Raw genomic sequence first — 115,343 nt, 5'->3', positions numbered from 1 at the left:
CGTGACCTTTGAGAAGGTCGGGAACATACCTGCGGGAACCGCTGTTGTCAGCGGGACTTCCGCAACTACTACCGCTGCAACTACTACGGGTGCTGAAACTGTCACCACTTCAACATCACAGCTCGCCGAGACTGTCGACCTCAAATTCGGCACTCCCACGCCGATAGTCAAGATCATCAACCAAAAGCCCTATGAGGTCAAGGCAGCGGGCAACTATTCCGTATCGGGCGAAAAGGTGCTCGACCAGACAGCCGACTCCGAAAAGATAGAAGAGATCAAGAAGGACGTTATTGCGTCGGTATCGCAGGCTGTTCAGAATAATAAAAACATCACTCCCGAGAATTATAAGGCTTATTATTACGAAATAAGACAGGATGCTATAAAGTATTTCAATAATAACTATGCCGCTTCAACAGGCTATACGCTGACTGCGATCTCGATCGCTACCTTAGTCATCAAGGAGCAGGAGGCTTCCGTTGTTACGGCAGGCACTACCACAGCGACCTCGGCGGCTTCGACCACTACCACTACTACAACCACAACAGCTCAGCCTACAGCAACTACAACAGCTTCGACTACAGCAGGAACAACTGCCACAACAGCGGCAACTACTACAGCTTCAACAACGACCTATTCTATTGAAACTACTCACCCGATATATCAGTTCGACAAAGTGGTTTCCTACCCCACTAAAACAGTGTACAACTGCAAGGAAGCACTTGATCTTTCAGGTCTGAAATTCATAGGAATACGCGGAAGTGAATCGCTTACATACGATGAAAAGAATGTAGGAAATGACTATCAGACGAAAAAAACAGTTGTTGAAGAGGACGGAACCAGCCATGATTACAAAGAATTAGCTTCTCTTCCCGTCGGACAGTATACCGTCAAAATAACCGGAGAAGCCGGCGATTATTACGCTTATAACTATTGTAAGAACGTTGATATTTCTTATGTGATCACAATCGTTGATAGCAGTTCCGGCTCCACAACATCAACGACTGCCACATCGACCGCAACGATCACAGCTTCCACCACATCAACATCTGCGACCACAACAGCCTCAACAACTTCCACCACAGCACAGGAAACGACTACCACAGCAACTGCTCCCGTGGTTTCTTCAGAGCCCACACTCGCCGAGCGAGTAGTCGGCACATGGAACTTCAAGAAGTTCGTTGATGAAAACGGTGCTCCGATAGATGACCTCTTGAACACCAATGCGACAGTTTCCTTCAACAGCGACGGTACAGGCTATATGGAGGTAATATCCACCGAGGTCGAAAACGAGAAAAGCACGCTGACATGGTCGATAGATGACAATAAGGTGAAGGTCTCGCAGCCCGGCTATGCCGAGAACGAGTTCATCTGGTTCAGCCTTTCCGAGGACGGATACCTTCAGGGCATAAGGAGTGACGGACTGCTCATCTTCGAGCGTGAGCCCGAAAAGTCAGGTCTCGGCGACGTCAACGAGGACGCAAGCATAAACGCTAAGGACGCTTCGTTCGTTCTCGTTGCCTATGCAAAGGCTTCAACAGGCTCGGATGACGGGCTCTCCGATACTCAGAGAGCGGCTGCCGACGTCAACGCTGACGGCAAGGTCGATGCGAAGGATGCTTCCGCTATCCTTGCGTTCTACTCTTACCTCTCTACAGGCGGCAAAGACAGCTTTGAGACGTTTCTGAAAAAATAATGCAAAAAGCTCCCCTCGGGGAGCTTTTTTTGTTGGGGTGGTGTGTTGGCGGGACGCCGAGGGCGGCGTCCCCTACGATTGGTTGAATGGACAGGGTATCGTAGGGGCGGACCCGTGTGTCCGCCCGCGAATAGGAAGAATCCGACGGGCGGATGATATCCGCCCCTACGCTGAGTGCAGGCGGGCTGTTGGTATGTCGGCGGGCGGCGGGACGCCGCCCCTACAGAATGGTGCAGGTTGGGGATGATCAAATCAAAAAGCCGAGGAGATGTTCTTCTCGGCTTTTTGCTGTTTGGGAGGTTGGATGTTTGCTGCTTTTTGTGCAAGTCTACAAAGTTAAAAGCCTTTTTTTCAATAATCAATGGTTTTTCATTGACTCATGGGCTTTTTCCGCTCCATTACAGAGGGGCTTGTACAGCTCCTCGGAAGGAGGAGTTATGTCAGAGAAGGATGAACTCAGATACAGACAGAGGCGATTCTGCTGCTTGTATGCCGCCCTCGGCGACCCCGAAGAAGCCGCGGTGCGCGCGGGATTTCAGCGCGAGGAGGCTCTCGGTGCTGCGCTGAGGCTCCTGAAAAGCAGGTCCTGCCGCAGACGTATAAAGGAGCACAGAGAGCTCCTCGCGGACGAAGGTTCGGTGATGGCGGGGCTTCGCCGCCTCGCTTTCGGGTCGTGCAATGATGCCGCGAAGCTGGCGTTCGCCGATGAGCTCCCGCCGCAGGAGGAGCTCGACAGGCTCGACCTGTACAACGTCGCGGAGATAAAGCGCGTTCGCGGCGGAGGTGTCGAGGTCAAGGTGTTCGACCGCATCAAGGCGCTCGAGAAGCTCTGTGAGCTGGAAAGAGCAATGAGCGACGCGGAAAATGCCGAGGCGCTGATACGCGCTCTGACGTCCGACGGAGAGGAGGACGGCGAATGAGCATCGCTTTCAAGGGTAAGCAGAAAACTGTCTTTAAATGGTGGAATATGCCTGCCTATCGCCGAAAAGACGCTATCATCTGCGACGGCGCCGTGCGGAGCGGGAAGACCCTCTCGATGTCACTGGGATTCGTCTGCTGGGCATGGGCGTGCTTCGACCGCGCTGCCTTCGCTGTCTGCGGCAAGACCGTGACCTCCCTGAGAAGAAACGTCATCGTCCCGCTGACTAAACATCTCAGCGAAATGGGTTTCTCCTGCGATGAGAAGGTCAGCCGCAGCTTCATCGACATCTCCTTCTCGGGCAGAACTAACCGCTTCTACCTGTTCGGCGGCAGAGATGAGGGCTCAGCCGCTCTGATTCAGGGCATCACCCTTTCGGGCGTCTTCCTCGATGAGGTCGCTCTCATGCCGCGCTCGTTCGTGGAGCAGGCTCTCGCAAGGTGCTCCGTCGCGGGCTCGAGGATGTGGTTCAACTGCAACCCCGATGACCTCTCACATTGGTTCTACCGCGAGTGGATACAGAAGGCGGATGAGAAAAACGCGCTGTATCTCCACTTCACTATGGACGATAACCCCTCGCTCTCCGATGAGGTCAGGAGGCGCTATCAGAAGCTCTATTCTGGCATTTTTTACGAGCGCTTCGTCCTCGGGAAGTGGACTGCGGCGGAGGGCATCGTCTACCCGATGTTCGACCCCGCTCTGCACGTCTTCAGCGGCGATGCGCCCGAATGCGAGCGCTACGTCATATCCTGCGATTACGGAACTGTCAATCCCTCGTCTTTCGGTCTGTGGGGACTTCACATGGGCGTTTGGTACCGCATCGGAGAGTATTACTACTCTTCAAGAAAAACGGGTGTCCCGCGCACAGACGAGGAGCACTATGCCGCTCTCGAGGAACTGGCAGGCGAACGCGTGATAGAACGTGTCATCGTCGACCCGTCAGCCGCAAGCTTTATCGAGTGTATCCGCAGACATGGAAGATTTACGGCGGCTAAGGCGGAAAATGACGTTGTCACGGGGATAAGACGCGTCGGAGCGGCTCTGAAGGACGGCAGGCTGATGATACACGAGTCGTGTTCGGATATCATCCGCGAATTCGGGCTCTACCGCTGGAAGGAGGGCGAGGGGACCGATGTCCCCGTCAAGGAGAACGATCACGCCATGGACGATATGCGTTACTTCGTGGCATACGTCTCGAAGGAGGCGGCTGAGGAGGACTTCTTCTTCGCCATGTCCGTGGAGAGGGATTGAAGGTCGCCGCGGGGCGTTGTGCAAGGCGTGGGACGTCGAGGACGCCGTCCCCTACAATGGGTGCCGTGAGAGATTTTGTAGGGGTGGGACGTTGAGGACGCCAAATAACCGTCAAATATGCGGCGACCCTACAAGGCGTTACCGTTGGTGTGTTCGTATATTCGCGGGACGTCGAGGACGCCGTCCCCTACAGTGAGGTGCCGCGGGTCATTGTGAAAGGGGTGGGCGGATGATATCCGTCCCTACAAAGGCAAACAAACCCAATTCTACAAAATTGGAGGAAAAATGAAACTATTTAAAAAGAAACACACACGGGCAGCTCCGCAGATGATACTGCCCGACCGCGACTGCGGGAGCTGTCTGACTCTCCCGCCTGTGGCAGGTCCGCTCGAAAAGGAGCTATTCGACAGGCTCAGATACGCCGTCCCCGTCATCGACGCCGCTATCATGAAGATCATCCGTCTTACGGGCGGATTCAGGCTCGTATGCTCGGACGAGCGCTTTCAGGAGCAGCTCGACCGCTTCTGCGAGAATGTTCCCGTCGGGCTGACGGGTACGTCGCTCGGCTGCTTCGCCGACGTCTTCCTCGACAGTATGCTAACCTACGGCAGCGCTGTCGGCGAGATAGTCATCGACGAGGAGGGTCGCCGCATTGCAGGTCTGTGGAACGGCGATACGACTTCTACGACCGTTTCCGCGGGGGCTTCTCCGTTTGAGCGCAGATACGCTGTCCGCAGACAGGACGGCTCGCTTCGCGAGGTCGCTCATCCCGAGCGTATTCTCTACGCCTCGCTGACGAACGGGCACTCGCTCCTGCGAGGGCTTCCCGCTATCAGCTCGATACTGCTCCGCATTTATCAGTGTATCGGGCAGAACTATGACCGTGCGGGCAACGTGCGCTATGCCGTTACCTACAAGCCTCAGAACGGTGCAAGCGATATCGCCTCGACCCGCGAACACGCCATGCAGATAGCACGCGAATGGGCTGACGGCATGAACTCTGCCAAGTGCGGAAGAGTCAAGGACTTCGTCGCAGTCGGTGATGTCGATATCAGGGTCATCGGTGCGGACAACAAGCTCTTTGATACGAATGTGCCCGTCCGACAGATAATGGAGCAGATAGTCTCTAAGCTCAGTATCCCGCCGTTTCTCCTCGGTCTGAACTGGAGTTCCACTGAGAGGATGTCCTCTCAGCAGGCGGATATTCTTACGTCCGAGCTCGACTACTACCGCAGGCTCCTCACGCCCGTGCTCAGAAGCATAGGCGACGCCTACCTCTGCTCGGCGGGCGCGGAGGCGGTCTGCTCTGTCGAGTGGGACAACATCAACTTGCAGGATGAGTCGGTCCTCGCCGAGGCAAGGCTCAAAAACGCGCAGGCTCGCGAAATAGAACTGCGCATCGAAAAAAACGATTCTGAATAATGGAGGATATGTGTATGTATAACGATATCAAACTTGAAAAGGGTCTCTATAATCTCAGCGGCAAGTCGTTCACTTCCGCCCTCGAGGAGCTCGACCCCTCCGCCTCTTATGTCGGCACCGAGCTCGCGGCTCTCGACGCCTATGAGCGTCAGCTCAAACGCTATAACATCAGAGTGAGCGGGGCGGAGTGTGATATGGTGGAGAAGTTCTTCGCTTCGACCGAGACTGCCGTGCTCTTCCCTGAGTTCGTCGCACGCTGCATTAAGAAGGGATTCGACGATACTGTGCTCAAGGCTGTGACGGCTGTGAGAACTGTCAGCGAGAGCAGCCAGTACCTCGGCTGTGTGCTCGACGACAGCACCGCCTACGGTACTACCGCTCAGACTGTGGCTCTGCCAGCTTCTACGGTGACTGAGGGCACTACTGCCGTTGCCCTTGAAAAGATAGGCAGACTTATCAACGCCTCCTATGAGGCTGTACGCAGGCAGCGCCTTGACGTGTTCGGCGTCATGCTCAGAAGTATCGGCATAAAGCTCGCGAATACCGTTGTCAGCAAGGCTGTCGCTGTCCTTAAAGCGGACGCTGTGGGTATTACGACTTCTTCGCTCAGCTACTCCGACCTCGCCGACCTCTACGGAAAGTTCGATAACTTCAATATGACGACTGTGCTCGCTTCTCCTGCGATTGCTGCAAAAATAGCCGCTATGGACCAGATGAAGGAAGCGAGAGCTTTGGCTGACGGCAAGATGTTCCTCCCCTTCGGCTCCGAGCTCGTGAAGTCTGCGGCTGTGGACAACGCTACCGTTATCGGTCTCGACAGAGACTTCGCGCTCGAATTCATCACCAGCACGGGGCTTGTTCTCGAGACTGACAAGCTCATCGACCGTCAGCTCGATTGTATAACTGTGTCTGTGACCTGCGGATTCCGCAAGGTGACTCCCGACGCGGTGAAGGTGCTCACTATCACATCATGATGCAGGGGACGATGTCCCCCATCGTCACGCCAATGTTTCGGTAAAATCGTGTAGGGGCGAGTTCCGCTCGCCCGCACATAAAAAAGCGGACTGCCAAAGGCAGCCCCTACAAAGAATAATGCAGCCGAAACCAATGTAGGGGCGGCGTTTCGCCGCCCGCAGGCAAACGCAATCGGTATCGCGGGCGCACGGATAAGCAGCGCACCAAATCTTTGATTTGGATTGCGATGCTATATGCAGCTTTGCTGTAATGCGCCCCTACCGCATTTTTCACCAACCAAAGGAGGAATTCAATGACACAGGAAAATCTCGACAAGATAAACAAGTTCACTCGCCGCGAATTCGCTGCGGACGAGCTCTTCGCCTTTCACGTTATCCTGTGCGATAACGAGATAGACCGCGACTGCGAACGTTTCTCGGATAATGCCCTCGAACAGCTCAAGGCTCTCTTCGTCGGCAAAACAGGTATCTTCGACCACGATGCCTCTACTTCCAATCAGACCGCCCGTATCTTCGATACCGAGGTCGTGACCGACAGCTCCCGCAATAATAAGTGCGGCGAGCCCTATAAGTACCTCCGTGCCTCTGCATATATGGTGAGGACCGAGGACAACCGCGACCTCATCGCCGAGATCGACGGCGGTATCAAAAAAGAGGTCAGCATTTCCTGTGCGGCGGGAAAACGCAGATGCTCTGTCTGCGGTGCCGACAAAGCGGTGCAGTCATGCTCGCACGTCAAGGGCAAGTCCTATAGCGGACGTGTATGCCACACCGTCCTTGATGACATCACCGACGCCTATGAGTGGAGCTTCGTTGCTGTGCCCGCTCAGGTAAATGCGGGCGTGACAAAGCGCTTCGCAGAGGAGGGGACGGAGAAGTCCGCAAATGCTGAGGCTGCCGAAAACGAACGGCTGCTCCGCTGTGAGATCCGCCGCCTCGCTTTCATTTCGGGCGGGCGTAAGGCTGCTTTTGCGGCGGAGCTTGCCGCTCACGGTCTGAACGAGGTGCAGCTCGCGGGCATGAAAAAGGCTTACGAGAAGCTCGCAGGGCGCGCGAAAACAGAGGTGCAGCTCTCGACTGCGCCCGAGACCGAGCAGATGAACTCTGCTTTCAAGCTCTGAGGAGGTCGCTATGATAGATATTACCAACGTCAAGGCACTGTTCGAGCTGTTTTCGGGGGAATCCGCCAACTCCGAGTGGTTGCCCGTCATAACCATGGCTGTGTATGAGGTCAGGAATATGCTCCTCCCCGACGCCGACGATACCGATACCCGCCTCGAATTCCTTGCGGCTTCCGTCGCCAACTACCGCGCACAGGAGATAAAGCTCTCTTCGGGCAGGCGGGAGTATGAGTATATCGGCAGAATGGACGGCGGCGGTGCGAGGACTTCACTCGCGGGCGCCGAAACGCTCATGCGCGAGTACGTGCAGCTCTGCCGCGGCCTCATCAAAGCCGATACCTTCGTCTTTGAGACGATACCCGCAAAGGAGGGATGATATGCGCGAGATACTGAACGAATTGAAGTCGGCTCTGCTCGCCGTGGGAAATCAGGACGTTTACCTTGCTTTCGACGCGCTGCCTGTGCGCAGCAAGGGCGGGCGTTTCACTGTCCTCGGGATAAGGAGCTTTGAGGCCGCTGCACCCGTTTATTCGCTGTCTAACGTGTTCCTGCCGTTCAAGGCGGAAGCTGAGGTCAGCGTGTATGCTCGCGAGGACGAGGATATGCTGTCGCTTTTCCGATACTTTGAGGAGAGGGTGAGACCCGCTCTCGACGGTCTGGCAAGCATGACAACGCGCATTTGCAGGCTGAGTATCAGACACGACAGCAGCCTGAGACGCCTTGTGCTCACGGCGGGAGTGTCCGTAAGCGGCGTGCGCAGAACAGCGAGGGCAAGCCTATGAGTACGATTTGCAGCCGTGAGGCTGTCCCCGTGACGATAGGTCAGTTCACGCTCTACTGTGAGAGCTTCCGCGCGGCTGCCTCGACCGTGCTGTACGAGCAGCCTACCGTCATCGGCGGGACGGTCATCTCAAACAGGTGCGTCAAGGCGACGAGGCTCACGCTGGCGGGCAGGGTGTACTGCGGGGCAGGGGATATCCCTGCGCTGACAGTGCTGAACAATATGAACGGCGGGTCGGGACTGACTGTGATATACCGCGGAGTGAAGTTCACGGACTGTACCGTGCAGGGCAGTACCGCCGAGGACAGGGGCGATGATATGCTCTATGTCACGCTGACTCTCGCTACAGCCGCACAGGCAGAGAATGCGGAGGAGGTATCATGACCGCTACACTGAGCATAAAGTCGCCGAATGCGAGCGACACCATATTCAAGGTGCTGTCTTTTAGCTTCACCAAGGACGCCTATACGCCGTTCACGCGCCTGACCGCCGTTTTCGAGGCGCATACGGCTGTCCCCGAGACTGCGCAGCTTGCGTGGTTCTACGTGAACGGGAACTTCATCCATCAAGGCTTCATCGACACATTCCGCATCACGGAGGAGGGCGGCTTCCGACGCGGTATCATCACCTCGCGCGGGTTTACGGCACAGTATCTCCAGAATCAGCTCGAGCCCGGGCTCTACACGAATATGTCCCTCAACGACCTCATGGACGAGTATATGCAACTTCCCTATGTCACTCACGAGGACTGCGGCACATCAAGCTATATCTTCGTGAAAAACGGCTCTACGCAGTGGGACGGCATTGTAAATATCGCGTTCAAGGTATATGGGAAGCACCCCTATATCCGCGGTACGAACTGCGTAATGGTCAACAGGGACAGCTCCGCCAATACCTTCGCATATGACGAGGCGAGCCTGCTCTCGCGCGGCTCCGAGAGGGATACCCGCGGGCTCGTCTACTTCTGGAGCATGGAGAATATGCAGGAGGAGTACGGCGACTACACCCTCACCGACTCCGACGCCTACGACAGCTATATCCGCAGATGCCGCTATTTCGAGCTCGACAGGCGATTCCTCTACGAGCCGCAGAGAGCACCTGAATTCCGCGACAAAATGGCTGCGCGCGGCTGGAAACGCAGCTTCTTCTCGTACAGCGGCTACCGCGGAGAGGACCTCTTCGACAGTGCGCAGGCAGGAGGTGTGACGCGCGATATCACCTCCGTGCGCATTACGGGCGGAAAAAACGGTATCATCACCGAGATAGGTATGTACTCCGATAAGTTCGTCAACCCGCAGTGACAGTTGACGCTGCGGGTGAATATCATAATAGTGAGTGCGGCGGATCATTCGCCGCACTCCGATCTCTTACTGAAAAATGAATGGCGAAGAGCCAATGGGAAGGGTATCGCTTTTGTCGGCTCCTCCTAACGGAAAAATATGGTCAGGGGCTCCCCTTAGTCGATGCTTTTCGCAGCTCCGCTGCTGTTCATTATTTCCGAGGTGGTGGATACTATCGCACAGACTGTTCTGAGCTCCCTGCGCGAGGGCGATACCTGTACGGTTTCGGGACTCGAAAATCACGGCGCTATGCGGCAGCGGCTCGGCGAGCTCGGCTTTGTCAGCGGCGTGCAAGTGACCTGTTTGCAGAGGAGCTTTCTCGGCGACCCTGCCGCTTATTCCGTCAAAGGGGCGGTCATCGCTCTCCGCGATTCGGACGCGCGGTGCGTTGCTGTTGATATAAAGCAGGGGCGCGCTTAGAGTGCTTCCCTTAAGGCAGCACCGCACAAAGCCCGCCTGAAGGCTTTGTACTGGATATGCTTGCATATTTCCCGTCATCTTGCACGGAAAGTCCTCGACATATGCGGTCTCCCACGATGGGGAGGTGTCAGCGGGGCTGACCGACAGACCGATATGCCTGCGGTCTTTCTGTGCGGTCCGACGGTATATCATCAGACGAATCTACAGTGTGTTATCAACTTAACACTTACGCTTTTGTACATATTCACAGTTTTGAGGGATATGACTTGATTTTATAGAAAAAGGTGGTAAAATATAATTAGCACTCAGAGAAAGAGAGTGCTAAACATTGCATATAATTATTTCAGGAGGTATATATCATGACTATCAAACCTTTACAGGACAGAGTTGTTGTCAAGATGGTCGAGGCAGAGGAGACCACTAAAAGCGGTATCATTCTTTCGGGTTCGGCTAAGGAGAAGCCCGAGGTGGCTGAGGTCGTTGAGGTAGGTCCGGGAACTCCCGACGTGAAAATGGAAGTCAAGAAGGGCGACAAGGTGCTCATCTCGAAGTATTCGGGCACTAATGTAAAGCTCGAGGGAGAAGAGTACATCATCGTTAAGATGGAAGATATTCTCGCGACTGTTAAGTAAGAACTCAGTTTGTAGGGGCGAGTTCCGCTCGCCCGTCAGTTCGATTATTGCTTTCGGGCGCACGGATAAGCAGCACACCAAATCTTTGATTTGGATTGTGATGCTATATGCAGCTTTGCTGTAATGCGCCCCTACAGCATTGAAATTATGATTTAAAGGAGTAGATAACTATGGCAAAGGATATCAAGTACGGCGAAGACGCAAGAAAGTCACTTCAGGCAGGCATCGACAAGCTTGCCGATACTGTACGCATAACAATGGGACCCAAGGGCAGGAATGTCGTTCTCGACAAGAAGTTCGGCGCTCCGCTCATCACTAACGACGGCGTTACTATCGCAAAGGACATCGAGCTCGATGACGCTTTCGAGAATATGGGCGCTCAGCTCGTTAAGGAAGTTGCTACAAAGACAAACGACGCAGCAGGCGACGGTACTACAACAGCTACACTCCTCGCTCAGACTATCGTTCGCGAGGGTATGAAGAACATCGCTGCGGGTGCTAATCCCATGGTGCTCAAGAAGGGTATCGCAAAGGCTGTGGATACAGCTGTAAAGTCTATCGTTGACAACTCAAAGGCTGTTGCGGGCAGCGAGGACATCGCAAGAGTCGGCACAGTTTCGTCTGCTGACGAGGCTGTCGGCAAGCTCATCGCAGAGGCTATGGAGAAGGTGACTTCCGACGGCGTTATCACTATCGAGGAGAGCAAGACTGCCGAGACTTACAGCGAGGTCGTTGAGGGTATGCAGTTCGACCGCGGCTATATCTCGCCTTATATGATAACAGACGCAGATAAGATGGAGGCTGTTTACGATGACGCTTACGTTCTTATCACAGATAAGAAGATATCCTCCATTCAGGAGATACTCCCCCTCCTTGAGCAGATAGTCAAGATGGGCAAGAAGCTCGTTATCATCGCTGAGGACGTTGAGGGCGAGGCTCTCACAACTATCATTCTCAACAACCTCCGCGGCACATTCAAGGTAGCTGCTGTAAAGGCTCCGGGCTTCGGCGACAGACGCAAGGAGATGCTCAAGGATATCGCTGTTCTCACAGGCGGCGAGGTCATCACATCCGAGCTCGGTCTCGAACTCAGCGAGACCACTATCGAGCAGCTCGGTCAGGCTAAGCAGATAGTTATCCAGAAGGAGAATACTATCATCGTTGACGGCGCAGGCGACAAGAAGGATATCAAGGCTCGCGTTGCACAGATACGTGCAGCTATCGAGACCACAACAAGCGATTTCGACCGCGAGAAGCTCCAGGAGCGCCTTGCAAAGCTCGCAGGCGGCGTAGCTGTTATCAAGGTCGGCGCTGCAACAGAGATAGAGATGAAGGAGAAGAAGCTCCGCATCGAGGACGCTCTCGCTGCTACTAAGGCTGCTGTTGAAGAGGGTATCGTTGCAGGCGGCGGTACTGCTTACATCAACGCTATCCCCGCAGTTGAGAAGCTCGTTCCTACACTCGACGGCGACGAGAAGACAGGCGCTAAGATAATCCTCAAGGCTCTTGAAGCTCCTGTACGTCAGATCGCCGAGAACGCAGGTCTTGAAGGCAGCGTTATCGTTGACAAGATCAGACGTTCACGCAAGCTCGGCTACGGCTTCGATGCTTACAACGAGGTATACACCGATATGATACCCGCAGGTATCGTTGACCCGACAAAGGTAACAAGAAGCGCACTCCAGAACGCTGCTTCCGTTGCTTCTATGGTGCTCACCACAGAGAGCCTCGTTGCTGACATCAAGGAGGAGAATCCCGCTCCTGCAATGCCCGCAGGCGGTATGGGCGGAATGTATTAATTCATAACGTTTGATTCATAATGCATAATTAAAGGCGAACCGTAAAAGGTTCGCCTTTATTTTTGTAGGGGCGGATATTATCCGCCCGCAAATATGCATTGATTGGCGGAACGCCGTGGGCGGCGTTCCCTACGAATTACTCGTCTGCATTGCTGTGTTTCTTGAATTTAGACTTCTGCCCGAAGTTGAGCGACGCTGTGAGTATCTTGTCGGAGTTGAAGAGCCTGAGCGCGAAGAACATACATATCACGAACACCACGAACTGATAGGCGAGTCCGCCGAAGAATATCGGCATATTTCCGAACATGATGTTGTTCATGGCGGAGAATGTATGCGTGAAGGGGATAGCGTATACGACCATTCTTATCGCTGTGGGAAGACTGTTGATATCCGCCATCATCGAGATGAGATAGGGCACCATTGCCATTATCATCAGAGGCATCATCATTGTCTGCGACTGCTTTGTATCGTTTACGAGCGCGCCGAGCATGAGCGATATCGAAAGACATATCATTATCGTGAGGAAAAGCTGTGCGCCGATGAGGACGTAGTCGCCGACTCCGAGGGTAAGCCCGAGCTTTTCAAGGGCGGAATCCACGGAGATGTACTGTCCGACGAGCTTGCTGCCCATCTCCTCGGAAACGGAATCGGTGGCTCCCGACATAAATGACGAGAAGCCGAACATATAAACGACTGCATTCAGCAGGGCTATTATCGCTGCCGCAAGCATTTTCGCACCGAGTATAGCTGTTCTCGACACAGGCGCGGAGAGCAGTGTCTCGAGGGTCTTGTCTATCTTTTCGTTGCTTATCGCACCCATGAGCATATTCGATGTGAACATGATGAGGATGAACACGATTATGGGAAGTATCATATTCTTCATCATAATGCCGCTCATTATACTTGCTGCTCCTATGGGAGCCGACTTGTCCTTTACGACGGTCTGCTCGGTGACGGTCACGGGCATTTGCAGGAGCTCTACCTGCTCGGCGGTCAGACCTGCCTTGGCGGCAAAGGCAGAAGAGATGCAATCGGATATGAGCCCGATAGCACCGCTGTTGCTGTTGGTCATGTTGGACATTGCCGCCGCTGACTTCATGCCCGAAACACTTATCATCTCGGGACGCTCGCCGTTTTCGAGCTTCTCCGTGAAGCCCTCGGGGATTATGACGAGCGAGTCCGCGTCTGCTTCTCTGAGCACGGCTGAGTAGTCGTCGCCCGAAGTATCGACCAGCTTGAGCGTTGCGCCGCTCTTTTCAAGGGTATCGGCGAGCAGATGGGTGAAGTCGGTATCATCGCGGTCGCTGAGCGTAATGGTGTACTCGTTCTCAACGGCTTCCTTGATAGTGCTCTTCATCAGGTTGCCGAGCATCATGAGCATACCCGTGACAATGACAAGGGTCACGATAGTCTGAGCGGTGAGGAGCTCGCTGAGCTCCTTTTTCAGCAGATTAAAGAATTTCATTGTCCTTCACCACCCTTTCAAAAACTTCTTCGAGATTCTGTGCGCTGTAGCGTTCCTTCAGCTCGTCAGCCCTGCCCGAAACGAGCAGGTGACCCTTTGCGATTATGCCTACGCGGTCAGAAACGAACTCTATCTCGAGCATATTGTGCGACGACAGCAGGAAGGACATTCCCTCCTCAGCCGCGAGCTGCTTTATCATCTTGCGTATCTCTATCGCATTCAGCACATCAAGGCCGCTCGTCGGCTCGTCGAGTATCGCGAGCTTGGGCTGGGTCATGACAGCGCGTGCGAGCAGGAGCTTGCGTATCATGCCGCGGCTGTAGGTGCCTATCTTGTCCTTTAGTCTGTCACCGAGGCCGCAGATGCGCTCCGCACGCTCAACATAGCGGTTTATCGTGTCGATATCTGTCGAGAAGAGCCCCGCCATGAAGCGCAGGTAGCTCTTGCCTGTCATATTCTTGTAAGCGCCTGCTTCGTCGGGGAGGTAGGTTATGCACTCGCGGACTTTGGCTGCGTCGCTGATGATGCTGTGTCCCGCGACTGTCGCGTCGCCCGAAGTGGGTTTGAGCAGGGTCGATATCATGCGGATAGTGGTAGTCTTGCCCGCTCCGTTTGGACCGATGAGTGCGAATATCTCGCCCTTTTCGATATCGAAGCTGACCTTGTCTGCCGCGAGTACTTTTGTGTACTGCTTGGACAGTCCCTTGACTTCAAGAACTTTTTCCATTGTTATATCCCTCCATGTAAAAAGATGTAAATATTGTAACATATCCCGCAGAAAAAATCAAGCCGAAGGTGCGGGTCGGTCTTGTCTTTGCGGACGTTCGCGCGGCGTAACGCCTCGCATATTCCGACGAACGGGCTCAGAAGTAGAACAGCTCCTCGAACTTCTTATCGAGTGCAATGCAGAGTATGAGAGCGAGCTTTGCCGTCGGCTGATACTGCCCCGTCTCTATCGAGCTGATAGTATTGCGCGAGACCCCGACCATTTCCGCAAGCTGCGCCTGCGAGAGCTTTGCCTCTGTACGTGCCTCTTTGAGGTTGTTGCGAAGTATGAGTTTATCATCCATAGGCTCACCTGCTTATCAGGTCGGTTACATAGCCGTATACCATTACCGCAGATATTCCGATGAAGCAAAGGGCACTGAAAAGGTGTACCTTTGATTTCGTCCGCGTGAAGATGCAGAAGTCGTGTATCAGCTGCATAGCGCAGTATATCAGCCAGTAGCCGCAGTTGAAATGTCCCGTGATGAACTGCTCCGCGGCAAGGAGCACCGCACACAGCATACCGCCTGCGATACGCGCGATACTTCCCGCATACTTGTAGGTGTTCTGCTCATATTCGGAATTGTTTTCGCTTCGGCTTTTAGCAAGTATCTCTTCTTTGTTCATACTGTTCCTCCTCTGCCAAGCTGACTTTGCATCGGCTTTGACTGTATTATAACACTGCCAAGTTCACTTGTCAAGAGGCTGCCAAGCAAACTTTGCAAATTCGTCGTTTTGCACAACAGCCCGCGACGCCTTTATGCACATAAGCCTCATTGATGTGTACTATGACGTTACACCTATTATATATAGCCTTTTGCCTTGACAATACTTTATAAATTTGTTATAATTATCTGTAAGGTTTTATGCAGTTCGGCTATACTGCTTCAAATATCCGCAGACTTGGGCAGTCTGCTTCATATCCCGTAAATTCGGCATATCCGCACCGTTCAGTGCAGTGTGCCGCTCCTCTCACTCCCCTCACGAAAGGCGGATGGAATTGAATTTTATAAAGCTCAGCCGAAGGATATCCCTCGGCATATTGTCATGCTTTGCTGCGGTCAACAGCCTGACCGCTGACGCTTTCGCCGCAGACGCGCTCACAAGCACGCCCGTAAAGCTGACAAACAACGACTACTTCTGCATAGAGCCCGTGGATACGGGCATACCCTCATACAGCGACTACTACGACCGATACTGCGGCGAAAAGCGCCCCGACAGGGAGATAACTATCCGCCCGACTGCGTACAAGTCCGCGGAGGACGGCACATTCTCCACGGGCAGCTTCGGCGCCGACGGCGATATGCGCGACGGCTGCCTCATATGGGAGAGCCCCGACGGCAGGCTCTCCTACGACATCGACGTCGAGGAAACAGGCATATACTGCCTCGGGATTAGCTACTTCCCTATGGAGTCAAACAGCACGCAGATAGAGCTCTCCTTGCAGATAGACGGCAGATCGCCATATGATACCGCCACCCGCCTGACGCTCAACCGCGCATGGGTCAACGAGGAGGATATCCACACCGACTCGCGCGGAAATCAGGTGCGTCCGCCGCAGATACAGCGCGGGATGTGGATGGAATGCGCTTTCGGTGACATCGACGGTCTCTTCAGTGAGCCGCTCTTCTTCTATCTCGAAAAGGGCAGGCATGAGGTGAGCTTCACCTCCGAGCGTGCGGAGTTCGCGATAGAGAGCATGAAGTTCTATACTCCCGCAGAGCTCCCGACGTATGAGGAGTACCGCAGCTCTGTCGGGGCGCCCGACGCATCAGACGCGGACATCATCCGCATAGAGGGCGAGAATGCCGAGCTCAAATCCGATTCCACCCTCTACCCGACATACGACAACTCCAGCTACCTCGTATCGCCCTCGGACCCGCGCAAGGTCGTGTACAACACCCTCGGCTCGGGCAACTGGAAAAAGGCTTTGCAGTCTGTGACGTGGACTATCCCCGCCGAAGAGATAGACTCCGACGGCTGGTACAGGATAGGCATAAAGTCGCGCCAGAACCAGATGCGCGGCTTCTACTCCAACAGGAGGATATACATTGACGGCGAGGTGCCGTGCAAAGAGCTCGACCAGGTCAGATTCTTCTACGATACCGACTGGAGCATCGTCACACCAAAGGCTGAGAACGGCGACGAAGTGTATGTCTACCTGACCGCCGACTGCGACCACACGCTGACAATGGAGTGCGTGCCCGGCGAGATAGGCAACTCGCTCCGCAGGCTCGACGAGGTCGTTGCCGACCTCAACACCTACTACCGCAAGGTGCTGATGATAACGGGACCCGCTCCCGACCGCTATACCGACTACTACGTCCATGAGAAAATACCCGACCTCGTGGAGGAGTTCGACCGCCTCTCGCATGAGCTCAAGGACATACAGGGCGAGATAGAGGGGCTTTCGGGCTCTGCGGGCTCGGAGGCGGCTTCCCTCGAGACAATGGCGGTCATACTCGACAAGTGCGTCGAAAAGCCGCTGAAAATACCGAATTACCTCTCGCAGATAAAGGACAGCATAGCCTCTGTCTCCGCATGGGAGCGCGACTACCGCGACCAGCCCCTTGAGGTCGACTACATCGAGCTCGCGACAGAGGGAAAAAAGTTCACGGGAGCAAAGGAAAAGCTCGGCAAGTCGATAGTGTTCAGCGTGAAATCTTTCATCGGCTCATTCTTCGAGGACTACACCACCCTCTCCGATGTCACGGGCGAGGACGCTGTCGAAGTATGGGTGTCCCTCGGACGCGACCAGGCTCAGGTAGTCAAGGAGATGACCGAGAACGAATTCATGCAGGAGCATGATATCCCGATATCCGTCAACCTCGTTGTCGGCGGCGTAGTTGAGGCTACGCTCGCGGGAAAGGGTCCCGACGTGGCGCTCTTCCTCGGAGGAGAGTTCCCCGTGAACCTCGCGGCGCGGGACCTGACTGTAGACCTCTCGCAATTCCCCGACTTCCGCACCGTCAGGGAACGCTTTCAGGAAAACGCCATGACGCAGTATCAGTACAGCGGCGGTACATACGGTCTTCCGATAAGCCAGACATTCCCGATGATGTTCTACCGCACCGACGTCCTCACAGAGCTGGGCTACACCTCTCCGCCCGAGACGTGGACGGAGCTGACAGATATGCTCCCCGCGCTCCAGCGCAACTATATGAACGTGGGACTCATCCTCCCGCCGACGAACATCTCTCCCGCCACCGAAACGGGACACACCTTCGCGATGCTCCTTCTGCAAAAGGGCGTGAACTACTACAACGCCGAGCAGACCGCATCGACATTCGACTCCGCAGAGGCTGTGCAGTCCTTCGAGGAGTGGACGGACTTCTACACCAAGTACAGCTTCGTCCAGCAGTACGACGCGTTCAGCCGCTTCAGGACGGGCGAATACCCGATAGTGATAAATAACTACACGTTCTTCAACCAGCTCGCCGTAGCATCTCCCGAGATAAAGGGACTGTGGGACTTCTGCCCCGTTCCAGGTACTCTCCGCGAGGACGGCACTGTCTCTCACGCAGCCAACTCCAACGGAGCGGGAGCTGTCATCTTCAAAAAGGTGAAGAACAAGGAAAACGCGTGGGAGTACATCAAGTGGTTCACCGATACGGATACGCAGGTGCGCTATGCGACGCAGATAGAGGGGCTCCTCGGAACTATGGGCAGATTCGATACCGCCAACACCGAGGCTCTCGCGCAGCTCTCGTGGTCGCGCGGGGAGTACGAAAGGCTCGCGGCTCAGCAGGCAGAGCTTGCGGAGATACCCGTTATACCCTCGTCCTATGCGGTTACCCGCAACATCATGAACGCGTTCAGAGAGACGGTCAATGAGCACGAGAACCCGCGTGACACGCTTATTTGGTACAACCGCGACATCAACGACGAGATAGCGAGAAAGCGCAGGGATCTCGGACTTGACAAAAAATAAGGAAGGAGGAACGTCACTTGGCTCAGATAGCTGCCGAAGATATCGGCAAAAGGACAAAGCGTGAAGAACGCGCCATGCTGTGGCGCTCGTTCAAGGCAAGCAAGTCGTGCTACCTAATGCTCGCGCCCTTCATGATATTCTTCATCGTGTTCACTGTCATACCCGTTGTGATGTCCCTCCCCATGGGCTTCACCGACTTCAATATGGCGCAGGCTCCGAAATTTGTCGGTCTCTCTAACTACACTACGCTTTTCCTCTCGGACAAGATATTCGTGAAGTCGATACGCGTTACGATAGTTTTCGCGCTCTTCACGGGACCTGTCAGCTACATACTCTGCTTCCTGCTGGCGTGGCTGATAAACGAGCTCCACCCGAAGCTGAAAACCATATTCACGCTCATATTCTACGCGCCGTCGCTCGCGAATGTCTACACGGCGTGGACACTGATATTCAGCGGCGATATGAACGGCTATGCGAACTCGTTCCTCATCAACCTCGGGCTCATCAACTCTCCCGTTCAGTGGCTCACAGACGGACGCTATATCCTCGGCGTAACTATCGTGGTGCAGCTCTGGATATCGCTCGGAGCAGGCTTCCTCGCTCTGCGTGCGGGCTTTCAGAATATCGACCGCTCGATGTATGAGGCGGGCGCTATCGAGGGCATCCGCACCCGCTGGCAGGAGCTCATCTACATCGTTATCCCGTCAATGGGACCGCAGCTCATGTTCGCGGCGGTAATGCAGATAGTCAGCTCGTTTACGGCGGGCACGGTCGCTCAGAACCTCGTCGGCTTCCCGAGCACCGACTACAAGGCTCATACGATAATGACCCACGCCTACGACTACGGCTGGGTGCGCTACGAAATGGGCTATGCCTCGGCGATATGCATGGTGCTGTTCGTCGTGATGTACCTGCTGAACAAGCTGATAAGCAAGGTGCTCAGCAAATATATGGACTAAGGAGGTGGGAAAGTGGCACAGGTCAACACCGTGAAGCTGAAGGCTTCAAATAAGCAGGCAGGACGCAAAATAGGCGGAACTATCGCTATATTCGCCTTCCTGACAATACTCGGACTATTTATGCTGTTCCCGATATACCTCATTCTGATAATGTCCGTCAAGCCCGTAGAGGAGCTGTTCATTTTCCCGCCCAAGCTCTACGCGATGCGCCCGACACTCGACAATTTCAGCGATATGTTCGAGGTGCTCAACAGCAACCGCGTACCGTTCTCGCGCTATGTCTTCAACAGCGTGGCGGTCACGGTCTCGGTGACGGTATTGCAGTGCATATTCGCGTCAATGGCGGCTTTCGTCCTCGCGAAGTGCAAATTCCCTGGGAGCAAGCTGATAAACAGCATAATCGTCGTTGCACTGCTGTACCAGTCCAACGTCATATACATCATGCAGTATATCGTCATGGCGAAGCTCGGTCTCATCGACAACCCGCTCGCGCTGATACTGCCGTCGATAGCCTCGCCTATGGGACTCTTCCTCATGAGGCAGTCGATAAGTCAGGTGCCCGACGCCATGATAGAGGCGGCTAAGGTCGACGGTGCGGGACTTTTCCGCATCTGCTGGCAGGTAGTGATGCCCAACCAGAAACCCGCCCTCATGACTATCATTATCTTCGCATTTCAGGCGGCGTGGAGGATAGAGGCTGGCTCCGTGGTATTTCAGGAGCAGTACAAGACCCTCCCCACCGTCGTGAATCAGGCTGCTTCGGCAGGACTCGCTCGTGCGGGCGTAGCCGCAGCCGCAGCAGTATTCATGCTCATACCGCCTATCGTGGTATTCATGCTCGCACAGCGCCAGGTCATCGAGACTATGGCACACTCGGGCATCAAGGACTAAGGAGGCGCGCATGGAAAAACTCACACGCAGACTTCTTTCACTCGCGCTGTCGGCAGCTCTGCTCGGCGGCTGTGTATCGGCTCTGACCGCCTCCGCGCGCGAGCCCTATGACGTCTACAACTACGACCGCTGGGGAGAGGCGATACCATCTCAGGCGGGATATATCGCCGAGCGCGCTGTTTCGGGCAGTGACCTCGGCGTGGGAGCGTTCGAGTCTCCCTCCGACATCTTCTGCGACCACACCGACACCTTCTACATCGTGGATTCGGGCAACAGCCGCATAGTAGCGGTGGACTCCGACTTCCGCGAAGCAGTGAAGGTCTACGACAGCTTCACCATGCCCGACGGCTCGCAGACCAAGCTCAAAAATCCGCAGGGCATATTCATCTCCGCGGAAAACGACCTCATGTATATCGCCGACAATGAGAACGCACGCGTGCTCATATGCGGCAAGGACGGCAGGGTCGTGCGCGAGATAACCAAGCCCGCATCCGAGATATACGACCAGAAGCGCACATTCCTGCCCCAGCGTGTCATCGCCGACAAGGCGGGCAACGTCTATATCGTACTCGGCAACATCACCACGGGCGCGGCTATGTTCGACCCCGAGGGAGAGTTCATCGGCTTCTACGGCGCGAACCGCGTTCAGCCGACCGCCGAGATAGTCGGCAACTACCTCACGAGCCTATTCACCTCCGAGGAGAAGCGCGCGCGCCGCACAAGGAATGTCCCGACGGGCATCACGAGCTTCGACATCGACGGCGACTTCATCTTTACGTGTACCGCGTCTTCGACGCAGACCACCGATACCGTCAAAAAGCTCAACGCCGCGGGAAACAACATCTTCGCGAGCAATGACGCTGTTTACGGCGACTATGCGCCCATGTACGACACCTCGCAGAACAAGCTCCTCGCTCCCGCGATAGTCGACATCGACATCGCCGAGGACGGCAATATCAACTGCCTCGACTTTACCACGGGACGCGTCTTCCAGTACGACGAGGACTGCCACCTCCTGTTCATCACGGGCACTATCGCCAAGCAGGTGGGAGGCTTCGACCACGCCGCGGCTCTCGAATCAAAGGGCGAGAACCTCTACGTCGTGGACAGCCGCAAGGACACCGTGACCATATTCACCGAGACCGACTTCGGCAGGATAGTCCACAAGGCGACAGCCTACTACAATGCGGGCTACTACGAAGAAGCGCTCGGGCCGTGGCTGGAGGTGCTCAAGCGCGACGGCAACTACCACCGCGCGAACATCGGCGTAGCGTCAGCTCTGCTCCGCAAAGGAGACTACGAGGGCGCGATGAAGTATGCGAAGCTCGCAGGTTCGGGTTACATATACAACAAGGCTTTCGAGGGCTATCGCATGGAGTTCCTGAAGAAGCACTTCGGGACGGTATTTGCGATTGCGGCAGTATTTATCGCAGCCCTGTTCGCGCTCGGATATACGCTGAAAAAGCGCAGACGCGCTCTTGCGGCAGCCGCGAAGGCTCCCGCGGACACCGATATAGCCAAGCTCGACCTCAACAAGGGCGAGGCGGCAGAGGCATTGCGGGCACTCGAAGCCGAAACAAAGGCTGACGAGGAAGCCGCTCGGCTGAAAGCCGAGATAGCCGCAGCAAAGGAGAACTCTGCGGCAGTCGAAAACAACAGAAGGGAGGAACAGCAAAATGATGGACCTGAGACCAGCTGAATGGGTAAGGCACGCAGTAACTCACCCCGTCGAGGGCTTTGAGGATATGCGCTGGAAGAAGTCGGGCTCGCTGAAAATAGCGTTTCTGATAGTGTTCATGCTGTTCCTCTCGGAAATAGCATACGGAAGGCTGTACGGCTTTCAGTTCTTCGTCACCTACGACAAGGTGTTCAACATCATCCCCTATATCACCAAGACGATAGTGGTGTTCGCGGCGTGGGTCATCGGCAACTGGTCGATATGCACCCTCTTCGACGGCGAGGGTACGATGCGCAATATCTGCATATACAGCGCATACGCCCTTGTGCCGTTCATCGTTCAGCGCTTCATAAACGTGTTCCTGTCCCATTTCCTTATCCGCGACGAGTACGTCTTCATGCAGGCTATAGAGATAATCGGCACGGGCTGGACGCTCATACTCCTGTTCTCGGCGATAAAGTCGGTACACCAGTACAGCTTCGGCAAGACCGTAGCCGCGATAATACTGACGATAGCGGCAATGATGATAATGCTGGTGCTGCTGGTGCTGTTCATGTCGCTGATACAGCAGGTATATATCTTCGTCTCGACGATATACACAGAGCTCTCCTACAGGATAAGAGTCTGACGGGGGCGGTGATGCATATGAGAAACAAGATAAGACGCACTCTGCTGTGCCTGCTCGCCGTCTCGACGATGACCGTGTCCGCAAACATCTACGCCGAAAACGAGGGCGAAGCCGATACCGCAGCCGAGGCTTCGGAGGACGGAGAGTCCGAGGACGGAGAGGCTGCCTCCGAGGAAAAGGCGGCAAAGCTCAAAGAGTCCGAGGAGAAGGTGCGCGCGGAATTTGACGACATAACAAAGTATCTGCGCAAGGTCGGCTCTGCGGACGGTATAGACATCTACGCCAAGGATAAGGGCTTCGAGGACGATATATGGGCGAAAAACGGCGGCGAGCCCGAGAAGAAGTCCGACTACACCGAGGCTCAGGAGGCAATAGCCGATATGATTGGCGACCTCAAAAAGCTCGGCGACCTCGTGGCTGTAGACCCCGAAAAGAAGACTGCTCTCGCGGACTTCGGCGACAGCAGCAAATGCGACGAGGGCAAGCTGTGGGTCAGCGGCGCAAAGCGCTACCTTCTGTACACCGACGCCGACATCACCCGCGTGATACGCATACGCCGCGTGATATCCACGATAGACGACCCGACGCTGTTCAGCTCGATAGACGGCAAGACCCTCGAGCGCATGGACAGCGACTGTAAGAAGGTGCTCGCGGTCTTCACCGAGAGCGGCACCGAGGACGGCAAAAAGGTCTACTATACCGACGACCGCTCCGCTTTCACATGGCTGACAGCCGACGGCAGGCAGGTCATCGGCACGTACAGGCAGTGCGCAGAGAATGACAGCTATATCCTGCTCGTCGACGACCGCCTCGGCAACCTCGGGCTCAAAAATAAGCAGACGGGATACATATGGTGGTCGTCACCGCTCGGTGCGGCACGCGACAAGGTGGCTACTCCGCTGCTCGTGAACGAGCTGCGCTCGTCGAATACGCTCCGCTACGGCATACCGTCGAAGCGCTCGAACAACAACGTTCTGCGCTCGGGCACCGACGACTGCGAGATAAAGGTCAGCGACGTCAGGGACGGCGTCAGGGTGACCTACTACTACAAGGCAGGATTCAGCTTCCCCGTCGAGTACACACTCGAAAAGGACTGTCTGAAAGCCTCGCTGAAGGTCTCCGAGATAAAGGAGCCGAAAGACGAAAAGATAGCGACCGAAGTCACGCTGCTGAACAGCTTCGGAGCTGCCTCCGACAAGGAGGACGGCTGCTTCGTCATACCCGACGGCAGCGGAGCTCTCGTGCGCTTCAACAACGACAAGACTATGGACACAAACGCCTATCAGCAGCGCGTATACGGCAATGACGTGACCGCTGTGCCGACGAGCCGCGGAGCTGTCACCGAGCAGATATACCTGCCCGTATACGGCATAGTCAAGGAGGACAACGCCTTGCTGGCAGTTGCCTCCAAGGGCGACTCCAACGCCTATCTCACCGCGCAGGTGTCAAAGCAGTCCAACAGCAGCTACAACCTCTGCAACTTCACGTTCATACTCCGCGGCACGGACACCTTCTATATGTCGGGCAGCAACAGCGACAAGCTCACGGTATTCGAGAGCGGCGCGATAAAGTCCGACGATATCGAGCTCCGATATTACCCGATATCCAAGCAGGGCGCGAGCTACGTAGATGTAGCCGACCGCTACAGGCAGTACCTCATCGAGGAGGAGGGCATCGAGCCCAAGACCTCGGGCGCTGCTATGTACGTCGACCTCTACGGCGGCACGATGAGGAAAAAGCCCGTCCTCGGCATACCCGTTTCGATGAAGCAGCCCGTCACCAAGTACGGCGAGGCGCTGGAGATACTCACGGAGCTGAAAAACAGGGGAGTGGACGATATGGTCGTCACCTACAACGGCTGGACTAACGACGGCATAAAGCGCAAGGTCGATACGGGAGCCTCGCCTTCGGGCACTCTCGGAGGCAAGAGCGATTTCTCCAAGCTCACCGACTTCATCGACGAGAACGATATCGGATTCTACCCCGCTTCAAGCAGCAGGGACTTCTACTCGGGCAACGGCTACTACTCGTTCACAAGCACCTGCGTGAGGGTATCGGGCTCGTACTCGCGTATAGTCAGCTATGACCGCGCATACGGCATTCCCGATGGCTTCAGGAAGAATATGTCGCTGCTCTCGCCGAGCTGCTTCGGGGAGGTCTACAGCGATATCGCGAAGAGCTACGCGAAGGCGGGGCTCAGTGGTGCGGCTGTGGACAACGCCGCTTCGTCGCTCTACGGCGACTACGGCAAGAAAAACATCTCCCGCTACAAGGCAATGACTATGGCTGAGGAGGCGTTCGGCAAGCTCGGTGATTCGCTCGATAACGGCTTCATCGCCGACGGCGCTAACGCCTATGCACTGCCATACATCAGCCATATCACGGACATTCCGCTCTCGTCGAGCCGATTCGACATCTTCAACGAGGACGTTCCGTTCTATCAGATAGTCATGCACGGACTTATCCCTTACTCGACTACTCCCGTCAACGGCGACGCCGACCCGTCTGAGCTACTGCTCAGGGCGGCGGCTACGGGAAGCTGCCTCAGCTACGATATGATATACAACGAGACGAGCAAGCTCAAGGACACCGACTACGACAAATACTACTATGCAAACTACCACTACTGGGCAGACACGGCAGCCGAGGAATACAAGCTTCTCGCACCTCTGCTCGGCAGCGTGAGCGACAGTACGATAACAGGCTACGACGTCAGCGATGACGGCAGCCTCATAACCACGACATTCTCAAACGGCACCGTTGTAAAGACAGACCTCGAAGCCAAGACTGTTGAATACGGCGGGAACAGGCTCTCGCTCGCAGACTCTGAGGAAGGAGGCATCGGCTGATATGGCAGAAGAAGCTATAAAGACGGAGGCGGCGGCTCCCGCAGAGGAGCAGTCGGCGGTAAAGCCCGCAAAAAAGCGTCGCGAACTGCCCTACGAGAAGCGCAAGCAGCTCTACGGATACGGTTTCATCTCCATATGGATGATAGGCACACTGATGTTCTTCCTCGTACCGCTCGTGAAGTCGTTCTGGTACTCCTTCAACGAGGTCTCTATCGGTGACGGAAAAACGCTCACGGATTGGGTAGGAACGGCTAAGTTCGACTATGTCATCAACGCCGACCCAAAATACACGGTATTCCTCAAGGAAACTCTCATAGAAACAGCGTGGAAGACTCCGCTGGTGCTGATATTCTCGCTGTTCATCGCGGTGATACTGAATCAGAAATTCCGCGGCAGAACGCTCTCGCGGGCGATATTCTTCCTGCCTGTCATCATCGCGACGGGTCCCGTATACAAGATAATCAGCGGCGATATGAACTCTACGGGCAACACGGGCGCGGCACAGTTCTCGACGATGTTCTCGACCGACCTTGTCGGCGAGCTCCTGCAATTCCTCGGAATATACGGCATAAGCGACAATATGAGCACGATGATATCCACCGTCGCGGACAACATCTTCGGCATCGTCTGGTCGAGCGGCATACAGATACTGCTCTTCCTCGGCGCCTTGCAGAACATTCCTCCGTCGGCGAAGGAAGCTGCCCAGATAGAGGGCGCGACCGCTTGGGAATTCTTCTGGAAGATAACACTTCCGTACGTCAGCCCGTTCATACTTGCGAACCTGATATTCACTGTCATCGACTCCTTCACAAGCCCGACCAACAAGGTCATGGAGCGTATCCTCGCAATGAAGGAGGAGTGGAAGTTCGGCGAAGCATCGGCTATGGCATGGATATACTTCCTGATAGTCTTTGCGGCGATAGGACTGGTAACGCTGATAATAAACAAGTTCATTTACTATGAGGTAGAGTAAGGGAGGCGATGAAATGACTGATACAACAGGCGCCGTTGTCAAGAGCGAAAGCGAGATAGGCGGCGGACTCACTCCCCGACAGGCGAAGAAGCTCCGAATGCAGTCGATGACCGCCGAGGAGCGCGGCTATATCCGCCGCAAGGCTGTCATGGACAGGATTTTCCCGTTCTTCCGCTTTGTGATACTGTTCGGACTCGGCTTTGTCATACTCTATCCGCTCATCTACATGGTGAGCTGCACATTCCGCGAGCGGGCGGATATGAACGACCCGACCGTAATGTGGATACCGCGCCATTTCACACTGAACGTGCTGAAGGAAACGCTGACGGCAATGGACTTCTGGAACACTCTCCGCACGACGCTGATACTGAATATCGGCTGCTCGTTCGTGCAGGTGCTGTCGTGCTCGGTGACGGGCTACGGCTTTGCACGCTTCAAGTTCAGGTTCAAGGGGCTGCTTTTCGGCATCGTCATAATGATGATACTGGTACCGCCGCAGGTCATTGGACTCCCGCTGTATACGCAGTTCCGCTCGTTCGGGATACGCGGGCTGTTCACGGTAAACCTCATCGACACGATGTGGACGATGTACCTTCCCGCGATAACGGCAAACGGCATTCGCTCGGGACTGATGATACTCATATTCCGCCAGTTCTTCCGCGGGCTGCCGAAGGAGCTCGAGGACGCCGCCTACATCGACGGCTGCGGACCGCTGAAAACGTTTATCCGCGTGATGATACCGAATGCGGGCTCGGCGTTCCTGACGGTGTTTCTGTTCTCAGTGGTGTGGTACTGGAACGACTACTATTTCGGCTCGACCTTTTTCGTCAACACAAACACGCTCGCACGAATGCTGACGAACCTTGACACGGAGCTGAAAATAAGACTTTTCAAGTCTGCGACCGTGGAGATAGCACCGCGCGAGCAGATAGTGTGGAAGGAAGCGGGCTGTCTGCTCTCGATAACGCCGATACTGGTGATGTACGTCTGCCTGCAAAAATACTTCACCGAGGGCATAGCGCGCTCGGGTATCACGGGAATTTAACAAAACAGCGAAAGGCGGACATTGTCCGCCTTTTTTCGTGCAGTGGTGTTTTTACAAGTACAGGGGCTGGTACTCGCAGCAGCCTCATTCTCACAAAGTTTGCACGCCTCACAAAATTAATTGACATAATATTAACAAACTGTGCCGAGAACGTAAAATTTTCGTATACAGCTATTGCAAGTTGCAGAAAGCTGTGTTATAATAATAATGTGTGCAGTTTTGCACGGCTTACTATGTAAAGAGAGGGAGTGCGCTTTATGGTAACAGTTGAGAACCATATCGGCAAAATTTCCGTTACAGAACAGTATCTTACCGAGCTTATCCGCCATGCAGTATGTGACTGCTTCGGTGTAGCCGATGTTTGCAGCGTGAATACGTTCCGTTCGGCGGTATCGTCGCTGACGGGAGGTCGTATGTGCAAGCGCAAGGGCGTGCTCGTGCGCACCGACAAGGACGGCGGACTTATAATAGACCTGCATATCAAGGTCACTTACGGCACGAACATAGCTGCTGCCGTAAACAGCATAACCCACAAGATAACATTTACGATAGAGGAATCAGTAGGCATCGGCGTCAGCAAGGTAAACGTGTACGTCGATGATATGAGCTGCTGAGCGATTGGGAGGAAATAGAACGTGATAAACGGTGCTTTATTCAGAGACGCTGTTATTTCTGCCGCGATAACGCTTAACAACAGGAAGCGTGAGGTCGACGAGCTGAACGTATACCCCGTACCCGACGGCGATACGGGCACGAATATGTCGATGACCATCGGCAACGCGGTCGAGGAGCTGAAAAGGCTGCCCGACAATGTCAGCGTGTCGGACGTGGCTTCAGCGGCTGCTTCGGCTTTGCTGAGAGGAGCGCGCGGCAACTCGGGCGTTATCCTTTCACTGATATTCCGCGGCATATCAAAGGGGCTCTCGGGGCTGAACGAGGCAGGCTGCGAGGACTTCGCAAGAGCTCTCGAGCTCGGTGTGAAGGCAGCATATAAGGCGGTGATGAAGCCTGTCGAGGGAACGATACTCACAGTATCGAGATGTGCGGCTGAAAAGGCAAAGGAGAGCGCTATCTCGAACAGCAGCGACGTTATCTTCTGGTCGGATGTCTGCGCCGAGGCGGAGGCGACCCTTGCTAAGACGACGGAAATGCTCCCGCAGCTGAAAAAGGCAGGCGTTGTAGACGCAGGCGGAATGGGCTTCACTATAATCATCAGGGCAATGTACGAGGTCTTCAACGGCGGAAGCATAGCTGAGCCCGCTGAAGTTCCCGCAGAAGAGGAGAACTCGATAGAGGCGTTCAGAACGGCAGTCAGCCAGTACGACGACGACATAACGTTCACGTACTGCACGGAGTTTATGCTCGAAAAGAACGAGAACTGCCCCGACCCCTTCATGCTGAGGGCATACCTCGAGACTATCGGAGACTGCGTAGTAGTAGTCGACGACGAGAAGATAATCAAGGTACACGTACATACCGACAATCCAGGCAAGGCGATACAGAAGGGGCTTGAATTCGGCTACTTCATCAATGACCCGAAGCCGAAGATAGAGAATATGCGCATCCAGCACCAGAATAAGGTCAAGGAGGCGGAGCAGCTCGAAAATGGCTTTGCGCCCGCAGTCCCCGAGAAGGAGTTCGGCTTTGTGGCGGTGGCAGCAGGTCACGGCATAGAGACACTGTTCACCGACCTCGGCGTTGACTTCGTAGTGCGCGGCGGACAGACAATGAACCCGTCCACAGACGACATACTCCGCGCGATACTTGCGACTCCCGCAAAGACGGTATTCGTGCTGCCGAACAACAAGAACATCATCATGGCAGCCGAGCAGGCGGTCAAGCTTACCGACAAGAGCGTGTGCGTGCTCCAGACAAGGACTATACCGCAGGGCATATCGGCGATGATGGCGTTCGACGACAGTGTCGGACTTGCCGAGAACAGGATCAATATGACGAAGGCGTTCGAGAAGGTGCAGACAGGACTTGTCACCTACGCCGCGCGTGATTCCGAGTTCGAGGGACACGCTATCAAGGAGGGCGAGATACTCGCGCTCGACAACGGCAAGCTCGCGTTCACCGAGAAGGACATCAATAAGGCGACCGTGAAGCTGACGAAGAAGCTTTGCAAGAGCGGAGCGAGCTATGTTACCGTTATATACGGCTCGGACGTTACTGAGGAGAACGCTGAGCAGCTCCAGCAGCTGTTGCAGTCGAAGCTGAGCGACAAGATAGAAGTAATGCTTGTAAACGGCGGACAGCCCGTATACTATTATATTATTTCCGTAGAATAAGCAAAAAGCCGCCGATAAGGCGGCTTTCTTCATGTCCGCTAACAGCGGCAGCCGAGCACGACTGCCGCTGTGCTGTTCGGTCATCGCTTACCGCGAGATGACTGTAAAAAAATCAGCACCCTCGATAAACGAGAGTGCTGAATGCAAAACTCATCCTGTCAGGACGTCAGGCTGTTCGCTTCTTTTTGCGTTTGGAATAGAGAATAGCACCAATGGGTACCGTGGGCACCACGAATAACAGAAGTGCTTTACAAAGCGAGCCGGGTATACCTGTCGGCAGTATGCCGTTTCTGGTGTTCGTGACAAGGAGCTCGGAAGCCGCCAAAAACTCAAATGTAACAGAATTGGTGTCTCCCTTATCCGTTTCGTCCAGCTTCATACTTGCTGTGTAATCCTCTTCCGTTTCGGTGATGGTAACATCGCATTCCAGCGGGAGAGTGAATACAGCAGTGTCGCCGTCTGCAAGGGTGAATGTATCGCCTGAACGGATGCTTTCCTGTTCTTCGCCATTCAAAAGCCACGCAAAGCTCTCTTCGGCAGAATTCATGACTTCGAGTTTGAATTCAAAGCGCTTTGTTTTGTCGCCGAATAAGCCTTCGACCTTTTTCTTGACAGTAAGGTCAGCAACGTGTACACCCTTGAGGTTGTTGCCTGCTTTGATACGGACGATCACCTTTCCTTCCTCGGATGTATCGCTTACGAGAGAAACGCCCTGCGGTTTATTTATAAGTTCTACTTCTCCAAGCTTCGTTATGTTAAACTCGATCGGATCAACGAATCGTTCATATCCGTTAGGGGCGCGTACTTCTTTCAGGAAGTATCTGCTTGACGGCAATGTTTCGTCTATTTTCGGGATAATACCATCTGCTCCCGTCACAAGCGATTCATAGTCGGCGAGGGGATAATAGTTTTGCAGATAGCTTCCGTCGGATTGTTTAGTTCCCCTGTAAAGCGAAAATTCGGCTTTTGCCAGAGGAGTATCCGAGCCTGATGCATATTTGATCATGCTGAGCGACAACTTCTTATTGTAAACGGTGATCTCGCCGATGAGTTCCTTCGAGGTGATATCTTTATGATTGACCCAGCCGTCATCCTCGGGATTAATGATCCTGATGCGATCACCTTCAGCAGTCTCTTCAATATAGAAGTTTATCGGTGTTTCAGTACCTACCCATGTTGTCGTCGCAGCGGTCTGGGTGAGCGTGTAGACGTTGTTTTCGCCCTTTTTGTAATCATAAAGAACAGCGACGGTTCCGTTTTCGTCTGAGATAAACTCTCCAAAATCTATCTCATCGCCGTTCAGCTTCAGTGTGAATGCTCCGTCCGCCAGTGCTGCTTTGAAAGTTCTGTCTGCTTCTGTTCCGTTCCATTCGCTCAGTCGTATCTTGACACCCTTTTCAGCAGGAGTGTTAGTGACTTTATCCTCACGGGTATTCTTCAGCGGTTTGCCCTCGGCATTGTTAGCGGTAGATTTGATCTCGCCGTTTTCGTAGGTGACGTAGTATTCCTTGTTTTTCATCTGAGTGCTGCCTGTATTGCGCGCTCCTACCATAAGAGTATCCGTTGCACCTTCGCCGAGCGGTATTGCTGTTCCGCTGTAGGTCTGAACATTTCCGTCTTCATCAACACACGGCTGACTTAACGTTTTAAGTTCACGGACTACATAATTACTCAGATCGCCGTATGAGCTGCTCAGATACCATTTGACCGTGGTATTCGGATATTTTAGCTGCTTGACAGTGTTGCTCACCATTGTTTCGGAAGTACCGTTTTTCTTATATAGAGCAAAATATACGGGCTCATGTTCAGAAGCAACATATTTGTCCGCCCATATTTTTTCAGCAGATATCCCTAAGCCGCGCTCATTCTTTACATCCATGGCAGGATTGGAGGCCTCTCTGACAATACCTATGTTTTCGGGATCGTTGGGATTAACAATATAAGAGTTCTGGTCTCTTTTGTACCCTTTCAGATTGTATCCGAGCGGTGTTTCGCTGAAGAACTCATCGACCCTGAATTTCGTACCGACAGGCAGATCAACGACCTGCACCTTATGCCATGCGGGGATCTTGGAGATAGAGCCGTTCGGAGAGGTGAAGAAAGTGAGCTCTTCAAGCTGTGCTTCGGCAAGTCCTTCAATGCTTTCGTGGGTTGTCTCAACAAACCGCCCCGAAGACGGATCCCACTTTGATGTTATTATTCGTGTTCGGCGTGACATCGAAAGCGGTCGCATCAGCTTCCGGGACCAGAGCCATAACTCCCTGATTTCCGTCGGTCGTCATTTTCATATATACCTTTTCTTCGCCTATCAGGGTATATATGAGGTATTTGTTATCATCATTCTTATTAAAATACCATACGGCTGCATTGTCCATATCGTTCTTAGTCGTTTTTTGGATTACTGTAATGGGATTGTTTTTATCGTTGTGATTTGTAGTCTGCCCCATACAATAATATGAATTACTGCCTTCCTTATTGGAAATTAAAAATCCCTTACCGTCCAGTTCCTCGACTGTTTGCGCTGTAATCGTTTCATCGGGGAGCGGCTCCGGAGCAGTCACTATCTCATAGACCGAAAAGGCAGTCGCTTCAAAGCTGATGATGTTATCTGTTATTGAAAACTCCGTGATACGCTCACGGGTGCCGTCGTCTGCGATATGCCAAAGCTCGATATAAACGGAATCAGAGATAGCGGGATCGCTGATCTCGACACGTATCGGGTTTGCCTCACCCGGCTGATATTCCTCTTCGCCGCTGCTTATCGTTATGTCATAGGCTGAAACGCCCTCGTGCTGCTCGGAAACATCGACCGCTTCTGCGGTCGCGCCCTTCGGCATCAGTCCGTTCAGCGTGATGACCTGTTCAGCCTCTTCGCCGTTGGGATAGAGGGCGATGTTCTGTTCTGTCAGCACCTCATCCGAGCCTGTCAGAGCCGTTTCGCTGATCTTTGCGGAAGTCTCTGATGAAAAAGCCGCTGTTTCGGCAGGAGCGGCAGAAAAACAGGTCGCCGCAGATGAAAGCATCATTGTGAATGCACAGGCGATACTTGCTAATTTTTTAGTTATTTTATTCATTCTTCTTTTCCTCCTCACTCTGATCACGCTTGAAAAGGAATGCGAAGATCGCTGTCATTGCTGAGATCAGCATGACGAGCCTGATCGCGTGAGCCGGAAAATTATCTCCGGTCATGATATCACTGATAATGTCAGTACTTTGTTTTTTTGTTGTCACAGCAGTTGTCGTTGAAGTGACAGCAGTAGTAGTGTCGGTTAATGTTGTCATCGTAGCAGTAGTAGTAGTTGTTGTTGTTGTCGTTGTTGTCATTGTTGTTGTGGGAACCTTCTCCGCAGCAGAAAGCACGATATCCTGAAAAGCAATGCTCTCAGCCTTGCTGTCACTTCCCGTGCTGCAAGCTGTTATCGAATAACGCAGACCGCCGTCTTCGGCATTTTCCGCATACACAGTGACAGTATAACTGCTGCTGTCATATTGTATATTTTCGTTGCTCCCTGCAACCTCATATATATTATAGATATAAGTTCCCGGTTCTGTAATGGATATATCAAAAGTTCCCGTGCCGTCCTCGGAGATATTGAGGCTGTCACTGACAGGCTTGGGAGCTTCTTCATTTTTCGGTTCGATCTTCACTTCGTAGGTGTGTGTATTGTCACCGTAGACCGTAAAGCAGTCCACGGGGATCGTTACATTTATCGCTTCATAAGCGAATGCATCCGTCCTTACGGAGAAAAACACCCAAAGGGAGAGCAAGCATACCACAGCCGGAATAAACATCTTTATAAGCTTCATATACTTTCCTCCCTTCTTGATCATTCGCTGTCTCTGATATAGCAGAACACCACGACTCTTGTTACCGAATTGGCATCAACGCAGGTAGACAGCGCGAGGATACGGCTGTCTTCCTCCTGTGTCAGTACAACAGCGTTGTCGTGGATAAACTGTCGTATCTGGTCCTGCTTCATATCAAAGACGATTTTTTCTTTTGCGCTCACCTTCATAGAGGCAAAGCATTCAATGTCATAAACTTTCTCAGCGTTTCGTCCGACCATGAGGGTCCCCGACGAATGCTGCTTTAAATATTTTTCATTCAGAAAGTCATCAAGGGCGCCGAACATCTTGCCGTAGTCCATATGATGACCGTAAACGACAGAGTATTCGTCCGAAAAATCGGGAGAAGACCTGCTGTCAAGGAAAATGCTGCCGGTCAGGCTGTAGTTTCCGAACGGATCGGTATTCAGGTAAGAATTGTTATCTTTTCCCTGCATGACAGGATAATCTATATTTGTTCCGTCTACAGTGAGCCATCCTGCCATATCATAGGTGATCGGGGAATCGGCTGTTGCTTCGGGCTTCTTGGGATCGGGTTTGTATCTGAGAACTCTCTTGTCAAGCGTATGAGTATACAGATAATAGTTGTCATACACCTGCCATAGACCGATTAGCATGACGAGCCCGAATACGGCGATAAGTGACCAGCCGTACAGTTCGTTCAGCCGTTTCCAGAATTTCAGCAAGGCTTAGCCTTCCTCGTACCCTGCTTTAAGTCTGCCAGCCGATAAGTCAGGCAGAATTCGCCGTCCCTGATGGTAGGGTAAGCGCAGTTGGTGTGACAGATGTGGATACCTGCAATGAACCTGAAGATAACGGCAAGAACAAGTGCAGTTACTGATATCTTGACAAGAAAGTGTAATGCATAGCTTTTCGCAGTTCTTTTTTTGTGCGGCTTCACCTGAGATACTGAAGCCTTTTCATCCTTTACGGGTCCTGCTCGGGATACATTGCTTTCGGCAGTGTCAGTATCCATCATCATCCTCTCTTTCGCTGCCTTGAGGGAGACATACTTCCGAAAGCCGACGCACTCCGTGACATACGGCAGCACTCGGAAAACTTGCCGTAAAGCGGCACACGCCCTTCTGAAAGCAGAATGTCTCCTGTTTTTTGTCCTGTTATCATTTGCATACTGTGATCGTCTCCTTTGCTTTTGTGATGGCAGTTATCCTGAATACTGCTGAACAGGTGATTATATGCTTATATATATGAGTTTATTCAAAACCGTTATAGCACAAAATGGCTCAAACCCGCAATAGGCAATTCATACCAATTGAATAGTAATTGTTATTGCACTAATTGTAAATCGTGACGATTGAATGTTGAGCCGATGATGGTGTACTTCGATATCCGTGACAGGTTGACGAAAGCGCACGGAGAATAAAAAAACTCCGGGAGATCACTCCCCCGGAGATATGTCACACGTAATACTGCCGCATGGGACAGCGCATGATGCGTCCCTTTCGGTCACAATATAAGGCCGAGAAACAGGTAAGTCGCGTACATGGCGACGAAGGTCATCGCGAGCGACATCACCGCCACCAGAAGCGTATTGAGTATCCTTACTCCGCCCGCCGCGAATATCTCCTCGCGCCTGAGCTCGCCCTCGCTGTGCGCTCTGAGCCGCCTGAGCGACTTCAGCACGAAGCGGTAATACAGCTTATTGCTGAACAGGCAGAACGTGATGCGTATGAGCATATCCGCCACATTGCACACGTCCACGAGCATGGAGAGCGTATGGCGGTTGTCGTATATCTTCTGTATCAGCTCGGCAGGGAAAACGCTGTAGCTGCCCTCGATACCGTCCGCGATGAGGTAGCTCACCGCCAGCGGCATAGACAGCAGAACGGTCACGATGAGCGACAGCAGAGCCCAGAACCACATCCTCCTGTTTGCGAAGTAGACGGGCGGGAATACGAAGCTTATCAGGTTGAAGGAAATGCTTCTCCCCGTGTCCTTCATCCGCTTGAATATGGGGATATAGTAAATGGTGTTCGTCTTCACGAAGTCCGCAACATCCCTGAGCGGCGAGCCGCCCATATCCTCCTCGGGATTGAAGCCGAGATAGGGGCGCGGCACTCCGAAGACAGGCTCGTCCTCCTCATCGCCTGCCTCGTCGGGGGAGAGGTCGGCGCCGCATCTCACGCAGTTTTCGGCGTCGAGGCTGTTCGGGAAGTGGCACGCGGAGCATATCACGAACTTTCTCTCGTTATTCTCCTCCTCGTGCAGTTCCTCGGCAGAGCTGTGCCAGCTCTCGTCCGTACCGTGGAGGGCAGAATTCGCGCATTTGTTTTCAGCCTTGTAGCAGGCGCGGTGGTGCGGCGAGCCGCATTCGGGGCAGACTACGATATCGTCGCCCTCGGTGAATACCTCTCCGCAGGCGGCGCATTTTTCTCCGATAAAGTTCATATTTCCTCCCTCCTGTCCAGATGAGTTCATATCACCACTATTATACCACAGCTTTTTTGATTTAGCAACAATTTTCACCATATTCTCACTGTTCCGACAGTCGGGAGGCGTTCGGCGAGCTCCCTTTCACGCGCACAAATTCACGCTTATCGCCATATAATGTACAGAGATTGCCGTTAGCACACGCGGACGGCAGGTCTGAATCTTTGTCAGAATGGAGAACGTTATGAGACATGATATAAAGATACTTATCGCGGGCGGCGATATGCGGCAGGCACACTGTGCGGCGCGGCTCGCGCGGAGATACGGAGTTACGCTCGCGGGCTTTGACAGCTCTGCTCTTCCCGCCGATATCCGACACCTTGCGGGCGCTCCCGATACTGTCGGCGAGTTCGACTTTGCGGTGCTCCCGATGCGCGGGCTCGGCTCCGACGGGAATATCACCGCTCCGCATTTCAGCGCTGTCCTCGCCGCCGCGGACGTCGCCGCTGCTGTCAGGGAGGGCGGCACTGTCTTCACGGGGCTTGCGGACGCCCGCCTCGCAGAGCTCTTCCCGCGGCACAGCCTCGTCAGCTACATGGAGCGCGAGGAGCTCCTGCTGAAAAACGCCGTCCTCACCGCAGAGGGCGCGGTACAGCTCGCGCTTGAAAGGCTCGACGTTGCACTTTGCGGACTGCCCGTGCTCATTGTCGGTCTCGGCAGGATAGGCACATCGCTCGCGATGATACTGCGCGGCTTCGGTGCGGACGTTACGGCAGCCGTGCGCAGTCCGAAAGCGGTGGCAAAAGCGGAAATGCTCGGCGTGAAGTCGGTGTACACGAACGACATCGGCGGCGGGCACGCTCTTGTTTTCAACACCTCGCCCGAGACGGTGTTCACGCGCGGGAATCTCGGCATATCGCACAGAAACACGCTGTTTATCGAACTTGCCTCGGGCGAGGGCGGCTTCTCGCGCGAGGCGGCTGATATGCTGGGAGAGAATCTCATACGTGCGGGAGGTCTGCCCGCGAAGAAAGCTCCCGTGACTGCGGGAGAGATAGTCGCGGACGCCGTTTCCGCGCTTGTTGAGGAAGGAGGCGGAAGCTGTGGAGACTAATCTTATCGGTATCAGGATAGGCTACGTGATGACGGGCTCTTTCTGTACTTTCGCGCGGAGCTTTGCACAGGCGGAGAAGCTTAGGGAAATGGGTGCGGAGCTTGTACCCGTGATGTCGGAGACTGCCGCTTCGCTGGACACGCGCTTCGGCACGGGTGCGGAGAACACCGCACGGCTCGCGGAGATATGCGGACGCGCGGTCATCACGGACATCTCCTCCGCCGAGCCCATAGGTCCGAAGGATATGACCGATATCCTTGTCGTTGCGCCTTGTACGTCGAATACGGCAGCGAAGCTTGCAGCAGGCATCACCGACAGCGCCGCGACTATGGCGGTGAAGTCGCATCTGCGCCGCGGCAAGCCTGTTGTGCTGGCGATAGCGTCGAACGATTCGCTGCTCGGGTCGGCGAAGAATATCGGGGAGCTGTTCAACCGCAAGAACTACTACTTCGTGCCGATGCTTCAGGACGATATCGAGCGCAAACCCGCGTCACTGGTGGCAGAGTTTGAGCTGCTGCCCGAGGCGGTGAATGCGGCTCTGCGCGGAGTTCAGCTCCGTCCGATAATCTACCACCCTACGGAAGCGATACGGGACCGCGCTGTTAGCGGGACCCTTTTTCAGAAGGATTTCCCTCAATAAATACTCCGTAATACTTCCGTATAGGTACAGACATTAGCGGCTGTTTTCATTATTGTTCGAGCTCGGCGAAGAGAGCGCCGACCGTGGGTATAAACATACACAACGCGAGAGCATGATGAAAGAGCGATTTTCCCGATGCAGTGCTGCTGTTGAAGGCATTACAGCCGATCATCGCGATCACCCACGTGACTGTGAAAGTGAAAAGCAGATACTTTGTCAGTTTTGAAAGCTTCAAATCGTCACCTCCGAATTGCATGAGCGCCGCGGTTATATTCAAAGGCACCCCCTCTGTGGTCTCAAAAACAAAAAAGCGGGCTACCGAGCCGTAAAACTGCGTTACGTATTTGGTAGCCCACGAAACAGCCCGAGGGAGTTCCCCTCAGGCTGCCTTTGAGTTTTATTATTACTTTTTGCTGCCTGTTGTGGAGTCCTGGAGGACAGTCTGTGCAGCAGCCTGCGGGTTCTGAGTGAGGGCAGGGGAGGTCTTGAGCGTGTGCTGGAGCTTCTCCTTTGTGCGCTTGATGTCGAGCAGCGACTTGTTGTGGGTAGCCTCCGCGTCGTTGAGCATCTGAGCTACCGAGAGAGCTGCGTTCTTCTGGAGCGCAACGGAAGAAGCCTGAGCCTTCTGGAGGATATCCACAGCCTTCTTCTTTGCCTCGGTGACGATAGCCTCCTGAGAAACTATCTGCTGAGCTCTTTCCTCTGCCTTGCGGATAATGCCCTCTGCGTTGAGCTTAGCCTCGTTGAGGATGCGCTGGCAGTCGAACTCTATCTTCTTTGCCTCTTTGAGCTCGTGAGGCATATTCAGGCGGATATCGTTGATGAGCTCGCGCATACGCTCGCCGTCAACTATCTTCTTGTGTGAAACGAAGGGTACGGACGTAGACTTGTCAAGAAGTTCGTCCATTTCCTCAAGGATCTCATCAATACTCATAATACTTTACCTCTCCTTTATTAGTCGTGACTGTATGTCGTCAAGAATTTCGTTGGGAACAAAGTGGCTTATATCGCCGCCGAAGTAGGCTATCTGCTTGACTACGCTCGAGCTGAGATACATATTTTCCGCCGCCGTGGTGAGAAACACGGTTTCCGCATTCGCGTAGAGCTTCTTGTTTGCGAGCGCCATCTGGAACTCATATTCAAAGTCGCTGACGGCTCTCAGACCCTTTACTATGGCGACTGCGCCGACGTTTCTGACGTAATCCGCAAGAAGTCCGTCGAGGATGTCTATGACCACGTTGTCGAGGTCTTTCGTGACGGCTTCTATCATCAGCATACGCTCCGTGGCGGTGAAGCTCGGCTGAGCCTTGCCCGCATTTCGGGAAATAAGCACGATGACCTTATCGAACAGCCTGGAAGCACGTGTTATTATGTCAAGATGCCCCAGCGTCACGGGGTCGAAGCTTCCAGGGCAAACGGCTATCCTTCTCATTCTTCTTCCTCCTCTGAGGGCTTTGTGAAAACGGCGACGTTTATCTTGCCGTAGCTGTATACCTTTTTCAGCGCCATACCCTCGGGAGCCTCGGGCGTGCCAGCCTCCTTCTCGTACTCGCAGATGACGAAGCCTCCGCTTTTCAGCTTAGCCGCCGCCATTGGCAGGAGCTTGGGGATATGGCCGCATCTGTACGGCGGGTCGAGAATGATGATGTCGAAGCTCTGCGACGTGAGCCTGATATAGTCGTAGCTGTCGCGTGTGATTACCTCCGCGAGCTTGTCCAGCTTAGTGCCTTTCAGGTTCTCGTTGATGCATTTTACCGCCTTTGCGGAGCTGTCCACGAACACGGCGCGAGCCGCACCACGGCTCAGTGCCTCAATACCCATCTGACCGCTTCCCGCGAAGAGGTCGAGCACATAGGCGCCCTCTATCTCGAACTGTATCGAGGAGAAGACTCCTTCCTTGACCTTATCGCTTGTCGGACGCGTATCGAGCCCCTCGGGGGCGGCGAGCTTATGACCCCGCGCAATACCTGTAATAACTCTCATTTAGTATAATTCCTCATATACGAATATATTTATCCGACTGACTGCCGAAATCCATATACAAAGACATTATACCTCATTTTTGCTGATTTGTCTATAATTTTTATAAAGATAGGTTATTTTTACTAAAAAACCACGTGCTTATTTATGGCATATTGCCTGTATTGATATGCAAAAACGTTACATTTCGGCGATATTTGTTACGATTTTAATGTTTGTATTGATTAATCCTGCGATATCATGTATAATATGAGTAAGACCATTCGGGGAGGTGCCTGTCTTTGAAGCTTGTGAGAAAAACAGCTGTATTCGCACTTGCGGCGGGGATACTGTCTGCCGCAGCAGCGTCCTGCGGGCTCAGAACAGAAACATACAGTATTAATATAACAGTCCCTCTCGACGACATCGACTTCACCGACGGGAGCTGTCACGGGATAAGCTTCATCAGCGGAATCAACGGCACTGTCATAGTCATGTGCGATGACGTCGAAGAGCCCGAAATACGCGTGAATGTGGAATTCGGCGGCGGTCTGAGCGGCAGCCGCACGGCTGAAAAGCGCAAGGAAGAGCGTGACAATCTCGTCATAACACATGAGCTCAATGACGGCATACTTGTGATAGACTTCAAGGACAGGACTACGGGGCAGTCTGCGCAATCTTCATACAACCCATTCAAGGAGGAGTTCAACGGTGTGCTGTTCAGCCACGCGCAGTCCATTGTGACCATGACTCTGCCGCGGAGCTTCGACAGCTTTCAGATACGCAACAACGGCGGAGACCTCGGTGCGAAGGAACTCTGCGGACACATCGACCTTGCTTCAAACGACACGCTCACAGCCGAGAATATCGCCTTCAACAACGACGACGGCAACATGGTCATCGGGGATAAGGGTGTGGTGGTCAGCACCACTCGCTGCGAAGAGGGGCACGCGGACGCCCTTATCATTTCGCGGTACGGCGATATCACCTATGTTATGCCCGAACCTGCCGAAATGACGGGGGCTTCAAAGGCTGACACCATACAGATACTTTGCTCGGAGGGAACTGTAAAGGTCGACCTCAACGGCAATGTGTGCGCCGACACGAATGAGCTCGACAAGGAGAAAAACAGGCAGTACGACTACTCCGCCGCCCACGGAGCGGCTCTGCTCGATATAGAAGCTTACGGAAAGGACGTAACATTCACGAACGGCGAGTACATCAATGTTCGCAGGAACAATAAGGAGGAAACATGAAAAATCTGTTCGGAAAGCTTGCGGCGCTCACGCTGACCGCCGTTACCCTGCTCGCGGGCTGCGGAGCCTACGAGGAGACCATAGACAGACCGCAGGAGGTCACCTACTCGACATTGCAGGTCTACACCGAGCCCGAGACAACAGCTCGGACGACCGAGGCTTCAACAACTGCGGCAGCCGACAAGCAGACAACGGTCAGGTCTGCAACAGCGAAGCAGACTGACAGGTCCGCCAAGACGACGGCTAAGACCACGAAAAAAGCAGTAAAGACCACGGCTGTACAGACTGCCGAGCCAACGACTGCCGCCACAGCCGATGCCGACTACGTTGAATACCGATTCCGCAGCAAAAAGCTCCTTGAGCAGCACTTCGAGAAGCACGGCGGTGAGTTCGGGGACGAATTCGGCTATAAGACGGCACGGGAGTACGAGCAGGGTGCGAGCGACGTTATCAACAACGACGAAGCCCTCAACAAGACCGAGAAGGATGACGGCGACTATGTCTACTACATCGAGGCGACGAACGAATTTGTGGTGCTGTCGAAAGATGGCTATATAAGGACGTATTTCCGCCCCGATTCGGGTAAGAAGTATTACGACAAGCAGTAGCATTTTCAATGCGTAATTATGCTGCGCGGAGGTATCTAACGCTCCGAACAGACTGCCTCGCGAAACCGAAAGTTTCGCTCAAGCCTTTTCAAAGGCTTGCGGGTCGAGGGCAGCTGAACAGCCCGTCCCCTCTGTCGCTTCGCGACATCTCCCCACACTGTGGGGAGTCACCCCGCAGGTTCTAAGGGCAGGCTCAACGAGCCCGTCCCCTCTGTCAGCTTCGCTGACATCTCCCCGCACTGCGGGGAGTCACCCTTAATCGCCGTCTATGGCGGCGAAATACTCCATATCACACAAAAGCCGCCCTTCGCAAACAATCCTGTGAATTGTTTGCGAACATGATAGCTGACGTTTCAATGCGGGCGCCCAAAGGGCGCCCCTACAAAATGTTGCCGCAGGCAAACGCGTAAGGCACGGGGCGATGTGGGCATCGCCCCCTACGTCGTGTTCACACGAATAGTTTGGTAAGGCGGCGGGCGCACGGATAAGCAGCGCACCAAATCTTTGATTTGGATTGCGATGCTATATGCAGCTTTGCTGTAATGCGCCCCTACACATTCAAATTCATCGGCGAAGCCGATACCACGAGCTAACGGCTAATGGCTAAAGGCTTATAATTATGAATTATCAGAACGCGCCAATCTCACACGTGATAACAATTAAGGAGTCCCACTATGAACGAACGGCTTCCCTATCTCCGCGAAAAGACCTCCAAGCTGACCTCGTCGGCGGGCGTCTACCTGATGAAAAACAGGGAGGGCGCCATAATCTACATCGGCAAGGCGAAGAACCTCAAAAACCGCGTGACGAGCTATTTCCGCGAGAACCCCGACCACACGCCGAAGGTCGCGGCGATGGTGTCGAACGTCTACGACTACGACTACATCGTCGTCGACAGCGAATACGAGGCTCTGCTGCTGGAGTGCAGCCTTATCAAGCAGCACAAGCCGAAGTACAATATCCTCCTCAAGGACGACAAGGGCTATCACTACATCCGCATCTCCGACGAGGACTACCCCCGCATAACCAACGTCAAGAACACCAAGGCGGGCGGGACCTACCTCGGACCGTACACCAGCGGCTCCATTACCAAGGAAGCCGTCAACGAGGCTAACCGCGTCTTCATGCTTCCGACGTGCAGGCGCAGATTCCCGCAGGATTTCGGCAAGGAGCGCCCCTGCCTCAACTATCACATCAAGCTCTGCATGGGAGTCTGCCGCGGCAGGATAGACAAGGAGACCTACCGCTCGGCTGTGGACGAGGCTGTAAACTTTATCAAATCGGGCAGTGCGCAGTCGGTCGAGCGCATGGAGCAGGAGATGAACGAGGCGGCGGAGGCTCTCGAATTCGAGAAGGCGGCGATGCTCCGCGACAGGATATCCGCTGTCAGAAAAGCCGCCGAAAAGCAGAAGATAATCAACAGCGGCGTCGATTCCACCGACGTCATCGGCATAGCCGAGGACTACGACGGCATCTTTGTTTCCGTGCTGATGTACCGCGAGAACCGCCTCTTCGACAAAGCGGTATTCGAGTTCGCCAAGCCCGACGACGGCGAGGATATCCTGAGTCTCTTTCTCGCGCAGTTCTACCACGGCAGGGAGGATATCCCGCGCACTGTCACCGTAGACCACATCCCAGAGGACGGCGCTCTAATCGAGGAAATGCTCACAAAGCAGGCGGGCAGGAACGTCAGGCTCCACCAGCCGCAGAGGGGCAGGCTGCCCGAGCTGATGCGGCTCGCGAAGAGCAACTCCGCGGAGTACGCCGCACTGAGAAACGACCGCACGGGCAAAGAGGTCATCGCGCTCGAACAGCTCGGCAAGAGCCTCGGGCTTGCGCGTCCGCCGCGGTATATCGAGGCGTACGATATATCGAACCTGTCGTCGGAATCAATGGTCGCGGGCATGGTCGTCTTCGAGGACGGCAGACCGCTGAAAAAGGCGTACAAGCGCTTCAACATCAAAGAGCAGGAGTACCAGAACGACTACGGCAGTATGCATGAGGTGCTCCGCAGACGGCTCACGCACATAGTCGAGCAGGACGGCGACGAATACTTCAACCGCACTCCCGACCTCATACTCCTCGACGGCGGAACGGGTCACGTACACGCGGTAGAGCCGCTCCTGCGGGAGTTCGGGCTCGATATACCGCTGTTCGGCATGGTCAAGGACGACAAGCACCGCACCCGCGCGATAGCCGAGGGCGGGCGTGAGATACAGATAAACGAGCTCCGCGCGGTATTCGACCTCGTAACGCGCATACAGGACGAGGTACACCGCTATTCTGTGAGCTTCATGCACCAGAAGCACAAGAAAAAGACGTACAGCTCGGAGCTGCTGACCGTCAAGGGCGTCGGCGAGAAAAAAGCCGCAAAGATAATGATACGCTATAAGACAAAAACGAACCTGCTGAGAGCGACCCCCGAGGAGCTCGCAGCAACAGCAGGCGTTTCCCTCGACACAGCCCGCGAGCTGTGGGAGGTCATTCAGAAGATGTAAAAAAACGGCATTGCGCTTTGCAATGCCGTTTTGTCTGTTTACTTGGAAGAAGCGGGCAGCTTGTCGATCACCTTTGCATCGAGCTGCTGGATAGCGAAAGCGTCCTTGGCAGTAACGCCGTCACCCACGTCGCAGCAGTCGGCGTTAGCCGCGCCTTCAGCCGAGAGCCCGAACTTATCCTTGTTGGCTATGGACTGGAGTATAGCTACCGCGTCCGCAACAGTCACCTTCTTGTCGCAGTTGGCATCGCCGATGAGGGTAGCCTTTGCGCCTGTGGTGCTGCCCGAGCCTGTAGTCACAGCGGAAGTGGTTGTTGTGGTTGCAGCCTTTGTAGTTGAGGCTGTGGTCTTGGTCGATTCGGGGTGCGGAGTACCCGAGGGCTCGCCGTAAACGATGCCGCAGCCTACGGTAGACATATACACTTTTCCGAATTCGTCCATATCACCTACGAGGTAGTTGCCGTTGCCTGTACCGCCGTAGAGGTGTTCGGTGTTTATGCAGACCCAAGTCTTGCCGCTGTCCTGCGAGCGGTAGATACCCTCGGGGTCGGACTCCTCGGGCTTGCCGTACATGAAGAGCGTATTGGGGTCGCCCGACTTCTCGGGAGCGCCGTAGCCTACGCACTTGGCATAAGCGACGGTGTCGAGCTTGGTAACGGTTTTGCCCTTGTCGGAGATGAGGAACATACCCTGATTAGCGCCTGCGAAAGCGATAGTACCGTTTCCGAGGTAAGCGGGGTCGCCTGTCTCCTCGAATTTCCATGTGAGCTCCCAGTTATAGGGGCAGATGAGTGTCTCGGTGAATGTAGCGCCGTAGTCCTCGCTGATATAGAAGGAGTAGTGCGCCTCGTCGAGTGTGGGCTCCTTCTTGGACATATCCGACGACCAGTATTCGTTGTACTGAGCGCCTACAGCGTATACGGTCTTGGCGTCCTTGGGGTCAACGAGAGTATAAACGGTCTTTGAAGCCTTTATGCCCGAGCAGGTCTTCCACGTAGCGCCGAAGTCATCGGAGTAGGAGACTGCTCCCTTAGTGCTGGAGTTGATTATTCTGTACTTGCCCTTGGAGAGCTCTGTAATGGAGAGCTTGCCGCCCGTGCAGGCAGGCTTGAAGGTGTTCCATGTCTTGCCGCGGTCGAGAGTGTAGTAGCCGCTGCCCGTATTGTTGCCGTCGCCGTTGGCAGTTCTTGCCCAGACGTCGGTGTTCTGCGGGCAAACCGTGATAGCGGAGGTCGAACCCATATTGGGCTTGTACTGCTCGGGGATATCATCGGTATTTTCGTGGATGAAGCCGTCATAGTCGCCGATAGCCGAGAGGTCGAGACCGTCGGGAGTGCTGTAGAAGTCGAGACTTACGCACTCCTCAACGCCGTCGGGCTGGAAGTAGAACTGCACGCCCATCTCGTCCCAAGCATTGTCGCAGGCGAAAACGCCGTTGCCCGATGTGAGGAGGAGACGGTCGCCCTCTTTGTCTCTGGGGTCGATGACGATGCTGCTGCCCCAGTGGCAAGCCTTGCCGTATATCCAGTCATACCCGCCGAGCGACATAGGCAGCGAGACGAAATTCTTTACGCCCACGCCTGTTGAGTAATCTGTCGGACCTGCACCGGGAGTGATATCCTGCCATGTCTTGCCGCCGTCGCTTGAGCGGAAGAAGTGGTCGCCCCAGGCGATAGAGTCATCAGTCCAAGTCTCGCTGAACCACTGGTCGGAGAATACACCGCAGGTACGTGCAAAGAGCTTGTTGGGGTCTTTATTGTCAGCCTCTATCATGCCGATAGAGTTGTTGGAAACGGAGAGCTTCTCAGCCTTGCCCGACGCGATGTTATACTTGTAAGCGCCGCCCGCAGCTCCCGCGAAAGCGAGACCCGCGATATATGTGAAGAAGAGATTTCCGTTGTGGTCGCTTGTGATAGACAGAGGGTAATTGTCGTTCGGGAGAGCCTTAACAGCCTCGAACTTGTCGTCCTTGACGCTTGCAACGTGGACATTGGCCTTGCCTGTTATGGAAGTTCCGACGTACACCTTGCCGTCCTCGACGAGGATACAGCCGATGCCGTTCTGCTGGTTATATTCCTTTGTGGGCTCGGTGCCTCTTACCATATGGTCGGTCCACATGGGGTACTTGAGCTCGCCGCTGAAAAGACCGAGAGCGTCATATCCCTCTACGGGCTTCCACGACTTGCCGCCGTCTGTGGACTTGATGAGTGCGGATTTGCCTGCGGTGACGTCGCCGCCCGCATAGATAGTGTCGGGGTTATCGGGGTCAACAGCGATAGGCTCGATGCACTCACGGCCGTCGCCGTTTCCGTGTACCTGGATATGCTCGGTGACGTCAACGCCTTTGAAGGTCTTGCCGCCGTCGGTGGTCTTGTAGATAACGGTCTTAGCGTCAGAGAAGTAAGCACAGCCGCAGAGAAAGTAAGCTGTGAGGTCGTCGGTGGGGTCGATGGCTATGCCCTTGCAGCTGAGGAGACCTCTGTTGTCCTCGTTGATGAAGTCGAAGAGCTGTACCCATCTGTTCTGGTCGTAGTCGTATCTGTACGCGCCGCCCACGTCGGTACGCAGGTACATTTCGCTCTTACCTGCAACGATTCCCGAAACGAAGCCTGCACCGCCCATTCTGAGCGTGTCCCAGTTGTAGCTTGCGGAGATGTCCTTCGTGGCAGCGTACGCCTTATTTACGCTGTCCGAGGAGTTTCCCTGAGCTGCACAGGCAGCTGTGATGCCTAAAGCACAGACGCCTGCGAGAGTTTTTCTGAATAAATGCATAAGATTATCCCTCCATTTGGATTCCTGCCCAATGCCAAGGCAGATTCTTAAACTTATTGACTAATTGTCATAAGTTCTTCATGTTTTCCTGCAAGTATATATTATCATCATTTTAGCCACTTGTCAACTGATTTTTTGGAGATTTTTACGAATAAAACGTGACTTTTCTATGAACTCGAACACTATTTTACATATGCATAAGATTATAGTGCTTAAAGGCTGCTCTTCGGATTGTTAAAAGAATAAAATATATATCGGACACTTGACTTTCAGAAACAGACGTTCTATAATATAATCACAAGGAAGAGAACAAATGTTCTCAAAGCTGCCTTACTCCTCCTCAGACCCGTTGAGGGGGCGTTATCTCCCTAAATGTACTACATACACACCAACAACGGCAAATGCCGTGCCGAATTCTGCACGGCGTTGTCACAAGGAGGCTTGACATGGAAAAAATGATAAACGGCTACGTGGAAAGCTGCGCGAAGGTGAGGTCGCGGATAGCCGAACTCACGCAGCAGCGGAACTTTCTGAAGCAGCAGGGCGATATGGATAAGATAGAGGAGCTCGACCTCGAGAGGCGGATAAAGCTGCTCTACAGCGAGTACGGTCAGATGCAGGAGGTGCTCTTCGCTCTGAGGTCGTACGCAAGGAGGCGGGAGCAGAGTGCCCAGACGTGAGAGCTATTCCGATACCTATACGGGCGAAGCGGACAAGAATATCCGAGAGATACTTTTCGGGAGCGAAGACTCGCAGTACGCCCGCCTGAAAAGAATATTGTTAAAAGTGATAAATAATGAGCTTACTCCGAGACAAAAGGAAATAATTATGCTATACTATTTTAAGGATAAGGACACCACGGAGATAGCCGTGCAGCTCGGAGTCAGCCCGCAGGCTGTCAGTGCCGCGCGTGCAAGAGCGAGACTGCGCCTTTTCAAGGTGCTCAGATACTATATGTGAGGTATGTTGAATGGATACGCCGATATACGATTTTCTTAAAGGATACGCAGCGTCGGGAACAGTGCGCTGCCATATGCCTGGGCACAAGGGCAGAGCGCCCGCACTCGGCTCAGAACTTGACATCACCGAGATATCGGGCGCCGACAGCCTTTTCGAGGCAAGCGGCATCATACGTGAGAGCGAGCGCGGTATGTCCTCGCTTTACGGCACAGCCGATACGTTTTACTCTGCGGGAGGCTCTACCCTGTGCATACAGGCGATGCTCGCCGCAATGAAGCAGGAGGGCAGGACTGTCGTCGCCGCGCGCAATGTACACCGTGCCTTTCTCAACGCGGCGGCTCTGCTCGGGCTCGACGTCAAATGGGTGATGCCCGACTACACCGACGGCATACTCTCGGGGACGCTCAGTCTCGGAGATATCAAGCACGCCCTTGCAGATACGCCGAATGCCTGTGTATACCTGACCTCTCCCGACTACACGGGCAGAATGGCGGACATACGGGCAGTTTCCGCGATATGCCGCAGATACGGTGCCCCGCTCCTCGCAGACAACGCCCACGGAGCTCATCTTCGCTTCATGCCAACAGACTGCCACCCTATAACTCTCGGAGCGGATATGTGCTGCGATTCGGCGCACAAGACCCTCCCCGCACTGACGGGTGCGGCGATGCTGCACACATCCTCGGAGCACTATGCGGGAGTGCTGAGACAGTGCATGAGCCTGTTTGCCTCAACGAGCCCGTCTTACCCGATAATGGCATCGCTCGACCTCTGCCGAAGATATGCGGCAGAGCAGATAAGAGCGGATATATCGCTGAATCTTGCGGAGATAGACAGGCTCCGCCGAACGTTTGTCGAAAGGCTGTCCTTCGCGGACGGCGACCCCTTCCACATCACGCTGAGAGCGGCTGAGAGCGGCTATGACGGCTGCGAGCTTGCAAAGCTGCTGCGGGAGGGCGGAGCCGAGTGCGAATATGCGGACAGCGGCATAGTGATACTGCTGATGTCACCGATGAATACACGTGAGGACTACGCAAGGCTGACAGAAGCGCTCGAAAACGCACTGCACGCAGCAAAGAGGCTCGCCCCGCATTCGGACGGCATAGTCCTGCCGCTGCCGAGGAGGGTGATGAGCATACGCGAGTCGGTATTTTCTCCGAGCGAGGAGATACCCGTCGCCGAGGCTGAGGGACGCATCTGTGCGGCTGTGAAGGTGCCGTGTCCGCCTGCGGTGCCGATAGCGGCGAGCGGCGAGGTCATAGACCGTGAATGCATAGAAATATATAAAAGGTATGGGATAACGACGGTGAATGTGGTTTGCCGCTGATTCGGCAAGGCTCCGTTTTATCTCAGCAAAATCTTGCTATTCAAAACAATATGTGTTATACTGGAGATTGGTTATATGGCTACGGATAAGGGCTATCTTGAATATATCACGGAGCAGTTGTCGTCACTTGACGGGCTCTCGTACAGGGCGATGATGGGCGAATACATCATCTGTTACAAGGGCAGGATAGTCGGCGGGATATACGATGACAGGCTGCTCGTGAAGCAGACAGCGGCGGCGGAGCGGCTCATGCCGAACGCCCCGCGTGAGCTGCCTTATGAGGGAGGGAAGCCGATGCTCCTCGTGGAGGACGTCGACGACAGCGATTTCCTGTGCAGGCTGATAGAAGAAATGTACGACGGTCTGCCCGAGCCGCGGAAACGGAAGTAAGGTGAATGATATGAAAAAGATATACGGAAACAAACAGCTCCTTGCCACCCTTGCAGGTATGCGCGAGAGCGGCAGGACAGCCCATTCGCTGATATTTTACGGCGAGAAGGGCAGCGGCAGGAAGCTCATGGCTGACCACTATGCGGCTCAGCTGATGTGCGAGGCTCCCGTCGGCGGCGAGCCCTGCGGCAAGTGCGCGGCGTGCAGGAATGTGAGCACGATGTCGCACCCCGACGTGATATATGTCCCGACTGAGGGCAAGCTTGAGGGCTATACGGTCAAGATAGCGCGCTCTGTCATCAGTGACTCCATAGTCATGCCGAATAACGCGACAGGCCGCAAGGTCTACATTTTCCGAGACTGCCGCAAAATGAGCGTGATAACGCAGAATATGCTCCTCAAGCTCATAGAGGAGCCGCCCGACCACGCCTATTTCATCTTCACGGCGGAGTCTAAATACGAGTTCCTGCCGACCATAATCTCGCGCTGTGTGTGCTTCGGAGTCTCTCCGTGTACCGAAGAGGAGGCGGAGCAGTCGCTTCTCGAGAGCGGATTTGCCGAGGGAGAGGTAAAGTCGGCGGTGAAGTGCTTCCACGGCAATATCGGTATGTGTACCGACTATATCGTAGACCCCGAACTGCGCAAACGCGTGGATTTGACAAAAAGGCTCGCCGATAGTATAATAGGTAAGGACGAGTACGGACTTAATCTGGCGCTGTTCTCACTGGGCAGCAGCAGGAACGATATCCGCGAGGTGTTTTCCATGACGGACAAGCTCATGCGCGACTGTGCCGTACTCAACCGCAGCTCCGACGCGTCACTGACAGGCTGCTACCGTGAGGGAGCCGAAAGGCTCGCGAAAATGGTAACGGCGTATCAGGCAGCGCGTATCCACAACAGTATCGAAAAGGCGTGGGGAGCTATGGAAGCAAATGTAAATCCGCCGCTCGTGCTTGCAGCCCTGAGCGCGGATATGATAGAAATAGTCCGCTGAAACGGACGGGCAAGGAGCTTTTTATGAAAGAGATAGTGGGTATCCGCTTCAAGAGCGTCGGGAAGATATATTACTTCTCGCCTGGGAATATCAAGGCAAATATCGGCGACCGTGCGATAGTCGAGACAGTAAGAGGCGTGGAGTGCGGCGAGGTCGTCATCGCCAACAGGCAGATAGATGACAACGCGATAAATTCGCCGCTGAAGCCGATAATCAGGCTTGCCGACGCGAACGACCTCAAGACGGTTGAGAAAAACAAGCAGCGCGAGAAGGAAGCCTTCCGCATATGCGAGGAGAAGATAGCCCTGCGCAAGCTGAAAATGAGCCTTGTTGACGTCGAGTGTACCTTCGACAACAACAAGATGCTTTTCTACTTCACAGCCGAGAACCGCGTTGACTTCCGTGAACTGGTAAAAGACCTCGCGGCAGTGTTCCGCACACGTATAGAGCTGCGCCAGATAGGCGTCCGCGACGAGGCTAAGATACTCGGCGGACTGGGCATCTGCGGCAGAGAGTTCTGCTGCAAGGCGCATATGGGCGATTTCAACCCCGTGTCCATAAAAATGGCGAAGGAGCAGGGGCTCTCGCTGAACCCGACCAAGATATCGGGCACCTGCGGCAGACTGATGTGCTGCCTGAAAAACGAGCAGGCGGCGTATGACTCGCTGCTGAAGATAACGCCGAAGGTAGGCGCTATCGTCGTGACTCCCGACGGAGACAAGGGCAGGGTAGAGGATGCGAACCTCATCACGGGCAAGCTGAGGATAAAGACCGAGAAGTCCGAGGTGCCTGTAACTCTCGACAGGAGCGAGGTGAAGCTCCTCAAGGACGTTGAGGTCAAGCTCAGCAAGGAGGAGCTGAAAGCTCTGAAAAATCTCGAGGACAAGTAATGCAGAAGCCGAATTACGGAAAAATGCTCGACGCCAAGCTCGCCGAGCTGGAGAAGAGCGGCGAAAGACCGCGGCTGATGCTCCATGCGTGCTGTGCTCCGTGCAGCAGCCATACGCTGCTGTATCTGTACGGGCATTTCGACATCACGGTCTACTTCTGCAACCCGAATATCGCTCCCGAGGAGGAGTACAACTACCGCAAGAACGAGCTGAAACGGCTCATAGCGGAGCTCGGGCTCGATGTGGACATGATAGACGAGGACTACGACCCCGTGCCGTTTTACGAGCTTGCAAAAGGGCTCGAAGACCTGCCCGAGCGCGGTGAGCGCTGTCAGAGGTGCATAACCTACCGACTGCGCAGAACAGGCGAAAAGGCGCATGAGCTCGGCTGTGACTTTTTCACGACCACACTTACGATAAGCCCGCATAAGGACTGCGCCTTCATCAACGAGTGCGGCGGAGCGATAGCCGAGGAGTGCGGAGTTGCCTACCTTTATTCCGACTTCAAGAAGCACGACGGCTACAAGCATTCGATAGAGCTCTCGCGGCAGTATAATTTATACAGACAGAATTACTGCGGGTGCGTGTTCAGCAGGAGAGATACGGAGAAAGAAAATGGCTAAGGAACTGAAAACTAACGCGATGCGTTTCCTCGACAAGAACAAGATAAGCTATACCGTTCAGACTTACGAGTGCGAGGAGTTCATCGACGGCTTACACACCGCTGAGGCTCTCGGACAGCCCGCGGAGGAGACCTTCAAGACCCTCATCGCGCACGGAAAGTCGGGGAGCTACTACTGCTTTCTTCTTCCCGTCGCAGAGGAGCTCGACCTCAAAAAGGCGGCAAAGAGCGTGGGGGAGAAATCGGTGGAGCTGCTGCACGTAAAGGACATCACCGCGGTGACGGGCTATGTCCGCGGAGGCTGCACACCCATCGGTATGAAGAAGCAGTTCATGACCGTGGTACACAGCACCGCCGAGCCCATGGAGCTCTTCTACATCAGCGGCGGACGCATAGGCACGCAGATACGCCTCTCTCCGACCGCGCTCGTCAAAGCGATACGCGGCAGGTTCGAGGACATAATAATGTGAACGAAAACGAAAGGGCGCACATAAGGGCTGTATTCATACAGAAGCAATACGGATATTAATTGAGGGAAACCCTTTTGAAAAAGGGTTCTCCCTCAAACTCCCTTCCTAAAACTTTCAATTTAAATTTTGCCCCTATGGGGTACTCTCCTGATATGAAAAGAGTAAGTCTTTCTTTTCAATGAGAGTACCCCATAGGGGCAAAATTTGGACTAAAAGTCTTTGGAAAGGGGTTCGGGGGAGAACCTTTCTTCAGAAAGGTTTCCCCCGATAAATGTCCCGTAATGCTTCCGTATAGGTACAGTCCTTATGTGCGCCCTTTCGTTTTTGCATTGCAGGGAACGTTGCCCTCACGACTTCTGCTCTTGTTCACCCGATAATATCCTTGTCGAACAGTCTCATCGTATCGAGTTTCAGAGCGCGGTGCTGAGGCTTGCTGAGCGTGGGGTCGTTCGCGAGGATACGCTGAGCGCATTCCTGCGCCATTCCCGAGAGCTCCATGCTGCACGCCACATCTGCTATTTTCAGCGGCGGAAGACCATGCTGAGCGCTCCCGAAGAAGTCGCCTGGACCGCGCATTTTCAGGTCCTCCTCGGCTATCTTGAAGCCGTCGGTGGTGTGGGTCATTATCTTCATGCGCTTCATGCAGTCCTCGTTGGTGTTGTCGGTGATGAGGATACAGTAGCTGAGAAACTCGCCTCTGCCGACTCGTCCGCGGAGCTGATGCAGCTGAGAGAGCCCGAACCGCTCGGCGTTTTCGATGACCATGACAGCCGCATTCGGGACGTCCACGCCGACCTCCACGACCGTAGTGCAGATAAGCGCCTGTATCTCACCGTCGCGGAACTTTTTCATGACCTTTTCCTTTTCTGCCGCACGCATACGCCCGTGCAGCAGAGCCGTGGAATACCCCTTGAGATTACCGTTTGCGGCGTCCTCGGCGTAGGTCTTGACCGCGAAGAGGTCGCTGTCGCTGTCCTCTATCATCGGGCAGACCACATACGCCTGCCGCCCCTCGTCGATGAGTTTGCGCACGAAGCCGAAAGCGTCGGCGCGCTTTTTGCCCGTGACAGCGTAGGTCTTGACGGGCTGTCTGCCCTTGGGGAGCTGTGAGATGACGGAGATATCGAGGTCGCCGTATATCATCAGCGCAAGAGTGCGGGGGATAGGCGTCGCGGACATTACCAGTCTGTGCGGAGAGTCGCCCTTTTCCGCGAGCGCGGCGCGCTGAGCCACTCCGAAGCGGTGCTGCTCGTCAGTGATGACGAGCCCGAGCGCCTTGTATTCCACGTCCTTCTGTATTATCGCGTGAGTGCCCACGATGACGTCTATCTCGCCCGCCGCGAGCCTTGCGCGGATATCGTTTTTCTTCTTAGCGGTTGCCGCGCCTGTCAGCAGACACACGTTCAATCCGAGCGGCTCGAGCAGAGCCGAGAGCGTGCTGTAGTGCTGTGAGGCGAGTATCTCCGTCGGAGCCATAAGAGCCGACTGTATGCCGTTTTTTGCGGCAAAACAGCACGCGGCAGCCGCAACGGCAGTCTTGCCGCTCCCGACGTCGCCCTGCAACAGGCGGTTCATCGGCGTATTGCGGCAGAGGTCGCGGATGATATCAGCGACCGCCGAACTCTGCCCCTCTGTGAGCTCGAAAGGCAGATTGCGCGAAAAATCGTCGATGCTGACAGAGCTGTCCATGGCGAATGCGGTAGTTTTCCTGCGGCGGAGCTTCATCATCGTCATTCCGAGCTGCAACTTCAGCAGCTCGTCGAAGGCAAGACGTCGGCGAGCCTCTTCGGCGGCGGAATCACTTTCGGGGAAGTGTATATTCTCGAGCGACCACATCAGCGGCGGGAGCTTGTATCCGTCGAGTATCTCCTGCGGGAGCGTCTCGAAGGGGAACTTCTCCATAATGCCGAGAGCCTGCCGCATATTCGTGCGCACCATATTAACGGAGAGCCCCTGCGTCAGGCGGTATATCGGCTGTATCAGCACGCTCTCCTCCGCCTTGATGAACACGGGAGCGGATATCTCGCGGCGCATGAGGCTGCCGTTGACCTTGCCGTACATATAGTAGGTCTGACCCTCCTGCATAGCCTGAAAGCCGTAGATGTTGTTGTAGACGACGATGACTATGGAGTCGATGCCGTCGGTGGCTATGGCATTGCAGATCACGAGCCCGCCGCGGACGCGCTGGGGGCGGTTTTTCTGCAATATCGTGAGTTTGAGCACATTGTAGTCGCCGAGCTTAGACTGGCATATCGGGACATAGGCGCGGAAGTCGAGGTAGGCGCGCGGTATATGGTAGATGAGGTCGTAGGGGGAGTTTATGCCGAGCTTGCGGTACTTTTCGCCGCGCGCCTTGCCTACGCCCTTTAGGTATTCTATTTCGGAGAAGAGGTCGGCAGCCATGGAGAGCTCCTTTCTGGAGGATTATCCGAAAGGCGGAACTAAGCCGTCGGTATCGGAGCGGCGACCGCCCGACGGCGGTCATTGAATACACATTAATTATAGCGCAGGCGCAGAAAAGTGTCAAGCCGACCGCGCTGAGGATCGGATGATCAATAATACATTGACATTTGGTAATATCACGTTATAATAAGATTATGGGTACTGTGTAACGGTAGGCGGTTCTCCCAATTCGGGAGGTGATGCCCTATGACATTTTTGGAACTCACAGAGTTTGTAATTATGCTCACAGGCGTTATCACTTTGGTGTATTTGGTCACAAAAGACCATTACAACAAAAAATAATTTCTTTACATAAAAAGAAATAACCGCCCCTCTTCCAAAGTCGGCGGTTATTTCTTAATCGTTTAAACTATTGGAGAACCGCTTATCGCAGTACCCTTTTTTATTATTATATCACGAAAATCAAAAAAGTCAAGCACTTTTTCATTATCACCACCACGTCGTCGGGACGCTGACCTGCGGTGTTTCAAACACGAAGAGCTTGTCGGGGTCATACTGATATCGGCTGTTATATCCGACAGCGAGCGAATCGCTTGGGGCATATCTGCGTGCGAGCATAAGGAGACTGGCGGTCCTGCCCGACAATCCGCAGAAATACGCGCCTCCGTCACCCATGCGGTACTCCGCACCAAGCTCGGGTACTATGTAGTACACCTTGCACATCCTGTCATCGCCGCTGCCGCTGAAATCGTTTGATTCCACGAGAGCGATAAAAGCGTCATCGGTCTGGATGGACTCTGCCCATCTGAATCCGTCAAACTTCATTTTCAGCCTTTCGCGGTTTTTGATATCGTAGGTATAGAGCCAATTGCCGCTTATGTCCTCGAAGCTCGCGATACAGAATTTGTCCTTCCAGAGCAGTATCTTCGAGTAGAAGTTGAGGTCGGTCTGCACCGTGTAATACTGGGTCTTAACGGTTATGGACGTGTATTTTTCGCCGTCGAATCCGCCCGTCACTTCCGCAGGCACGCCGTCGCAGTACACCGCACCGTAGTACGGAGGGGAGGTGCCGAGGCTCTCTGCCTGTTCCGCGGTCAGAGACTCGCCTATCTCCTTGGTGGAGAGGTCAAATTCCTTAGCTTCCATGGCATCGGTGCCGTTGTCGACGTAAAAGACAAAGCCTTTCTCGCTTTCATAGAAATACCGTATCAGCCCGCTGACCTCGCAGACCGTCTCCTCCTCGCCGCTTTCGGGGTCGATTGAGCGGACAGAGGTCTTGACACCGCCGTTTTCCTCGTCGGGGGAGTCAATGCAGTACATGAGCCTGCCGTGAACGGCGCGGATATTCCTGAAGCTTTCGTCGCACTCGAGCCCCGAGTGCGAGACGAGCTCCCTGCACTCGCCCGTTTTCAGGTCGTAGCGGTATAGTGCGGAGTCGTGCTCGCCGCACCAGTCATCGTAGTTTACACCGAGGAAGAACTTGTCGCCGATAAATATGGCATTGTCGATGAAGCCTTTGCACGGCTCGGAAAGTATCCTTCGGCACTCCTCCTCTACCTTTTTCAGCATGGTCTCATCAGAACCGTAATAATTGGAATAATCGCGGTCGCTCAGGTCAGCCTCAGCTTTGCAGGGTGACATTCTCTCCCCGAAGCTGAGACCGCTGAGGTCAGTGCAGCTTATCTCCGCGGGCGGCATCCCTTCGATGAGGTCGGACTGAATGTCGACGGGTGTGAAGTCCGCCTCGGTGAGTTCGACGAACTGCGGTTCGGCGGAAGTCTCGGTCACAGCGGGCGCAGTCACGTCACCGACGGGCTCGCTGCTGTCGGGCTTGTCCTCGCAGGAGCACAGCCCCGCGAGCAAAGCGCCTGTCAGGATAAGAGCTATATATTTTTTCATGGTCGTTACCTCCTTGTATCTGATAGCAGTTTCCGCGTGTACACACGTGTTTGACCTACTTGAACCAATACAGCTTCTCGGGCAGCCCGCGACCTGTACTGAAGCCGTTATCGCTGCGCTCGGGCTGCCCCATACCGAGCAGATACGTCGTATCGCCGCTCGCAGCTTTCACGTACTGCGAAGCGCGTTCAAGCGTATACACCGTTCCCAGCTTGGGGATGAGCATTTCCAGTTTGTAAGCCGATTGATAGCTGTAGCCCATGTCCGTAGTTGATACCGCACCTATCATCATAAGGGCGTCCACCGTCTGGAAATCATCTCCCCATCCGCCGCTGTAGGCATCGAACTTCATCTTGAGGTGTTCACGGTTGGCAATGTCGTAGGTGTGGAGGTAATCGCGGCTGTAGTCGTTATCCTCGACGATGCAGACCATATCCTTCCAGAGGTACAGCCCCGAAAATTTCACAAGGTCGGTGGAAAGCGTGTAATACTGAGTTTTCACGGTTATCGGGACCCATTTTTCGCCGTCGAAGCCGCCCGTCACCTCCGCAGGCACACCGTCGCAGAGGTATTCGGTCTCCGTGCTGACAGCCTCGGGAGCCTCGGGAGGCTCGTAGTCGTGCAGCTCGCCTGTCGTAAAGTCGTACTCCTCCATGCGGGACTCGTCCGATATCTGCTCAGTAACGGCTTTGTGTAAGAAAAAGCCTTTTTCGGTCTCGACCATACCGAAAACGCTCGTGCCGATATCGAAGAGTTTCTTCTCCTCGCCGCTCTCGGGGTCAATGGAGTAGACGGATGTCGTATTTGAGCCGCCTGTCAGTATTGTTTCGACGCTGTCATCGCTTCCCATATAATAGATGTAGGATTCTTCGTTGTCTGCGCCGATATGGGTTGTATCGTAGTAGATTAGCCTGCCATGAGCTGTCGTCAGCCCGCAGAAGCAGCCGTTGTATTCAAGACCCGTGTGCCTTACGAGCTCCTTTATCTCGCCTGTTTCCGCGTCGATGGAGTAGAGCGACGAGTCATGGCAGCCGCACAGGTCGTCGAAATTGACAGCTATGTAGAACTTACCGTCGAGGAAGACGCCGCTCTGAAACATTCCCTTGCACTTTTTTTCGAGGAAAGTGTCGGGCTCGTTCACGGATTTGTAAACTCCTTCCATGGTCCAGCTCCCGTTGTTCAGGTATTTCTCGTACAAGTCCTTGTCCTTGCAGGGGGAGCATCTCTCCCCGAAGTCGAAGCCGCTGAGGTCGAGGGAGTTCAGCTCCACGGGCGGAGCTGTGTCCGTTTTATCCATTGCGATATCCACGGGCGCGAAGTCAGCGTCCGTGAGCTCGGGCGGCGGCAGCTCGGTGAGAGCGGTCATGTCGCCGTCTGCGGGTATATCCTCCGCGGCGGTAACGGGAGCAGTAACGTCGACGGGCTCGCTATTGTCGGGCTTGTCCTCGCAGGAACAGAGCCCGCAGAGCAGGACTGCGGCAGTCAGAAAAGCGGTATATCTGTTCATAAAAAAACCTCCTTTTAGGTAGACATACCTATAGTATCATATATAAGTGATTTTCAGAGGCAAAATAGACGAAAAATTTTGAAACTTTGTATGACTGCACAAATCAGCGACATACTTTTTATGCATTATGAACTATTTGCAGCTGCTGTCTTAAAATTGCGCAAAATAATTGACACCGATAATGTGTTATGCTATAATAAATATGTATATGCGGTCACGCATACATCATATTATATGATACAGACAACAAAAACGGAGATAGAAAATGGTAAAAACTATTAACGGACTAAAGATAAACTACGAGGAGAAGGGGGAGGGCGACCTCATCGTCCTGCTTCACGGCTGGGGGAGCAATATCAAGCTCTTCGCCAACCTCATCGACCTCCTCGCAAAGAAATACAGGGTAGTCGCCATGGATATGCCGGGCTTCGGCGAGAGCGACGAGCCCAAGGAGGTCTGGGACGTCGGCAGCTACGTCGATTTCGTCATCGACTTCATCAAGGACTACGGCGTCAGCGAGGTAATGCTCCTCGGGCACAGCTTCGGCGGACGCGTCATCATCAAGATGCACAGCCGCGAGAGCCTGCCCTTCAAGGTCACGAAGGTGATACTTGTGGACAGCGCAGGCATCATGCCTCCCAAGACCAAGAAAAAGAGCTGGCGTACACGTTATTACAAAATGGGCAAGGCGGTGCTCTCCACGGGGCTCGCGAAGAAGATAGCCCCCGACGCGCTCGAGAACTTCCGCAAGAAGATGGGAAGCGCGGACTACGCAGCAGCCTCACCGATGATGAGACAGGTCATGGTAAAGGTCGTGAACGAAGACCTCGAACCGTATCTGCCGAATATCAAGTGCCCGACGCTGCTCGTGTGGGGCGTGAATGACACGGCAACACCGCTCTCGGACGGCGAGAAAATGGAGAAGCTGATACCCGATGCAGGGCTTGTAAAGCTCGAAAATGCGGGACATTACTCCTTCCTTGAGCAGCAGTTCATCTTCAACCGCGTGATGTGCTCGTTCATGAAGATAGAGGAATAATTATGGAAATTGTCAGATTTCCCGACAGCGAGGCGGTAGCCTCCGCGATACGGGACAACGAGCCGCTCATGGCGGTCATAGCGTTCGACGGCACAAAGGCTGTCGTATCGCAGCTCGACGATGCTGTCGAGCACCATATACTGCTGATGAAGGCAGGATACAGAGACACTGATATCGACCGTTTCTTCCGCATCGTCTTTGACAGAGACGGCGCGGACTGGATGTTCGTGTGCCCGCCCGATTACAAGGACATCCCCTTCAAGGATAAGCGCATCCGCGCATTCTACAGGGACGGGCTCGGCGTTATCGGCGATTTTTTGCAGGAAATGGGCTATATCACGGGTATAAGTATCCCGAAACGCTACAGCAGACATCTTGACGTGCTCTCTGAGGACGTTTATTAAGGAGACTTCTGATGAATATAATTATATGGCTGGTGTTCGCGGCAGTAACGCTGCTTGCGACAGTATTTCTGGGGCTGAGGGAGTTCCATATGCTCCAGCTCAACGGCTACAAGACCCCCGAGCATTCGTGGTGGATGAAGAAGAACTTCAAGCGCTATATACCGCTGATACTGTTGTTTATCGGGCAGTTCACACTGCTGGCGTTCCCTGTGATACGCAGGGGCGGCGGAGTCGGCGATATGGAGGAGCTCAATGCCAAAATAGTTACGGGTATCGTGGCTCTTCTCGGCGTGATGAACCTCGTCATTGCACTGCTCAACAAACCAGGCAAGAAGTTCAAGAAGCCCTTCAAGTATACGGCGCGCGTAAAGCGTATGCTCACGACGTTCTTCATACTCATTGCGATAATCATTGCGGGAGCGTACTTCGCCGCCGACAGGGTGCAGCTCTACGGAGCAGGCAGCACAACGGGTCGGCTGTACTTGTGGACTCATACCTACCACGTGAATTTGCTGCCGTATATCCTCGTCGGCTCTGCACTGTATCTCACACCGCTGCTTGTGCCGCTCTCGAACCTCATAAACAAGCCAATTGAGACAGCTATCAACAACTGGTACATCAACGACGCGAAGAAAAAGCTCGCCGCCATGCCTGACCTCCACAAAGTAGGCATCACGGGCAGCTACGGCAAGACGAGCATGAAGTTCTACCTCAGCGAGCTGCTTTCATCGCAGTACGAAACGCTGAAAACTCCCGAGAGCTTCAATACTCCCATGGGCGTGACGATAACCGTCCGCCGCGACCTCAAGCCCACGCACGAATACTTCATCTGCGAGATGGGCGCGAGACGAGTTCACGAAATTGCCGAGCTCTGCGGCATCGCGAATCCGCACGACGGCATCATCACCTCCGTCGGACCGCAGCACCTCGAGACATTCGGTTCGATAGAGAACGTCGTGAATACGAAGTTCGAGCTCGCCGACTGCGTGAAGAAAAACGGCGGAAAGATATACCTCAACTACGATAACGAGCTCATACGAGCAAAGGTCAGCGAGTACCCGAATGCCGTCACCTACGGCACCTCCGAGGGCAGTATGTGGCGCGGCTCTGACGTCACGGTCTCCGACCGCGGCACCGAGTTCACGGTCACAGCTCCCGACGGCAAAAGCTGCCGCTTCGGTACGAAGCTTCTCGGCGAGCACAGCGTCCAGAACCTGCTCGGAGCTATCGCATACGCGTGCGGCACGGGCATACCGATGGAGAAGCTCGTCCTTCCCGTGAAGCGCATAGCGGCTGTACCGCACAGACTTCAGCTCCTCGACAAGGGCGGCGGAGTCACCTACATCGACGACGCATACAACTCCAACCCGAGCGGCTGTCGGGCGGCTCTTGCGGTGCTCGGGCTCTTCGACGCCTGCCGCATACTCGTCACCCCTGGTATGGTCGAGCTCGGCGCAAAGCAGGAGGAGCTCAATTTTGAGTTCGGTCAGGAGGCAGCAAAGGCGTGCGATTACATAGTCCTCGTCGGCAAGGCTCAGACTCAGCCGATATACGACGGCATCAAGGACGCGGGCTTCGACATGGAAAAGGTGTACGTCGCGGACGGGCTCAATGACGCCCTCGCAAAGGCGAATTCCTACCCCACCGACAAGAAGAAGGTCGTCCTCCTCGAGAACGATTTGCCCGATAATTATTGATAATAAGCCGTTAGCTATTAGCCTTTAGCCATTAGCTTGCGGTATCGCTTCGCGATAAAATCTGAAAATGTATCGAGGAACTATAGCTAACGGCTAATGGCTAACAGCTAAAGGCTCGAATTATAAAGGAGAGGTTACTTATGAAGATAAACTTAGCGGTAATTTTCGGCGGAAGAAGCGTCGAGCACGAAGTCTCGGTCATTTCCGCAGTTCAGGCAATGGCAAGCATGGACAAGGAAAAGTACAACATCATCCCCGTCTATATGACAAAGAAGAGCGAATTCTGGACGGGCGAGAAGCTCATGGACATCAACAGCTTCAAGGACATCCCCGCTCTGCTCAAGGAATGCACCGAGTGCGTATTCGTCCGCAGCGAGGGCAAGGTACAGCTCATACGCCAGAAGATAAAGAAATTCGGCTCGAACCTCATCTCCGACGTTGATATCGCATTCCCGATAGTTCACGGCACAAACGTTGAGGACGGAGCTCTTCAGGGCTATTTGCAGACTCTCGACCTGCCTTATGTCGGCTGCGACGTGCTCGCCTCGGCTGTGGGAATGGACAAATTCGTAATGAAGATACTGCTCAAGGACGCGGGCTTCCCCGTGCTCGACTGCTGCCGATTCTCGTCGTTCGACCTCGACAAGATAGACGATATGGTCGCACAGGTCGAGAGCAAGTTCGGCTACCCCGTCATTGTAAAGCCGATAAACCTCGGTTCGAGCGTCGGCATCTCGAAGGGCAAGGACAGAGACAGCCTCATCAGGTCGATAGAGGAGGCATTTGAGTTCGCAGACCGTATCCTTATCGAGCCCTGCGTTACAAACCTCAAGGAGATAAACTGCTCCGTCCTCGGAGACAGCGAGTCCGCGGAGGCTTCCGTCTGCGAGGAGCCCGTACAGGCGAGCGACGACGATATCCTCAGCTACGAGCAGAAGTATGTCGGCGGAGGCAAGGGCGGCAGCAAGGGCATGGCTACCCTGAAGCGCAAGATACCTGCCGATATCACTCCCGAGCAGGACGAATTCATCCGCAAGACTGCCGTAGACGCCTTCCGCTATCTCGGCTGCAACGGTGTTACGCGTATCGACTTTATGATAGATATGGACACCGACAAGGTCTACATCAACGAGATAAACACTATCCCTGGCTCGCTCGCATTCTATCTCTGGGAGCCGAAGGGCGTGAAGTACCGCGAGCTCCTCGAGCGCATGATACAGCTTGCGATGAAGCGTCACAGACAGTCCGCGAAGATAAGCTACACATTTGATACGAATATTCTTTCAATGGGCGGGAGCTTCGGCTCGAAGGGCTCAAAGAGGTAATCAGAGCTCAGAAAAAGCCGTTAGCCTTTAGCCATTAGCCTTTAGCTTATGGTATCGTCTGACAGCGATGAATATTAAAAAATGATTTGCGCACTGTTTGTAGGGGCGGCGTCCCGCCGCCCGTGATACCGATTGCGTTTGCTTGCGGGCGACGGAACGTCGCCCCTACATGGATAATCATTACCGTAACAATTTGTAGGGGGCGATGCCTACATCGCCCCGTCCGCCATTACGATTTATGCGGGCGGATAATATCCGCCCCTACAATTCCAAAATCATCGGCGAAGCCGATACCACAATTACGCATTAATAAAGGAGGGTTAATTATGACCGAAAAGGAAAAACAGCAGGCAGGCGAACTCTATTTCGCAGGCGACAAGGAGCTCCACGACGAACGTGTCAAGGCAAAGAAGCTCTGTGCGGAGTACAACGCCATCGAGTACAACGACTACCAGAAGAGAGAGAGGCTTCTTGACAGACTGCTCGCTCTGCGCGGCGAGAACACCGTAGTTGAGCCCAATTTCTTCTGCGACTACGGCTACAACATCATAATCGGCGACAACTTCTACGCCAACCACAACCTCGTTATCCTTGACTGTGCGGAGGTCACCTTCGGCAACAACGTGTTCATAGGTCCGAACTGCGGCTTCTACACGGCAGGGCATCCCATTGACGCCGCTCAGCGCAACAGCGGGCTTGAATACGCAAAGCCGATAAAGGTCGGGAATGACGTATGGATAGGCGGTAACGTCTGCGTAATGCCTGGCGTGACTATCGGCGACAACGTCGTTATCGCAGGCGGCAGCGTCGTGAACAAGGATATCCCCTCGGGTACTGTGGCTGCGGGAAATCCCTGCAAGGTCATAAGAAACATCGGCGAGGATAAGCCCTCCGAGGCGCAGAAGTCCGACAAGAAGAAGTAAACACAGAGAGGAGCGCTATGAATACACTCCACTTCAAATACGCGGTAGAGATAGAGAAAACGCGCTCTATCACGCAAGCCGCCGAGAATCTGTATATGGCACAGCCGAACCTGAGCAAAGCTATCAAGGAGCTCGAGAATTCGCTCGGCATCACGATATTCCGCAGGACTTCCAAGGGCGTGATACCGACCGATCAGGGCATGAAGTTCCTTGCGTGTGCCAAGCAGATACTCATGCAGATAGACAATATGGAGGCTATCGGCTCGCCCGATAAGCCCCGTGAGCGTAAAATGCGCATATCCGTGCCGCGCGCGGGATACATCTCGAAGGCACTGTCGGAGTTCATCGCCGCGTCGGACGCCTCCGACGATATGGAGGTCTATTTCTGCGAGACGAACTCTCTGCGCACGATAGAGAATGTCCGCGACAACGGCTATAATTTCGGTATAATCCGCTTTAATGCGGCGCACGAGAAGTATTTCACGGACTATCTCGCCGAGAAAAATCTCGAAAGCCAGCTTTTGTGGGAGTTCGAGGAGCTCGCGGTGATGTCGGCGGAGCACCCCGCGGCAAATGAAGAGCTCACATACGGCGAGCTCTCCGCGCACTATGAGGAGGTCGCACAGGGCGACGAGGCGGTGCCGTATGTCCCGAGCGCCGTGGACAGGCTGTTTGCGAACAACCGCCCCGCAGATACGAAGGTGCGGCGCGTGTATATGTTTGACCGCGGGAGCGCGCTGGATTTTCTGCTGACAGTGCCGACCTCGTTCATGCTGGATTCGCCCGTCCCCGAGAGCTTGTGCGGCAAGTACGGGCTTGTGCAGAAGAGATGCGAGTTTGCGGACAACTGTTTCAGGGATATGCTGATATTCTCGGCAGGCAGGAAGCTTTCCGCAAGTGAGCTCGCCCTCGTGAACAAGCTCTACGAGGCACGCAATGAGGCGGCGTTTGCGAGATAATCGAAATTGTAGGGGCGAGTTCCGCTCGCCCGTCAGCATTTCATTTATTTGCGGGCGCCCGAAGGGCGCCCCTACGGAATGTTACCGTAAATATTCCGTATATTTGCGGGCAGATAATATCCGCCCCTACTGCGCGGAACGCCGAGGGCGGCGTTCCCTACGTCATTCAGCCGTCAGATTCGGACATTTGCGGACACGCAATGCGCGTCCCTACAAAGAAAACACTTGAAATTTGCGTTATTATATGTTATAATAACACGTATGCTATGCAATGCCTGTATCCGTGTCCGTCAACGGCGACGGCATGGAGATTCCCCGCATTGCAAATCCATTTGGTTAGAAGGTAAAAGACAATGTTTGAAATTCTTGAAAAGAAAAGTCTCAACCCTACTGTCACACTGATGAAGATATACGCCCCGAGAGTAGCCAGGAAGGCTGAGCCTGGACAGTTCATCATCCTCAGAACAGACAGCGAGGGCGAGCGCATACCGCTCACAGTAGCCGATTACGACCGCGAGAAGGGCACTATCACCATCATCTTCCAGATAGTCGGCGGCACAACCGAGAAGCTCAACCATATGAATGAGGGTGACTGCCTTCAGGACTTCGTCGGACCGCTCGGACGTCCTACCGAGACAGAGGGTCTGAAGAAGGTGGCTGTTGTCGGCGGAGGCGTTGGCTGTGCTATCGCATATCCCGTAGCAAAGAAGCTCCACGAGCTCGGCGTTGAGGTACATTCCATCGTCGGCTTCAGAAATAAAGACCTTGTTATCCTTGAGGACGAGTTCAGAGCCGCAAGCTCGAAGTTCGTGCTCATGAGCGACGACGGCACGGCAGGCGAGAAGGGACTCGTTACCGACGCCCTCAAGAAGCTCATCGAGAGCGGCGAGAAGTACGACCGCGTCATCACTATCGGACCGCTGATAATGATGAAGTTCGTCTGTCGTCTCACAAAGGAGTACGAGATACCCACTGTTGCTTCCATGAACCCCATTATGATAGACGGTACGGGAATGTGCGGCGGCTGTCGTCTGACTGTCGGCGGCGAGACAAAGTTCGCGTGCGTTGACGGTCCCGAGTTTGACGGTCACCTCATCGACTTCGACGAGGCTATGGCAAGAGGCGCTATGTACAAGCCCTTCGAGCGTCATGCCTACGAAGAAGCGTGCAATCTGTTCAAGGAGGTAAAGTGAAATGGCTAATATGTCTTTGAAGAAGAACGAGATGCCTGTTCAGGTTCCCGACGTCAGAAATAAGAACTTCTCCGAGGTAGCTCTCGGCTACACGGAGGAGCAGGCAATAGACGAGGCAAAGCGCTGCCTCAACTGCAAGAACAAGCCCTGTACTACAGGCTGTCCCGTACAGATAGATATCCCCGCATTCATAGCACAGGTAGCCGAAGGCAACTTTGCCGAGGCTTACAGGATAATCACACAGTCAAGCTCACTGCCCGCAGTCTGCGGAAGAGTATGTCCGCAGGAGAATCAGTGCGAGGGCAAGTGCGTCCGCGGCATCAAGGGCGAGCCCGTAGCTATCGGACGACTCGAGCGCTTCGTTGCCGACTGGCACAATGCACAGCCCGAGACTCCCGTTGAAAAGCCCGCTCCGAACGGTCACAAGGTAGCTATCATCGGCTCAGGTCCTTCGGGTCTTGCGTGCGCGGGCGACCTTGTCAAGAAGGGCTATGATGTTACTATATTCGAGGCGCTCCACGTTGCGGGAGGCGTCCTCTCCTACGGTATCCCCGAATTCCGTCTCCCCAAGGCTATCGTGCAGAAGGAGATAGAGGGACTGAAAGCACTCGGCGTCAAGGTCGAGACAAATACAGTAGTCGGCAGAACAGTTTCCGTTGACGAGCTCATGAAGGAGGAGGGCTTCGAGAGCGTATTCATCGGCTCGGGCGCAGGCCTCCCCAGATTCATGAATATCCCTGGTGAGAACCTCAGCGGTGTTTACTCCGCGAACGAATTCCTCACACGTATCAACCTCATGAAGGCTTACAAGGAAGGCAGCTCTACTCCCATAAAGGCAGGCAAGAGCGCAGTTATCGTAGGCGGCGGAAATGTTGCTATGGACGCAGCCCGCTGTGCAAAGCGTCTCGGCGCAGACGTTACTATCGTTTACCGCCGTACAGAGAAGGAGCTCCCCGCGCGTGCAGAGGAAGTCGAGCACGCAATGGAGGAGGGCATCAACTTCAAGTTCCTCACGAATCCCACCGAGATAACCGCCACCGAGGACGGCTGGGTAAAGGGCGTTATCTGCCAGCAGATGGAGCTTTCCGAGCCCGACGCATCGGGACGTGCAAAGCCTGTTCCGATAGAGGGCGCATTCTTCGAGATAGAGGCTGACTGCGTTATCATGTCGATAGGCACATCACCGAACCCGCTCATCAAGTCGACAACAGCAGGTCTTGACACACAGAAGTGGGGCGGCATCATCGCAGACGAGGACGGTCTTACCTCCAAGGAGGGCGTTTACGCAGGCGGCGACGCTGTCACGGGCGCAGCGACCGTTATACTCGCAATGGGTGCAGGCAAGAAGGCAGCGGCAGCAATGGACGAGTACCTTCAGAACAAGTAAAAGCTGAATATACATAACAAGGCGCACTGAGGGTGATCCCCCTCGGTGCGCTCTTTTTGTAGTGGGCTGTCTTTGGCAGCCCGCGATATGCACGGGTCTTGACATAACAGCTTGCATTTTTCATCGGGATATGATATAATTATAATAGAATATTATGCGTTTACGCACATAAAGGAGTTATTATAATGAGCGGTAACAGAAACAGCTACGAAAGTCCATTCTGCACACGTTATGCAAGTGAGGAAATGCAGTACATTTTCTCGGCAGATAAGAAGTTCACCACATGGCGCAAGCTTTGGGTAGCCCTTGCAAGAGCCGAAATGAAGCTTGGTCTTCCCGTGACGGAGGCGCAGGTAAAGCAGCTCGAGGAGCACGTGAACGATATCGACTACGAGGCAGCGGAGGCACGCGAGCGCATCACGCGCCACGACGTCATGGCTCATGTCTTCACATACGGACAGGCTTGCCCCGATGCCGCAGGCATCATCCACCTCGGAGCAACATCATGCTATGTCGGCGATAACACCGACGTTATCATCATGCGCGACGCTTTGCAGGTAGTCCGCCGCAAGCTTCTGAACGTAATGAACAACCTCGCCAAGTTTGCCGACGAGTACAAGAATATGCCCTGTCTGGCGTATACACACCTCCAGCCTGCACAGCTCACCACAGTCGGCAAGAGAGCGACGCTGTGGCTCAACGAGCTCCTCATGGATTTCGAGGACCTCGAGTACCGCATCTCTACCCTCAAGCTCCTCGGAAGCAAGGGCACTACGGGCACACAGGCATCATTTATGGAGCTCTTCGAGGGCGACACCGACAAGATAAAGCAGCTCGAGAAGATGATAGCGGAGGAAATGGGCTTTGATGCGGTAGTACCCGTATCGGGACAGACCTACTCGCGCAAGGTCGACTCCAAGGTGCTCGAGGTGCTCAGCGACATCGCCCAGTCTGCAAGCAAATTCTCGAACGATATGCGCATACTCCAGTCCTTCAAGGAGATGGAAGAGCCGCGTGAGAAGAAGCAGATAGGCTCGTCCGCGATGGCATACAAGCGCAACCCCATGCGCTGCGAGAGGATAACCTCGCTTGCGCGCTACGTGATGATAGACAGCCTCAATCCTGCGTTCACAGCGGGCACACAGTGGTTCGAGAGGACACTCGACGACTCCGCGAACAAGCGCATTTCCGTAGCCGAGGCATTCCTCGGAGTTGACGCTATCCTCAACATAATGATGAACGTGACCGACGGACTTGTCGTATACCCCGAGATGATACGCCGCCGCGTAATGGCAGAGCTGCCCTTCATGGCGAGCGAGAATATCATGATGGACGCTGTAAAGAAGGGCGGCAACCGTCAGGAGCTCCACGACCGCATCATGGACTACTCCATGGAGGCGGGCGCAAACGTAAAGGTGCGCGGACTTGACAACAATCTCTGCGAGCTCATTGAGGCTGACCCGATGTTCATGGTAACGAAGGAGGAGCTCGATGCAGTCCTCAAGCCCGAGAATTACGTCGGCAGAAGCCCCCAGCAGGTGGACGAGTTCCTTGCTGAGTGCATTAATCCGATACTCGAAGCAAACAAGGAGCTTCTCGGCGAAAACTTTGAGATGAAGAACTGAGCGCTTGAAGCATTGTAGGGGCGCATTACAGCAAAGCGCATATAGCATCGCAATCCAAATCAAAGATTTGGTGCGCTGTTTATCCGTGCGCCCGAGACCAAATCAAGATATGACGGGCGAGCGGAACTCGCCCCTACAGGATAATTCTATGTAGGGGACGCCGCCCTCGGCGTCCCGAAAGTGTAAAGGAATAATTATGAAAAAAGGTGCAAAAATAACCGTCGGCGTATTGGCGGCGCTGACTGTTCTCGGCGGTGCGGGCTTCTACCTCTCACAGACGCTCATCAAATGGAAATTGATGGAATATGAGATACTGCCCGTTTTCACGGACGGAGAAACTGTTACCGAGCCCTATCCCTACGCGGATATCGAAGTACCCGACGAATTCAGGGCGTGCTCGATAAAGGGCATCGACTTTGAGGCACCCGACGGGCTGTTCTGGATGTATCCCGATGTGACGGAGGGCTTGAAATCGGGGATTATCGTCGATAACGACAACGTTGAAAAGCGTGAACTCCTCGTCTGCGTCATGGACAAGGGCGAGCCTGAGGACGAAAACGGACCTGATATCGACCACTTCCGAGAAGTCGGCTTCTTCGACAAGCGCATGAACAAGGGACTGAAAAAGCTCGGATATGAGCCGCCCGAGAACTACCACGATATGATTTTCCTGTGCGAGACCTTCGACTATAAGAAGTGCAATAAGTTCTCGCCCTCCGAGGTCAACGCGATGTATAAGCTCATGGAGCTGAAGGCGATAATGGTTCCCTCAATGTTATTGTACAAGGGCGTTTCGGGAGATGAGAGCTATACCGAGGATGTCGAGGCTGAGCGCTACTACTACGACAACGGCAATATGAAGTCGTTCATCACGCAGACCACTGGCGAAAACGGCGCGTATGAGCTGAATCTTGAAGTTTACGACGTCAATGACCTCGACAACTGGCAGAATGTGATAATTCTCAGCAAGGACCCCGAGGTCGCACGGCAGATAGCCAAAACCGTTCAGATAGCGGAGGACTGAAATGAAGAAGGAATTTCTTGAAGCGGGCAAGATAGTCACGACCCACGGCATCCGCGGCGAGGTCAAGATAATGCCCTATACCGACACACCCGAGCTGCTCGCGGAGTTCGGCCGTCTGTTCATCGGAAAGGCGAAGGACGAGGTAGTTATCGAGCGTTCCCGCGTGTTCAAGAACATGGTCATTGCCAAGATAGAGGGCGTGGATACACCCGAGGCAGCCGAAAAACTGCGGAATAAGGTGCTGTATATGCACCGTGACGACCTCGAGCTCGACGACGGCACCTATTTTATACAAGACCTCATCGGCATGGAGGTGCGCGATGCCGACTCCGACGAGCTATATGGCGTCATCGACGACGTGATGCAGACGGGCGCAAACGACGTTTACGTCGTAAAATCGGGAGACAAGGAACTGCTTGTACCCGCGATAGCGGACGTAGTTATCTCCACGGACATCGACGGCAATGTGATGAAGATACGGCCACTCGACGGACTTTTTGACTGACGGAGGCCACATGAAGATAGAGATAGCAACACTTTTCCCGGAGATGTGCGAGGCAGTGCTCGGCGAGAGCATCGTGGGCAGGGCACGCAGGGCAGGGAAAATCGAGGTGCATTGCCGCCAGATACGCGAATATACGCAGGACAAGCACCGCCGCGTCGACGACACACCCTACGGCGGAGGCATGGGCATGGTAATGCAGTGCGAGCCGATATATAACTGTTATATGGCAGTCTGTGACGAAATGGGCAGCAAGCCGCATACAATATATATGTCGCCGAAGGGCAAGGTACTGACCCAGCAGAGGGCAGTCGAGCTCTCGAAAATGGACAATATCCTCATAATCTGCGGTCATTACGAGGGCGTAGACCAGCGCGTCATCGACAAGATAGTCGATGAGGAGCTCTCTATCGGCGATTACGTCCTCACAGGCGGGGAGCTTCCCGCAATGGTGCTGACCGACTGTGTAGCTCGTATGTGTGAGGGCGTGCTCTCGGACGACATCTGCTTCGAGGAGGAGAGCATATACAGCGGACTGCTCGAATATCCCCATTATACGCGCCCCGAGGTGTGGGAAGGGGAGAGCGTGCCGCCGATACTGCTGTCGGGGCACCACGCCAACATCGAGAAATGGCGTCATGAGCAGAGCCTTGAGCTCACGAAGGAGCGCCGCCCCGACTTGTATGAGGCGTATATTAATAAGGAATGACAAAGCAGGCAGTGTCTTCACTGCCTGCTTGGTTTATATAATGGTGCGATGTGCAAAAATACAGCGCGGGCGCTCGGAAAGCGCCCCTACAGAAATAGTTCGTTTTGTCTATGCTTGTAGGGGCGAGTTCTGCTCGCCCGAAAATGACTTGAGGGGATAAACAGGATTCAGATTTAAGCGGAAGCCTGATTTTTGATAGGCTCGCTATCAGCCGATTTATGGGCAGTTTCAGATAATTTAAGCGGAATAATTTAGCTAAACGCAATTTGATGGAACAGGACTTTTCGGGCGGATTTATAAGATAAAAAATTTATCCAGTTCTTACAATTGCTATATAATCTGAATATATCTCTATAGCAAATGCACATAAACAGGCTGTATAGTAGAAAATGCTTTTTCCTTTTAGCAAATGTAAACATATTCTTGCGGGGAAAATATACAGATTGAACAATAAAAATCCACTGTGATTTGTAGTGATAATTCACAAGCAACCTGTATAATTCTATCGGTCATTTAATCTAAATGTAGAATTTAGAGAAAACAATCACTTTTGAGACAAAAATGCGTTGACTATGAAAAAAAATGAATGTATAATAGATAACAGCAACGAAACAATTTGCATGAAACGCCCGCATAGCACACGGGCGACTACAGAGAATAGGAGAGTTGTATTATGTTTGTCAGAGAAGTAATGGTAAAAAATCAGGTAGGTCTCCACGCAAGACCGGCAACATTCTTCATTCAGAAGGCTAACGAGTTCAAGTCGTCTATCTGGATAGAGAAGGAAGAGCGCAGAGTCAATGCCAAGAGCCTGCTTGGAATCCTTTCCCTCGGTATCGTAGGCGGAACAAATGTAAAGGTCATCGCAGACGGTGCAGACGAGAGAGCAGCTGTTGACGCTCTTATCGAGCTTGTAGACAGCGGATTCAGCGAGGAAAACAGATAAAGAGATCCATTGGCACAAAATCGGGGCGTTACAGAAGTAACGCCCCTTGTTTTTGATATGGTCTACTGCGGACAGCCGAGCATATTTTCCGCGAAGATCGCGTATCCGCGCGTCGGATCGGAGACGAAAACGTGCGTCACAGCACCGATGAGCCTGCCGTCCTGAATAATGGGACTGCCGCTCATGCCCTGAACTATCCCGCCTGTTTTGGCGATGAGGTCGGGGTCGGTGATGTGGATGACCATATTTTTTGCAGAGTCCGAGCCGCTGAAGTCGACAGATTCTATTTCGGCGGAGTATTTCTTCGGGACAGAGCCGCAAACGGTCGCACAGACCTGCACCTCGCCCGTTGTGACGTCCTGACGGTAGCCGAGGGGGTATTCCTCAGCGCTGTCGGCAATGGCACAGAGCGCCTCGTCGGACATCCGTCCGTAAATGCCGCTCGGGCAGTTACGGTCGAGCACACCTATCACAGGCGAGCGCGTGAAACGACCGCGCAGCTCTCCCGCCTTGCCGCTTACGCCCTTGCGTGCTCCCGTTATCTCCACAGGGACAGCCTCGCCGCTCTGTATGGGTATGATCTCACCCGTATCCGTGTCGCAGACTGGGTGTCCGAGCCCCGCAAATTCGCCCGTATCCTTGTTTATATAGGTCAGCGTACCGATGCCCGCGATGCTGTCGCGCACCCACATACCGCCGCGCCATGTTTTAGCGCTCTCGGAGAATACGGGTCGGAGGCAAGTTGTCAGCTCCGCGCTGCCGCGTGTGAGCGACAGAGTAACTTCATCGCCGCCGCTGTCCGCGATAACGCGCTGCAAGTCGGCATTTGAGCTCAGCTCCACACCGTCCGCGAGCCGAATGATGTCCCCAACCTCTACCCCCGCGAGCTCGGCGGGACAGAGGTCATCGCCCGCGCAGTCGACCTTGCCCGTCGCTGTCACCATTACGCCTTCCATGAGCAGCTTCACGCCGAAGGGCGCACCGCCCGCAATGAGAGTAGGCGGCTCTTCGCGGCGGACGCTCACGCTCTTGACGGGTATCGCACCGAACAGCGAGAGGGTAGCCTTGTCAGACGCGCCGCGCGGCTCGGAGATGCTGCCGATGCAGTGCAGCTCGGGGTACTGCGCGAACTGCACGCTCTGAGCCGAGCCGACGGTCACGCTTTCGGGCAGGCGGAGCGAATAATAGCCCGCAGCACCGAATAAGCCGACGGCAGCCGCAGATAATACTACCGCAGCAGTTTTTTTGATTTTTACGAATAATTGCATTTTATAGTCCTTTCAGTCGGAAGCGCCCGACTAAAAATAGTATGTATCACAGTCTGCGCGATATGATTGTGAATTACTCACAGCAGAAGATATCCCTCAACAGTCGAACAGGAGTAAAAATATGGAAAAAAAGCGCCGAAACCCGCTTATTACAGTCCTGAAAGCGGTCATGCTCGTGCTGACAGCGGTTTACCCGTTGTTCATGGTGTGTATGTCGGGAGCGGGACTCATATACAACAGGGAAAGCTACGGCAGCGAGCTTGCTGCCGTGGGAGTTTTCCTCATAGTTTCGGGACTTGTCATGACACTCGGAGCGGTGCTCGCCCTGCCGAGGCGGAACCTTCCCAATATTGCAGCGATAGTGTGCTCGGTGAGCGGACTTGTGCTTTGTCTTGCAATGCTGTACATGCTCTGCACTCATGCGGATGCCGCAGGCTGGACCGACAAATTCGCTCTCACGCCGATAAGCGATATGTACCGCGCGAGGATACTGCCGTGTATTGCTCCCGCAGCGATAGCGGCGGTTGTGGCAGCGGTGCAGCTTTTCTCGTATGAAGCAGCCGAGGAGCGCAGGAAGCACCGTGAGCGCGAGGAAGCCCCCGCGCCGAAAATAATCGATGACTGAGTATAGTATACCACGAAAAGAACGCGAAATGCGTTCTTTTTTGTTGTGCGGTAAATTTGTAGGTGCGATTTCTGCTTGCTCGCAATATACGGAAAACTTGTAGGGAACGCTGCCCTCGGCGTTCCGCAAAAAATAACGGAAAACGCGTTGTAGGGGCGGATATTATCCGCCCCAAATATATGAACGGCATACACGGGCGCACGGATGCGCCCCTACACAAGGAAAGGGCTGCCCGAAAGGACAGCCCTTTCCCCTCATAAGGAGGTGGAGTTTATGAAATTGAAGATAGCGTAGGTTATGACTGCTCGCTGACCATGATAGATACACGGTTCTGGATTATCTCGGCAGTCTGCTTGGCGGTCTTCTCGCCCGCAAAATAGGCACTTATCTCTTCATGGACGATATCGTTCACTTCCGAGTCCCATATCGCCATACCATTCACCTTGGCATTGTAGATAGTATCCTTGATGAAATCGCGGTCTTCCTGGGAGAGGTTGGGGATAGTGACGGTCTCGTTGCCTACCTGAGCTTCATTGGCGTAATATTCTTTTTTGCCGCTCTCGTCAGTCATATACGGGTCTTTCATAGCCTCGTCGAGTCTTGACTCGAAAACCGACTTCAGAGCAGGAATGGTCCATAAGTTCTTGTTCTGGTACTCTTCGGTGAAGAACTTGCTTATGAAATTCCAGCACTCGTCCTTATTGGGCGAATCGCTGAGGATAGAGAAGTAAGAGCTCGGGTTCATGCACATACCGCAGCCGTCGGTCGAGGGATAGCCCACGAGAGTTATGTCCTCGCCGAATGTGACGGTCTTTTCTCTGTTATAGTTTCTGAGGTCATAGAAGTCGATACTGCCGATGAGCGACTTATCCTTTCTGATAGCTGTCTGCTGATCATCGTAGTATTTCTTGTACTGTTCCTCTGACATATTTTCCCAGTCGGGTTCTTCCTCTGTCTCGGGGAATTTGTTAGCAAATTCGAGTATCTTGATGAACTCGTCGGAATCGTAGCTGCAAGTACCTTTATTGTAGTCGACGAAGTTCATATTCTGAGAGAGCAGATCAAAAACACCACTCTTGGTGGAATCCCACTGTGTGAGTTTCGAGCCCTCGGGGAGCTTGTTGTAGGTCTCGATAAGGTCATCGACAGTCCAGTTCTCCTTGTCGCAGAGCTTTGTCTTTACGGCAAGAGTAGACATACTGAAGGAGGGAGTGAGCGAGTAGAGCTTGCCGTCCTCCTCGCAGGCACTGAGCAGCGGAGGCATGATGTCGTCCTTTGAGACAGCGCCGTCCTTGCCGAGGTAATCGTAGAGGTCAACGAAAATGTCCTTGTTGGAGAGCCCCTTTATAGCGGTAGGATCGGTGAAGAAGATCATATCGGGCGATTTGCCTGCGATGATGTCGAGCTTGAACTGTTTAGCGGGAGTATTGAGGTAGCTTTCGTTCTCCTCATCCCATTCGTAGTATTTGCTGTAGTCATTGATCTTGATGCGGTAATCCTCGCTTGTTCTGTTAAACGCGTTGACCTCGTTCGTGAAGTTGTTATCGCCGTAGACCACAGCGATAGTGATGAGGGTCTTATCGGCGAGCTCGGAGGCATCGCGCTCGGTAATGCGGTAGAATCCGTTAGCGGACGGGTCGGAGTAGTCATGGATATAGATGACGAACTCGTTGCTGCCCATGCTCATCACGCAGCGAACGCTGTCGCCGTTGAGGTCGGAGTCTATCCAGGAAGTGAGCTCCTCTATGGAGCCGTCGTCCTTTATGCCGTATAAACCGCCGTAGGTCGTGCCGTAGTAAGCGTAGTTGTCGTCGCCCGAGATGAGGGTGCTGACGTTGTCGTTATCGAGCCCCTTGATAGCGAGAGCGGTAGCATTGACCTTGAGCGACTCGATATCGAGCGTACCGATGTAGTTCTGGTCATTTGACCATGAAGTGAAGGCGATATTGCCGTCGGGAGTAGCACATATCGAGCCGAGCCACACATCTGCGGGGAATATCACCTCGTTGCCGAAGGTGCCGTCGGAATTGAGGATATGGTATGTCTCGTGCTCACCGCCTACATATGCGAGAGCGTGCTCGCTGTCGAGAGGAGTAACAGATCCGAGGTATGGTGTCACCATATCGCTGTCCGCGCCGTCCAGGAATTTGTCCATATTGACCTCAGCGTGCTTTATCTCCTTACCCGTGCTGTCGAAGGTATAGATATATGTCTTGCTTTCAGCGGCAGCCTGATAAGCGTCCCAGTCGAAGCTGTCGTAGTCGAAATCGGGGTCTTGCCAGTCGGGCTGCTTGAAATCGCCGTAATCGGTAATGGTAACGACCTCGTAGATAGTGCCGTCGAGAGCGGCAGCGATATTGCTGTATAATTCCGAGTTCTCGCCCATTTCGTAGTCAGTCTCTATCTCCTTGAAGTTCTCGAAGCTGAGGTCGGTGATGAACATTTTCGACACGCCGTTATCGTCGTTTCCAACGACGAGTACGTTTTCGGTGCTGCCGAGACGTGTAATGCTGTTGACATACGCGACATTCGGCAGGCTGCCGAACTGCTCGGCGCGGTAGGAGTGAGTGATGACGTCGGAAGCTGTCTGCTTGGGCTTTTCGGCAGTGCTGCCGTTTCCGCTGCCGTTGTTCATTCCCGGGAGCGAGCATGAAGCAGCCGAGAGGAGGCATACAGCTGCAAGTGAAGCAGCCATTGTTCTGAGTGCGTGGTTTCTTTTCATTTTCATTTTCCTTTCGTGGGGGATTGTGATGATTTATATGTTATCTTTCTTTTGTCTGCGGCGGTATAACGCCTTTTTATAAGCTTCTGCCAAAGCCGATACCAGCTTTCGTCCGCTTCTTTTCAGTAAGCGGGCGCCTTTCCATATCAGCCAGACAGCGGTGACCACGGGCAGCACGAAGCAGAACGTGCGCAGGAAGTATATCGGAGCGAGCTTGAATTCCGCGATACGCGAGGCATTCTCCCAGTACGGGTAGACCAGCGTATCCTTGCGGACAGCGAGGTCTGCACGCTTCCTGTAAGCCTTTATCATTTTCGAGGGCTTGAACCGCTCTGTATTGTTGACGACGGCGTAATTGCTGCCGCCGAAGCTTTCCTTGAAGTGTTTTTTGACCGTGTTGTAGGTGAAGTTCTCCACGGGGTCGAACATGATGCATTCGTAGCAGGTTATCTTCGTGAGTTTTTGCGGCGCGTCGCCGTTCTTGCTGTATCCGTCTGCGGTGTACTGCACCTGCGGGAGGCTCTCCGCGCCCTTGTACGAGACATAAACGCGCGGCTTTTCGTCTATCGTACGTTTTTCGTACTTGTCGGACGGGTCGTCGATGACAGCCGCGATATAGAACTGCACATCGTTGATGTAAATTAGCTGACCTGCCACATTTGACGAGCTGTAGAGCGAATACGCGAGCGAGCGCTCGATGACGGCACCGTCCTGCATGATGTCATTGTCGGTGAAGTAAGCACCGCTGAGCAGCTTGAAATCGCGGAAGAGGAAGAAATCTCCTCCAACGGCGGTGATATCGGCTTCACCCTTGCCCGTGGAATCGCAGGTGACATTGCCCGAGCCTATCGGCGTGCTGTAAGCGTCGGCAGTCTTGGGGAGCTTTCCGTCGGGAGCGTTGACGGCTGCGGTGAGCTCGGACTGAAGCTTCGCGCGCAGAGCATACATACCGTCGGTATTGAAGCCCGCATCCTCGGAGAAGAAGCAGCTCACCTGCGTGCTCCTGTCGTCCCTGTCCCATTTGTGCGCCGCGTAGTTATAGCTCTGCGAACGGGCTATCGCCCCGCCTGCGAGCGAGAGAGCGAGCGCGGCAGTGAGCGAGAGCGCATTTGCACCTGCTATCACGGCGTAAAGCAGTGGTTTTTTCAGTTTCATCGCCCCACCGCCTTATTTATCCTTCATGCGTACTTGGTCTTTCGGTTCGACGGGCTTGCTCGAAGCGGTGATGATATATTCGCCGTAGCCGAGGTTGCCTGATACAGCGCAGGATGTTTCATCCGATGCGAGCACCTCCACGGCTACGCGTTCAGCGTAGTAGCGGTTGCCGAGCGGCGAGTTCTTTGACACGACCGTGAGCACGAAGTCTCCGTCCTTGTCATGACCGACAGCGTTCTTGGGCACGATAGAATCGTAATTGCCGCCTCCGCAGGGGATAGACAGCTCGACAAACGAGCCCGAATCCACGTCGCCCGTAACGGAGAAGACGATTATCTTGTTCTTCGAGCCTGCAACGGAGTCGCTCTTGATGTCGGTAACGACGGCTTCTACCCCGCCGAACCAGTTGTTGACCACTTCTGCGGCAGTACCCTTCTTTATCTTCTTAGCCTTGTCTGCTTCAACGCTTATCTCGACCGTATATCCCTCCTCCGCGAGGTCTATCGTCATCAGAGGAGTGTCGGGCAGAGTCGTATCGCCCACCTTTGCGGTGAGATTGTTCACGATACCGCTGTACTTGGCGATGATATCGGTCGAGCCCGTTTCGGACTTGAGCTTGTTCACCTTTTCGCGTGCCTTATCGACCTCTTTCTTCTTGGCGCTGAGGTCGAGGTCGTTCATTTTCTTGGTGTTCTCGTCGGACTTCTGCGTCTTGCTGAGGGCGTTTATCTGGTCTTCGAGGAGGCGCTGCTTTGCGGTCACATCGGCGTTGAGGTCGTCTATGCTCATACCCGCGCCCGTATTCTCGGACTCATACGCCGCTACCTGAGCCGCATACCATTCGGCTTCGGACTCGGCTTCAGCGAGCTTCCCCGAGATATCCTCACGCAGCTCGAATTTTGCCGTCTCATACTTTTCGCGGGCCTCATTGCGGGCTGTCTCCTTAGCCTCCATATCCTCCCTTGCGGCAGTCATTTCGGCTTCCGTAGCAGTCGAGCCCTCGGCAGAGAGCGCCGTATATATGGCGCAGGAGGCGTTGTAGTCGCTTTCGGCGGTATCAGCCTCGCTTTTTATCCCGAGGATATCGTTCGTGTACTCGGCGGGAGCCGTGCTGTACACGTCGGAATCAATGGCAGCGATGACGCTCTGGAGCTTAGTCTGCAACTTTGTATAGTAAGCGCTCTGCTTCTTGTCGTCCTCGTATTTTTCCTTAGCCGCACGAACGCCGCTCTGTCCCGCGACAGCCGCATCGCGCTTGGCTATAGCCGCCTGCAAGTCCTCGCGGGCGTTCTTTATCGCCTGATTCTCGCTTGAATAGTCGGCAGCGGGAGTGAGTATCGCCTTCTGGTAGTCGAGTTCAAGAGCTGCGAGAGCGTCCTCGGCGGCAGTGAGAGCCTCGGAATCGCCCGCACTCACAGTGAGGAGCACATCTCCCTTTTTTACCTCCTTGCCGTTCTTGCAGTTTATAGCCTCGATGGTCTTGTTCCCGTCGACAGTGACGTCCCACGACTGATTGGACATCACCATTCCGCTTCCGCGGATACGCTCGGTTAGCTTTCCCGAGTTAGCGCGCTCGGAGGTTATCTCCGCGAGCGAGCGGTTCATGATGGTATTCGAGAAGAAAGTCAGCACGAGCAGCACCGCGAGGAAAATGATTATCACGGTTTTGATTATCTCACGTTTTTTCCTCGGGTCTTTTATCTCTTCGTCGCCCTTTATATCCTTGGCGGCTTTTATATTCTCTGTATTTTCAGCCATGGTGTTGTACTCCTTATATTGTTTTTGAGCTGTTGTGTGTAAGCCGTTAGCCGTTAGCCTTTAGCCGATAGCTCGTTGTATCGCCTTACGGCGATATTTTTTGAAATAATCGTCCGCGGAGCGGACACCATAAGCTAAAGGCTGATGGCTAATAGCTAATGGCTATCCTTTTATTCCGCCCGAGTAGGTTATGCCCTCGACGAGGTAATCCTCCCCGTAGAGGAACATGAGTATCGTCGGCACCATATAGACAGTTCCGACAGCGAAAGCGAGACCGATATCGCCCGTATTTATCTGCGAGAGAAAGACCGACAGCGGGTGCAGGTCGGTATTCTTCATCAGGACGAGTGGCTGCTCGACCATGTTCCAGTAGTCGATAAAGACGAGCATCGCGATAGAGACTATCGCGCCCTTGCACAGCGGCATATATATCTTTGAGAGTATCTGCAATTCGCTTGCTCCGTCGAGCTTTGCCGCCTCGACGTACGAGACGGGTATGCGCTTCATTACCTTAGTAAGCAGGAAAATGCTGAACGGCGAGAATATGCCTGGGAGGATAACCGCCCATCTCATATTCTCTATCGACTTGTTTATCGTCTCCGCGAGCTTTGCGGGAGCGAACGAGACGACCGAAGCCGCATTGTCCTTGATGAAGTCGGCAACGAGGAAGTTCGGCACGAGCGTTACCTGATAGGGCATTATCATGAGAATGATATAAGCGAAGAAGATGATGCTCTTGAACTTGTTCGGGTAACGTGAGAAGCCGTAAGCTGTGAGTATCGCGAGGAGCACCTGAAACACCGTAATGGGAACGGTAAGTATCACCGAATTCCAGAACTTCAGCAGATAATCGGGGCTTTTGAAGAGCACGCTCGCGTACTGGTCAAAAGTGACTTTGTCAGGGATGAACTTGAGGTTGACGTTTTCGGAGATAAAAGTTTTCTTGTCGTCGGTCATATTGCCGAGCATCGCTCCGTAGTTGGCTGTTATCTCGTTTGACGTCATAAAAGAGTTAGCTATCGTCAGTACGGTCGGGAGCAGGAACATCACCGCAACGGTACCCGTGAACAGCATGATAATGATGTTGAAAATACGTTTTCTTGTATGTCTGCTAATACGTCTGCTCATCAGCTTTCCACGTCCTTTCCGAAAATTTCCTCGGCAATAAGGAGAGCGGCGATGATGACTATCATGACCAGCGAGAAGAGCACAGCCGCAGCGGACAGCTTCTGGTAATCGAGGCTGTTGAAGGTATTGTTCATGAAGTGCTGGAGCATATACATCTTGTCATAGGGGTGGTCGCCCGTGAGCAGATAGACCTCGCGGAAGATCTTGAATGAGTTTATCAGCGAGAGTATCAGCACGAACAGGATAGTAGGGGAGAGGTACCTGAGCTTGATATGGAAGAACTGGTATATCCTCCCAGCGCCCTCAAGCTCGGCGACCTCGAGGATATCGCGCGGCACAGCCGCGAGCGCCGACATGAAGAGTATCATGTTGTAGCCGATGTTCTTCCAGAGGAACATGACGATGATGATGAGCTGACCGTGGCTGGACTTCATCCAGTCGACGCCCTGCACCCCGAAGAGTTCGAGCATTTGGTTTATGGTGCCGTGGTTGTGGAAGAGCACCTGCCAGACCAGCACGACCGACGCTGTAGGCACCATTATCGGGCTGAGGAAGAAGGTGCGTATCACGCTTTTGTAAGGGATATTGCGCTCGAGCAGAGTTGCGAGCCAGAGGGAGATGACCATCACGAGCGGCACGGATATCAGCGAGAACGTGGAAGTGTTCAGAGCGGCACTGCGGAAAGCAGTGGCTTGGAACAGCCTCTTGAAGTTCTCCAGACCCACGAACTGAGCGGTTATGGGGTTATTTATCACGGAATAGTATACAACGATGCAGAACGGTATGAGGAAGAATACGAGCACGCCTGCAAGGCTTGGCAGCACACACAGGTTGCTGAAAATGCGTTCTCCTCTTCTGCCGCACTGACTGTTTGGTTTCTTCATTCTATCACTACCCTTGTTGTTTTATCTCTTTTGTTCATTTGCCGTGAAAAGTGTTTCTATATATAAGTGTCATTTGCGGGCAAAAAAGACGAAGTTTAAAGAAATTTTTATTTTTTAACATTCGCAAAAATATTCTTTACGTATATTATGATATAACGTTAACAATAAAAAGTCAATGGATTTTGCAAATATTTTGCAATTTTTTAGCCGAAAATTCGCAATATTCGAGCAGGAGCCCGATGCTCCCGCAAGTGTTCGGGGAGTAGGCGCGAAGGCTCCGAGCAGGACTGAGCAGAGAGCGCGAGCTTGTCAACCGAGGTTAACAAAATCGGAGGACAGACCGTTGTTATTGTACTAATGATGATAGTACAGCTCCTACGGCTATTATGATATCACTTTGACAAGCAATTGTCAATAGCTTTTGCAAATATTTTGCACATCGGTACAAACAGCGCAAGAAATGGCAAAACTCACCGAATTATGGTCAGCCGCGACTATAGTTTTGCGCTCAAAAGGCGCATAGAGAGGAAGTGTTTTTTGTACACTTTGACTTTTTTTAAAGCTCGCACTTGACAGGCGAAGTCCATTGTGGTATAATGTTTTCTGTTGAAACTTCGTATGCGGGTGTAGTTCAATGGTAGAATGTCAGCCTTCCAAGCTGAACACGTGGGTTCGATTCCCATCACCCGCTCCAGCACGGTGTCCGTGCAGCCAGTTCGCGAGGTCGCTCGCAAAGCTCGCTTAGTCTGTGCGGAACGGTAGTCTGCTTTCGCGGTTCTGACCTGTTCGTGCGGCAAGTTCTTTTGGCTTCGGCAATGTTTTCAGATGCGCCTTTAACTCAGCTGGATAGAGTAACTGCCTTCTAAGCAGTAAGCCGCTGGTTCGAATCCAGCAAGGCGCGCCAACGCCGAGCGGGCGCGCGCGGTTCGCGTCGTCGCTCGCAAAGCTCGCTTAATCTGCGTGGAACAGTAGTTTGTTCTCGCGGACGATAGCAATGCCGAATATGGCAACAACTTAATATTGATGGTGGGTGTAGCTTAGCTGGTTAAAGCGTCGGATTGTGGTCCCGAAGACCGTGGGTTCGAATCCCATCTCCCACCCCAGAAGAATAGGCACTTTCTCGTTTGAGAAAGTGCCTTTTTCGTTGTTTTCCTACATTTTTCCTACACTTTTTTGCAATTCTTGCAAGATCAAGTACGGATAAAGACAATTAATAATCAACGGAATAGTTCTTTCGTCCTTCGGGGAACGGTTCTTCTGTTAAAGCGTCTTGACTACTCAATTTTGATTTATATAATATCAGTTCGTGCTCCCTCGCGGAGCACTTTCATTTTATTCGGCATATTGCTTTAGACGGGCTGCTGTGATATAATATGTTCAGAAGCACTTATGGATACAGTTGAGAATTTGGCTATAAATAGCCAATGCAACGGGGATTAACGTGATTGTTAACGTTTGTTGACGGATTTCCAAGCGCAGTTGGTAGACTTCTTGGAGCTGAAATGGTACGATGTATTCATCAGAAAAAAACTATCGCCAAACGATAGAAGGAGGAATTCATCTATGAGAAAATTCATCAAAAACATAAGCCCATTCAACAACAGAACAGATATGCCGGCCGCTATGTTAGTTATTAAAAAGCTTCTTGCGTTCATACTATGCTTTGCGGCAGGCACACTTTTAGGCAATGCCGTTGTCATAGGCGCGATGATCGTCGGCGGAAAAAAGTTTTTACAGGGCGAGACTTTCACCGAAAGCACTATGGAACTGCTGGGTCTGTATGCTATGGCAGGAATGATAGCCGCAAGTGTTCTTTACTGGAAGATCATAGAAAAAAGAAATCTCTCCGAAATGGGTGTGACCGGGCGCATCGGAGGCTTGTTTGTAGGCGCTCTCATAGGCACCGTATTGCTGTTTGTCTGTGTTGCTGCGATCATGTTAACGGGCAGTATCAGTTATGAAGGCTTATCCAAGGATACGAATATTCCGATGCTGATGCTTATGCTCGGCGGGTTTATTATTCAGGGGGCGGCTGAGGAGTTCCTGTGCAGAGGACTTGTACTCTGTTCGCTCAAGGACAGAGTGCCTATGCCTGTCGCTATATCAGCAAGTACGTTCGTATTCACCTTTAATCACTGGGGCAATTTCACGGGCAGCGAACCGAAATATATTTTCTCAGGTGTGTTCTGCCTGATCGTTATTTCGTGCGTATTCTCGTTTCTGACACTCAAAACCAAAAGCATATGGGCTGCCTGCGGACTTCACTCCGTGTGGAATTTCTGTCTGTGCTGTGTTCTCGGACTCAATCTCAGCGGCAGCGAGGGAGCTTCAACCGCGCTCATCAATATGAGAAGTGTTGGAAACAATCTTCTCAACGGCGGGAACTACGGCATAGAAGCAAGCATTATCGCTGATATTGTCATAGCTGCGGCAGCTGTACTGCTGTGGCAAATATATAAAAAGAATAATACAGAAAGGCAGGCATGAAATATGGAGTTCAATAATAAACTTTACGAACTGCGTAAACAGAAGGGATTTTCTCAGGAGGAACTCGCGAACAGGCTGAATGTCTCGCGTCAGACTGTCTCGAAGTGGGAGGTCGGCGATTCTACGCCTGATATGGAGAAGCTTGTCGCTATGAGCGACCTGTTCGGCATTTCTCTTGATGAACTGGTGCTGGACAAATCTCCCGAGCCTGCACCCGTTGAGCAGGTGCCTGTAAAGTCTGAGCTTTACAGCGATATCAAGAAACACGTCCTGACTGATGATAATAAGAAAAAAGTCAGGAAAGGCACAAAGATAGCCCTTATTGTCTTCGGTATCATTCTTGCAATAGATGCAATATCATTTGTCGTATATGTTGCCTTTAATGGTTTGCCCAAATAAAACACGCAGGCGCTCCCTATTCAGGAACGCCTGCTCTTCATTTATCCTTCATTGCTGTCGCCGAACAGATCCGTGAAGCAGCTGGTGATATAGTCCATTTCAGTCTTTTTATCTGAATCGTCGGTATGGCTGTACACGTTGAACGTCGTGAGGAAGTCGCTGTGTCCTGCGTAGTCCTGCACCTGCTTTACCGAGAACGCGGTATTATTGGCAAGGAGACTGATACATGAGTGTCTGAGTTCGTGAAATCTTATGTGCGGAAGCTCGTTTTCGTCGAGGAGTTTTATGAAGTAATGTGTTATACTGTCCGGCGTTATTAACGCACCTACAGGGTTAACGCAAAGGAAATCACGATATTCATTCGTCTCCCTTATCATATTATCCTGCTCCGCTTTCAGAGCCTTAAGGTAGCTATAAAGAGCATCGTTCATAGTGAAGCTTCTTTCGCTGCTTTCGGTCTTGAGAAAGTATTTCAGTATAATATCCTTCGGTTTACGGCTGTTTGTGTGACCTATGACCTTATACGTCCCATGTGGGAGTATACTGGAATCGCCTACAATAACACTCTGATTTATGTGCAGCAGTCGGTTCTCAAAATCAACGTTGTCCCATGTGATACCAACTATCTCAGACCTTCTGAGTCCGAGCACCATAGCGAGTATAACAGGCGTTTCTATGTATGAGCCTTTAGCAGCATTTGCAAGAGTATTAAGTTGCTCGGCGTTATAATAACGGCTTTCCTTCTTGACCTTAGTCGGTCTGTCAATGACCCTCATAGGATTCTTGATGATAAAGTCGTTCTTTTCGGCGTATCTAAATGCAGGACCGATAAGGCTGAGAAGCTTATGTACAGTCTTAGGACTTCTTCCTTGTTCCAGTATATGCTCACAGAATACCTCTATATCATGTGCTTTGATCTCTTTCAGAGACTTGCCGTCCTTGAAGTATGGGGTGATATGCTTATTAAGAGCACAGATGTAATCGTTGTAGGTAGTCGGAGACATCTTGGTCTTGTTGTTTTCAAGGCAGTATTTTGCACACTTGTCCAACGTCCATACGGAAAAATCACTGTCAACGATGCCGTCAAATCTGGAAACTATCTCCTTTGCCTTTTCATCTGCAAGCTTCTTATTGATAACCCTTCCGTATTTATCATGTGCCTTTACGCCTGTGGAAAGCTGCTTGCGTTTGTTCTTGCCTTTGATGTCTGCAACGTAGAAATTGACGTGCCACAGACCTTTGTTTATGTGGAGCTTATAATCTATCATAGTTATCCTCCTTAAAAATCCGGCTGCTGTTTATCTCAGCAGCCGTGATTGTGGTCATTAGTTATCCATTGAATGTTTGTTCAGATACTCGATGATGTATATCTTCGGTATCTTATGCGTACTACCGATACGGATAGAGTGTATATCGCCTTTTAACAGTTCAAAAGCCTTATTTCTGCCAATATGCAGCATCTGCATCATCTGCTTCGGCGATACGATATCGGGGTACTCTGTGAAAGTGTTTTCCTTAGTCAGCATAATCGTCCTCCTTTCCGAGCAAGATACTTGACCTGCTCCGACTAATTTAATAAAATATATGTATCGGTGGCTCCCCGAAGGGAGCGCCCGTATTAATAACAACCATAAAGCTCCTTGAATTTGTCGTAGAGCGGAGTCTCGACAAAATCGACCATTCTGCCTTTCAGCGTGATAGGCTCATTTTCTTCGGTTTCCTTGTTGTAGCCGTCAAACTCATCAATAGTGTCACCAGCCTTGAATGTGTTGAAACCAGCGTCAGCAGCGTTGCTGTAGCCGAGTTTCTGGGCCACTCTATCCTCGGATTTGCCAGGACGGCAGAAGCCCTTCATGTTTGCCTGTTTCATCACATCTAGTTGTGAACTTCCCTGATTGAAGTAATCCTGGGTTGCTCCAGCCAAAGCAGTATGGAACTTGCGTCCCTGCTTCACAATTGTCTGAAGAGGAGCACCCGTGCTGAAATCTTGATCTATAAGCTCGTCGATAGCTATAGATACGAATCCAGAGTCATGGGACATCTGCCAGTTGAAGATGCTACCGGCTAGCATATCAAGAAGCTGGTGGTTACCGTCACCAACTTCATTACCGAGATTGATGACGATGATTTTTTTGTTCTCTATAAACAAATCATCCCATGTCTGCTCATCGTATCCTACCGCACTGATATCAGCAAGGACGGACTCGAGGCGGTCTGCTATCTCAGCACCGAAAGCTCCTGCCTGCTCCAACTTAGAGCGGAGATTATTAAGGTCGATAGAGTATTCCTTATCCTTAAGATAATCAGACAAGAACCCTTTAAGCTTTCTTGATACGCTCTTGTCGAGAGCGCCTGTAGCTGCACGGAGAACGCTATATATAACTTTTTTCTTATCTGGAAGAGTCTCACAGCCTCTCAGAGAGCCGAGGTCAATAGGTACTGGATCCTTTCCAGCACCGACATTGATGAACTTAAAGAGCTTTTCAACAACCTCTACGGGGAGCATCTTCAGAAGCTTTTTCTTCGTGTAGCTGTCGCTGACATCGAAAACAACCACTATATGACCGAGCATGAAGAGCATAGGCAGTATCTGTGCTATTGCCCAGCTTTTGCCTGAGCCAATTCTGCCTGTTCCAAAATAGACATTGTTTTCTTCAGCTTCGTAGCGTAGCATCTTGCCAGCAAACCTTCCGTCGATAGTCTTGACCAACGGAAGTAAGCCTTCGGGAATCTCATCGTACCGGAAGAGAAACGCCTCTTTGTCGATGAGCTCGAAGCGTTGACGATTCTCCTGCGTAAGTAAGGTGTATTTTATAGCATGAACGTACAGGGGATAAGGAACTCCGTCTGATGTTATTGCCGCTATCCTGATGCTCTTCTCACTTTTGGCATTGTTCGGAATATATCCACAGCTGTAAAGAGCAGCTGTCAGGCTATCAGAATCAGCCAAAGACGTCATCTCATCCTTTGCGATAGCAAAACTGTCTGCAGTCTCGATATAGATGCGGCGCTCGTCCTTGTCTATTACTATGGTATGAGTACCCTTGTCATAAGGAGTGACCTCATCCTTCGGTATAAGGCGGAAGTATCCGTCGGTAATCTTCTGGTTCAGAATCTTGCCAAACTCCGAACAAATCACATCATGTAAAGGCTGTGTATCCTGCTCCTGAGAGCTGAGCCAATCTATTATGTATTCCTCTATATCCGGACAGAACAGTGGAGTGTACCACTCATTGTACATCCTCAGTGCCGTCATGAGCATGATGTAAGTATTGTGCTTCGAGCGTGGGATTCTATCCGGAATATTGCTGCGAACTTCATCGACATATCCATTGAAGCCCTTGATAAAATCTCCGTCATTACAGCCGCATTCGGTTCTGTTGATGAGATTATCGTCGAGTCGCTTGAGAGCTGTTTTGTATGCCTCGGCTGTGTATTCGACCGATACGTCTCCGAACTCAAGGACACAACATACTTCCTTGGGAATATACATATCTGCGTAACCGGATATCAACGCTAAGCTGTGATGTACATTGTTGCTTTTGTCCGTAGCTCCAGTAGCATCACTGATCATCAGATCGTATCCCTTTTCAGCCTTTTTCACTTGATCAGCAGCAAACACGTCAATTGCAATAACCATACCATCGTTGATGGTTTCCAGATCAAGCTTCAACGGTTTGATATTCGGACCTATCGGCGGTGCATCCAGCGAGTCATAGCGGGTATTCTTCAGCATAGCTACTGACAGAGCCACAGGAACTTCGGTCGATGGTTTAACAATCAAGATATTGTCCGAATAGACATCCTTCTTAGCGAAGAAGGATGAATGCCAGTTCCCAAATCTGTACAGGAGCAGGAGCTGAAACTCTTTCTGTTCTGCAAACAGTGATTCCAATATCGGCGTTATATCTTCATCTGGCTTTGTTGAAGCACATATGGGATACTGGCGATTCAGTACGCCTTTATCAAGATATGGTCTAATTTCCTCACGAAGCATTCTCGGCGGTGAAAACCTTGTTTTTCCGTCTTTGTTCTTGGAGAACCCCTGTATCGTACCGAAGTATTCAAGCGTTTTCGGATTTGATTCTCTTGTATACTTGGTCAGGATATAGCAAAGCAACTTTCCAATCTCTTTTGTGTCACTTGCATTTTCACCTATCAACAGTTGAAAATGCTGAGTTATTCGATCTGGAGTAAAGTCCTTACCAGGAACAACAGCGGTTGCTGCCGCAACTTCTCCTTCGCCTGGTGAATATCCAACTACAATAGCTTCATAGCCTTCGGGACCCTTGTTATAGCCTTTAACCCAATTTGTGCGGAACGTTAACAAAAATGTGATAGCTTCAATCTTACCGTTCCTCACCCTCAGCTTAAACCATGTAGTTTCACTGTCGTTGCTAACGTAAATATCCTGATTCAGATGTGCAATAAAATCCGGATTACGCAGAAGGTCAGCCATGCTGTTGAACTTTCCGGAAATCTTGTGAAGATTTTTGTCAAACATCGTCAGTGACAGTCCGAGACGTTTCTGAGTATTAATCAATTCCACTGCTGTTGGCAAAGCAGGATTTGTATCAGGCTTGATAGAACTCACGTCTGGAAAAACTTCTCCTGCTAATACTGGCTCTTTGTTCATGATTTTTTATCACCTTTCTTAAAATAATTTTTCGAGCAGTCCGGAATGCGGTGCAAATTGAATTTTGTTCTCTGCAAAACATCAAAAGCCCCATTTTGATGCTTGTGCGGAAACCAAATTTTTATAATTACCGCATCAATGACACTCTGCAAATTTTTTTGCAAGTAGGGTATTGCCGCTTGCATTTCGATTTGCTATAATTATTTTAAGGATAGACGCACGACGAGATGAGCTAAACAAGTTGTGATCTTGTCTCGTCTTGTTTTAAGGTATATTATAATAATTGAACAATTTTTAGAGGAGGTATTGCAATGGCTAAAAACGGCACAGAGTTTTCAAAGTATGCTCAAGCGTTTCATGAAGATATTGATGGCAAGAAAACCAATAATGACATATTAACGCGGGATTTACTTAAAATGGGATTGACCGATAATGATAAAGCTTTTATAGATGATGAGTTCCAGACATATATTGATGACGAAGGAGTGCGTCATTTTGAAGGAAATAAAGGTGGTACCCTCAGAAAATATTACGTCGGAGAGAATGACCTTAGCAGATTAATTCCTAAGCTTGAAACTGAGTTCGATGAAGAATTCCGAGAACGCTACTGTGAAGAGTTACAGGATTATGATGAATCAAGGATAATGAAATTTGCTCGGGATTTAAATATAGCCGTTAATGAGGATGACATTGATATAGTGTCAGAAGAAATCGCTGAGTATTACACTTCTATTGTCATAGGATCGGCAATTAAAAAGGGCGGAAAAGGTAAAAAGGTTAAAGATGAACCCGAATCAGACAGAAGCAAAATTTTACTGTCATATACACTTGAGGAGCCTGAGAAAAATGCTTTGGTTAAGTTATGTGAATTGACAAATGAGACTTTGTGTGATTTAAAAAAACAGACTGACAAAATAAGTGATAAGCAGCATGAGCTTAAGAATCTTACTGATTCAGCGGAAGACCAGAGCTATAAGCCTTACCTTGTATGCGTTATAGATTCATTGAAAGAAAGTATTGATGAAGACTATCCTAAATTAGAACAACTGTGTGCTGATCTTGTCGAATTGATGAAAACTAAAAAAGGTATCCATAATAGCTTAGATACTATTATTTCCATTGCAAGTAACATACACAGCGAAGAATACAAGATAACGTGTCCGGACAAGTTTAATTACAGGATGTTTTCAAATATGGTGACAAGCTTCAATGATAGCTATAACCATCTTCTTCGTGATATAGATAAGCTGTAAAACAACGACAAAGCCTTATGTCATATGACCATAGTCGTATGACATACTCAAAAACTGTGTCATATAAGTTGTTTTTCGGTTTTTGCAATATTGCAAATATAACCGACACCCTAATGAAAGAGAATTGAGCCGGCAGTGCCGGCTCGCTCCTGTTTATGTAATCTTTCTTTTGTACTCTCTGATCCGGCGGTAGAAAGTGTTGGCTTGAAGTCCCATTTGTTTCTGAAAATCCACGGCTGTGATATTTCCGGACTGCCACTGCTCATACAGCTGCCCGAACTTTACCCAGTCGATAGGAATAGGCTGCCGACCTTTGTATTTCCCCTGTGACTTTGCAATAGCGATACCCTCACGCTGACGCTGTAATGTCTGTTCTCGTTCGAGCTCTGAGAGTGCCGCGAAGATAGACAGCACAAAGCGTCCTTGCGGAGTGTTGGTATCGATGTTCTCCTTGCTGCTTACAAGAGTAACCTGTTTTCGCTGAAGCACGTCTATAATGTTGAGCAGGTCTCGCGTGGAACGACCAAGCCTGCTGATACTCTCAATGTACAGGGTATCGCCTTCACGGACGTATTCGAGCATAGCTTTCAGCTCGGGACGGTCAGCATTCTTACCTGACATTTTCTCAGCATATATGCGCTCCACCTGATACTGCTTCATCAGCGCTTCCTGACGTGCGGTTTCCTGATGTTCCGTCGATACACGGATATACCCGATTTTGCCCATTACCAGACCCCTCCGTAGCAGCTTTTATACAGGCTTTCGCCGCACATATACTTCACATCTCTGAGAGCCTCATGGAGCAGGTTCGTATCCATGAGCATTTCTTCTATCTCATCGCAGGTATATCCATACTCCAGCAAAAGCTCAACGTCCTCGCTGTCAACACCATAGCAGCCGCAGTATGCGAGAAGTATCTCTTCGTGTATATTATAATAGGAAGAGTCATCGTACCAGCTCATGTACTTGGAGCGGTAAAGCTTCGGTTCAAATTCCGAGCGAGTGATATCTCCGGTCCTGTCAATACGAATGATATCGCCCTCATCTGTTTTGATCCGTTCATTTGCGAACTTGTGAAGTCCAACGCACTTCAGTGCATTTTTCATGATACTTTCAGTGGAAGCGTATACATACAGCCCGATATCCTTGAAGTGTAGCAGGCACATCGGGTTGCTGCCTTTTATGAAGTATAGGCTGTTACTGTCATCAAGAACTGTGAAGGTGAAGTTGCCCTCCACCGTTTCCGCCATGTATTTTAGGCTATCGAAGTCCAGCTTGTCCTGCGATTCTATGAGCTGACAAGCAGCGTAGCTGTCAGTCTCTATGTGTGTATCGGGTATGAGCTTGTCTTTGCGAAGTTCCTTATCATTCCAGAGTACGCCATTATGGGCAAAAGCGAAAGAAGTATCGCCGGCAAAACCGGCGAACGGATGATTGTTGTAGTTGTATTTCTCATTGCCCTGTGTAGTCATACGGGTATGCCCCATAACTGCTCTTGTTCCTTCCGGCGGATTGAAATGAAGTTTGTGCGCAGGCTTGGGGCGCTTATATATAACGACCTTACCTTCGTTTATGTAACTGATACCCGCAGCGTCAGTACCTCTTTCCTCAGCAGCATTAGCAAGTGCTTGAGTGAGTTTTCGTAAAACTCTGTGAGGGATAATTCCCTGATAATCGAGCCAACCAAATAATGAACACATATTATTTGTCCTCCTTTAAAATTATATCTATCATCGGCTTCTTCTTTTCGTCTGCGATCTCCTTTAGCCTGTCGCTTATCATATCTACAACAACTGTTGCAGTGACAAGTGCGGCTACTGCTATAATTTCACCTGCGGAACTTGCAATGACCTTTTTCATATCAGCTTTCATTACATATCCTCCTCGTTTGCGATATCTTCGTTTACATACAGCTTTCGCTCTTTGAGGTATTGAATAAGCTCAGTTTCGTGTAAGGTATCTACGAACTCAGACCATGACATCTTCGACATACCTTCATCGGTGAGATTGATAGCAAGGTCGCAGATAGCGTTGACAAGTTCCAGCGCAGCTATCAGTGTATTGTATTTGAGTGTACCTCTGAACAGGCGGAACTCTATCGTTGCCCAGTTCATCAGGTTGACGGCTGCATACCTGCCGTTGTTTCCCTTTTTAGCCTTATCCAGTATCTCACGTCCTGTCTTTTCAAAGCCGTAACGGGCAGCCCAACGGTTCATACTGTACTCGGAACGGCGGCTGAACTTCAGCATCTCGTTCCAGTGATGCTCCACAAAGTAGAGGATCCTGCCGATAACATCGTCCTGAGTATCCCTGTCGTCACCGAAGCAGTCCCTGTTAACGTGGATATGTAAGCCGCAGGTGCTTGTCTGGTGAGAGCGGTATCCCATAGATATAGCCTTCTTCATTATCTCTTCCCAACAGAAGCTCTTATGATAATCAAGGCTCATGGGATGCGTTACAAGCTCCATACCATCATCAAGACTACCGTCCCCTTTGATGTATATGTGCTCGCTGTTACCGTCTGAATTGGCTATTCTAAGTATTTCATCAGCGTTATCGCTGTCCTTTCCTGCTCCGTCAATCTCCAGCTCAACGCCGAAATATCGTTTGGAATCACCGTACATGATAGGCTCCGGCTTATAACCATAATCGTGGATACTTCTGTTACGATCAACTTCGTCATGATAGCATTCACTGCAATAGTCGTATCCGTCCAGGTGGTAGGCGTCATCCTCGTGAAGCAGTGTATCGCAGCAGCTACATCTGGTGTAGTGGTTCTCATAGCAGTGATGACAGAGAGTAGTGTATTCGTCCCCGTAACTATCGTCTGTCCAGATAACTGAGCCGCAGCGGTCGCAAGTAGTGGTATGACGTTCATAGCAATCCGTGCAGACTATCTCACCATTGACCTCTTCATAGTCATCATCTTCGTCAATAAGTGCTCCGCAGTGCGAGCAGTATAAAGAGTTCTTGTTGTTATCTTCCATTGTAAAAAACCTCCATAAATAACGATAGCCAGCCCCTGAAGGGCTGGCCTTATTTTCAATATTCGTTTGCAAGTATCATGGTGCTGTGGTCGCCGTCGTCTATGATATAGACCTTATCGGCGATTGGAGTATCCAGCGGGAGCAGGTACTCCATGTGATACTCTGGTTCTTCTGAGCTGTGCGTTATCGACTGTAAACAGCCAACAGGCTTTAACTCGAACACCTGTAGGTAGTCTTTTGGAGCAGGCATTCGTTCAACGCACTCCCACAGGAACAGCTGTAATTCAAGTGGTATAGTGCTGTCTACCCCGCACGTCAGATAGCGCTTATTGTCAAACATGATTCAGTCCTCCTTTCTGAATTTGATTACCACGAGCATGGTATCATCATAATAATGTATATACAGAAAAGAAGAATTCTCGGAGTAGAAGGCTATAAATAGGGAAAATAAAAGCTTTTATTATGAAATAATTATTTCATAATAATTATATATGTTTACAAAATTAAAATTCTCGAAAAGTAATACAATTTCGTCAAAAAAGTATTACTATATGATAACCTGTAGAGCGTAAGCGACCTGTATTAAATATAAATAATAGAGGAATAAGTAATGGATAACAACAATAAGGGTATTAGTATATATGAACATATGTATGTGTGTAATATACAGTACCTGAATATGGAGTTATAGGTATTACACGCTTTATGGGAATATAATACGAAAGGAAAACCACTATGAGAAACAAAGAAGACTTAAAGACCGTCCGTAAGACTGTACTTATGACGGAAGCAACCGCTAACAGCATCGAGCGTGAGGCGGCAGAAAGAGGCATTAAGCCTAACGCAGTCATGAATGAACGACTGAACCACTCGAAAACAGACAATACCCCACCTAAAATGATGCAGTTCCAGAATTACGCTAATGAAGCTGTGAAACTGCTCGCAAAGTATTCCGAAGAAGATGCTAAGAAAATGGAAAGAGAGGCGCATTCATTATGGATATTCTGACACAGAAGAGAATTACTGATAACGGCGAAGGAAGAGGTTACTTCCGTAATTGCGTTGAATACGTATACAAGGATAAACCGGAGCCGGATGAAGAACGCGTAGATACAATGGGCTACGGTGTGTGTGATTCAAACGTGGATTATACATACGAACAGATGATTGCGATGAAGAAATACTACGGAAAAATCGGTGATAATCCGGTAATGCACTTCATGGTTGCATTTGATAAGAAGACTGTGCATGATGAAGCGACAGCTCGTAAGTATACTGATGATATCGCTGCTTTCTTCAAGGATCATCAGACGATAGCAGCTCTGCATAAGGAGAATCAGGGCAATTCTCTTTATCATGTACATTATATGGTTAATTCGGTAAATGCAAAGGACGGAAAGCTGTATCACAGCGGCAAATCTGAACTGAAACAGCTTGCCATGCACGTTCATGAGGTCACTGGCAACTACTGCCGTGGTTACATGAAGAAGCCAGACGAGAAATAAACAACTATAATCAACATATTACCCAAATCCCCTTATAGAGAAAAATAATCAAACAGCTAGTTTTTATACTTAAAGTGTCTCCCCGACAAGGGGAGACCGGCTGTTTGTAGGCGTTTATCAGCTATGAAAATGCAAATATCCGCAATGTAACTGTTTTAGCGATCAACTGATAATGACAACTAAAGTCTAAGTATATGAAAATCCCCGCTATTACGTTCATTGTGAGCGTAACAACGGGGATATTATTATTCATCTTCTGTCAGAAATTTGTATGCAGGAACGTCAAGAGCTTCGGCAATATCGAACAGCGTATCAAGCGATACAGTCCTGTTCACGTTGGGCGCTTCCACTGCTCCGATGAATGCGAGATTTTTTTCAATCTTTTCAGCGAGTTGCTCCTGCGTTAGTCCGCGGAGCTTGCGGTAGTAGCTTATCTTCAAGCCGATCGTTCTGTATTTATCAAAATATTTTTCTTTCATACCGTCACCGTCCTATGAAAATATTTTATCATAGTTGATTGACAATATGAATTTGATGTGCTACAATAAATATTGTATAGAATACAATAACACAAAGTGCGAGAAATACTGTGCTTATTCAGCAGACATAAAAATCGCCGCAAATTTATATAATTCAAGTAATTATATCCGTTTTACGCCATATGTAGCCTATTCTGATACTGATGGTGACGAGTTTTTTGACGGCAAATAAGCTTTAAGCAGCAGGAGTGATAAGGCTCATACAGTACGCCTTACGCTCCATTGAACTATGAACATAGCGGTTCAGTGTTGTTTGTACACCCGCATGACCGAGTATCTCCGAGAGCGTCTTTATATCAAAGCCTGCTTGCAGACAATTTGTGGCGAACATATGGCGGAGGCTATGGTACGTTACTGACGGCAAATCCGTTTTTTTCAGCATAGATTTGAAGCGGTTCTGTAGTGTGCGAGGTTCGATAACTCTTGTTGTATTGGAAAGTATATATCGGTCATTATTACTGCGGAATTTCCGCAGTATTTTCATAAGGAAAGACGGTATAGGTATCATGCGCTGTGACGTTCTGCTCTTGGGAGTACCGATAATGAGCTGAGTGCCGTCATTGCCTGTGCGTATACGCTGTACAGTTCTCCTGACGGTCAAAAGACTTTTATCAACGTCAATGTCGCTCCACATAAGACCGCAGACTTCACCGACACGAAGTCCCGTATAGTAGCTCAATAATACGCACAATGACGTTGTATTAAGATTGGATAAAAGATACTTATACAGCTTACGCTGCTGCGTAGGAGTAAGCAGCGGCTTTTCTTCCATAATGCAATTAGGCGTTATAACATCTGCAAGAATGTTCCTTGTACTATGTATCTTGGCAGTATGCTTCGCCATAGCTTTGAAAACAACGATAATATCGGAAGTGTACTTCGGGGAAAGACCTGAATTTAGCTTATCATCAATAAATGCATGAAGCATTTGTACCGTCAGCGTTTCATAGATAAGACCACCGAATTTAGGAAGTATATGCTTCTCAACCTTCATCTGATAATTAGCGTAGGTAGAAGGCTTCACTCGGAGCTTTATTGCGGACAGCCATTCGCTGAAAAGCTCTTTTACCGTCAGATGACAGGAAGCAGTCATAGTAGGAGCGGCGACCTTCAAGGAAACAAGCTTCGCCCTTGCCTCTGCATAGGAATGACCGTATACAGAGCGATATTTAGCCTTCCCATCGCCTGTGAAGCCGCACTTATAACGTTCCTCCCAACGTCCGTCCTTGCGTTTATAAATATTTTCCCCCCTACGTGCCATAGTTCTCACTCCTTATTGACCATATTTCTGACGGTAAATACACTGTCGAACCATACAAACTAAGGCTTTACGCCTTGTATAAACTGCTGGTTTTTGTTTGGAATTTGTAAATTTTTCTTATATTACATTGAAGAAAATGTGAAATTGTGGTAAAATCATACATATAAAACAAGCTGAATGACCGCCGCAGATTATATAAATTTGCGAAAAGCAAAAGCTGTACCCGATATTTTTATTATACATCAAACGCCGAATACTATTCAAGTTTAGGAGGAGCTATTATGAAAAACAATAACCTTGTCGTTATCGAAAGAGATGTGTTCTGCCCGTATTGCAATCAGAACTCTGCCGTTCTCATAAGCGAGACAATCAAAAAGAAGAAGACTATCGGCTGTGCGGCAATAGGCTGCAAGGACGCTTTGCTGTTGTATGTGACAGGCTGCTGCTGGGCTATTGTATGCGGTTTCCCGTTATTTGACGTCAAAGAGGATAACCAAATAAGTATGTACGGTTTCTGCCCTTGCTGCGGCAATACATATCCAGTTATCAAACCCGAAGCCGATACGGTCATTGACAAAATGCAGAACACGCAGAAGCGTATCTCTAAAGTTGCAAGTCAGGCAAAGGGCTTGCTTAATAAAGGCAACGCTGCCCCCGAGCAGATCGACTACGACAGCGATGAACAGTCATGACGGATAAGGAAATCATCAAAGCCTTTTATAAAGCGCGAAAAACTGAGGTATGTAAAGCAGTCATAAGACCAAAGTTTACGATGTACAAGGAGCTTCTTCAATTCGTCGCTGCGACCGCCATACTAATTGCTGCTATTCTTGTACGCGCATACCTATCTACGCCGATATTTATAACACTTCTGTGTGCGATATCTATTGCTTTCATATTCAGTCAGGCGAAGAATATACTGCTCCTGATGCTTTTTGCCTATCAAAGATTTGCGCCAAAGCTGCTGCGTTCAGCCTGCCTGTTTCAGCCAAGCTGTTCCGAGTATATGAAGCAGTGCATCATAAAGTACGGCGTGTTCAGAGGCGTAAAAAGAGGCTTTAAGCGCATAAAACGCTGCCGTCCGCCAAACGGCGGACTTGACGAACCATAACGAGGGGGATATTATGAGCGATAATAATCAGAAGCCCGATGCTTGGGGACAGAATAAGAATATCCCCGATTCATGGGGGAAGAATAACAAACTGCCGGAGAATTGGGGCAAACAGAGTTCAAATGCTGACAGCGGTACGCCCTCCGGTGGAACGAAAATAACATCTTCTTCCAGTGTGGAGAATACTGCAAATCTTTCGGATAAAGCAAAGTCAGGCATAGGACTGCTCGCTGGTGCGGCAAAGAAAGTCGGCGGAGCTGCAAAGAACGCCGCTGGTAACGCAGTTGAGTACGCCAAATCAGATGATGTCAAGGATAAGCTGAACGCTGCGAAAAATAAGGCTAAGTCCATTGCGGACGGTGCAGGCTCTTCGCTTGCTGATATGAAAGAGAAAACAAGCAACGCCATAAACGAACGCCGCGTCTCCAAGTCTGAGTTATCCGATGACAATACCTCTGACGAGATAATCGAAGATACGCTCGATACCGCGATTGCAGAGGATAGTTCTATTGTCGATTCATTTGACGACGCATCTATTGAAGATGATGAAATGTCCGCAGAACCGTCAGCAGAAGCAGATACAGTTAATTACGCCCCCGATGAAGCAGATGATGAAGTATACGAAACCGAGCAGGAAGAGGAGTATGCTTACGCGGGAAATGACGTGGTTGAAGAAACGTCAAGCGGTGGAAACTTGAAGAAAAGTATTCTTATCGGCGCTGCTGTTCTGGCTGTCGGGATCGGCACTATTATAGGCGTTGGATTGATCTTCAAAAAAGGAGACAAAAAGCCAAACAGCAATGATTCATCTATCGAAACAACAGCAGAAACCAGTACGGCGGCGACTTCAACAGTCACTACTGCTGAAACGACAACAAGCAAAGCTCAAAGCTCAACGACTACTGTTGTTACAACATCAGAAAGTGATAAATCCTACACATTGGAAAAGAATTCTGTCAAAATAAAAATAGGCGAGACAACAAATGTCAACATTTTGCACTACCCCGAAGGGTGCGATGAAATCAACGAATATTGGACATCAAACGATTATAATATCGCTTCTGTAAATGTTCATGGGTATATAACAGGAGTATCAAGTGGGGAATGTATAGTCTCCATTTCTTGCAAAGATAATCCGGCTATAAAGACTGATATCTCAGTTGTCGTAGTAGACGAAGATAGTACACAATCAACTGAACCAACAAAACATCAGCCTGACGCACAATTAGGCATGATGTACAACAAGTTTTTCATTAGTTCGCTTTCCGGAGGAAGCTCGGGAGGATATATCGAGGATTATAACGGTGATGGTGTCGATGACCTTATATGTTGGAGAGCCAATGCTGGATATGTAGTAACCTATTACAAAAACGATGAATTAGTCTACGATACTATTCCAAATACTTTTGGGTACGCCTATAACGAGCCGCTTTTTGGCATGAAAACTGAGTATTACGACGGAAACACACTTAGAGAAAAATGCCGCGAAAAAGCTATTGATTGTGGATTTACGATCAATAAAGACTTTTATATGGGATCAACAAACGCCATTGGCTATGTCAATACCAGTGACATAAACAGTACGCTTAATGTTCGTTCAGCTCCAAGTACAGATTCAGATGTTTTGGTTCAAATTCCAAACGGAAAGCTCTTTAATGTTATACCTGAATCGACGGGACAATACGGTGTGTACAACAATAAAGGCTGGTACTACATAAGCGTTAATCAAGACAGCACCAACTATATGGGATATATATCAGCCGATTACGCTATTGCATGGGATAATGCAATTTAAGGAGGGAACTTTATGAAAGCAACGAAAGTTTTATCTATAATAACCTCAGCCATTCTCTCAGTTTCATTTTTAAACTTAGACATAGATAAATATGCTCATACTGCTGTCGCTGCTGATGCAAGCACACAAACATACAATTCGTGGCAAGAGGCATATAGGGCAGTTCTCGATGAATATATGCAGTCTGATTCGTTTGATGGTACAGATGAGAAGTATGGAGAAAAGTACGAGCTATATGATATAGATACAGACGGCACGCCTGAGCTATTCGTTTCAGGCGGTGAATATCACTTTTCTGATCTTTATGTATACACTTTTGTTAATAATATGATTGTTTGTCTTGGCGATGAAAATATAACAGGGGCATATGGTAAGGCTAATGTTATTCCAACAAAAAAATATGTATTTTTTGAGGGCGGAAGTCAAGGATATTCATGGAAGATCGTATATGAAAAGAAAAGTGATCGATTTGAAAAAGTAGCTACGCTTGAAGATACATCGGCAGCTATTCAAGCTGAGTATTATGGCTATAAATTCAATGGAACGAAAATAACAAAAGCGCAGTATGATTCATATGTTGAGGGATATACTACTGGATCTATTAATGACATAGGAAGAAAGAACAGCTTTAATGACCTATATTATAAAACAGAAAATATATACTACTCTTATTATTTCGATTACTACGAAGCATATTCGGTAGTGTATGGATCAACTGCAACACAGCTTTCAATAGCTAATACTGTCAACAATCTGCCTGTAACCCATATCGGGAAGAACTTCCTTTCTGGCACAGAAGTAAAGGTATTAAATATCCCTGCAAATGTTAACTCTTATTACCTTAACGCTTTCGACTGTGATACCCTTACAAACATAAACGTCGATTCCAACAATAAATATTATACAAGCAGAGAAGGCGTTATGTACAGCAAGGATATGACCAAGATAAGCAAATTCCCGTCTGGTAAGGACACTTCATCGTATACATTCCCTCAAAGCGTAACTCAGATTGGGAAGTGTGCTTTTGCATGGTGCAAAGGCGTCAAAAAAATAGATATTCCTGAAACGATTGAATCTATACAAGAATATGCGTTTTATGAATGTCCTAACTTGTCCTCGGTTACGATTAGAAATTCACGTTGCAAAATTACCGATCAAGTAAGCCAAAAGAAGCCCATAACATTCTGCAATACTTATGATTCTACGCAAGGCAAGGGAAACTATCTCGGCGTTATATGCGGATATAATAATTCTTCCGCACAGCAATATGCAGACATTTTTGACTTCACTTTTATCTCATTAGGCGACGATCCTAAGATGACTACAACTACAAGTACAACAACTACGACCACTACAACGACTACTACCACAACGACTACTACCACGGTCAGCACAACAATGGCATATTCCAATGCTGATACAGGTCCTGCTGCGGGAGATTTAAGCTGTTTTGATGAATTTGATGTAGATCAAGCAACTGTTAAGCCCACGCTGGCATTAAGCAGGATAGAGCTTTCACTTGAAGAAGCAAGAGCTAATCCGATATGTACGGTGGATTTGTCAGTAATAGGTGCTGCGGGGAAATACGCAGCAACAGGTATACATATCAATTGGGACAGTCGACTTTCCCTTAATGGTGATAAAAAAGCTATACAGTCCGGTGAGGCGATAAAATTGTGTCATCCGAGTGCTGTAAAAATTGATGATAATTGTATCTTTGTTGCAACAGCAGGCCTTCCTGGGGACGGTGCTGACGGCGTTATGTGGTCATTTCCGCTGATTATTCCCTCGGATTGTCAACCAGGCGATATTTATCCAATACAAATCGAGTACATCAACAATGATGCCGCTGCTGATGAATTTAGTAATGCACCACCTTATTATGAACGTGAACAAGATCAGCTTATGGAAGCATGGACATTTACACGCGGTATCATTCAGGGTTATATCATAATAAAAGAAGAAAATGCAACGCCTGTTGATTATACGCTCGGAGACGTCAATAACGATGGAAATATCAACGCTGTAGATGCTTCCACCGTTTTGGCATATTATGCGATGTTGTCAACAGGACAAGACGGAGGCTTCACGGAAGCTCAGAAATCAGCGGGTGATGTTAATAATGACGGTAATATAAACGCTATAGATGCATCATGTATCCTCGCTTACTATGCATATCTTTCAACAGGCGGAAAAGTCAGCCTTGAGGATTTCCTCAACAGACCGACAATAAATGATTTCCCGCTTTATAAGTCACGATTAAGCTATATTAAGGCAAATTCAAAAACAGAATCTGATTGTATCAATGCAGACATATCAACTCAGTATTCTTACGACACTGAAAGGAAGTATGCACTAATGGACTTAAACGGAGATAAATCGCCTGAGCTTATCACAGTATCAGGTACTTTGAGCAGCGGTGCTCCTTCGATATCTGAAATATACACTATAAACAACAATCAGCTTGTGCGCCTTTGTAAAGGGGCACAAAGATCATGGTATTACTTATGTGATAATAATATAATTGCTTGTTCATCTGTTTATGGAATGGGACATGGTGGGGCTTACTATAAATACAATAGCGGTTCAGAACTCAATAACATAGAATCGTTAAATTATGATTATCGTGATGGAAGTTTGACGATAACGTATTACGCTGGAAAAACTCAGAAAACTATTTCCGAAGCTGAAGCTAAGTCTATTGGGAAAAAATACAAAGAAATTGATTATGAACTCACAACATTCTAATTTCTAAAAAAGTAAAATGCGTTTAGACTGAGACAGAGGACAACAAATATTTATGGCGGTGCTATTGCACCGCCATTCTTTTGTATTAGTTCTTATCAAGCAACCAGTCAACTGCATTTACGACTTCGATACCTTCATAGTCACCGAGGGTAAAACGGTCAAGAGAGATATATGAGAAAGTTTATAGCGGTTTCTCTCTATTCCATATTAAAATGCCGAATTAGGAATTTTAAGTTCATTTGCTTGGAGAATATTCAGAAACCGGAATTCATCGATAATTTGATTCGTACCACTTATACCACTTTTTTCACGTAAAAGTTTTTTCCGGAACAAAAAAAGTCCTCACAGCCGAAGCTATGAGGACTCTGTTGTTTTATTCAGATAAACACATTAACGTGAATATCGTGCCAGCTTAGTATTCTGCGCTTAGTAGATTTTGCGTAAAGGTATTCTTTAGCATCGTCCAGATTCAGCGTAAAATAGCCAATCTGAGTATATTTCCGAATTACTTCTTTTCGCTTATTGCAGCCTGTGTTGCAACCAGTGAAAAATGAAGTATCAACAGTAATTGTCTGCAATATTTTTCCTACACTTTTCCTACAGTTAGACAATTTTTTCTGCAAAGGCATTACACGGCAAATCTGCTCAAATCCTCGAAATATAGGCGCAAAAAAGTATTTTGATAAACCGGATGAAACTGCGGAATATCCGTCAGCATAGGCTTGTGGTCCCGAAGATCGTGGGTTCGAATCCCATCTCCCACCCCAGAAGAATAGGCACTTTCGAGAAATCGGAAGTGCTTTTTTCGTTGTGTTACTAATGTTTTTACTAATGTGATATCAAAATTGCTCTAAAGTTGGCGACTTCATGTAATGCTGAACTCGAATAGTCAGGAAAAGCATGAAGGAGGACTTTGTTATGTCAGAATGTTACAGCGAACCACAAATACTCACTTGTAAGGAGGTCATGGATGTGCTGAGAATAAGCAGAAGTCTGTGTTACCGTTATATCAAAGAGGGTAAGATCAAAGGCTACAGAGAGGGCAACAAAATCAAGGTACCATACAGTTCAATAGAAAGCTACATTACTGCCCGGATGAAAGAAGGAGCGTGATTATCACGCTCTTCTTTCACAGCACAAGATCGTACAAGATAGTTAAAAATAACACTTAGAGAGGAGGAAATGTACATGAAGTACATAGTTAACATAGGAAGAACGCTCTTCTTTCACAGTTCAAGGTGTTAAAAGATACCGAATAATAACGAATCGAAAGGAGGTGAACATATGCGATACATAGTAAATGTCGATAAACAGCTGCTGTCAGTACATGAAGCAGCCTGCTTATATGACATGCTCGATGATAAGCTCTATTATCTAATAAAGAGAGGAGCTATAAAGTCCAAGAGAATGGGTTCTCGTTTCATGGTGTATGGTAGTAGCATTGAAAGATTCATCGAGGAGACTGACAGAATCTGCCAGCAACAGAACAGAAGTTCTCGATGAGAGAAGGACCCGATTTCGAGGTGACTCGAACTATGCGTAGAATAGGGATTATACTTTTGTAGAAAACATACTTTGCTATATATAGCCATCTATTGACACTCGTCAGGGAACCGATTGCGTAGGCTGAGGTATTACTCGATCGCCCCTGATGCGCTAAAGACACCCAGCGTGTAGATCTCTACACGTAGCTTCCGACGATGCGACTATCGGAAGTTGGGTGTCCTTAGCGTTTCCGTATACGTAAGATTAGATAACTTTAAGTACAATTATGTTCAACGAAAGTTTACAAAAGGTACAGTGCTATGCGCTTGCATTGTTTGTTGAATTGTGCTACAATTAACATGGGGTAGTTATAGAATTTTGTGTGGCACTTGGTGCTGTTCTCCAAACTACGATACAAAGATTATAAAGGAGTAATAGTATGGACAATCAGATTCACAATCAGATCGTAAGTTTTATCTGGGGCATTGCAGACGACTGTCTGCGTGATGTGGTGGAACGCGTCAAATTTCGAGATGTTATCCTTCCAATGACTGTCATTCGTAGACTTGATGTTCTCTTGGAGGATAGCAAGCAAACGGTTCTTGATATGAAGAAGAAGCTCGATGAGGCCAAAATCGACAATCAGTGGGGCGCACTGTGCAATGTTGCAGGACAGGCGTTCTGTAATGCATCCCCATTCCGTCTGCGTGATCTTACCAGCCGCGCAAAGAAGCAGGCGCTGCAAGCAGACTTTGAAGCATATCTGGACGGATTCTAGCCTAATGTACAGGAAATCCTTGAAAAGTTTGGCTTCCGTGAACAGATTAAAAAGCTAAATGAAGCAGATGTTCTTGGTGCTGTAATAGAAAAATTTGTTTCCCCGGACATAAACCTTAGTCCCGATCCAGTGTATAAGGACGAAGCACATACCATTATCAAACATCCTGGGCTTGATAATCATGGTATGGGAACCGTATATGAAGAACTTATCAGAAGGTTTAATAATGAAAACAATGAAGCCGCTGGTGACTTTTGGACTCCTCGTGATGTAGTTGAACTGATGGCTGATATTGTTTTCGTACCTATTGCTGATAAGATTAAGGATGCTACATACTCCTGTTACGATGGTGCTTGTGGAACCGGAGGTATGCTAACTGTAGGTCAGAGCAGACTACAATCTCTAGCTCAAAAATACGGAAAGAAAGTGTCGATTCATCTATTTGGTCAAGAAATATTAGCTCCAGTCTATGCATTGTGCAAAGCAGATATGTTGTTAAAAGGTGAAGGTGAAGAGGCAGAACATATCAGCTTTGGCTCAACTCTCTCTATCGACTGTAATGCGTCACGACAGTTTGACTTCATGCTTTCAAACCCGCCTTACGGAAAGAGCTGGAAGGTGGATGCAGAGAAAATGGGCGGCAAGAAGGAGATTCTTGACACCAGATTCAATGTGTATCTGGAAAGTGGCGAACAGCTCTCCATGATTCCGAGAACAAGTGACGGACAGCTGCTGTTCCTGCTTAATAATATATCAAAGATGAAGGATACTGAGCTCGGCAGCCGTATCGCTGAGGTTCATAACGGTTCTTCCATCTTCACTGGAGATGCAGGTTCTGGTGAGAGCAATGCCCGGCGTTATATAATAGAGAACGATCTTGTTGAAGCGATCATTGCAGTGCCTGAGAATATGTTTTATAATACTCCTTTGGGAACGTTCATCTGGATTCTGTCAAACCGTAAGGAAGAACGCCGCAAAGGTAAGATTCAGCTTATCGATGCGACAAAGATGAAATCACCACTAGATAAGAATATGGGAAAGAAAAACTGCGAATTCACACCAGAAATCCGTGCAGAGATTCTCCGCATCTTCATGGAAATGGAAGAAAGCGATGTTAGTATGATTTTTGATAACGATCAGTTTGCCTACTGGTCTATTACTGTAGAGCGCCCACTGCGTTTACGTGTGTATCCTGACAGAGAAATTCCATCAGACACATTTAAGAAGACGGAAGAGTTGGAAGCAGTTAGGAAAGCACTTGCTTCTGTTCCGACAAGTACTCCTCTGGATGACTGGAATGCCTTTGCAAAGGCAACAAAGCTGAAAGCCGCTGCCCTGAAGAAGATTAGACCGTTTATCACTGAGAAGGACTCGACCGCACAGCCTGTACTTGGTGAGGCAGATGTTGAACTGCGTGACACTGAGAGCGTTCCGTTCAAGTACGAGGGCGGCATCGAGGCATTTATGCAGAACGAGGTGCTGCCCTATGCTCCTGATGCCTGGGTTGATGAGAAGAAAACTGTCATAGGATATGAGATTAGTTTCTCCAAGTATTTCTATAAGCCTGTGGAGCTACGTGAAATGTCAGATATCATTGCAGAGCTTAACACTTTGGAGAAGCAGGCAGACGGCATGATAGCTGGTATTATGGAGGGAATTTCATGAGAGTATATGAAAGCTATCAAGCTTCAAACATTGATTGGTTGCCTTCAATCCCAGAGACATGGTCTGCCAAAAGAATAAAAGGTCTTTTCTCGTTACACGATGAACGGAATAATAAACCTCTAAACGAAGTCAACTTGATCTCTTTGTACACACATCTTGGTGTGCGACAACATTCCGATCTTGAACATACAACTGGTAATAAGGCAAGGAATGCTGATGGATATAAGATTGTTAATATTGATGATATTATAGTAAATATCATGCTTTGCTGGATGGGCGCTATAGGACGTTCTGCATATAATGGAGTAACAAGCCCCGCATATGATGTTTATACGCCGCATGACGGAGTTAACTCCTCTTATTATCATTATCTGTTTAGAACACCGCTGTTTTCACAGCAGTGTTTCAAAAATGGTCATGGAATCATGATGATGCGCTGGCGTACTTATTCCCCAGAGTTTACAAGTATTGTTGTGCCAGTTCCGCCACGTGAAGAGCAAGACCAGATTGTGCGCTTTCTGGACTGGAAGGTTTCGGAGATAAACAGGTTGATCTCACTACAGAAAGCTATTATTCAAAACTTAAGTCAAACAAAGAGAAAAATCATCAATAGTCGCATTACATCGATCTCTGAACGTATTCGATTAAAATACATTGCTAAATGTAATTGCTATTCACTAAGTGAATCAACAGATCCGGAATACTCTTTTCGATATATTGACATTGGCTCTGTTAACTATACAGAAGGCATTACACAATACGAAATGGTAACCTTCAAAAGCGCTCCTTCAAGAGCAAGAAGAATAGTTAAAAAGCATGACATTATTATCTCAACTGTTAGGACCTATCTCAAAGCTATAACAACGATTATTGATGATGAAGATGTCATAGTATCAACTGGATTTGCTGTAGTACAACCGGATTCTGCACTTGTGGATAGTAGATTCTTAGAATATTGCTGTAAATCAGATTGGTTTTGCGATGAGGTTATCAGACATTCAAATGGAGTAGCATACCCAGCTATCACTTCTGATGCTCTGATGAATTTACTAATCCCATTTTGTGATTATGAAGATCAGAAAAGTATTGTTTCATATCTTGATACAGAGTGTAGTAAAATTGACCACATCATCGACATCAAGGAAAAGATTATAGACGAGCTAAAGGAATTTAGAAAACGCTTGATTTCCGATGTTGTCACGGGCAAGATAGATGTTCGAGGCATTGAAATACCAGAATACGAATACACTGACGAGGAAGCTGACAGCGATTCAAAAGTAGATGATGAATACCTTGATGAAGGAGCTGATGATGAGTGAACTTTACCAATACCAAAGAAGCAGGCTTTGAAACCCTCATCGTTAAGTGGCTCACAGAACACAACGGCTATGAAGAGGGCAACAACAGCGACTACAACAAAGAGTATGCTATCGACGAGACAAGACTGTTCCGTTTCCTGTACGATACTCAGCCTGAGGAAATGGCTAAGCTCGGTACTGACAGGTCAGAGCAGAATAAGAGACAGTTCTTGAATCGCCTGCAGGGAGAGCTTGCCAAGCGTGGTATTATTGATGTGCTGCGTAACGGTGTAAATGCTTATCCTGCTGATGACCTTATCATGTTCTATGGAACGCCTTCTGAAAAGAACGACAAATGGAAGGCTTTGTTTGATAAGAATATCTTCAGCGTAACCAGACAGCTCCGCTACTCGCAGGACGCAAGCAAACTGGCTCTCGATCTGTGTATCTTCATAAACGGTCTGCCTGTCATTACGATGGAGTTAAAGAACTCGTTTACGAAACAGAGCACAGAAGATGCTGTTAAGCAGTATAAGAATGATCGTGATCCCCGTGATATTCTGTTCAGCTTCAAACGCTGCATGGTTCATTTCGCTGTGGACGATTTAACAATCAAGTTCTGCACACAGCTCTGTAAGGAAGACAGCTGGTTCCTGCCGTTCAATAAGGGATATAACGACGGTGCAGGGAATCCGCCGAACCCTGATGGCATTATGACAGACTACCTCTGGAAGGATATCCTCACCAAAGCAAAGTTATCACGTATCATAGAGAATTACGCTCAGGTAATAGAGGAAACCGACCAGAAGACGAAAAAGAAGAAGTACAAGCAGATCTTTCCGAGATATCATCAGCTTGATGTAGTAGAGAATCTGTTGGCTGATGTCAGCAAGAATGGTGTCGGCAAGTGTTATCTTATACAGCACAGCGCAGGTAGCGGTAAGTCTAATTCTATCGCATGGCTGGCTCATCAGCTCATTGGACTGGAACAGGACGATGGCAAACCGCTTATTGATACAGTAATTGTTGTAACTGATCGTAAGATTTTGGATAGGCAGATTCGTGATACGATAAAGCAGTTCATGCAGGTAAGCAGCACAGTTCTATGGGCTGAGCATTCCAGAGACCTCAAAATGGGGATCCAGAACGGCAAGCGCATCATTATCACAACTGTCGAAAAGTTCCCGTGCATAGTTACTGATCTTGGTCAGGAACATAAGGACAAACACTTCGGAATTATCATTGATGAGGCGCATTCTGGGCAAAGCGGCAGAAACTCCGCACAGATGAACCTTGCGCTGTCTGCTCTTGCTTCTGATGATGAGATCGATAACGAAGACAAGATCAATATCCTAATGGAAGGCAGAAAGCTTGTATCGACTGCCAGCTACTTTGCCTTCACTGCTACACCGAAGAACAAGACACTCGAAACCTTTGGTGTACCTTATGAGGAGGACGGCGAGATAAAGCATCGTCCTTTCCATGTGTACACTATGAAACAGGCAATTCAGGAAGGTTTCATCCTCGATGTCCTCCAAAACTATGTAACAATCGACAGCTTCTACAAACTTATGAAAACCGTAGAGGACGATCCAATGTTCGACAAGAAACGGGCGCAGAAGAAGCTCCGCAACTTCGTCGAGAGTAACGAGTATACTATCGCCAAGAAAGCTGCTATGATGATTGAGCATTTCCATGAACAGGTAATCGCCAAGGGTAAAATTGGTGGTCAGGCTCGTGCAATGATCGTTACTGCGAGCATTCCTCGCTGCATCGAATATTACTTTGCAGTAAACAGATGCCTTGCTGACAGACATAGTCCCTACAAAGCTATTATCGCTTTCTCGGGTGAAGCTAAGTATAAAGGCTATGATCAGCCGTTAACGTCCGCAGGCCTGAACTGCTTCTCGGATAAGGACATTCCAGAAAAGCTGAAGTCCGACCCATATCGTATTCTGATTGTTGCGGATATGTTTCAGACCGGCTTTGATGAGCCGTTGCTACACACAATGTATGTAGATAAGATGCTCTATGATATCAAAGCGGTACAAACACTTTCGCGTCTGAATCGTTGTCATCCGAAGAAGCATGATACTTGTGTACTGGACTTTGCTAACAAGCCTGAAATCATCGAGAAAGCCTTTTCTACATACTACAAAACCACCATTCTCTCCGGTGAAACTGATCCCAACAAGCTGTACGATAAGGTACAGGAAATGGAGGAGTATCAAGTATATGGACAGGATGATGTCACAAGAATTGTTGATGCATATCTGAACGGTGCTGAGCGTGATAAGCTCGATCCGATTCTTGATCCATGTGTGTTCATATACAAAAGCCTTGAAACCGAAGATCAAATCAAATTCAAGAGCGCAGCTAAGGCATTTGTCAGAACTTACGGATTCCTTGGCGCTATTCTTCCTTATGGTAATCCTGACTGGGAGCGCCTGTCTATCTTCCTGCACCTGTTGATTCCGAAGCTGCCCTCACCAAAAGTTGATGATCTCACACAGGGAATATACGAAACCATTGACCTTGAAAGCTATAGAAATGAAGCCAGAGATTCTATGTCTATCGTATTGGAGGATGATAATGCAGAAGTAGCTCCTGTTCCTACAGGGGGCAGCGGGCATATCGTTGATCCTGAGATGGATCTACTTTCAGCTATCATACTCGAATTTAACGACATGTTTGGAAATGTACAATGGAACGACAAGGACAATGCACGTAGGCAGATCCTTGAAATCCCTGGAATGGTATCAAAAGATGAAGCGTACCAGAACGCAATGCGTAATTCTGATAAGCAGAGTGCCAGAATGGAAAGTGAACGTGCGCTACAACAGGTTATCTTTAGAATCATGGCAGACAACATGGAACTATTTAAACAGTTCCAAGATAACCCATCGTTCAAGAAGTGGCTCTCTGATATGGTATTTAACGTTACTTACAACCCAAATGGCACGCCGTTTACATTGCCTGACGCCAAGTCGTAACTCGCAACTCATACACTACATGCTCTTTGATGGCTTCTCTCAGATATGACTATACCGGAGTAACCCAGTACTACTAATACTTTACTAATACTATCTCCGTTAACTTTCCAACGGTGATTCAAGAAATCAGTGACAATCAGGCTATTTTAAGCCACTTACAGAGCTTAAAGAGAGTGCTCGAATATGGTGAAATCTTTAGGGATTCGGCTTGTGGTCCCGAAGACCGTGGGTTCGAATCCCATCTCCCACCCCAGCGGCGAGTCGCCGCAGACAGCTTCGCGGTTCAGTTTTTATGGACCGCGAATTTTTTTCCGCGCTCCATACCGTATCTAATTTGTAACACATATACAGAAGAATAGGCACTTTCGAGAGATCGGAAGTGCCTTTTTCGTTAGTTTTCTAATATTTTTTCTAATATGAAATTTTTCTAATACAAAAATCTTCGCAGTTGCGTGTACTCACATCGACTTTATTATATTGACTAAGCGCTTATAAATTGATATAATTAGAGCAAAGGGAGTGGATATTAATGAGCACTGATAAAAAATATGAGCCTATAAATTGCAAGGGTAAGATACACCTGATAGTTTAACGGCTCATTTTGAAGATTGCTGAATAATTCTTTCACCTCGTCTAGCGTATATATTTCCTTTTCCGTTTGTTCGATTTTCGGAACAACTACTCTTCTGCAGGGATTGTCCGTCAGCATACCCATTCTAACAGCATAGTTGAATACATCACTTATGAAATTTAAGTGATGTACAGCAGTTTTCCTTGAAAGAGACTTACCGTTGTTCATATTCTTTTCGTTCACAAGCAGACCAGTGATAAATTTTTGTATGTCTCTGGACGTTATCTTGTCCAAACGTTTGTGACCGAGCGCGGGATATATACGCCTAGTGACCTGTATCATCTTTGAATACGATGTAGCTCGCAGATTGATTTTGGCATATTCTTCAAGCCATTGCTCGGCGAATGTTTCAAACTTGATTGCAGATGTTATTTGTCCTTTCTTGCATTCCTCCTCGAACAGCACCGCCTGCCTGTTAACCTCTTTTTCTATTTGCTTGGGGCTCATACCGGGTTCCGGATAGTAGCTTTTGTATTGATTATGCTGCCTTCCGTCAACACCATAGCCGCATGATACTTTTATCTCAAATGAACCGTTCGGCCTTTTTCTGATAGTCGCCATATATTTTCCCTCCTCCATTCATAAATATGGCGCGTTTTTGCCAACGACATCATACCACAACTCTCTGTGTAAGTCCAGCAAAATCACACCGTTTGTACTATTTATTTTTACGCAGTCTCGCCGCGCAGATATCTAAGGAATAATTCCTTATTTATTAGATATTTCTTACCCGCCATGATATACGGCACCTGACCATTGATGCACATCTGACGTACTCTGTATTCAGTCAGCCCTTCTACAAGAGCTGCCGCCTCCTTTATGGTAAGCATTACGATTTTAGTTTCTGTTTTGTTTTCAGCCATTCAATCATACTCCTTCTATTTGTCTCGTGGTTGTGTCTGATGTGATTTACATTGTTCATTTTTCATTACTCCTTTGTAAATATTTGTTATAGGTACTGTCGTTTGACGTACCATTTGCTGAGCCTGCGATTTGCCGACTCAGGTTTATGAGGTGGCGGTTTACCACCTCATAGTCATGACGGGATATTTCATCCCACCATACCGAATTTCCATTTTGGGAACTCGCTCCCGAGGTGGGAATGAGTGCAGTCCAGTTTCGGTACTTCAAGTACCGTTACGGTAGTCGTGTCCCTATTTTAGAGAGTCATCGTTTACCCCATATGCATACCGAGATCTTCTTTTTTCCGTATCTCCTTAGCCAGTGCCTTTCGGTCAACATGTTCCCGAGCGTATTCGGTATCTTCGGCGGACTCGTCCTCAATTATCGAAGCCACAGCAGCAATACTACCGACGATATCAGGTGCAGAAACTCTATCAGCACCACCAGTCGGAGCAATCTGAAGCCTTGACTTCTGCTCTGCTCTTCTGAGCATTTCAGCTGCGATAAGGTCCGCTCGTTCAGCTTCCCAGCCTGTGAGACGAGGTCCTTCGCCGCCTGATCCAGCTTCGACACCTCTGCCGTCACGTTTTGCGACGTTTGCTCCTGTATCTCCTTCCCCTGTTCCAGCAACTGATCGTAAATCGTCTGCTGATTTTTCAGGTACATTTTCATTTGTGCGTATGTCATGGTCACATCTGTCTGAGCCTTGACTTCGAACAACGTATCTGTCAGTAGTTTCAGCTGTGATATCAGCGCAAGCCAATTGTTTTCCTGAACGCAGACCATAGTTGGTATGTCCTGTGCTTCCTCCAAATTCTGCTTGGAGGCTTCTTTCACTTCTTCGTATTTCGAACTCATATTCCATATTCTCCTTCCTGTATTTTGCTTCATGAAGCTTGTTATCACGGCACTTTATTCCGTTGGGACAAGTGTACGTGATGTACTTGCGGCTATCTTCCCACTTAACATCGTAGCCACACTGCTTCATGTAGAAGCGGAATTGTTTCTTGCTCTTAGCTCTTTTCATGACAGCGTCAATGGTATTGGACAAAGCCATTTTCCAACTCTCACCTCGCATTGCAACACGATACTCACCGTTAGTGACACCATTGCTCTGCTTGTGAATCTCAGGTTTGCTGAGAGTTGTCACTCCATACTTCTGACATATCTCGTCTGATAATTGTCGCAAATCTTGCAGTGTGAACTTGTTGGAGTGGTACTTCAGACCTGTGTCAGCGTTGACTGCGTTGAGTACGAAGTGCGAGTGTATATGGTCGGCGTCGGTGTGAGTTGCCACTACAACTTCATGTCCCGGAAAGGCTTTCTCAGCAAACTCAACAGCTATCTTATGAGCAAGTGACGGCTCTATCTTGTAGCCGCTCGGGTGCGACTGAACGAAATGATAGTAACGCACTCCATCTGTCTTGTTGTACATCTCCCTTGTGTTTTTGAACTCCTGATAGGCTGTGGGCAGCGAACAGTTCAGAGCCGTCACATATTTCTTGCCCTCGGTCTTGTCATCGCGGCAAATGTAGTCGAGACTTTTCTTGCCGCCGCCACCGCCCTTTGTACTTATCGCTGTGACCGTCGCCACTATTTCACCTCCCGAAGCAGCTGACCTATCAGCTCCGTGACCTTCCTGTGCTCATCGAGGAGAGGCTGAAAATTCACGGCGGTCAGCCTGTCCATGTTTGCAAGTGTAGCTATCTGGTTGAGGTTACGTCCGATAGCTTTCTGTTGCCTGACTATCTCATCGATGCCATTGGCAACAACGATTTTCTTGCCGAGAGCACACCGCATTACGAAGTCGCTCAGCTTCAAGCCGTGCCTCTCAACGAGCTCATGGATACATCTGCTCTCTTCCTCTGTGCAGCGTATCGCTATCGTAGTATTTTTCTTTCTCATGTTATCGTTCTCCTTTTCTTATGCCAATTAAAGTGGGTTCGGGCTTCTGCCCGACAAGCAAGGCGGCAGGCGGAAAGCCAGCTGCTATGCTTGCCAACCCAGTAGGGTTGATTTTTCGCCCCCAGCCACTGCTTCTGACCTCTGCGAATAATTCTGTAACGATTCGTTACTGTTTTATTCGCCACACTCGCTCGACGTTGCGCCACAATCGCTTCTGTGGGCTCAGGTGGTTACCTGTCCGATTTCGGTATCGGCGGCAAAAACGGCGCGTTTTGTGCGTGATTTTACCGTCACCCGAGAGCGTTATACCGTCACCCTGAGGCACCTATGCCGTCACCCGTATTTTTACCGTCACCTGCCTCAAACAAAGGTAAATAGACGTATTCTGAGTTTCGGGTGCCGGCATGGTCAGCAATTTCTACCCACAGCAGGCTTCCATTTTTACTGTCACCCGACTGGTCATAAATGAGTTCCAGTATTCGTGCACCATGACTTCTGCGAGCTGTGAAAAGCACTCCGTATGTTTTGAGCTCATTCGTGTGCTGAACAAGATTTCTCGTTATCCAGTTCGGAGCATACTCACGTCCGAAGTGTTTGTACATAAGTTTGCAGAGCTCAGTCGCCGAACCTGTGAAACGTTTCTCATCGACCATGAGATCATGTATAGCGAAAGAGAAAAGGTCTGGCTGACGCTCAGGCACATCATCAACTACATTCCACCTGTGATTGTTAAACTCCAAATTCAATTCAAGGTGTTCGATATCACGACCAGCGCAGTGCAGTTTAGCTTTACCGCTGCCGCGCCTTTGTTCTATCATGACCATGATTCCGTCGACGCTGCCGATGATACCTGTCGAGCCAGAGACCATATTGAACGGATCGCTGTCATAACACTTGCGGGTATGATGCACGACAAGTATTGCGACTTTCAGCTTGTCCGCAAGCGCTTTCAGTACAGAGAGCTCTTTGTAGTCTGAGCCATAGTTGACATCTGTGTTGCACCTTACTTTCTGAAGTGTATCAATAACAATCACTTTCAGATTCGGAAGCTCCTGCTTACTCTTTTCAAGTTCTTCCTCAAGACCGTTGCCTATTGACTGCGCTTCTATTGCGAAGTTCAAGTTCTCACAAGGTTCATCTGTGAGATCGTATATCCTGTTCTGCAAGCGCATGAGGTTGTCCTCGAGACTCAGATACAATACCTGACCAATATTTGTATCATGTTTGAGGAACTGCTCGCCGTTAGCGACAGACAAACATAAGTCCAATGCTAACCACGACTTGCCTATCTTCGGTGCGCCTGCAAGGATATACAGTCC

104 protein-coding genes and 4 tRNA genes (1 of these 108 running past the window's edge) are annotated in these 115,343 nt (G+C 50.7%); 69 read left to right on the top strand and 39 right to left on the bottom strand.

Translation table 11 applies throughout. From position 1 onward, the window contains the following. From BMX22_RS09585 to groL, 13 genes are all read left to right on the top strand, one after another. Nucleotides 1–1,693, top strand: partial view of a leucine-rich repeat protein gene (locus BMX22_RS09585; protein ID WP_074742251.1) — the 3' portion only. Its footprint begins 878 nt before the window's first position; 1,693 of the gene's 2,571 nt are visible here — the last part of the coding sequence; its start codon lies off the left edge, out of view; it ends in the stop codon at nt 1,691–1,693. A gap of 437 nt (nt 1,694–2,130) precedes the next feature. Next, nucleotides 2,131–2,613, top strand: coding sequence for a terminase small subunit (locus tag BMX22_RS09580; protein WP_074742250.1), 483 nt, complete (start codon nt 2,131–2,133; stop codon nt 2,611–2,613). Continuing rightward, nucleotides 2,610–3,863 (top strand): PBSX family phage terminase large subunit, encoded by a 1,254-nt coding sequence (locus tag BMX22_RS09575; protein WP_074742249.1) that lies wholly within the window; start codon nt 2,610–2,612, stop codon nt 3,861–3,863. Before BMX22_RS09580 ends, BMX22_RS09575 begins: the two co-directional genes overlap by 4 nt. A 285-nt stretch (nt 3,864–4,148) precedes the next feature. Then, nucleotides 4,149–5,285, top strand: coding sequence for a serine/threonine protein phosphatase (locus BMX22_RS09570; RefSeq protein ID WP_074742248.1), 1,137 nt, complete (start codon nt 4,149–4,151; stop codon nt 5,283–5,285). A gap of 14 nt (nt 5,286–5,299) precedes the next feature. Next, entirely contained in the window at nt 5,300–6,259 is a 960-nt protein-coding gene (locus tag BMX22_RS09565; RefSeq protein ID WP_074742247.1) for a hypothetical protein, read from the top strand. Between the two features lie 293 nt (nt 6,260–6,552). After that, a complete protein-coding gene (locus tag BMX22_RS09560) occupies nt 6,553–7,380 on the top strand; it encodes a hypothetical protein (protein WP_074742246.1) in 828 nt (275 codons plus the stop codon). A gap of 10 nt (nt 7,381–7,390) precedes the next feature. After that, nucleotides 7,391–7,756, top strand: coding sequence for a hypothetical protein (locus BMX22_RS09555; protein WP_074742245.1), 366 nt, complete (start codon nt 7,391–7,393; stop codon nt 7,754–7,756). A 1-nt stretch (nt 7,757) separates the two neighbouring features. After that, the gene (locus tag BMX22_RS09550) at nt 7,758–8,162 is read left to right on the top strand and encodes a hypothetical protein (protein ID WP_074742244.1); all 405 of its coding nucleotides are present in this window, start codon (nt 7,758–7,760) and stop codon (nt 8,160–8,162) included. Beyond that, entirely contained in the window at nt 8,159–8,545 is a 387-nt protein-coding gene (locus BMX22_RS09545) for a hypothetical protein (RefSeq protein ID WP_074742243.1), read from the top strand. Before BMX22_RS09550 ends, BMX22_RS09545 begins: the two co-directional genes overlap by 4 nt. Beyond that, entirely contained in the window at nt 8,542–9,462 is a 921-nt protein-coding gene (locus BMX22_RS09540) for a hypothetical protein (protein WP_074742242.1), read from the top strand. Before BMX22_RS09545 ends, BMX22_RS09540 begins: the two co-directional genes overlap by 4 nt. A 162-nt stretch (nt 9,463–9,624) precedes the next feature. Then, nucleotides 9,625–9,921 carry a FeoA family protein gene (locus tag BMX22_RS09535; protein ID WP_081349161.1) on the top strand — a complete coding sequence of 99 codons (297 nt, stop codon included), beginning with the start codon at nt 9,625–9,627 and terminating at the stop codon, nt 9,919–9,921. Between the two features lie 359 nt (nt 9,922–10,280). Next, the gene (gene groES, locus BMX22_RS09530) at nt 10,281–10,553 is read left to right on the top strand and encodes a co-chaperone GroES (protein WP_074742241.1); all 273 of its coding nucleotides are present in this window, start codon (nt 10,281–10,283) and stop codon (nt 10,551–10,553) included. Between the two features lie 170 nt (nt 10,554–10,723). After that, nucleotides 10,724–12,352 (top strand): chaperonin GroEL, encoded by a 1,629-nt coding sequence (gene groL, locus BMX22_RS09525; protein ID WP_074742240.1) that lies wholly within the window; start codon nt 10,724–10,726, stop codon nt 12,350–12,352. A 136-nt stretch (nt 12,353–12,488) separates the two neighbouring features. On the opposite strand, the gene BMX22_RS09520 is transcribed toward groL, so the two are convergent. The 4 genes from BMX22_RS09520 to BMX22_RS09505 all read right to left on the bottom strand — a co-directional run bounded on the left by BMX22_RS09520 (nt 12,489) and on the right by BMX22_RS09505 (nt 15,209). Further along, nucleotides 12,489–13,817, bottom strand: coding sequence for an ABC transporter permease (locus BMX22_RS09520; protein ID WP_074742239.1), 1,329 nt, complete (start codon nt 13,815–13,817; stop codon nt 12,489–12,491). After that, a complete protein-coding gene (locus BMX22_RS09515; RefSeq protein ID WP_074742238.1) occupies nt 13,804–14,544 on the bottom strand; it encodes an ABC transporter ATP-binding protein in 741 nt (246 codons plus the stop codon). Before BMX22_RS09515 ends, BMX22_RS09520 begins: the two co-directional genes overlap by 14 nt. A gap of 136 nt (nt 14,545–14,680) precedes the next feature. Further along, nucleotides 14,681–14,887: a helix-turn-helix transcriptional regulator gene (locus tag BMX22_RS09510; protein WP_074742237.1), complete on the bottom strand. Its 207-nt coding sequence runs from the start codon at nt 14,885–14,887 to the stop codon at nt 14,681–14,683. 4 nt (nt 14,888–14,891) lie between these two features. Continuing rightward, a complete protein-coding gene (locus BMX22_RS09505) occupies nt 14,892–15,209 on the bottom strand; it encodes a DUF6442 family protein (protein ID WP_074742236.1) in 318 nt (105 codons plus the stop codon). Between the two features lie 373 nt (nt 15,210–15,582). Between BMX22_RS09505 and BMX22_RS09500 the strand changes: the two genes are divergently transcribed. The 10 genes from BMX22_RS09500 (at nt 15,583) to BMX22_RS09455 (ending at nt 29,827) form a co-directional block, all read left to right on the top strand. Further along, the gene (locus BMX22_RS09500) at nt 15,583–18,513 is read left to right on the top strand and encodes an extracellular solute-binding protein (RefSeq protein WP_318259725.1); all 2,931 of its coding nucleotides are present in this window, start codon (nt 15,583–15,585) and stop codon (nt 18,511–18,513) included. Nucleotides 18,514–18,530: 17 nt separating this feature from the next. Then, nucleotides 18,531–19,472 (top strand): carbohydrate ABC transporter permease, encoded by a 942-nt coding sequence (locus tag BMX22_RS09495; RefSeq protein WP_081349160.1) that lies wholly within the window; start codon nt 18,531–18,533, stop codon nt 19,470–19,472. 12 nt (nt 19,473–19,484) lie between these two features. Further along, nucleotides 19,485–20,363 (top strand): carbohydrate ABC transporter permease, encoded by an 879-nt coding sequence (locus BMX22_RS09490; protein ID WP_177173005.1) that lies wholly within the window; start codon nt 19,485–19,487, stop codon nt 20,361–20,363. Between the two features lie 10 nt (nt 20,364–20,373). After that, nucleotides 20,374–22,062 carry a hypothetical protein gene (locus BMX22_RS09485; protein WP_074742234.1) on the top strand — a complete coding sequence of 563 codons (1,689 nt, stop codon included), beginning with the start codon at nt 20,374–20,376 and terminating at the stop codon, nt 22,060–22,062. Next, nucleotides 22,040–22,669, top strand: coding sequence for a Yip1 family protein (locus BMX22_RS09480; RefSeq protein ID WP_074742233.1), 630 nt, complete (start codon nt 22,040–22,042; stop codon nt 22,667–22,669). The genes BMX22_RS09485 and BMX22_RS09480 overlap by 23 nt, the downstream gene beginning before the upstream one ends. Before the next feature lie 17 nt (nt 22,670–22,686). Next, the gene (locus BMX22_RS09475) at nt 22,687–25,518 is read left to right on the top strand and encodes a DUF5696 domain-containing protein (protein WP_143055514.1); all 2,832 of its coding nucleotides are present in this window, start codon (nt 22,687–22,689) and stop codon (nt 25,516–25,518) included. Nucleotide 25,519: 1 nt separating this feature from the next. Further along, nucleotides 25,520–26,491 (top strand): carbohydrate ABC transporter permease, encoded by a 972-nt coding sequence (locus tag BMX22_RS09470; RefSeq protein ID WP_081349159.1) that lies wholly within the window; start codon nt 25,520–25,522, stop codon nt 26,489–26,491. Between the two features lie 13 nt (nt 26,492–26,504). Further along, nucleotides 26,505–27,536 carry a carbohydrate ABC transporter permease gene (locus BMX22_RS09465; RefSeq protein WP_081349158.1) on the top strand — a complete coding sequence of 344 codons (1,032 nt, stop codon included), beginning with the start codon at nt 26,505–26,507 and terminating at the stop codon, nt 27,534–27,536. Between the two features lie 257 nt (nt 27,537–27,793). Continuing rightward, on the top strand, nt 27,794–28,150 hold the full coding sequence (locus BMX22_RS09460) for an Asp23/Gls24 family envelope stress response protein (RefSeq protein WP_074742231.1): 357 nt from the start codon (nt 27,794–27,796) through the stop codon (nt 28,148–28,150). 21 nt (nt 28,151–28,171) lie between these two features. Next, nucleotides 28,172–29,827, top strand: coding sequence for a DAK2 domain-containing protein (locus tag BMX22_RS09455; protein ID WP_074742230.1), 1,656 nt, complete (start codon nt 28,172–28,174; stop codon nt 29,825–29,827). Nucleotides 29,828–29,993: 166 nt separating this feature from the next. Here BMX22_RS09455 and BMX22_RS09450 read toward each other — a convergent pair whose 3' ends face one another. From BMX22_RS09450 to BMX22_RS09425, 6 genes are all read right to left on the bottom strand, one after another. Beyond that, the gene (locus tag BMX22_RS09450) at nt 29,994–32,045 is read right to left on the bottom strand and encodes a prealbumin-like fold domain-containing protein (protein WP_074742229.1); all 2,052 of its coding nucleotides are present in this window, start codon (nt 32,043–32,045) and stop codon (nt 29,994–29,996) included. Next, on the bottom strand, nt 31,984–32,901 hold the full coding sequence (locus BMX22_RS09445) for a hypothetical protein (RefSeq protein ID WP_074742228.1): 918 nt from the start codon (nt 32,899–32,901) through the stop codon (nt 31,984–31,986). The genes BMX22_RS09450 and BMX22_RS09445 overlap by 62 nt, the downstream gene beginning before the upstream one ends. Beyond that, entirely contained in the window at nt 32,894–33,634 is a 741-nt protein-coding gene (locus BMX22_RS09440) for a Spy0128 family protein (protein WP_177173004.1), read from the bottom strand. The genes BMX22_RS09445 and BMX22_RS09440 overlap by 8 nt, the downstream gene beginning before the upstream one ends. Before the next feature lie 20 nt (nt 33,635–33,654). Further along, a complete protein-coding gene (locus BMX22_RS09435) occupies nt 33,655–34,359 on the bottom strand; it encodes a class B sortase (protein WP_074742226.1) in 705 nt (234 codons plus the stop codon). Beyond that, the gene (locus BMX22_RS09430; protein ID WP_143055513.1) at nt 34,353–34,652 is read right to left on the bottom strand and encodes a hypothetical protein; all 300 of its coding nucleotides are present in this window, start codon (nt 34,650–34,652) and stop codon (nt 34,353–34,355) included. The genes BMX22_RS09435 and BMX22_RS09430 overlap by 7 nt, the downstream gene beginning before the upstream one ends. Before the next feature lie 488 nt (nt 34,653–35,140). Then, on the bottom strand, nt 35,141–36,082 hold the full coding sequence (locus tag BMX22_RS09425; RefSeq protein ID WP_074742224.1) for an RING finger protein: 942 nt from the start codon (nt 36,080–36,082) through the stop codon (nt 35,141–35,143). A gap of 226 nt (nt 36,083–36,308) precedes the next feature. Here BMX22_RS09425 and BMX22_RS09420 point away from each other — a divergent pair, with 226 nt between their 5' ends. Beyond that, nucleotides 36,309–37,178, top strand: coding sequence for a dipicolinate synthase subunit DpsA (locus tag BMX22_RS09420; protein ID WP_074742223.1), 870 nt, complete (start codon nt 36,309–36,311; stop codon nt 37,176–37,178). Beyond that, complete coding sequence (locus tag BMX22_RS09415; protein ID WP_143055512.1) at nt 37,168–37,818, top strand: dipicolinate synthase subunit B; 651 nt, start codon at nt 37,168–37,170, stop codon at nt 37,816–37,818. The genes BMX22_RS09420 and BMX22_RS09415 overlap by 11 nt, the downstream gene beginning before the upstream one ends. A gap of 49 nt (nt 37,819–37,867) precedes the next feature. Here the strand turns inward: BMX22_RS09415 and BMX22_RS09410 are convergent, their stop codons facing one another. From BMX22_RS09410 to rsmD, 4 genes are all read right to left on the bottom strand, one after another. Continuing rightward, nucleotides 37,868–38,053, bottom strand: coding sequence for a hypothetical protein (locus tag BMX22_RS09410; protein WP_143055511.1), 186 nt, complete (start codon nt 38,051–38,053; stop codon nt 37,868–37,870). 168 nt (nt 38,054–38,221) lie between these two features. Then, on the bottom strand, nt 38,222–38,752 hold the full coding sequence (locus tag BMX22_RS09405) for a vacuolar-type H+-ATPase subunit H (protein WP_318259724.1): 531 nt from the start codon (nt 38,750–38,752) through the stop codon (nt 38,222–38,224). A gap of 6 nt (nt 38,753–38,758) precedes the next feature. Beyond that, nucleotides 38,759–39,250 carry a pantetheine-phosphate adenylyltransferase gene (gene coaD / locus BMX22_RS09400; RefSeq protein WP_074742221.1) on the bottom strand — a complete coding sequence of 164 codons (492 nt, stop codon included), beginning with the start codon at nt 39,248–39,250 and terminating at the stop codon, nt 38,759–38,761. Further along, nucleotides 39,247–39,801, bottom strand: coding sequence for a 16S rRNA (guanine(966)-N(2))-methyltransferase RsmD (gene rsmD, locus BMX22_RS09395; RefSeq protein WP_074742220.1), 555 nt, complete (start codon nt 39,799–39,801; stop codon nt 39,247–39,249). Before rsmD ends, coaD begins: the two co-directional genes overlap by 4 nt. Before the next feature lie 278 nt (nt 39,802–40,079). Here rsmD and BMX22_RS09390 point away from each other — a divergent pair, with 278 nt between their 5' ends. From BMX22_RS09390 to uvrC, 3 genes are all read left to right on the top strand, one after another. Continuing rightward, nucleotides 40,080–41,033: a hypothetical protein gene (locus BMX22_RS09390; RefSeq protein WP_074742219.1), complete on the top strand. Its 954-nt coding sequence runs from the start codon at nt 40,080–40,082 to the stop codon at nt 41,031–41,033. Beyond that, on the top strand, nt 41,030–41,641 hold the full coding sequence (locus tag BMX22_RS09385) for a hypothetical protein (protein WP_074742218.1): 612 nt from the start codon (nt 41,030–41,032) through the stop codon (nt 41,639–41,641). The genes BMX22_RS09390 and BMX22_RS09385 overlap by 4 nt, the downstream gene beginning before the upstream one ends. 674 nt (nt 41,642–42,315) lie before the next feature. After that, entirely contained in the window at nt 42,316–44,139 is a 1,824-nt protein-coding gene (gene uvrC, locus BMX22_RS09380; protein WP_074742217.1) for an excinuclease ABC subunit UvrC, read from the top strand. 38 nt (nt 44,140–44,177) lie between these two features. Here the strand turns inward: uvrC and BMX22_RS09375 are convergent, their stop codons facing one another. After that, nucleotides 44,178–46,910: a 1,4-beta-glucanase gene (locus BMX22_RS09375; protein ID WP_074742216.1), complete on the bottom strand. Its 2,733-nt coding sequence runs from the start codon at nt 46,908–46,910 to the stop codon at nt 44,178–44,180. A gap of 446 nt (nt 46,911–47,356) precedes the next feature. On the opposite strand from BMX22_RS09375, the gene BMX22_RS09370 reads away from it, so the two are divergent. The 8 genes from BMX22_RS09370 (at nt 47,357) to ybaK (ending at nt 52,563) form a co-directional block, all read left to right on the top strand. Continuing rightward, nucleotides 47,357–47,590 carry a hypothetical protein gene (locus BMX22_RS09370; RefSeq protein ID WP_074742215.1) on the top strand — a complete coding sequence of 78 codons (234 nt, stop codon included), beginning with the start codon at nt 47,357–47,359 and terminating at the stop codon, nt 47,588–47,590. Then, nucleotides 47,577–47,870: a sigma-70 family RNA polymerase sigma factor gene (locus BMX22_RS09365; RefSeq protein WP_074742214.1), complete on the top strand. Its 294-nt coding sequence runs from the start codon at nt 47,577–47,579 to the stop codon at nt 47,868–47,870. Before BMX22_RS09370 ends, BMX22_RS09365 begins: the two co-directional genes overlap by 14 nt. A 10-nt stretch (nt 47,871–47,880) precedes the next feature. Further along, nucleotides 47,881–49,197 carry an aminotransferase class I/II-fold pyridoxal phosphate-dependent enzyme gene (locus tag BMX22_RS09360; RefSeq protein WP_074742213.1) on the top strand — a complete coding sequence of 439 codons (1,317 nt, stop codon included), beginning with the start codon at nt 47,881–47,883 and terminating at the stop codon, nt 49,195–49,197. Between the two features lie 75 nt (nt 49,198–49,272). Then, on the top strand, nt 49,273–49,587 hold the full coding sequence (locus BMX22_RS09355; RefSeq protein WP_074742212.1) for a TfoX/Sxy family protein: 315 nt from the start codon (nt 49,273–49,275) through the stop codon (nt 49,585–49,587). Between the two features lie 10 nt (nt 49,588–49,597). After that, the gene (locus BMX22_RS09350; protein WP_074742211.1) at nt 49,598–50,581 is read left to right on the top strand and encodes an ATP-binding protein; all 984 of its coding nucleotides are present in this window, start codon (nt 49,598–49,600) and stop codon (nt 50,579–50,581) included. Nucleotides 50,582–50,604: 23 nt separating this feature from the next. Continuing rightward, a complete protein-coding gene (locus BMX22_RS09345) occupies nt 50,605–51,471 on the top strand; it encodes a PSP1 domain-containing protein (protein WP_074742210.1) in 867 nt (288 codons plus the stop codon). Beyond that, the gene (locus BMX22_RS09340; RefSeq protein WP_074742209.1) at nt 51,471–52,094 is read left to right on the top strand and encodes an epoxyqueuosine reductase QueH; all 624 of its coding nucleotides are present in this window, start codon (nt 51,471–51,473) and stop codon (nt 52,092–52,094) included. Before BMX22_RS09345 ends, BMX22_RS09340 begins: the two co-directional genes overlap by 1 nt. After that, a complete protein-coding gene (ybaK, locus tag BMX22_RS09335; RefSeq protein ID WP_074742208.1) occupies nt 52,087–52,563 on the top strand; it encodes a Cys-tRNA(Pro) deacylase in 477 nt (158 codons plus the stop codon). Before BMX22_RS09340 ends, ybaK begins: the two co-directional genes overlap by 8 nt. Nucleotides 52,564–52,929: 366 nt before the next feature. Here ybaK and recG read toward each other — a convergent pair whose 3' ends face one another. The 3 genes from recG to BMX22_RS09320 form a co-directional block, all read right to left on the bottom strand. Continuing rightward, a complete protein-coding gene (gene recG, locus BMX22_RS09330; protein ID WP_074742207.1) occupies nt 52,930–54,966 on the bottom strand; it encodes an ATP-dependent DNA helicase RecG in 2,037 nt (678 codons plus the stop codon). Between the two features lie 489 nt (nt 54,967–55,455). After that, nucleotides 55,456–56,865: a hypothetical protein gene (locus BMX22_RS09325; protein WP_074742206.1), complete on the bottom strand. Its 1,410-nt coding sequence runs from the start codon at nt 56,863–56,865 to the stop codon at nt 55,456–55,458. A gap of 55 nt (nt 56,866–56,920) precedes the next feature. Continuing rightward, nucleotides 56,921–58,372 (bottom strand): hypothetical protein, encoded by a 1,452-nt coding sequence (locus tag BMX22_RS09320; protein ID WP_074742205.1) that lies wholly within the window; start codon nt 58,370–58,372, stop codon nt 56,921–56,923. A gap of 265 nt (nt 58,373–58,637) precedes the next feature. Between BMX22_RS09320 and BMX22_RS09315 the strand changes: the two genes are divergently transcribed. The 13 genes from BMX22_RS09315 to BMX22_RS09255 all read left to right on the top strand — a co-directional run bounded on the left by BMX22_RS09315 (nt 58,638) and on the right by BMX22_RS09255 (nt 72,105). Further along, nucleotides 58,638–59,411 (top strand): alpha/beta fold hydrolase, encoded by a 774-nt coding sequence (locus BMX22_RS09315; protein ID WP_074742204.1) that lies wholly within the window; start codon nt 58,638–58,640, stop codon nt 59,409–59,411. Between the two features lie 2 nt (nt 59,412–59,413). Next, on the top strand, nt 59,414–59,815 hold the full coding sequence (locus tag BMX22_RS09310; protein ID WP_074742203.1) for a hypothetical protein: 402 nt from the start codon (nt 59,414–59,416) through the stop codon (nt 59,813–59,815). Between the two features lie 11 nt (nt 59,816–59,826). After that, entirely contained in the window at nt 59,827–61,512 is a 1,686-nt protein-coding gene (locus tag BMX22_RS09305; protein WP_074742202.1) for a Mur ligase family protein, read from the top strand. A 140-nt stretch (nt 61,513–61,652) separates the two neighbouring features. Further along, nucleotides 61,653–62,837, top strand: coding sequence for a D-alanine--D-alanine ligase family protein (locus BMX22_RS09300; protein ID WP_074742201.1), 1,185 nt, complete (start codon nt 61,653–61,655; stop codon nt 62,835–62,837). 326 nt (nt 62,838–63,163) lie between these two features. Beyond that, entirely contained in the window at nt 63,164–63,760 is a 597-nt protein-coding gene (locus BMX22_RS09295) for a sugar O-acetyltransferase (RefSeq protein WP_074742200.1), read from the top strand. A 17-nt stretch (nt 63,761–63,777) separates the two neighbouring features. Further along, complete coding sequence (locus BMX22_RS09290) at nt 63,778–64,719, top strand: LysR family transcriptional regulator (RefSeq protein WP_074742199.1); 942 nt, start codon at nt 63,778–63,780, stop codon at nt 64,717–64,719. A gap of 353 nt (nt 64,720–65,072) precedes the next feature. Next, entirely contained in the window at nt 65,073–65,912 is an 840-nt protein-coding gene (locus tag BMX22_RS09285) for a sulfide/dihydroorotate dehydrogenase-like FAD/NAD-binding protein (RefSeq protein WP_074742198.1), read from the top strand. A 1-nt stretch (nt 65,913) separates the two neighbouring features. Next, nucleotides 65,914–67,299: an NADPH-dependent glutamate synthase gene (gene gltA, locus BMX22_RS09280; RefSeq protein ID WP_074742197.1), complete on the top strand. Its 1,386-nt coding sequence runs from the start codon at nt 65,914–65,916 to the stop codon at nt 67,297–67,299. 185 nt (nt 67,300–67,484) lie between these two features. Then, on the top strand, nt 67,485–68,924 hold the full coding sequence (gene purB, locus BMX22_RS09275) for an adenylosuccinate lyase (RefSeq protein WP_074742196.1): 1,440 nt from the start codon (nt 67,485–67,487) through the stop codon (nt 68,922–68,924). A gap of 196 nt (nt 68,925–69,120) precedes the next feature. Beyond that, complete coding sequence (locus tag BMX22_RS09270; protein WP_074742195.1) at nt 69,121–69,948, top strand: hypothetical protein; 828 nt, start codon at nt 69,121–69,123, stop codon at nt 69,946–69,948. Between the two features lies 1 nt (nt 69,949). After that, nucleotides 69,950–70,453, top strand: coding sequence for a ribosome maturation factor RimM (rimM, locus tag BMX22_RS09265; RefSeq protein WP_074742194.1), 504 nt, complete (start codon nt 69,950–69,952; stop codon nt 70,451–70,453). A 10-nt stretch (nt 70,454–70,463) separates the two neighbouring features. After that, nucleotides 70,464–71,159: a tRNA (guanosine(37)-N1)-methyltransferase TrmD gene (gene trmD / locus BMX22_RS09260; RefSeq protein WP_074742193.1), complete on the top strand. Its 696-nt coding sequence runs from the start codon at nt 70,464–70,466 to the stop codon at nt 71,157–71,159. Nucleotides 71,160–71,832: 673 nt separating this feature from the next. Further along, nucleotides 71,833–72,105, top strand: coding sequence for an HPr family phosphocarrier protein (locus BMX22_RS09255; RefSeq protein WP_074742192.1), 273 nt, complete (start codon nt 71,833–71,835; stop codon nt 72,103–72,105). A 62-nt stretch (nt 72,106–72,167) separates the two neighbouring features. On the opposite strand, the gene spoIVB is transcribed toward BMX22_RS09255, so the two are convergent. Continuing rightward, nucleotides 72,168–73,373: a SpoIVB peptidase gene (spoIVB, locus tag BMX22_RS09250; RefSeq protein WP_074742191.1), complete on the bottom strand. Its 1,206-nt coding sequence runs from the start codon at nt 73,371–73,373 to the stop codon at nt 72,168–72,170. A gap of 121 nt (nt 73,374–73,494) precedes the next feature. On the opposite strand from spoIVB, the gene BMX22_RS09245 reads away from it, so the two are divergent. Next, nucleotides 73,495–73,998: a hypothetical protein gene (locus BMX22_RS09245; protein WP_074742190.1), complete on the top strand. Its 504-nt coding sequence runs from the start codon at nt 73,495–73,497 to the stop codon at nt 73,996–73,998. 295 nt (nt 73,999–74,293) lie between these two features. On the opposite strand, the gene BMX22_RS09240 is transcribed toward BMX22_RS09245, so the two are convergent. The 5 genes from BMX22_RS09240 to BMX22_RS09220 form a co-directional block, all read right to left on the bottom strand. Next, a complete protein-coding gene (locus BMX22_RS09240; RefSeq protein ID WP_074742189.1) occupies nt 74,294–76,720 on the bottom strand; it encodes an ABC transporter substrate-binding protein in 2,427 nt (808 codons plus the stop codon). A 33-nt stretch (nt 76,721–76,753) separates the two neighbouring features. Further along, nucleotides 76,754–77,875, bottom strand: coding sequence for an ABC transporter permease (locus BMX22_RS09235; RefSeq protein WP_074742188.1), 1,122 nt, complete (start codon nt 77,873–77,875; stop codon nt 76,754–76,756). A 12-nt stretch (nt 77,876–77,887) separates the two neighbouring features. After that, nucleotides 77,888–79,633 carry an HlyD family efflux transporter periplasmic adaptor subunit gene (locus tag BMX22_RS09230; RefSeq protein ID WP_074742187.1) on the bottom strand — a complete coding sequence of 582 codons (1,746 nt, stop codon included), beginning with the start codon at nt 79,631–79,633 and terminating at the stop codon, nt 77,888–77,890. Nucleotides 79,634–79,795: 162 nt separating this feature from the next. Continuing rightward, on the bottom strand, nt 79,796–80,761 hold the full coding sequence (locus tag BMX22_RS09225; RefSeq protein WP_081349156.1) for a carbohydrate ABC transporter permease: 966 nt from the start codon (nt 80,759–80,761) through the stop codon (nt 79,796–79,798). Then, entirely contained in the window at nt 80,761–81,645 is an 885-nt protein-coding gene (locus tag BMX22_RS09220; protein WP_074742185.1) for a carbohydrate ABC transporter permease, read from the bottom strand. Before BMX22_RS09220 ends, BMX22_RS09225 begins: the two co-directional genes overlap by 1 nt. 620 nt (nt 81,646–82,265) lie before the next feature. On the opposite strand from BMX22_RS09220, the gene BMX22_RS09215 reads away from it, so the two are divergent. From BMX22_RS09215 to BMX22_RS09195, 5 genes are all read left to right on the top strand, one after another. Beyond that, nucleotides 82,266–82,339 (top strand) — tRNA-Gly (locus BMX22_RS09215). 133 nt (nt 82,340–82,472) lie between these two features. Further along, nucleotides 82,473–82,549: transfer RNA gene (locus BMX22_RS09210), tRNA-Arg, on the top strand. Between the two features lie 122 nt (nt 82,550–82,671). Then, a tRNA-His gene (locus tag BMX22_RS09205) sits at nt 82,672–82,748 on the top strand. A 460-nt stretch (nt 82,749–83,208) separates the two neighbouring features. Then, a complete protein-coding gene (locus BMX22_RS09200; protein ID WP_074742184.1) occupies nt 83,209–84,132 on the top strand; it encodes a CPBP family intramembrane glutamic endopeptidase in 924 nt (307 codons plus the stop codon). Nucleotides 84,133–84,135: 3 nt separating this feature from the next. Then, complete coding sequence (locus BMX22_RS09195; protein WP_074742183.1) at nt 84,136–84,531, top strand: helix-turn-helix domain-containing protein; 396 nt, start codon at nt 84,136–84,138, stop codon at nt 84,529–84,531. Nucleotides 84,532–84,572: 41 nt separating this feature from the next. Here BMX22_RS09195 and BMX22_RS09190 read toward each other — a convergent pair whose 3' ends face one another. The 3 genes from BMX22_RS09190 to BMX22_RS09180 form a co-directional block, all read right to left on the bottom strand. Then, the gene (locus BMX22_RS09190; RefSeq protein ID WP_074742182.1) at nt 84,573–85,799 is read right to left on the bottom strand and encodes a tyrosine-type recombinase/integrase; all 1,227 of its coding nucleotides are present in this window, start codon (nt 85,797–85,799) and stop codon (nt 84,573–84,575) included. A gap of 57 nt (nt 85,800–85,856) precedes the next feature. Further along, nucleotides 85,857–86,057, bottom strand: coding sequence for a helix-turn-helix domain-containing protein (locus BMX22_RS09185; RefSeq protein ID WP_074742181.1), 201 nt, complete (start codon nt 86,055–86,057; stop codon nt 85,857–85,859). 92 nt (nt 86,058–86,149) lie between these two features. Beyond that, on the bottom strand, nt 86,150–89,167 hold the full coding sequence (locus BMX22_RS09180) for an ATP-binding protein (protein WP_074742180.1): 3,018 nt from the start codon (nt 89,165–89,167) through the stop codon (nt 86,150–86,152). 311 nt (nt 89,168–89,478) lie between these two features. Between BMX22_RS09180 and BMX22_RS09170 the strand changes: the two genes are divergently transcribed. After that, complete coding sequence (locus BMX22_RS09170; protein ID WP_074742178.1) at nt 89,479–90,420, top strand: hypothetical protein; 942 nt, start codon at nt 89,479–89,481, stop codon at nt 90,418–90,420. 153 nt (nt 90,421–90,573) lie between these two features. Here the strand turns inward: BMX22_RS09170 and BMX22_RS09165 are convergent, their stop codons facing one another. The 5 genes from BMX22_RS09165 to BMX22_RS09150 are packed head-to-tail and all read right to left on the bottom strand — an operon-like array spanning nt 90,574 to nt 93,747. Next, a complete protein-coding gene (locus tag BMX22_RS09165) occupies nt 90,574–91,146 on the bottom strand; it encodes a recombinase family protein (RefSeq protein ID WP_074742177.1) in 573 nt (190 codons plus the stop codon). Continuing rightward, nucleotides 91,146–92,120, bottom strand: coding sequence for a class II glutamine amidotransferase (locus BMX22_RS09160; RefSeq protein WP_074742176.1), 975 nt, complete (start codon nt 92,118–92,120; stop codon nt 91,146–91,148). The genes BMX22_RS09165 and BMX22_RS09160 overlap by 1 nt, the downstream gene beginning before the upstream one ends. Nucleotide 92,121: 1 nt before the next feature. Continuing rightward, nucleotides 92,122–92,292: a hypothetical protein gene (locus BMX22_RS16475; protein ID WP_177173003.1), complete on the bottom strand. Its 171-nt coding sequence runs from the start codon at nt 92,290–92,292 to the stop codon at nt 92,122–92,124. After that, entirely contained in the window at nt 92,292–93,407 is a 1,116-nt protein-coding gene (locus BMX22_RS09155; RefSeq protein WP_074742175.1) for an amidoligase family protein, read from the bottom strand. Before BMX22_RS09155 ends, BMX22_RS16475 begins: the two co-directional genes overlap by 1 nt. A gap of 55 nt (nt 93,408–93,462) precedes the next feature. After that, nucleotides 93,463–93,747 carry a DUF960 domain-containing protein gene (locus BMX22_RS09150; RefSeq protein WP_074742174.1) on the bottom strand — a complete coding sequence of 95 codons (285 nt, stop codon included), beginning with the start codon at nt 93,745–93,747 and terminating at the stop codon, nt 93,463–93,465. Between the two features lie 395 nt (nt 93,748–94,142). Here BMX22_RS09150 and BMX22_RS09145 point away from each other — a divergent pair, with 395 nt between their 5' ends. Then, nucleotides 94,143–94,415 (top strand): hypothetical protein, encoded by a 273-nt coding sequence (locus BMX22_RS09145; RefSeq protein ID WP_074742173.1) that lies wholly within the window; start codon nt 94,143–94,145, stop codon nt 94,413–94,415. Next, nucleotides 94,403–94,912 (top strand): relaxase/mobilization nuclease domain-containing protein, encoded by a 510-nt coding sequence (locus BMX22_RS09140; protein WP_074742172.1) that lies wholly within the window; start codon nt 94,403–94,405, stop codon nt 94,910–94,912. Before BMX22_RS09145 ends, BMX22_RS09140 begins: the two co-directional genes overlap by 13 nt. Before the next feature lie 245 nt (nt 94,913–95,157). On the opposite strand, the gene BMX22_RS09135 is transcribed toward BMX22_RS09140, so the two are convergent. Both BMX22_RS09135 and BMX22_RS09130 read right to left on the bottom strand, forming a co-directional pair. Beyond that, entirely contained in the window at nt 95,158–95,391 is a 234-nt protein-coding gene (locus BMX22_RS09135; RefSeq protein ID WP_074742171.1) for a helix-turn-helix domain-containing protein, read from the bottom strand. Between the two features lie 235 nt (nt 95,392–95,626). After that, nucleotides 95,627–96,712 carry a tyrosine-type recombinase/integrase gene (locus BMX22_RS09130; protein WP_074742170.1) on the bottom strand — a complete coding sequence of 362 codons (1,086 nt, stop codon included), beginning with the start codon at nt 96,710–96,712 and terminating at the stop codon, nt 95,627–95,629. A 281-nt stretch (nt 96,713–96,993) separates the two neighbouring features. Between BMX22_RS09130 and BMX22_RS09125 the strand changes: the two genes are divergently transcribed. The 11 genes from BMX22_RS09125 (at nt 96,994) to BMX22_RS16465 (ending at nt 110,832) form a co-directional block, all read left to right on the top strand. Continuing rightward, the gene (locus BMX22_RS09125) at nt 96,994–97,404 is read left to right on the top strand and encodes a hypothetical protein (protein WP_074742169.1); all 411 of its coding nucleotides are present in this window, start codon (nt 96,994–96,996) and stop codon (nt 97,402–97,404) included. Further along, nucleotides 97,401–97,823, top strand: a complete 423-nt coding sequence (gene yidD / locus BMX22_RS16470) for a membrane protein insertion efficiency factor YidD (protein WP_207645878.1) — start codon at nt 97,401–97,403, stop codon at nt 97,821–97,823. The genes BMX22_RS09125 and yidD overlap by 4 nt, the downstream gene beginning before the upstream one ends. A gap of 13 nt (nt 97,824–97,836) precedes the next feature. Then, nucleotides 97,837–99,618 (top strand): SH3 domain-containing protein, encoded by a 1,782-nt coding sequence (locus tag BMX22_RS09115; RefSeq protein ID WP_074742168.1) that lies wholly within the window; start codon nt 97,837–97,839, stop codon nt 99,616–99,618. Nucleotides 99,619–99,630: 12 nt separating this feature from the next. Then, complete coding sequence (locus tag BMX22_RS09110; protein WP_074742167.1) at nt 99,631–102,366, top strand: leucine-rich repeat protein; 2,736 nt, start codon at nt 99,631–99,633, stop codon at nt 102,364–102,366. A 918-nt stretch (nt 102,367–103,284) separates the two neighbouring features. Next, on the top strand, nt 103,285–103,479 hold the full coding sequence (locus BMX22_RS09105; protein ID WP_074742166.1) for a helix-turn-helix domain-containing protein: 195 nt from the start codon (nt 103,285–103,287) through the stop codon (nt 103,477–103,479). Nucleotides 103,480–103,650: 171 nt separating this feature from the next. Next, nucleotides 103,651–103,869, top strand: a complete 219-nt coding sequence (locus BMX22_RS09100) for a DNA-binding protein (protein WP_074742165.1) — start codon at nt 103,651–103,653, stop codon at nt 103,867–103,869. A gap of 421 nt (nt 103,870–104,290) precedes the next feature. Then, on the top strand, nt 104,291–104,629 hold the full coding sequence (locus tag BMX22_RS16870) for a type I restriction-modification system subunit M N-terminal domain-containing protein (protein ID WP_318259723.1): 339 nt from the start codon (nt 104,291–104,293) through the stop codon (nt 104,627–104,629). 186 nt (nt 104,630–104,815) lie between these two features. Continuing rightward, entirely contained in the window at nt 104,816–106,294 is a 1,479-nt protein-coding gene (locus tag BMX22_RS09095) for a class I SAM-dependent DNA methyltransferase (RefSeq protein ID WP_318259722.1), read from the top strand. Further along, nucleotides 106,291–107,613, top strand: a complete 1,323-nt coding sequence (locus BMX22_RS09090; RefSeq protein WP_143055509.1) for a restriction endonuclease subunit S — start codon at nt 106,291–106,293, stop codon at nt 107,611–107,613. The genes BMX22_RS09095 and BMX22_RS09090 overlap by 4 nt, the downstream gene beginning before the upstream one ends. Next, nucleotides 107,610–110,585 carry a type I restriction endonuclease subunit R gene (locus BMX22_RS09085; RefSeq protein ID WP_074742164.1) on the top strand — a complete coding sequence of 992 codons (2,976 nt, stop codon included), beginning with the start codon at nt 107,610–107,612 and terminating at the stop codon, nt 110,583–110,585. Before BMX22_RS09090 ends, BMX22_RS09085 begins: the two co-directional genes overlap by 4 nt. A 167-nt stretch (nt 110,586–110,752) precedes the next feature. Continuing rightward, a tRNA-Thr gene (locus BMX22_RS16465) sits at nt 110,753–110,832 on the top strand. Between the two features lie 279 nt (nt 110,833–111,111). Here BMX22_RS16465 and BMX22_RS09080 read toward each other — a convergent pair. The 5 genes from BMX22_RS09080 to BMX22_RS09060 all read right to left on the bottom strand — a co-directional run. Continuing rightward, complete coding sequence (locus tag BMX22_RS09080; RefSeq protein WP_074742163.1) at nt 111,112–111,777, bottom strand: tyrosine-type recombinase/integrase; 666 nt, start codon at nt 111,775–111,777, stop codon at nt 111,112–111,114. Between the two features lie 107 nt (nt 111,778–111,884). Then, complete coding sequence (locus tag BMX22_RS09075) at nt 111,885–112,079, bottom strand: helix-turn-helix domain-containing protein (RefSeq protein WP_074742162.1); 195 nt, start codon at nt 112,077–112,079, stop codon at nt 111,885–111,887. Between the two features lie 311 nt (nt 112,080–112,390). Continuing rightward, on the bottom strand, nt 112,391–113,713 hold the full coding sequence (locus tag BMX22_RS09070; protein ID WP_074742161.1) for a relaxase/mobilization nuclease domain-containing protein: 1,323 nt from the start codon (nt 113,711–113,713) through the stop codon (nt 112,391–112,393). Beyond that, nucleotides 113,713–114,024: a plasmid mobilization protein gene (locus BMX22_RS09065; RefSeq protein ID WP_074742160.1), complete on the bottom strand. Its 312-nt coding sequence runs from the start codon at nt 114,022–114,024 to the stop codon at nt 113,713–113,715. Before BMX22_RS09065 ends, BMX22_RS09070 begins: the two co-directional genes overlap by 1 nt. A 311-nt stretch (nt 114,025–114,335) precedes the next feature. After that, a partial coding sequence (locus BMX22_RS09060) for an AAA family ATPase (RefSeq protein WP_074742159.1) occupies nt 114,336–115,343 on the bottom strand: 1,008 nt, incomplete at its 5' end.

Origin of the sequence: Ruminococcus sp. YRD2003 (assembly GCA_900109435.1) — a bacterium.
Classification (GTDB): domain Bacteria; phylum Bacillota; class Clostridia; order Oscillospirales; family Ruminococcaceae; genus Ruminococcus; species Ruminococcus flavefaciens_G.
This window is presented reverse-complemented; position numbering and strand designations above follow the sequence as displayed.

Bases quoted from the DNA above. Each gene is read 5' to 3' on its own strand.
- BMX22_RS09460 (WP_074742231.1), top strand. From the start codon at position 27,794: ATGGTAACAGTTGAGAACCATATCGGCAAAATTTCCGTTACAGAACAG.
- BMX22_RS16870 (WP_318259723.1), top strand. From the start codon at position 104,291: ATGGACAATCAGATTCACAATCAGATCGTAAGTTTTATCTGGGGCATT.
- BMX22_RS09190 (WP_074742182.1), bottom strand. From the start codon at position 85,799: ATGATAGATTATAAGCTCCACATAAACAAAGGTCTGTGGCACGTCAAT.
- BMX22_RS09295 (WP_074742200.1), top strand. From the start codon at position 63,164: ATGACCGAAAAGGAAAAACAGCAGGCAGGCGAACTCTATTTCGCAGGC.
- BMX22_RS09150 (WP_074742174.1), bottom strand. From the start codon at position 93,747: ATGTTTGACAATAAGCGCTATCTGACGTGCGGGGTAGACAGCACTATA.
- BMX22_RS09425 (WP_074742224.1), bottom strand. From the start codon at position 36,082: ATGAACTTTATCGGAGAAAAATGCGCCGCCTGCGGAGAGGTATTCACC.
- groES (WP_074742241.1), top strand. From the start codon at position 10,281: ATGACTATCAAACCTTTACAGGACAGAGTTGTTGTCAAGATGGTCGAG.
- BMX22_RS09140 (WP_074742172.1), top strand. From the start codon at position 94,403: ATGGATATTCTGACACAGAAGAGAATTACTGATAACGGCGAAGGAAGA.
- BMX22_RS09480 (WP_074742233.1), top strand. From the start codon at position 22,040: ATGATGGACCTGAGACCAGCTGAATGGGTAAGGCACGCAGTAACTCAC.
- BMX22_RS09350 (WP_074742211.1), top strand. From the start codon at position 49,598: ATGAAAAAGATATACGGAAACAAACAGCTCCTTGCCACCCTTGCAGGT.
- BMX22_RS09220 (WP_074742185.1), bottom strand. From the start codon at position 81,645: ATGAAGAAACCAAACAGTCAGTGCGGCAGAAGAGGAGAACGCATTTTC.
- BMX22_RS09570 (WP_074742248.1), top strand. From the start codon at position 4,149: ATGAAACTATTTAAAAAGAAACACACACGGGCAGCTCCGCAGATGATA.
- BMX22_RS09245 (WP_074742190.1), top strand. From the start codon at position 73,495: ATGGAAAAAAAGCGCCGAAACCCGCTTATTACAGTCCTGAAAGCGGTC.
- uvrC (WP_074742217.1), top strand. From the start codon at position 42,316: ATGAACGAACGGCTTCCCTATCTCCGCGAAAAGACCTCCAAGCTGACC.
- BMX22_RS09345 (WP_074742210.1), top strand. From the start codon at position 50,605: ATGAAAGAGATAGTGGGTATCCGCTTCAAGAGCGTCGGGAAGATATAT.
- BMX22_RS09180 (WP_074742180.1), bottom strand. From the start codon at position 89,167: ATGAACAAAGAGCCAGTATTAGCAGGAGAAGTTTTTCCAGACGTGAGT.
- BMX22_RS09325 (WP_074742206.1), bottom strand. From the start codon at position 56,865: ATGAAAAAATATATAGCTCTTATCCTGACAGGCGCTTTGCTCGCGGGG.
- BMX22_RS09135 (WP_074742171.1), bottom strand. From the start codon at position 95,391: ATGAAAGAAAAATATTTTGATAAATACAGAACGATCGGCTTGAAGATA.
- BMX22_RS09505 (WP_074742236.1), bottom strand. From the start codon at position 15,209: ATGAACAAAGAAGAGATACTTGCTAAAAGCCGAAGCGAAAACAATTCC.
- BMX22_RS09385 (WP_074742218.1), top strand. From the start codon at position 41,030: ATGAAAAATCTGTTCGGAAAGCTTGCGGCGCTCACGCTGACCGCCGTT.
- coaD (WP_074742221.1), bottom strand. From the start codon at position 39,250: ATGAGAAGGATAGCCGTTTGCCCTGGAAGCTTCGACCCCGTGACGCTG.
- BMX22_RS09285 (WP_074742198.1), top strand. From the start codon at position 65,073: ATGTTTGAAATTCTTGAAAAGAAAAGTCTCAACCCTACTGTCACACTG.
- spoIVB (WP_074742191.1), bottom strand. From the start codon at position 73,373: ATGCAATTATTCGTAAAAATCAAAAAAACTGCTGCGGTAGTATTATCT.
- BMX22_RS09090 (WP_143055509.1), top strand. From the start codon at position 106,291: ATGAGAGTATATGAAAGCTATCAAGCTTCAAACATTGATTGGTTGCCT.
- BMX22_RS09305 (WP_074742202.1), top strand. From the start codon at position 59,827: ATGAATATAATTATATGGCTGGTGTTCGCGGCAGTAACGCTGCTTGCG.
- BMX22_RS16475 (WP_177173003.1), bottom strand. From the start codon at position 92,292: ATGAAAGCTGATATGAAAAAGGTCATTGCAAGTTCCGCAGGTGAAATT.
- BMX22_RS09320 (WP_074742205.1), bottom strand. From the start codon at position 58,372: ATGAACAGATATACCGCTTTTCTGACTGCCGCAGTCCTGCTCTGCGGG.
- BMX22_RS09185 (WP_074742181.1), bottom strand. From the start codon at position 86,057: ATGCTGACTAAGGAAAACACTTTCACAGAGTACCCCGATATCGTATCG.
- BMX22_RS09555 (WP_074742245.1), top strand. From the start codon at position 7,391: ATGATAGATATTACCAACGTCAAGGCACTGTTCGAGCTGTTTTCGGGG.
- BMX22_RS09065 (WP_074742160.1), bottom strand. From the start codon at position 114,024: ATGAGAAAGAAAAATACTACGATAGCGATACGCTGCACAGAGGAAGAG.
- BMX22_RS09225 (WP_081349156.1), bottom strand. From the start codon at position 80,761: ATGAGCAGACGTATTAGCAGACATACAAGAAAACGTATTTTCAACATC.
- BMX22_RS09545 (WP_074742243.1), top strand. From the start codon at position 8,159: ATGAGTACGATTTGCAGCCGTGAGGCTGTCCCCGTGACGATAGGTCAG.
- BMX22_RS09195 (WP_074742183.1), top strand. From the start codon at position 84,136: ATGGAGTTCAATAATAAACTTTACGAACTGCGTAAACAGAAGGGATTT.
- BMX22_RS09430 (WP_143055513.1), bottom strand. From the start codon at position 34,652: ATGATGGATACTGACACTGCCGAAAGCAATGTATCCCGAGCAGGACCC.
- BMX22_RS09270 (WP_074742195.1), top strand. From the start codon at position 69,121: ATGAAAAAAGGTGCAAAAATAACCGTCGGCGTATTGGCGGCGCTGACT.
- BMX22_RS09075 (WP_074742162.1), bottom strand. From the start codon at position 112,079: ATGGCTGAAAACAAAACAGAAACTAAAATCGTAATGCTTACCATAAAG.
- gltA (WP_074742197.1), top strand. From the start codon at position 65,914: ATGGCTAATATGTCTTTGAAGAAGAACGAGATGCCTGTTCAGGTTCCC.
- BMX22_RS09125 (WP_074742169.1), top strand. From the start codon at position 96,994: ATGAAAAACAATAACCTTGTCGTTATCGAAAGAGATGTGTTCTGCCCG.
- recG (WP_074742207.1), bottom strand. From the start codon at position 54,966: ATGGCTGCCGACCTCTTCTCCGAAATAGAATACCTAAAGGGCGTAGGC.
- BMX22_RS09560 (WP_074742246.1), top strand. From the start codon at position 6,553: ATGACACAGGAAAATCTCGACAAGATAAACAAGTTCACTCGCCGCGAA.
- BMX22_RS09465 (WP_081349158.1), top strand. From the start codon at position 26,505: ATGACTGATACAACAGGCGCCGTTGTCAAGAGCGAAAGCGAGATAGGC.
- BMX22_RS09115 (WP_074742168.1), top strand. From the start codon at position 97,837: ATGAGCGATAATAATCAGAAGCCCGATGCTTGGGGACAGAATAAGAAT.
- BMX22_RS09145 (WP_074742173.1), top strand. From the start codon at position 94,143: ATGAGAAACAAAGAAGACTTAAAGACCGTCCGTAAGACTGTACTTATG.
- BMX22_RS09165 (WP_074742177.1), bottom strand. From the start codon at position 91,146: ATGGGCAAAATCGGGTATATCCGTGTATCGACGGAACATCAGGAAACC.
- BMX22_RS09080 (WP_074742163.1), bottom strand. From the start codon at position 111,777: ATGGCGACTATCAGAAAAAGGCCGAACGGTTCATTTGAGATAAAAGTA.
- BMX22_RS09440 (WP_177173004.1), bottom strand. From the start codon at position 33,634: ATGAAGCTTATAAAGATGTTTATTCCGGCTGTGGTATGCTTGCTCTCC.
- BMX22_RS09520 (WP_074742239.1), bottom strand. From the start codon at position 13,817: ATGAAATTCTTTAATCTGCTGAAAAAGGAGCTCAGCGAGCTCCTCACC.
- BMX22_RS09405 (WP_318259724.1), bottom strand. From the start codon at position 38,752: ATGAGTATTGATGAGATCCTTGAGGAAATGGACGAACTTCTTGACAAG.
- BMX22_RS09550 (WP_074742244.1), top strand. From the start codon at position 7,758: ATGCGCGAGATACTGAACGAATTGAAGTCGGCTCTGCTCGCCGTGGGA.
- BMX22_RS09290 (WP_074742199.1), top strand. From the start codon at position 63,778: ATGAATACACTCCACTTCAAATACGCGGTAGAGATAGAGAAAACGCGC.
- trmD (WP_074742193.1), top strand. From the start codon at position 70,464: ATGAAGATAGAGATAGCAACACTTTTCCCGGAGATGTGCGAGGCAGTG.
- BMX22_RS09485 (WP_074742234.1), top strand. From the start codon at position 20,374: ATGGAAAAACTCACACGCAGACTTCTTTCACTCGCGCTGTCGGCAGCT.
- rimM (WP_074742194.1), top strand. From the start codon at position 69,950: ATGAAGAAGGAATTTCTTGAAGCGGGCAAGATAGTCACGACCCACGGC.
- groL (WP_074742240.1), top strand. From the start codon at position 10,724: ATGGCAAAGGATATCAAGTACGGCGAAGACGCAAGAAAGTCACTTCAG.
- BMX22_RS09355 (WP_074742212.1), top strand. From the start codon at position 49,273: ATGGCTACGGATAAGGGCTATCTTGAATATATCACGGAGCAGTTGTCG.
- BMX22_RS09370 (WP_074742215.1), top strand. From the start codon at position 47,357: ATGGAAAAAATGATAAACGGCTACGTGGAAAGCTGCGCGAAGGTGAGG.
- BMX22_RS09565 (WP_074742247.1), top strand. From the start codon at position 5,300: ATGTATAACGATATCAAACTTGAAAAGGGTCTCTATAATCTCAGCGGC.
- BMX22_RS09160 (WP_074742176.1), bottom strand. From the start codon at position 92,120: ATGTGTTCATTATTTGGTTGGCTCGATTATCAGGGAATTATCCCTCAC.
- BMX22_RS09130 (WP_074742170.1), bottom strand. From the start codon at position 96,712: ATGGCACGTAGGGGGGAAAATATTTATAAACGCAAGGACGGACGTTGG.
- BMX22_RS09470 (WP_081349159.1), top strand. From the start codon at position 25,520: ATGGCAGAAGAAGCTATAAAGACGGAGGCGGCGGCTCCCGCAGAGGAG.
- BMX22_RS09445 (WP_074742228.1), bottom strand. From the start codon at position 32,901: ATGAATAAAATAACTAAAAAATTAGCAAGTATCGCCTGTGCATTCACA.
- BMX22_RS09300 (WP_074742201.1), top strand. From the start codon at position 61,653: ATGAAGATAAACTTAGCGGTAATTTTCGGCGGAAGAAGCGTCGAGCAC.
- BMX22_RS09235 (WP_074742188.1), bottom strand. From the start codon at position 77,875: ATGAAACTGAAAAAACCACTGCTTTACGCCGTGATAGCAGGTGCAAAT.
- rsmD (WP_074742220.1), bottom strand. From the start codon at position 39,801: ATGAGAGTTATTACAGGTATTGCGCGGGGTCATAAGCTCGCCGCCCCC.
- BMX22_RS09240 (WP_074742189.1), bottom strand. From the start codon at position 76,720: ATGAAAAGAAACCACGCACTCAGAACAATGGCTGCTTCACTTGCAGCT.
- BMX22_RS09475 (WP_143055514.1), top strand. From the start codon at position 22,687: ATGAGAAACAAGATAAGACGCACTCTGCTGTGCCTGCTCGCCGTCTCG.
- BMX22_RS09540 (WP_074742242.1), top strand. From the start codon at position 8,542: ATGACCGCTACACTGAGCATAAAGTCGCCGAATGCGAGCGACACCATA.
- ybaK (WP_074742208.1), top strand. From the start codon at position 52,087: ATGGCTAAGGAACTGAAAACTAACGCGATGCGTTTCCTCGACAAGAAC.
- BMX22_RS09360 (WP_074742213.1), top strand. From the start codon at position 47,881: ATGGATACGCCGATATACGATTTTCTTAAAGGATACGCAGCGTCGGGA.
- purB (WP_074742196.1), top strand. From the start codon at position 67,485: ATGAGCGGTAACAGAAACAGCTACGAAAGTCCATTCTGCACACGTTAT.
- BMX22_RS09510 (WP_074742237.1), bottom strand. From the start codon at position 14,887: ATGGATGATAAACTCATACTTCGCAACAACCTCAAAGAGGCACGTACA.
- BMX22_RS09105 (WP_074742166.1), top strand. From the start codon at position 103,285: ATGTCAGAATGTTACAGCGAACCACAAATACTCACTTGTAAGGAGGTC.
- BMX22_RS09230 (WP_074742187.1), bottom strand. From the start codon at position 79,633: ATGGCTGAAAATACAGAGAATATAAAAGCCGCCAAGGATATAAAGGGC.
- BMX22_RS09110 (WP_074742167.1), top strand. From the start codon at position 99,631: ATGAAAGCAACGAAAGTTTTATCTATAATAACCTCAGCCATTCTCTCA.
- BMX22_RS09580 (WP_074742250.1), top strand. From the start codon at position 2,131: ATGTCAGAGAAGGATGAACTCAGATACAGACAGAGGCGATTCTGCTGC.
- BMX22_RS09515 (WP_074742238.1), bottom strand. From the start codon at position 14,544: ATGGAAAAAGTTCTTGAAGTCAAGGGACTGTCCAAGCAGTACACAAAA.
- BMX22_RS09315 (WP_074742204.1), top strand. From the start codon at position 58,638: ATGGTAAAAACTATTAACGGACTAAAGATAAACTACGAGGAGAAGGGG.
- BMX22_RS09255 (WP_074742192.1), top strand. From the start codon at position 71,833: ATGTTTGTCAGAGAAGTAATGGTAAAAAATCAGGTAGGTCTCCACGCA.
- BMX22_RS09450 (WP_074742229.1), bottom strand. From the start codon at position 32,045: ATGTCACGCCGAACACGAATAATAACATCAAAGTGGGATCCGTCTTCG.
- yidD (WP_207645878.1), top strand. From the start codon at position 97,401: ATGACGGATAAGGAAATCATCAAAGCCTTTTATAAAGCGCGAAAAACT.
- BMX22_RS09170 (WP_074742178.1), top strand. From the start codon at position 89,479: ATGGCTAAAAACGGCACAGAGTTTTCAAAGTATGCTCAAGCGTTTCAT.
- BMX22_RS09310 (WP_074742203.1), top strand. From the start codon at position 59,414: ATGGAAATTGTCAGATTTCCCGACAGCGAGGCGGTAGCCTCCGCGATA.
- BMX22_RS09535 (WP_081349161.1), top strand. From the start codon at position 9,625: ATGCTTTTCGCAGCTCCGCTGCTGTTCATTATTTCCGAGGTGGTGGAT.
- BMX22_RS09575 (WP_074742249.1), top strand. From the start codon at position 2,610: ATGAGCATCGCTTTCAAGGGTAAGCAGAAAACTGTCTTTAAATGGTGG.
- BMX22_RS09340 (WP_074742209.1), top strand. From the start codon at position 51,471: ATGCAGAAGCCGAATTACGGAAAAATGCTCGACGCCAAGCTCGCCGAG.
- BMX22_RS09200 (WP_074742184.1), top strand. From the start codon at position 83,209: ATGAGAAAATTCATCAAAAACATAAGCCCATTCAACAACAGAACAGAT.
- BMX22_RS09100 (WP_074742165.1), top strand. From the start codon at position 103,651: ATGCGATACATAGTAAATGTCGATAAACAGCTGCTGTCAGTACATGAA.
- BMX22_RS09375 (WP_074742216.1), bottom strand. From the start codon at position 46,910: ATGCATTTATTCAGAAAAACTCTCGCAGGCGTCTGTGCTTTAGGCATC.
- BMX22_RS09155 (WP_074742175.1), bottom strand. From the start codon at position 93,407: ATGGAAGATAACAACAAGAACTCTTTATACTGCTCGCACTGCGGAGCA.
- BMX22_RS09095 (WP_318259722.1), top strand. From the start codon at position 104,816: ATGGGAACCGTATATGAAGAACTTATCAGAAGGTTTAATAATGAAAAC.
- BMX22_RS09420 (WP_074742223.1), top strand. From the start codon at position 36,309: ATGAGACATGATATAAAGATACTTATCGCGGGCGGCGATATGCGGCAG.